This window comes from Cellulosimicrobium sp. EB106-03-01-XG111 (assembly GCF_058792115.1).
Map to the genome: position 1 here is coordinate 107997 of NZ_JBYTEQ010000007.1, position 96493 is coordinate 204489.

The window sequence follows — 96493 nt, forward strand, 5'->3', positions numbered from 1 at the left end:
GCGAGATCTACACCCAGTTGGCATCGTCGGCAGCGTCAGATGTGGAGAAGAGACAGACCCTTCCCCGCGCAGCGGTGCGCGGGCGGCCGCCCGTCGACGACGACGCGTGCGGCACCGGACGAACGTCATCCCCCGAGGAGGAGCACGTGAGCGAGACCCCTGAACCCCCCGTCGGAGCCGCAGACCTCGGTTTCTTCGGCGACCGGCCGAGCCGGCTCCAGTGGCGCACCCGCACGATCGACCCGGTCGCCGCGCAGCGTCGCGCCGGGCAGCAGTCCCCGCACCCCACCTGGTACGTGGGCGACCGCATCCTCATCCCCGAGTCGCCGTTCGACCGTGAGGGGAACCGCTCGCTGCGGTGGCTCGAGCGCGCGGCCGAGCGTCTCGGGCTCCGCGTGGAGGTGCAGCAGGAGAGCATCGACGACGCCGAGCTGGTGCGCGAGGCCGACCTCGACCCCGAGACGACGACCGACCTGCTCCGCACGTTCGGCTACTCCGTGCGCCTGCGCTACCGCGACGACGAGCAGGGGCAGCTTCCCGACGCCTGGCACCTCGTCGAGGAGCTGCGCGGACGGCTGTGCCCGGACGACCGGCACAGCCCGCGGCTCGCGCTCGACCACATGGTCGCACCGACCCCGTTCATCGGCGGCCAGCCGTACACGCAGCCGTTCCCGTACACGCAGCCGCACCCGTACACCCAGCCGCATCCCTACACGCAGCCGCACCCGTACACCCAGCCGCACCCCTACACGCAGCCGCACCCGTTCGCGGGCACCGCGGAGTACTCCCTGCCGGGCTCGGGCGGTCGCACGCCCGTGAGCTGGATCGGCCCCGTGCCGCGCCGCGCGCTGCCGGCGGGGGAGACGCCGTGGGTCGCGGGCGACGGTGTCCGTCGTCCTGTGGTCGCCGTGCTCGACACCGGCGTCGGCGAGCACCCGTGGTTCGACGACGACCTGGAGACGCGCGGGACGATCGTCGTGCGCGACCCCGAGCTGCTCGGTCAGCCGCTGTCGACCCTGCCGCCGACGGAGTACCCGTACGAGGACCCGGAGATCGGCGGCGTCTCCGTCTCGCCCCTGACGGGTCCGCTCGACCCGGTCGCGGGCCACGGGACCTTCATCGCGGGCCTCGTGCACCAGCTGTGCCCGGACGCCGTCATCCTCGCCCCGCGCCTCTACGGCGGGTCGGGCATCGTGCCGGAGCGCGACCTGCTGCGGACCCTGCGTCGCGTGCTCCTGTGGCACGTGCTCGGCCTGGCCGGGCGCGACGGCTACGCGCCGATCGACGTCCTCGTGCTCTCGCTCGGCTACTACCACGAGCGCCCGGAGGACGCGGACTTCGACGCCCCGTTCGGGGCGCTGATCCGTGCCCTGCGCCGGTACGGCGTCATCGTCGTCGTGTCGTCGGGCAACGACGGCCAGACCCGCCCGACCTACCCCGCGGCGTTCGCCCCCCGGATCGACCGGAAGGTGAGCCCTCCCGTCCCGCTCGCGGGGGTGACGCTGCTCCTCGACGAGCCGCCGGTCCTCACGGTCGGCGCGAAGAACCCCGACGGGACGGTGTCGCTCTTCAGCAACGACGGCCCCTGGATCACGTGCACCCGCCCGGGCGCGTCCCTCGTGTCCACGATCCCGCGCACGATCGACGGCGCCGTCGCGCCCTCGCGCCACGTCCCGGAGCTCTGGGGACCGGGGTTCCGCGCCACGATCGACCCCGAGGGTTTCCAGGGCGGTTTCGCGACGTGGAGCGGGACGTCGTTCGCGGCGCCCGTCCTCGCGGGCGAGCTCGCGGCGTCCCTGCTCGAGCGGATCGGCGACGACCCGACGGACCCCGGCGTCCTGGAGCCCGGCCAGGGCGCGCCGGACCGCTGCGCCTGGCTGTGGCCGTCCATTACCCTGGCGACGGGTCTGGTCCCGACCCCGGGTGACGACGCATGAGGTGATGAGCGGTGGTGCGCAGCAGCCGGGAGGTGCTCGGGGCCCGGCTGGCTGCTGCGCAGGCCGTGAACGCCCGCGGCCAGCACCGCCGCGCGAGCCGCGCGTTCGCGCAGATCGTCCACGACGTCGATGTCGCCGGCGAGGGCGCGAGCCGGGACGACGCCTACCTCGCGGCCCGCGCGCTGCTCGGGCTCGCGCTCGCGGAGTTCGAGCTGACGGGCGACGTCGACGGCGCCTACGAACGGCTCGCCGAGGTCGAGGCGCGCGGCACCGCGCTGGCCATGCGCGACCTCGCCCTCGTCGTGCGGTCCCAGCGTGGGCTCCTGCGGCTGCGGACCGGCGACGTCTCGGCCGCGCTGGACGAGATGGAGACGGCGGCCGAGGTCATCGACGACGCGCGGCCCCTCGACGCCGCCGTCCTGCTGCTCAACCTCGGGTCGCTGCGCCTCGAGCTGGGTGACGCCGAGAGGGCGAGCCGCGACCTCGACGACGCCGTCCGCCGGGCCACCGCGCTCGGGGACGAGCTCCTCGTCTCCAAGGCACGGCACAACCTCGGGTACGCCGAGTACCTGCGTGGCGACCTCCCGGTCGCCCTGCGCGCCATGGACGAGGCCGCGGCGCAGGCGCCGGACCGGCACGCGGCCGTCGGGCTCATCGACCGCGCGCAGGTGCTGCTCGACGCCGGGCTGCTGACCGAGGCCGACGAGGCGCTGAGCGAGGCGCGCGAGCACCTCTCCCGCTACCGCATGCTGCGCGACCTCGCGGAGGTCGAGCTGGTCCGGTCGCGCGTCGTGCTCGGCCTGCGGCGGTACGCCGAGGCGCGGCGGCTCGCCCGCTCGGCGTCGCGCCGGTTCGACCGCCTCGGCAACACGCCGTGGATGCTGCGCGCTCGCGTCGCGGAGCTCCAGGCGGCTCTCACCGAGCACCGCGCGACGCCGGTCGGGCCGGCGCGCGCCCGTCGCCACGCGACGTGGGCGCTCGACCTCGCGCACGACGGCGAGACGCTGGGCGGCGTCGCCGGTCTGGGGGTCACGGTCCCCGCGCGGCTGCTCGCCGTCGAGTGGCTCGTGTCCGCGGGCGACGTGCGCGGGGCGCAGGAGGTCCTCCGGGCGGTGCCCCCGCGCCTCGGCCGCGCACCGTTGCCCGTCCGCCTCCAGCACGAGGCGGTCCTCGCGCAGCTCGCGTTCGTGGCGGGGGACCGACGTGCCGGCGTCCGCGCCGTGCGGCGCGGCCAGGCGGCGCTCGCGGACCACCGCGCGCGGCTCGGGTCCGTGGACGCCGTGACGGCGTCCGCGGTGCACGGGGTGCGCCTCGGCAACGTCGACGTCGAGGCGGCGCTGCGCACCCGGCGCCCCGGGACGATCTTCGACGCCGTCGAGCGCGGCCGCGCGGCGTTCGCCGGGACGGGCCGCGTGCGCCCGCCCGCCGACCCGGTCCTCGCGGACCTCCTCGCCGCGGCGCGGCGCGAGGTCGAGGCCGCCCGCGCGCTGGGGGCGCCCTCGGACGCGGCCAGCCTCGCGCGCCGGCAGGACCACCTCCAGGCGGCGCGGCGCCTCCAGGACGACGCGCGGCGACGCTCCTGGCAGCACGGCGGTGGGGCCGCGGCTCCGGTCCCCGCGTCGGAGCGGCGGCTGCGCGCCGCCCTGGCCGCCGCCGGCTCCGACGCCGTCGTGGCCGACCTCATGCTCGACGGCGACGACGTGCTCGCCGTCCGCCTCGGCGCCGAGGGCTCCCGGCTCGTGCGCCTCGCGTCGCGTGCGGCGGTCGCCGAGCAGGTGCGCCGTGCGCGCGCCGACTTCGCGGTCCTGTCGAACGTGCTCATCCCGGTCCCCATGCGCGAGGCCGCGGTCGGCTCGCTGTCCCGGACGCTGGCCGCGCTCGACGACGCGCTCGTCGTCCCGCTCGAGGCGGACGGCGACCTCCACGTCGCGGCGCGCGACCTGCTGCTCGCGCTGCCGTGGGCCTCGCTGCCTTCGCGGCGCGGGCTGCGCACGTGGGCGAACTCCTGGGTGGACCTGCGCGTCGGCGAGCCGGTGCGCCGGGCGGACGAGGCGCTCGTCGTCGCCGGACCGGGCCTGCGCTTCTCCGGCGCCGAGGCGAAGCTCGTCGCGTCCGTCTGGGAAGGCGCGGAGGCGCTGGCGGGGGAGGAGGCGACGTGCGAGGCCGTGGTCGACGGGCTGCGCACCGCGGGAGTCGTGCACCTGGCCGCGCACGGGACGCACGAGACCGACAACCCGCTGTTCTCGTCGCTGCGTCTCGCCGACGGCCCGCTGTTCGCGCACGAGCTCGACGGGACCGACCTGCACGGCGTGGTCGTCGTGCTGTCCGCGTGCGAGGTGGGGCTGTCGACGCCGCGGATCGGCGGCGAGTCGCTCGGCCTGACGAGCGTCCTGCTGCGGCTCGGTGCCCGCGCGGTGATCGCGAGCGTGGCCCCGCTGCGCGACGACGTCGCGGCGCGCGTCATGCCGTCGCTCCACGCCGAGCTGCGCGACGGCGCGATGCCGGGGACGGCGCTCGCCCGGGCGGTGGCCGACGAGCCCGAACCGGTGCCGCTGGTCTGCTTCGGCCCGCTGGTGCTCTGACGGCACGGGCCGCGGTTTGGACCACGCGCCGTCGTCCCGTACGATGAGCGTGTACCCAAGACCGCCGGTCGTCCGACGCTGCCCGCAGACTCCGTCTGCAGGACGTGACGGACCGAAGTCCCGCCCACGTGGTGGAGACCAGCGCAGGTAGCGAATCGACGACGTCCGCCCGGCCCCGCCGCGCGTGCGACTGCGAGCCCCGCGCCTGCGCGGGGCTCTTTCTCGTTCCGGGACGGACGCCGGTGGTACCACCACCGGAAGGATTGCCATGGCGAGGCCGGACAAGGCAGCCGCAGTCGCCGAGATCTCGGAGAAGTTCCGCGACTCGAACGCTGCCGTGCTGACCGAGTACCGCGGGCTCACCGTCGCGCAGCTCAAGCAGCTGCGTCGGTCGCTCAGCGGCAACGCAACCTACGCCGTGGTGAAGAACACGCTGACCGCCATCGCGGCCAAGGAGGCCGGTGTCGAGGGACTCGACGCCGACCTGCAGGGTCCTTCGGCCATCGCCTTCGTCACCGGGGATCCGGTCGAGGCGGCCAAGGGTCTGCGTGACTTCGCCAAGGCGAACCCCGCGCTGGTCATCAAGGGCGGTGTCCTCGACGGGCGCCCCCTGACCGCCGCGGAGGTCACGAAGCTCGCGGACCTCGAGTCCCGCGAGGTCCTGCTGGCCAAGGCGGCCGGCGCGATGAAGGCCAAGCTCTTCCAGGCTGCCTACGTCTTCACCGCGAACACCGCCCAGGCCGCCCGCGTCATCGATGCCCTGCGTCAGAAGCAGGAATCGGAGGGCGCTGCCGCCTGATCCCGTGACCGGGCCCGCCCGGTCTCGCGATCGACGCAGCGCAAGCACAACACCCCGCTTCTGGCAGGCCCGCACCGGGCCGCTGCCGAGCACCGACCGAAAGGAACGCCATCATGGCGAAGCTCAGCACCGACGAGCTCATCGAGCAGTTCAAGGGCCTCACCCTCATCGAGCTCAACGAGTTCGTGAAGGCTTTCGAGGAGACCTTCGAGGTCACCGCCGCCGCCCCCGCCGCCGTCGCGGTCGCCGCCCCCGCGGGTGGCGCCGGTGGCGACGCCCCGGCCGAGGAGGAGAAGGACGAGTTCGACGTCATCCTCGAGGCTGCCGGCGACAAGAAGATCCAGGTCATCAAGGAGGTGCGCGCGCTCACGTCCCTCGGCCTGAAGGAGGCCAAGGACCTCGTGGACGGTGCCCCGAAGCCGGTCCTGGAGGGCGCGAACAAGGAGACGGCCGAGAAGGCCAAGGCTGCCCTCGAGGGCGCCGGCGCCACGGTCACCCTCAAGTGATCGCACCGGTCCCGTCCTGACGGGACCGGTCGCACGCCGCACGAGGCCCGCACCCCGATCGGGGTGCGGGCCTCGTCGTCGTCCGGGACGGTCGGGTCCCGGGCCGGCGGCCTCCCGGGCGGCCCGGAGGCTCCCGGGTACCCCGTGGCGCCGACGGGGTCGGCGCACCGGCTTCACGGAACGGCCACGAGTGTGCCACCATGTGCGGGTCGACGACGCAGGACAGCGAGGTCGACAGCAGCAGGTTCGAGGCCCGCACGGCGGGCTGGAGGGCGGGCGACGAGGCCCGTGCGAGTACCGGCGAGGCGCGCAGCGCCCAGGCCGGGCGGGGGAGTGTGCCCCGGGGTTGTGTGGCGACGCCTTCTTGGGGTATGCTCACGCTTTGCGCTGTCCTGTGCCCCCGATCTCATATACCCCCGACCCCCTCGCCGACGTACGTGCGCGTCCGCGAGGTGTCGTGGCGGCGGTGATCGTGTCCAGCCCGGCCGGTGCAGCGTTCTTTCGATCTGCAGGGAAGGACCCCTCTTGGCTGCCTCGCGCACCCCTTCTGCTCCGTCCGCCGACGCCATCGCGAACCGCACCGCATCGCGTCGCCTCTCCTTCGCCAAGATCTTCGAGCCGCTCGAGGTCCCCGACCTGCTGGGCCTCCAGACCGAGAGCTTCGACTGGCTGCTCGGCAACGAGGCGTGGCAGGCGCGCGTCGCCGCCGCGGCCGAGGCCGGGCGCCAGGACGTGCCCTCGACGTCGGGTCTCGAGGAGATCTTCGAGGAGATCTCCCCGATCGAGGACTTCGGGTCCTCGATGTCGCTGTCGTTCTCCAACCACCGCTTCGAGCCGCCGAAGTACACGGCCGACGAGTGCAAGGAGAAGGACTTCACGTACGCCGCGCCGCTGTTCGTCACCGCGGAGTTCGTCAACTACAACACCGGTGAGATCAAGAGCCAGACGGTCTTCATGGGCGACTTCCCGCTCATGACCGAGCGCGGCACGTTCATCATCAACGGCACCGAGCGCGTCGTCGTCTCGCAGCTCGTCCGCTCGCCCGGCGTCTACTTCGAGCGCGCTGCCGACAAGACGAGCGACAAGGACATCTTCTCCGCGAAGATCATCCCGTCGCGCGGTGCCTGGCTCGAGTTCGAGATCGACAAGCGCGACGCCGTCGGCGTGCGCGTCGACCGCAAGCGCAAGCAGTCCGTGACCGTGCTGCTCAAGGCGCTCGGCCTCACGGAGTCCGAGATCCGCGAGCAGTTCGCGGACTTCCCGTCCGTGCTCGACACGCTCGAGAAGGACCACGTCCACACGCAGGACGAGGCGCTCGTCGACCTCTACCGCAAGATCCGCCCGGGCGAGCCGCCGACGGTCGAGGCCGGCCGCGCGCTCCTCGAGAACTTCTACTTCAACCCGAAGCGCTACGACCTCGCCAAGGTCGGCCGCTACAAGGCGAACAAGAAGCTCGGCATCGACGCGCCGCTCAGCGACTCCACGCTGTCGGTCTCGGACGTCGTCGCGACGATCAAGTACCTCGCGGCGCTGCACGCGGACCACGCGAGCATCCCGGGCACGCGCAACGGCGAGGCCGTCGAGGTGCGCGTCGAGACGGACGACATCGACCACTTCGGCAACCGCCGCATCCGCGCCGTCGGCGAGCTCATCCAGAACCAGGTCCGCACGGGCCTGTCCCGGATGGAGCGCGTCGTGCGCGAGCGCATGACGACGCAGGACGTCGAGGCGATCACGCCGCAGACGCTCATCAACATCCGCCCGGTCGTGGCGTCCATCCGCGAGTTCTTCGGCACGTCGCAGCTCTCGCAGTTCATGGACCAGAACAACCCGCTCGCGGGCCTGACGCACAAGCGTCGTCTCTCGGCCCTCGGCCCGGGTGGTCTCTCGCGCGACCGCGCCGGCATGGAGGTCCGTGACGTCCACCCGTCGCACTACGGCCGCATGTGCCCGATCGAGACCCCTGAGGGTCCGAACATCGGTCTGATCGGCTCGCTCGCGTCGTACGGGCGCATCAACCCGTTCGGCTTCATCGAGACGCCGTACCGCAAGGTGACGGCGGGCAAGGTGACCGACGAGGTCGTCTACCTCACGGCCGACGACGAGGACCGCCACGTCATCGCGCAGGCGAACCAGACGCTCAACGCCGACGGCTCCTTCGCGGACGAGCGCGTGCTCGTGCGCACCAAGGGCGGCGAGGTCGAGATCGTCCCCGGCGCGCAGGTCGACTACATGGACGTCTCGCCGCGCCAGATGGTCTCGGTCGCGACGGCGCTCATCCCGTTCCTCGAGCACGACGACGCGAACCGCGCCCTCATGGGTGCGAACATGCAGCGCCAGGCCGTGCCGCTGGTCCGCTCCGAGGCCCCGCTCGTCGGGACCGGCATGGAGTGGCGCGCGGCCGTCGACGCGGGCGACGTCGTCGTCGCGACGAAGCCCGGTGTCGTCACCGAGGTCTCGGCCGACCTCGTGCTCGTCGCGAACGACGACGGCACGACCGGCAGCTACCGCATCGCGAAGTTCCGCCGCTCGAACCAGGGCACGAGCTACAACCAGCGCGTGCTCGTCGACGAGGGCCAGCGCGTCGAGCCCGGCTCCGTCCTCGCGGACGGTCCGGCGACCGACGAGGGCGAGCTCGCGCTCGGCCGCAACCTCCTCGTGGCGTTCATGTCGTGGGAGGGCCACAACTACGAGGACGCGATCATCCTCAGCCAGCGTCTCGTGCAGGACGACGTGCTCTCCTCGATCCACATCGAGGAGCACGAGGTCGACGCGCGCGACACCAAGCTCGGCCCCGAGGAGATCACGCGGGACATCCCGAACGTCTCCGAGGACGTCCTCGCGGACCTCGACGAGCGCGGCATCATCCGCATCGGTGCCGAGGTCGGCGCGGGCGACGTCCTGGTCGGCAAGGTCACGCCGAAGGGCGAGACCGAGCTGACCCCGGAGGAGCGCCTCCTGCGCGCGATCTTCGGCGAGAAGGCGCGCGAGGTGCGCGACACGTCGCTCAAGGTGCCCCACGGCGAGTCCGGGACGGTCATCGGCGTGCGCGAGTTCAACCGCGAGGACGGCGACGAGCTGCCCGCGGGCGTGAACCAGCTCGTGCGCGTCTACATCGCGCAGCGCCGCAAGATCACGGACGGCGACAAGCTCGCCGGCCGTCACGGCAACAAGGGCGTCATCTCCAAGATCCTGCCCGTCGAGGACATGCCGTTCCTCGAGGACGGGACGCCGGTCGACGTCGTCCTCAACCCGCTGGGCGTCCCCGGTCGTATGAACGTGGGCCAGGTCCTCGAGACGCACCTCGGGTGGGTCGCGAAGCAGGGCTGGGACATCTCGCTCGCCGACGGCAAGGACCTCTCCTGGCGGGAGAACGTCCCGGAGATCGCCGCGACGTCCGAGCCGGGCCGTCCCGTCGCCACCCCGGTGTTCGACGGCGTCCACGAGGACGCGCTCACGGGCCTGCTCTCGACGACGATCCCGAACCGCGACGGCGACCGCATGGTCGGCGCCGACGGCAAGGCGCGCCTCTTCGACGGCCGCTCCGGCGAGCCGTTCCCCGAGGCCGTGTCGGTGGGCTACATGTACATCCTCAAGCTCCACCACCTGGTCGACGACAAGATCCACGCGCGCTCGACCGGCCCGTACTCGATGATCACCCAGCAGCCGCTCGGTGGTAAGGCGCAGTTCGGCGGCCAGCGCTTCGGCGAGATGGAGGTGTGGGCCCTCGAGGCGTACGGCGCGGCCTACACGCTGCAGGAGCTCCTCACGATCAAGTCGGACGACGTGCCCGGTCGCGTCAAGGTCTACGAGGCGATCGTCAAGGGCGAGAACATCCCCGACTCGGGCATCCCGGAGTCCTTCAAGGTCCTCCTCAAGGAGATGCAGTCGCTGTGCCTGAACGTCGAGGTGCTCTCGAGCGACGGCGTGTCCATCGAGATGCGGGAGTCGGACGACGACGTGTACCGCGCAGCCGAAGAGCTCGGCATCGACCTGTCGCGCCGCCCCAACGCGGCGTCCAGCGTCGACGAGATCTGATCTCGGGCAGGTGGGAGCGGGTCACCCCGCTCCCACCGACGACCCCCACACCAACCGTCTTTTTGGCGTCGGGGCCGGCCACGGCCGGTCCCGGCAGGCGAAGGAAGTAGGACAACTTGCTCGACGTCAACGTCTTCGACGAGCTGCGTATCGGCCTGGCCACGGCCGACGACATCCGTGCGTGGTCGCACGGTGAGGTGAAGAAGCCCGAGACCATCAACTACCGCACCCTCAAGCCCGAGAAGGACGGACTCTTCTGCGAGAAGATCTTCGGTCCGACCCGGGACTGGGAGTGCTACTGCGGCAAGTACAAGCGCGTGCGCTTCAAGGGCATCATCTGCGAGCGCTGCGGCGTCGAGGTGACGCGCTCGAAGGTGCGTCGTGAGCGCATGGGCCACATCGAGCTCGCCGCGCCGGTCACGCACATCTGGTTCTTCAAGGGCGTGCCCTCGCGCCTCGGCTACCTGCTCGACCTCGCCCCGAAGGACCTCGAGAAGGTCATCTACTTCGCGGCGTACATGATCACCTCGGTCGACGAGGAGGGCCGCCAGGAGGACCTCCCGAACCTCCAGAACGAGATCGACCTGGAGAAGAAGGAGATCGCGGACGCCCGCGACAACGACATCAACTCTCGCGCCCAGAAGCTCGAGGCCGACCTGGCCGAGCTCGAGGCCGAGGGTGCCAAGGCCGACGCGCGCCGCAAGGTCCGCGACTCGGCCGAGCGCGAGATGGCGCAGATCCGCAAGCGCGCCGACGCCCAGCTCGACCGTCTCGAGCAGGTGTGGGACCGCTTCAAGAACCTCAAGGTCGCCGACCTCGAGGGCGACGAGATGCTGTACCGCGCCCTCCAGGACCGCTACGGCACCTACTTCGAGGGCTCGATGGGCGCCGCGGCGATCCAGAAGCGTCTCCAGGACTTCGACCTGGAGGCGGAGGCCGAGTCCCTGCGCGAGACCATCCGCTCGGGCAAGGGCCAGCGCAAGACGCGTGCCCTCAAGCGCCTCAAGGTCGTCAACGCGTTCCTCACCACGACGAACTCGCCCACGGGCATGGTGCTCGACGCCGTCCCGGTCATCCCGCCGGACCTGCGCCCGATGGTGCAGCTCGACGGTGGCCGCTTCGCGACGAGCGACCTCAACGACCTGTACCGCCGCGTGATCAACCGGAACAACCGCCTCAAGCGTCTGCTCGACCTGGGTGCGCCGGAGATCATCGTCAACAACGAGAAGCGGATGCTCCAGGAGGCCGTCGACTCGCTGTTCGACAACGGCCGCCGTGGTCGTCCGGTCACGGGCCCGGGCAACCGCCCGCTCAAGTCCATCTCGGACATGCTCAAGGGCAAGCAGGGTCGTTTCCGTCAGAACCTGCTCGGCAAGCGTGTCGACTACTCGGGCCGTTCGGTCATCGTCGTCGGCCCGCAGCTCAAGCTGCACCAGTGCGGCCTGCCGAAGCAGATGGCGCTCGAGCTGTTCAAGCCGTTCGTCATGAAGCGCCTCGTCGACCTCAACCACGCGCAGAACATCAAGAGCGCGAAGCGCATGGTCGAGCGTGCCCGTCCGGTCGTGTGGGACGTGCTCGAAGAGGTCATCACCGAGCACCCCGTGCTGCTCAACCGTGCACCGACGCTGCACCGCCTGGGCATCCAGGCGTTCGAGCCGCAGCTCGTCGAGGGCAAGGCGATCCACCTGCACCCGCTCGTCTGCGCCGCGTTCAACGCGGACTTCGACGGTGACCAGATGGCCGTCCACCTGCCCCTGAGCGCCGAGGCGCAGGCCGAGGCCCGCATCCTCATGCTCTCGAGCAACAACATCCTCAAGCCGTCGGACGGCCGTCCGGTGACCATGCCCTCGCAGGACATGATCATCGGTCTGTACCACCTGACGAGCGACCGCGAGGGCGCCGAGGGCGAGGGTCGTGCGTTCGGCTCGGTGGCCGAGGCGATCATGGCGTTCGACCAGGGCACCCTGGACCTCAACGCCCAGGTGAAGATCCGCACGACGGACCTCGTCCCGCCGGTCTCCGGCTTCGAGGCTCCCGAGGGCTGGGAGGAGGGTCAGCCGATCCTCTTCGACACCACGCTCGGTCGCGCGCTGTTCAACGAGACGCTCCCCGTCGACTACCCGTACGTGAACTCGGTCGTCGACAAGAAGCGCCTCTCGGCGATCGTCAACGAGCTCGCGGAGCGCTACCCGAAGGTCGAGGTCGCGGCGTCGCTCGACGCGCTGAAGGCCGCCGGCTTCCGCTGGGCGACCCGCTCGGGCGTCACGATCGCGATCTCCGACGTGGCGACGCCCAAGGAGAAGGCCGTCATCCTCGAGCAGCACGAGGAGCGCGCGCTCAAGGTCCAGCAGCAGTACGACCGTGGTCTCATCACGGACGACGAGCGCCGTCAGGAGCTCATCGAGATCTGGACCCAGGCGACGGACAAGGTCGCGTCGGTCATGCGCGAGAACCTCGAGGCGAACGACCGCAACACCGTGTACCGCATGGTCGGTTCGGGTGCGCGTGGTAACTGGATGCAGGTCCGTCAGATCGCCGGTATGCGCGGTCTCGTGGCGAACCCGAAGGGCGAGATCATCCCGCGCCCGATCAAGTCCAACTACCGCGAGGGCCTGTCCGTCCTCGAGTACTTCATCGCGACGCACGGCGCCCGCAAGGGTCTGGCGGACACCGCGCTGCGGACCGCCGACTCGGGCTACCTCACGCGTCGTCTCGTGGACGTCTCGCAGGACGTCATCGTCCGCGAGGAGGACTGCGGCACCGAGCGCGGCCTGACGCTGCCGATCGCCGAGGAGCTCGCGGGCAAGCTCGTGCGCCACCCGAAGGTGGAGACGAGCGTCTACTCGCGCACCCTCGCGGCCGACCTGGTCGACCCCGACGGCAACGTCGTCGGCAAGGCCGGCGACGACGCGGGCGACGTCCTCATCGACGCCGCGGTCACCGCGGGCGTCCGTGAGGCCAAGGTCCGCTCGGTCCTCACGTGCGAGTCGCGCGTCGGCACGTGCGCCAAGTGCTACGGGCGTTCGCTCGCCACGGGCAAGCTCGTCGACATCGGCGAGGCGGTCGGCATCATCGCCGCCCAGTCGATCGGTGAGCCGGGCACGCAGCTGACGATGCGTACCTTCCACACCGGTGGTGTCGCCTCCGCGGACGACATCACGCAGGGTCTGCCGCGTGTCACGGAGCTCTTCGAGGCCCGCACCCCCAAGGGTGAGGCGCCCATCGCGGAGTTCTCGGGCCGCATCGCGATCGACGACTCGGAGCGCTCGCGCCGTCTGGTGCTCACGCCGGACGACGGCTCGGAGGAGATCGCCTACCCGGTGACCAAGCGTGCCCGCCTGCTCGTGCAGGACGGCGACCACGTGAACGTCGGCACGCAGCTCGTCCAGGGTGCGGTGGACCCGAAGAAGGTCCTGCGCATCCTCGGCCCGCGCGCCACGCAGAAGCACCTGGTGGACGAGGTCCAGGAGGTCTACCGCTCGCAGGGCGTGGACATCCACGACAAGCACATCGAGGTCATCGTGCGGCAGATGCTGCGTCGCGTGACCGTGCTCGACTCGGGCGACTCGCACCTCCTGCCGGGCGAGCTCGCCGAGCGCGGCCGCTTCGAGGACGCGAACCGTCGCGCGGTGGCGGAGGGTGGCCAGCCGGCCTCCGGCCGTCCCGAGCTGATGGGCATCACGAAGGCGTCGCTCGCGACGGACTCGTGGCTCTCGGCCGCGTCGTTCCAGGAGACGACGCGCGTGCTCACCGAGGCGTCGATGAGCGGTCGTCGTGACCCGCTCCTCGGCCTCAAGGAGAACGTCATCATCGGTAAGCTCATCCCGGCCGGTACCGGTCTTCCCCGGTACACCAAGGTCCAGGTCGAGCCGACCGAGCAGGCCAAGACGGAGCTCTACCCGAGCTTCGGCTACGACGAGATCGACTTCCCGGCGCTCGGCATGGGCTCCGGCGAGGCGATCCCGCTCGAGGACCTGGACTTCGGCGACTACCGCTGACGTCCCACGACGGGTGCCCGTCGGCCGCCCGCACCTCGTGTGCGGCGGCCGGCGGGCACCCGTCGTCGTCCCTCCTGCGGGACGACGACGCGGCCCGGGGGAGCGTCCGCGGTCGCGACCTGCTCCTTTGACTCCTTGCCGGGTGGCAGGTAGCCTGGTAAACCGTGCCCGCGCCGTCGGGCCCTCCGTGATGTCCCTGGCGGGACGGTGCGGGCGAGAGATCGTCGCACACCGCCGCGTGGCGGTCTCCGGACGGGCCGATGTGAGTGCCCGGGCACTCCGGATCCCGGTCCTGGTGGCGCCGTCGCGCCCACGGTCGGGAGACGGACCATCGAGCCGGTGGTAGGTGGCTGCTGCAGCGTCTCTCGCGCTGCGGGTGCCTCGTGCGATCGGCTCCAGCAGCCAGCACGACCACCATCGGGGATAGCCCCGGTAGCTCGAGAAGACACGGAGACGTAGTGCCTACGATCCAGCAGCTCGTCCGCAAGGGGCGGACCTCGAAGGTGGGGAAGTCCAAGACTCCCGCCCTCAAGGGCTCCCCGCAGCGGCGCGGTGTGTGCACGCGCGTGTACACCACCACCCCGAAGAAGCCGAACTCCGCGCTGCGCAAGGTCGCTCGCGTGAAGCTCTCCTCCCAGGTCGAGGTCACGGCCTACATCCCCGGCGTCGGCCACAACCTCCAGGAGCACTCCATCGTGCTCGTGCGCGGCGGTCGTGTGAAGGACCTCCCGGGTGTGCGCTACAAGATCGTGCGCGGCGCGCTCGACACGCAGGGCGTGAAGAACCGCAAGCAGGCCCGCAGCCGCTACGGCGCCAAGAAGGAGAAGAGCTGATGCCTCGCAAGGGCCCGGCCCCGAAGCGGCCGCTCATCGTCGACCCGGTCTACGGGTCTCCCGTCGTCACGCAGCTCATCAACAAGGTGCTGCTCGACGGCAAGAAGTCCACCGCCGAGTCCATCGTCTACGGCGCCCTCGAGGGCGTCCGGGCGAAGACGGACGGCGACCCGGTCGTGGTGCTCAAGCGCGCGCTCGAGAACGTCCGCCCGGCGCTCGAGGTCCGCTCGCGCCGCGTCGGTGGTGCGACCTACCAGGTCCCGGTCGAGGTGCGCCCCGCGCGCGCGACGACCCTCGCGCTGCGCTGGCTCACGGACTACTCGCGCGCCCGTCGCGAGAAGACCATGACGGAGCGCCTCATGAACGAGATCCTCGACGCGAGCAACGGCCTCGGCGCCGCGGTCAAGCGCCGTGAGGACATGCACAAGATGGCGGAGTCCAACAAGGCCTTCGCCCACTACCGCTGGTAGTCCGCACGACGGGCCCCGGGGACCGGAGCGTCCCCGGGGCCGTCGGCGGGTCGAGGCCGGTCACCCCGGTCCGAGCAGCGCCCCCGACTCAACCCATCTAACGAGGGAAGCAGACCGTGGCACTTGACGTGCTGACCGACCTGAGCAAGGTCCGCAACATCGGCATCATGGCCCACATCGATGCCGGGAAGACCACGACCACCGAGCGCATCCTGTTCTACACGGGTGTGAACTACAAGCTCGGCGAGACGCACGACGGCGCGTCCACGACCGACTGGATGGAGCAGGAGAAGGAGCGCGGCATCACGATCACGTCCGCCGCCGTCTCGTGCTACTGGAACAAGAACCAGATCAACATCATCGACACGCCCGGCCACGTCGACTTCACGGTCGAGGTCGAGCGCTCCCTGCGCGTCCTCGACGGCGCCGTCGCCGTCTTCGACGGCAAGGAGGGTGTCGAGCCGCAGTCGGAGACGGTGTGGCGCCAGGCGGACAAGTACAACGTCCCCCGCATCTGCTTCGTCAACAAGATGGACAAGCTCGGCGCGGACTTCTACTTCACCGTCGACACGATCATCAACCGCCTCAAGGCGAAGCCGCTGGTCATCCAGCTCCCGATCGGTGCCGAGAGCGAGTTCACCGGCGTCGTCGACCTGCTCGAGATGAAGGCGCTCGTCTGGCACGGGGAGACCCAGCTCGGCGAGGCGTACGACACCGAGGAGATCCCCGCGGACCTGGTCGAGAAGGCCCAGCAGTACCGCAGCGAGCTCGTCGAGGCCGTCGCCGAGGCCGACGAGGAGCTGCTCGAGAAGTACCTCGGTGGCGAGGAGCTGACGATCGCCGAGCTCAAGGCCGGCATCCGCAAGCTCGTCATCGCGGGCGAGGCGTTCCCGGTCCTGTGCGGCTCCGCGTTCAAGAACAAGGGCGTCCAGCCCATGCTCGACGCGGTCATCGACTACCTGCCGTCGCCCCTCGACGTGCCGGCGATCGACGGTCACGACCCGAAGGACGAGGAGAAGGTCATCCAGCGTCACCCCGACGCCTCGGAGCCGTTCTCCGCGCTCGCCTTCAAGGTCGCGGCGCACCCGTTCTTCGGCAAGCTCACCTACGTCCGCGTGTACTCCGGTCGTGTCGAGCCCGGCCAGCAGGTCGCGAACTCGACCAAGGGCAAGAAGGAGCGCGTCGGCAAGATCTTCCAGATGCACTCCAACAAGGAGAACCCGGTCGACGAGGCGAGCGCCGGTCACATCTACGCGGTCATCGGCCTCAAGGACACCACGACCGGTGACACGCTGAGCGACATGGCGAACCCGGTGATCCTCGAGTCGATGAGCTTCCCCGAGCCCGTCATCGACGTAGCGATCGAGCCGAAGACGAAGGCCGACCAGGAGAAGCTCTCCACGGCGATCCAGAAGCTCGCGGAGGAGGACCCGACCTTCCGCGTGAAGCTGGACGACGAGACCGGCCAGACCGTCATCGGCGGCATGGGCGAGCTCCACCTCGACATCCTCGTCGACCGCATGCGTCGCGAGTTCAAGGTCGAGGCGAACGTCGGCAAGCCGCAGGTCGCGTACCGCGAGACGATCCGCCGCAAGGCCGAGAAGATCGAGTACACGCACAAGAAGCAGACCGGTGGGTCCGGGCAGTTCGCGAAGGTCCAGGTGACCTTCGAGCCGCTCGACACGTCCGAGGGCGAGCTCTACGAGTTCTCCAACGCGGTCACCGGTGGTCGCATCCCGCGCGAGTACATCCCGAGCGTGGACGCCGGCATCCAGTCCGCGATGGAGCTCGGCGTGCTCGCCGGCTTCCCGCTGGTCGGGGTGAAGGCGATCCTGCTCGACGGCGCCTACCACGAGGTCGACTCCTCGGAGATGGCGTTCAAGATCGCCGGCTCGATGGTCCTCAAGGAGGGCGTCAAGCGGGCGGACCCGGTTCTGCTGGAGCCGGTGATGGCGGTCGAGGTGCGTACGCCCGAGGAGTACATGGGCGACGTCATCGGCGACCTGAACTCACGTCGTGGAATGATCCAGTCCATGGAGGACGCGACGGGTGTGAAGGTCGTCCGGGCCCACGTACCGTTGTCAGAGATGTTCGGGTACATCGGTGACCTCCGGTCCAAGACCCAGGGTCGTGCGGTGTACTCGATGCAGTTCGACAACTACGCCGAGGTTCCTCGGAACGTTGCCGAAGAGATCATCAAGAAGACCCGGGGCGAGTGAGTCCCCACAGGTCGAAGACCCGCACAACCATCAACCTGTAGGAAAACCGCAACGCCCCGCGGATGTAGGATCTCTCGGTCGACATTCGCAACGTTCGGCACATCTACCCAAGTCCCAGGAGGACCCCAGTGGCTAAGGCCAAGTTCGAGCGGACCAAGCCGCACGTCAACGTCGGCACCATCGGTCACGTCGACCACGGTAAGACGACGCTGACGGCGGCGATCTCGAAGACGCTCGCGGACACGTACCCGGACCTGCCGGCGAACACGCAGCGCAACTTCGACGAGATCGACGCGGCTCCCGAGGAGAAGCAGCGCGGTATCACGATCAACATCGCGCACATCGAGTACGAGACGCCGAAGCGCCACTACGCGCACGTCGACGCCCCGGGTCACGCCGACTACATCAAGAACATGATCACCGGTGCCGCCCAGATGGACGGCGCGATCCTGGTGGTCGCCGCGACCGACGGTCCGATGGCCCAGACGCGCGAGCACGTCCTGCTCGCCCGCCAGGTCGGCGTGCCGTACCTGCTCGTCGCGCTCAACAAGTCCGACATGGTCGACGACGAGGAGATCCTCGAGCTCGTCGAGATGGAGGTGCGCGAGCTCCTCTCCTCGCAGGAGTTCGACGGTGACAACGCGCCGGTCGTGCGCGTCTCCGGTCTCAAGGCGCTCGAGGGCGACCCCGAGTGGACCGCGAAGATCCTCGAGCTCATGGAGGCCGTGGACGAGAACGTGCCCGAGCCCGTCCGCGAGCTCGACAAGCCGTTCCTCATGCCCGTCGAGGACGTCTTCACGATCACCGGTCGTGGCACCGTCGTCACCGGCAAGGTGGAGCGTGGCACGCTCGACCTCAACTCGGACGTCGAGATCGTCGGCATCCGCGCGCCCCAGAAGACCACGGTCACGGGCATCGAGACGTTCCACAAGCAGATGGACCAGGCTCAGGCCGGCGACAACACCGGTCTGCTCCTGCGCGGCATCAAGCGCGAGGACGTCGAGCGCGGCCAGGTCGTCGTGAAGCCGGGCTCGATCACCCCGCACACGCAGTTCGAGGCGCAGGTCTACATCCTGGGCAAGGACGAGGGCGGCCGTCACAACCCGTTCTACTCGAACTACCGTCCGCAGTTCTACTTCCGCACGACGGACGTCACCGGCGTCATCACGCTGCCCGAGGGCACCGAGATGGTCATGCCCGGCGACAACACCGAGATGACGGTCGAGCTGATCCAGCCGATCGCCATGGAGGAGGGCCTCGGCTTCGCCATCCGTGAGGGTGGCCGCACCGTCGGCTCGGGCCGCGTCACCAAGATCCTCAAGTGATCTGACGCTGCCTCCGCAGCACCTCGTCGAAGGCCCGGTCCCGTCCGCGGGGCCGGGCCTTCGGCCTGCGGTCACCGTCACAGCGGCGTCGCGCCGTCCCGACTTGGACGACGGCGGCTTCGTGTGGCAGACTGTTCAGGTTGCCTGTTACGGGTGCGCTCTTTCACGTGTCGAACAGTGTGTTGAACCGGTCCTCTCGCCGAGGGCCAGGACCCCGGGACATCTCCCGGGTCTGCGGGTTGAGCTCTCTGTGTCGCCATGGATCGAGTACCCCGCGGAACACACGTTCCGACAGGCTCGCACAAACGTTGTGGTCCGGTTCGCGGAGCCGTGCGTCAGCACGGAGCCCGGCGGGAGTCCACATATCCAACGGCCCTGCGCCTCTCGGCGTGTGCGCCCAGGTGCGTCGCGACTACGCGACACGCCCGAGCGCGGGGGTCGGACAGCTAGCGGTTCGAGAGAGAGAGTCAGACGACGCCATGGCGGGACAGAAGATCCGCATCCGGCTCAAGTCCTACGACCACGAGGTCATCGACAGCTCGGCGCGCAAGATCGTCGACACGGTGACGCGCGCTGGTGCAACGGTCGTGGGTCCGGTGCCGCTGCCGACGGAGAAGAACGTCTTCTGCGTCATCCGGTCGCCTCACAAGTACAAGGACAGCCGCGAGCACTTCGAGATGCGCACGCACAAGCGGCTGATCGACATCATCGATCCCACGCCGAAGGCGGTCGACTCGCTCATGCGTCTCGACCTGCCGGCTGACGTGAACATCGAGATCAAGCTCTGAGGCTGGAGGACATCATGACTACCCCCCAGCAGAACGCGCGCCCGGTCACCGCGGTGCTCGGCACGAAGCTCGGGATGACGCAGCTCTGGGACGAGGCCGGGCGCCTCGTGCCCGTGACCGTCGTCGCGGTCGGCACGAACGTCGTGACGCAGGTGCGCACGTCGGACGCCGACGGCTACGCCGCCGTGCAGCTCGCCTACGGCCAGATCGACCCGCGCAAGGTCACGAAGCCGCTCAAGGGCCACTTCGAGAAGGCCGGCGTCACGCCGCGTCGTCACGTCGCCGAGGTCCGCACCACCGACGCCACCGAGTACTCGCTCGGCCAGGAGATCACCGCGGAGGCCTTCGAGGCCGGCGCCGTGGTCGACGTCGTGGGCACGACCAAGGGCAAGGGCACCGCCGGTGTCATGAAGCGTCACGGCTTCTCCGGCGTGGGTGCCTCCCACGGCTCGCACCGTAACCACCGCAAGCCCGGCTCGATCGGTGGGGCCTCGACCCCGTCGCGCGTCTTCAAGGGCCTGCGCATGGCCGGTCGGATGGGCAACGTCCGTCAGACCACCCAGAACCTGACCGTCCACGCGGTCGACGCCGAGAAGGGTCTGCTGCTCGTCAAGGGCGCGGTTCCCGGCCCCAAGGGCGGCGTCGTCCTCGTGCGCAGCGCCGCGAAGGGAGCGTGAACCCCATGTCCGCTCTGACCGTTGACGTGCTGGACCCCAAGGGCAAGAAGGCCGGCACCGCCGAGCTCCCCGCCGAGGTGTTCGACGTCGAGCTCAACGTCCCGCTGATCCACCAGGTCGTCGTCGCCCAGCGTGCCGCTGCACGCCAGGGCACCCACGACACCAAGTCCCGCGGCGAGGTCCGCGGTGGTGGTCGCAAGCCGTACAAGCAGAAGGGCACCGGCCGCGCCCGCCAGGGTTCGACCCGTGCGCCGCAGTTCGCCGGGGGTGGCGTCGTCCACGGCCCGACGCCGCGCTCGTACGACCAGCGGACGCCCAAGAAGATGAAGGCCGCCGCGCTCCGCGGTGCCCTCTCGGACCGCGCCCGCAACGGCCGTGTCCACGTGGTGACCGGCTTCGGCGTCGACGGCCTGCCGTCGACCAAGACCGCCGTCACGACGCTCGCCAAGCTCTCCGGGCGCAAGCACGTCCTCGTCGTCACCGAGCGTGGTGACGAGCTGACGATCAAGTCGCTGCGGAACGTCGAGCAGGTCCACCTCCTGGTGGCCGACCAGCTCAACACCTACGACGTGCTCGTCTCCGACGACGTCGTCTTCACGCAGGGCGCGCTCGACGCGTTCCTGACGGGCCCGGCCACGGGTCGCTCCGCGAAGGCCGTCGCCACCTCCACCGAGGCGGACGAGACTGCTGCCGAGGAGGCCGCGAAGTGACCACCGTGACCAAGGACCCCCGTGACGTGATCCTCGCGCCGGTCGTCTCCGAGAAGAGCTACGGCCTGCTCGACGAGGGCAAGTACACGTTCGTCGTCGACCCGCGGGCCAACAAGACCGAGATCAAGATCGCCGTCGAGCAGATCTTCTCGGTCAAGGTCGCCTCGGTGAACACGATCAACCGCAAGGGCAAGACGCGTCGCACGCGTTTCGGCCTGGGCAAGCGCAAGGACACCAAGCGTGCGATCGTCACCCTCCGCGAGGGCACGATCGACATCTTCGGCTGAGCCGACGAGAGCAGATTGAGGACAGATCCCCATGGGAATCCGTAAGTACAAGCCGACGACGCCCGGCCGCCGCGGCTCGAGCGTCGCCGACTTCGCCGAGATCACGCGCTCGCAGCCGGAGAAGTCTCTGGTCCGCCCGCTCTCGAAGAGCGGCGGCCGCAACAGCTCCGGTCGTATCACCACCCGTCACAAGGGTGGTGGCCACAAGCGTGCGTACCGCGTGATCGACTTCCGTCGTCACGACAAGGACGGCGTGCCGGCGAAGGTCGCGCACATCGAGTACGACCCCAACCGCACCGCGCGCATCGCGCTCCTGCACTACGCGGACGGCGAGAAGCGTTACATCGTCGCGCCGGCGAAGCTCAAGCAGGGCGACGTCGTCGAGGCGGGCGCGGGCGCGGACATCAAGCCCGGCAACAACCTGCCGCTGCGCAACATCCCGACCGGTACGGTCATCCACGCCATCGAGCTCAAGCCCGGTGGCGGCGCGAAGATCGCCCGTTCGGCCGGTGCGTCGGTGCAGCTCGTCGCCAAGGACGGGCCGTACGCGCAGCTGCGCATGCCCTCCGGCGAGATCCGCAACGTCGACCTGCGCTGCCGCGCGACGGTCGGCGAGGTCGGCAACGCCGAGCAGTCGAACATCAACTGGGGCAAGGCCGGCCGCATGCGCTGGAAGGGCAAGCGCCCGACCGTCCGCGGTGTCGCCATGAACCCGATCGACCACCCGCACGGTGGTGGTGAGGGCAAGACCTCCGGTGGTCGCCACCCGGTGAGCCCGTGGGGCCAGCCGGAGGGTCGTACCCGCCGTCCCAACAAGCCGAGCGACAAGCTGATCGTGCGTCGTCGCCGTACCGGCAAGAAGCGCTGATAGGAGCCTGGAGACATGCCTCGTAGCCTGAAGAAGGGCCCCTTCGTCGACGACCACCTGCAGAAGAAGGTGGACGCTCAGAACGAGAAGGGGACCAAGAACGTCATCAAGACCTGGTCCCGTCGGTCGGTCATCACGCCCGACTTCCTCGGTCACACGTTCGCCGTGCACGACGGTCGCAAGCACACGCCGGTGTTCGTCACCGAGTCGATGGTCGGCCACAAGCTCGGCGAGTTCGCTCCCACGCGGACCTTCCGCGGCCACGTGAAGGACGACAAGAAGGGTCGTCGCCGCTGACCCCCGGGTCAGTCTGGTGACGACCTGGACGGTCAAGAGACAAGAAGGCAGGACAGCAATGGAAGCCAAGGCGCAGGCGCGGTTCGTCCGTGTCACGCCCCAGAAGGCCCGGCGCGTCGTGGACCTCATCCGTGGCAAGCAGGCCTCCGAGGCCGTCGCGGTGCTGAAGTTCGCACCGCAGGCGGCGAGCGAGCCCGTCCGCAAGGTCGTGGAGAGCGCCATCGCCAACGCCCGGGTGAAGGCGGACCGCGCGAGCGAAGCGTTCGAGGAGCAGGAGCTCGTCGTGCGTGAGGCGTTCGTCGACGAGGGCCCGACCCTCAAGCGTTTCCGCCCCCGGGCCCAGGGCCGTGCGAACCGCATCCTCAAGCGCACCAGCCACATCACCGTGGTCGTCGCTCCGCGTGAGAACACGAAGGGAAGTGCCCGATAGTGGGACAGAAGGTTCACCCGCACGGGTACCGCCTCGGCATCACCACCGACCACCGGTCGCGCTGGTTCGCCGACAGCACCAAGCCCGGACAGCGGTACCGCGACTACGTCCGCGAGGACGTCCAGATCCGCAAGCTCATGAGCACGGGTCTCGAGCGCGCCGGCATCTCCAAGGTCGAGATCGAGCGCACCCGTGACCGTGTCCGCGTGGACATCCACACGGCGCGCCCGGGCATCGTCATCGGCCGCCGCGGCGCCGAGGCCGACCGCATCCGCGGCGAGCTCGAGAAGCTCACCGGCAAGCAGGTGCAGCTCAACATCCTCGAGGTGAAGAACGCCGAGACGGACGCGCAGCTCGTCGCCCAGGGCATCGCCGAGCAGCTCGCGAGCCGCGTCTCGTTCCGTCGTGCCATGCGCAAGGGCATCCAGTCCGCGCAGCGCGCCGGCGCGAAGGGCATCCGCGTGCAGGTCTCCGGCCGCCTCGGTGGCGCGGAGATGAGCCGGTCGGAGTTCTACCGCGAGGGTCGTGTGCCGCTGCACACGCTGCGCGCGTACATCGACTACGGCTTCTTCGAGGCCCGCACCACGTTCGGCCGCATCGGCGTGAAGGTGTGGATCTACAAGGGCGACGTCACCGAGAAGGAGTTCGCCGCGCAGCAGGCCACGGCCGCTCCGCGCCAGGGCCGTGGCGGCCCGCGCGGTGAGCGCGGCGGCGACCGTCGTGGTGGCGGCCGTCGTCCCGAGCGTTCGGCCGAGCGGACCCCCGCGTCCGAGTCGCCGGCGGCGCCCGAGCAGGCTGCTCCCGCCGCGGAGGCGAAGGCCCCTGAGACCGGAACGGAGGCCTGAGTCATGCTGATCCCGCGCAGGCTCAAGCACCGCAAGCAGCACCACCCGTCGCGCTCCGGCGCGGCGAAGGGTGGCACCCAGATCTCGTTCGGCGAGTACGGCATCCAGGCTCTCGAGCCGGCGTACGTGACGAACCGCCAGATCGAGGCTGCTCGTATCGCGATGACCCGCCACATCAAGCGTGGCGGCAAGGTCTGGATCAACATCTACCCGGACCGTCCCCTGACCAAGAAGCCTGCCGAGACCCGCATGGGTTCCGGTAAGGGTTCGCCCGAGTGGTGGGTCGCCAATGTCAAGCCCGGCCGGATCGTCTTCGAGCTGGCGGGTGTCCCGGAGGACCTGGCTCGCGAGGCGATGCGCCGCGCGATCCACAAGCTCCCGATGAAGTGCCGTTTCGTGGTGCGCGAGGGTGGTGGCAACTGATGGCAATCGGAACGAAGGGGCTCGCCCCCGTCGACCTCGACGCCATGGACGACGAGACGCTCGTCGCCGAGCTCAAGAAGGTCAAGGAGGAGCTCTTCAACCTCCGCTTCCAGTCGGCCACCGGCCAGCTGGAGAGCCACGGGCGCCTCAAGGCCGTCCGCCGCGACATCGCGCGGATCTACACGATCCTGCGTGAGCGCGAGCTCGGCATCCGTACCGCGCCGAGCGCCGAGTGAGTGAGGCTGGAATGAGCGAGAACGCAACGAACGCGCCCGAGGCAGCCGAGGAGCGCGCGAACCGCAAGACGCGCCGCGGCTACGTCGTGAGCGACAAGATGGACAAGACCGTGGTGGTCGAGGTCGAGGACCGGGTCAAGCACCCGCTCTACGGCAAGGTCATCCGCCGCACGAGCAAGGTCAAGGCGCACGACGAGCAGAACTCTGCCGGCGTGGGCGACCTGGTGCTCATCATGGAGACCCGCCCGCTGTCCGCGACCAAGCGGTGGCGCCTCGCGGAGATCCTCGAGAAGGCCAAGTGATTCACCGGTCGTGACGGGCGGGCCCCGGCTCGCTCGTCACGACCGCTCTCGTGCCGCACCGCGGTGCGGCAACCAGTGAGGACAGGACGGGCGGGTCCTCCGCCCCGGTCCTGGCCGGTTCACCCGCGAGGGACCCGGCACTGACAGCTATCCGTTCGGCAAGGCTCGCCCACGGCGAGAACCGGCTCGACGACAGGAGTTCATTACATGATCCAGCAGGAGTCGCGACTTCGTGTCGCCGACAACACGGGTGCCAAGGAGATTCTCTGCATCCGTGTTCTCGGTGGCTCGGGCCGTCGCTACGCCGGAATCGGCGACGTCATCGTCGCAACCGTCAAGGACGCGATCCCGGGCGGCAACGTGAAGAAGGGTGACGTGGTCAAGGCCGTCGTCGTCCGCACCGCCAAGGAGCGCCGTCGTCCGGACGGTTCCTACATCAAGTTCGACGAGAACGCCGCCGTGATCCTCAAGAACGACGGCGAGCCGCGCGGGACGCGCATCTTCGGCCCGGTCGGGCGCGAGCTGCGCGACAAGCGGTTCATGAAGATCATCTCGCTGGCTCCGGAGGTGCTCTGACCATGGCCAAGATCAAGAAGGGCGACCTCGTCGTCGTCATCGCGGGCAAGGACAAGGGCAAGCAGGGGCGCGTCCTCGAGGTGCTCACCGACCGTGACCGCGTCATCGTCGAGGGTGTCCAGCGTGTCACCAAGCACACCAAGGTCGGCCAGTCGCAGCGCGGCACGCGGACCGGTGGGATCGAGACCGTCGAGGCCCCGATCCACATCAGCAACGTGATGGTCGTCGACCCGGAGACCAAGAAGGGCACCCGCGTCGGGTACCGCACCGAAGAGGTCGAGCGTGACGGCCGCAAGCGCACCGTGCGCGTGCGTGTCGCCAAGCGCTCCGGGAAGGACATCTGATGAGCACCGAGATCACCGAGATCGTTGCCCCTGACGTGCCCCGCCTGAAGCAGCGCTACCGCGAGGAGATCGTCGCCGGTCTGCGCGAGGAGTTCGGGCACGAGAACGTCAACCAGGTCGCCCGCGTCACGAAGATCGTCGTGAACATGGGTGTCGGTGACGCCGCCAAGGACTCGAAGCTCATCGAGGGCGCCATCCGCGACCTGTCCGCGATCACCGGCCAGAAGCCGCAGGTGACCAAGGCCCGCAAGTCCATCGCGCAGTTCAAGCTGCGCGAGGGCATGCCGATCGGCGCGCACGTCACGCTGCGCGGCGACCGCATGTGGGAGTTCCTGGACCGCCTGCTGTCGATCGCCCTGCCGCGCATCCGCGACTTCCGCGGCCTGTCGCCCAAGCAGTTCGACGGGCACGGCAACTACACGTTCGGTCTCACGGAGCAGTCGATGTTCCACGAGATCGACCAGGACAAGATCGACCGTGTCCGCGGTATGGACATCACGATCGTGACCACGGCGACGACCGATGACGAGGGCCGCTCCCTGCTGCGCCGTCTCGGCTTCCCCTTCAAGGAGAACTGACATGGCGAAGAAGGCCCTGATCAACAAGGCGGCCGCCAAGCCGAAGTTCGCGGTCCGCGCCTACACCCGGTGCCAGAAGTGCGGTCGTCCGCACTCGGTGTACCGCAAGTTCGGCCTGTGCCGCATCTGCGTGCGCGAGATGGCCCACCGTGGTGAGCTTCCGGGCGTCACCAAGAGCAGCTGGTAACAACTACGTCGTAGGTCCTGGCGGAGCGCGTCGCTCGACGCGCCCCGCCCGGATACCACGTCGAGGAAGGGCTAGAGCCCGATGACGATGACCGACCCGATCGCAGACATGCTGACGCGTCTGCGGAACGCGAACTCGGCTTACCACGAGACGGTGACCATGCCGTACTCGAAGCTGAAGTCGCACATTGCCGAGATCCTCCAGGCCGAGGGCTACATCTCCGGCTGGAGCGTCGAGGACGCGACGGTGGGCAAGAACCTCACCATCCAGCTCAAGTTCGGCCCGAACCGTGAGCGCAGCCTCGCCGGCGTGCGCCGCGTGTCGAAGCCCGGCCTGCGCAAGTACGTCAAGTCCACCGAGCTGCCGAAGGTTCTCGGCGGCCTGGGCGTGGCGATCCTGTCCACGTCCTCCGGTCTGCTCACCGACAAGCAGGCCGCCACGAAGGGCGTGGGCGGCGAAGTCCTCGCCTACGTCTGGTAACCCGGAAAGGAGATACGCCATGTCTCGAATCGGCAAGATCCCCGTTCCGGTTCCCGCCGGAGTGGACGTCACCATCAGCGGCGCGCTCGTGACCGTGAAGGGCCCCAAGGGCTCGCTCGAGCACCACGTGCCCGCCCCCATCCAGGTCGCTCAGGAGGACGGCACCCTCGTGGTGTCGCGCCCGAACGACGAGCGCGAGTCCCGCGCGCTGCACGGCCTGACCCGCACCCTCCTGGCGAACCTCGTCCAGGGCGTGACGCAGGGCTACGAGAAGAAGCTCGAGATCGTCGGCACCGGTTACCGCGTGACGGCCAAGGGCTCGGACCTCGAGTTCGCCCTCGGCTTCAGCCACCCGGTCGTCGTGACGCCGCCCGCGGGCATCACGTTCGCGGTCGAGAGCCCGACGAAGTTCTCGGTCTCCGGCATCGACAAGCAGCAGGTCGGCGAGATCGCAGCGAACATCCGCAAGATCCGCAAGCCCGAGCCGTACAAGGGCAAGGGTGTGCGTTACGCCGGCGAGGTCGTCCGCCGCAAGGCTGGAAAGGCTGGTAAGTAACGATGGCTCTGAAGGTTCTCGGCAAGGGCAAGGCCGTCGCGCGTCAGCGCCGGCACCTGCGCCTGCGCAAGAAGATCAAGGGGACCGCCGGTCGTCCGCGCCTCGTGGTGACGCGTTCCACGCGTCACATCACGGCTCAGGTCGTGGACGACACGATCGGTCAGACGCTCGCGTCGGCCTCGTCGCTCGAGGCGGACCTGCGTGCGCTCGACGGCGACAAGAGCGCCAAGGCCCGCAAGGTCGGCGAGCTCGTCGCCGAGCGTGCGAAGGCCAAGGGCGTCGACTCCGTCGTCTTCGACCGTGGTGGCAACAAGTACCACGGTCGGGTCGCTGCGGTCGCCGACGGCGCTCGCGAGGGCGGTCTGTCCCTGTGACGACGCCGACCATCCCCACACGGAAGCAAAGGATTCTCTGATGGCTGCAGGGCAGCGCAGCAACACCGGCGCCCCCACGGGTGCCGCCAACGAGTCGAGCGACCAGAACGCGCGCGGGGGGCGCCGCGACGACCGTCGCGGTGACCGTCGCGACGGTCGCCGTGGCGACGCAGCCGAGAAGAACGCCTTCGTCGAGCGCGTCGTCACCATCAACCGCGTCTCCAAGGTCGTCAAGGGCGGCCGCCGCTTCAGCTTCACCGCGCTGGTCGTGGTGGGCGACGGCGACGGCACCGTCGGTGTCGGCTACGGCAAGGCGAAGGAGGTGCCCGCGGCGATCGCCAAGGGTGTCGAGGAGGCCAAGAAGAACTTCTTCAAGGTCCCGCGCATCCAGGGCACCATCCCGCACCCCATCCAGGGTGAGGCCGCCGCCGGTGTCGTGTTCCTCCGTCCGGCCGCTCCGGGTACCGGTGTGATCGCCGGTGGTCCGGTGCGCGCCGTGCTGGAGTGCGCGGGCATCCACGACGTGCTGAGCAAGTCGCTCGGCTCGTCCAACGCGATCAACATCGTGCACGCGACCGTCGAGGCCCTGCGCAACCTGGAGCAGCCTGAGGCTGTCGCCGCGCGCCGTGGTCTCCCGCTCGAGGACGTGGCCCCGGCCGCGCTCCTGCGTGCCCGTGCTGCGGGGGTGAACGCCTGATGGCCAGGCTCAAGGTGACCCAGACCAAGTCCGCCATCGGCGGCAAGCAGAACCAGCGCGACACGCTGCGCACTCTGGGCCTCAAGCGGATCGGCGACACCGCCGTGAAGGAGGACCGCCCGGAGATCCGCGGCATGGTCGCGACGGTGGCGCACCTCGTCACCGTTGAGGAGGTCGAGTGACCATGGCTGAGAAGGCCACCAAGGAGACCGCCGAGGCTCCGAAGAAGAAGACCGCTGCGAAGGCGTCGGCTCCGGCGAAGGCCGAGCAGACCCCCGCGCAGACCGAGGGTGCCGGCGGCACGCTCAAGGTCCACCACCTGCGTCCGGCTCCCGGCGCCAAGAAGGCCAAGACCCGCGTGGGTCGTGGTGAGGCGTCGAAGGGTAAGACGGCGGGCCGCGGTACCAAGGGTACGAAGGCTCGTTACCAGGTTCCCGAGCGCTTCGAGGGTGGGCAGATGCCTCTGCACATGCGCCTCCCGAAGCTGCGCGGCTTCAAGAACCCGTTCCGCACCGAGTACCAGGTCGTGAACCTGGACAAGCTCGCGGCGCTGTACCCCGAGGGTGGCCAGGTCACCGTCGAGGACCTCGTCGCGAAGGGCGCGGTCCGCAAGGGCCAGCTCGTCAAGGTGCTCGGCACGGGTGAGATCACCGTCAAGCTCGAGGTCGCGGTCGACGCCCTCTCGGGCGCGGCCCGCGAGAAGATCCTCGCGGCCGGCGGTTCGGTCTCGGAGGACTGACACCCCTGGACAGGGCCGGTGGCGCGTACGCGCCGTCGGCCCTGTCCGCGTCTGGGGGCGCCTCCCTGCACGACCCGTGGTCCGTCCGGCAGCGCACCACGGTCTAGACTCTCCGACGGCTGTCTCCCCGCACCCCGGGGGTGACCGCCGTCACTCCCAGGTCCACGGCCGGCCCGTCCGGTGATCGGGACCGACTTGCCGTTCGACGCGGCGCTACGGCTAGGGTGCCTCTTGGCGCCCGTGCCGTGCGTCACACCTCGCCGGGCCTCCCGGCGACACGACATCCCGCCTCGGCGGGCCAGGAGGATAGGTGCTCAGCGCATTCGCCCGGGCTTTCCGGACGCCCGACCTGCGGCGCAAGCTGCTGTTCACGATCGCGATCATGGCGATCTTCCGGGTGGGGTCGTTCATCCCCACGCCCGGCGTGGACTACCCCAACGTGCAGCAGTGCATCGCGGAGACCGCCGACGGCAACGACCTGCTCAGCCTGGTCAACCTCTTCAGCGGCGGCGCGCTGCTCCAGCTGTCGATCTTCGCGCTCGGCATCATGCCGTACATCACCGCGAGCATCATCGTCCAGCTGCTGCGCGTCGTGATCCCTCGCTTCGAGGCGCTCCACAAGGAGGGCCAGTCGGGCCAGTCGAAGCTGACGCAGTACACGCGCTACCTGACGATCGCGCTCGCCATCCTCCAGTCGACGACCGTCATCACGACGGCGCGCAACGGCCTGCTGTTCCAGGGCTGCTCCGTCGACGTCATCCCGGACGCCAGCTTCGTCACGATGGCCCTCATGGTCATCACCATGACCGCGGGCACCGGCCTCATCATGTGGCTCGGCGAGCTCATCACGGAGCGCGGCGTCGGCAACGGCATGTCGCTGCTCATCTTCACGTCGATCGCCGCGAGCTTCCCGACCGCCCTGTGGTCGATCGCCGGCGGCGCGAACGGCGCGACGAACTTCATCATCATGATCGCGGTCATCGTGCTCGTCATCGGGCTGGTCGTGTTCGTCGAGCAGTCGCAGCGCCGGGTGCCTGTCCAGTACGCCAAGCGCATGGTCGGGCGCCGCATGTACGGCGGCTCGAGCACCTACATCCCGATCAAGATCAACATGGCGGGCGTCATCCCGGTGATCTTCGCGGCCTCGCTGCTCGCGGTCCCGGGCCTCATCGCGCAGTTCGGCGACCAGAGCGCCGACTGGGTGATCTGGATCAGCACGAACCTGGCCGACCCGTCCGCGCCGTTGCACATCCTGCTGTACGTGCTGATGATCCTGTTCTTCTGCTTCTTCTACACGTCGATCACGTTCAACCCGGACGAGGTCGCGGACAACATGAAGAAGTACGGCGGCTTCATCCCGGGCATCCGCGCCGGTCGGCCGACCGCCGAGTACCTCGACTACGTCATCACCCGCATCACCTCCGCGGGTGCCATCTACCTCGCGCTCGTCGCACTGCTGCCGACGCTGGTCCTCATCGGGCTCGGCGTGAGCACGAACATCCCGTTCGGTGGCTCCTCGATCATCATCGTCGTCGGCGTCGGCCTGGAGACGGTCAAGCAGATCAACTCCCAGCTGCAGCAGCGCCACTACGAAGGGTTCCTCCGTTGAGCAACGCCACCGACGGCCAGTCCGCACCGCGCCCCGCGCGCCTCGTCATCATGGGCCCGCAGGGAGCGGGCAAGGGGACGCAGGCCGCCCGGCTCGCCGAGCGGCTGTCCATCCCGGCGATCTCGACCGGCGACATCTTCCGGGCGAACATCAAGGGCGGCACGGAGCTCGGGCGCCTCGCGCAGGAGTACACCGCGAAGGGCGACCTCGTCCCCGACTCGGTGACGAACGCGATGGTCCGCGACCGTCTCGCGCAGGACGACGCCGCGCGGGGGTTCATCCTCGACGGCTACCCGCGCAACGCGGCCCAGGTCGTCGAGCTCGACGCGATCCTCACCGACCTGGGCGTCGCGCTCGACGGCGTCGTGGAGCTCACGGCGGACCGTGACGAGCTGCTCGCCCGCCTCGCGAAGCGCGCGGAGATCGAGGGTCGCGAGGACGACACGGAGGAGGCCATCGCACGCCGCCTCGACATCTACGCCGAGCAGACGGCGCCGCTCACCTCCGCCTACGCCGACCGCGGTCTGCTGGTCCGCGTCGACGGCATCGGCGACATCGACGAGGTCACCGGCCGCATCGTGTCGGCGCTGACCGCGCTCGTCGGCTGAGCGCGCGTCCGTCCGTCCGTCGGTACTGAGGAGCAGCAGGGTGTTCGGTCGCGAGCGCATCGAGTACAAGACGCACGACCAGGTCCGGTCGATGCGCAGCGCCGGCCTCGTGGTGGCGCGTGCGCTCGGGACGGTGCGCGACGCCGTCCGCCCGGGCATGACGACGGCGGACCTCGACGCGCTCGCCGCGGCGGTCATCGCCGACGCGGGGGCGACGCCGTCGTTCCTCGGGTACGAGGGGTACCCGGCGTCGCTGTGCGTGTCGGTGAACGACGAGGTCGTCCACGGCATCCCGGGCCCGCGCGAGCTGCGCCCGGGGGACGTCGTCTCCGTCGACTGCGGGGCCGTCGTCGACGGCTGGCACGGCGACTCGGCGGTCTCGTTCGTCCTCGGCGAGGGCGACCCGCACGACGAGGCGCTCGTCGAGGCGACGCGTCGCGCCATGTGGGCGGGCATCGCCGCCCTCGCGACGAGCGAGCGGCTGTGCGACGTCGGGGCCGCCATCGAGGACTCGGTGCGCGCCTCGGGGGAGTCGGACGGCGTGACCTACGGCATCGTCGAGGACTACGTCGGACACGGGATCGGGTCTGCGATGCACCAGCCCCCGGACGTCCCGAACTACCGCACGCGCGACAAGGGCCCGCGGCTGCGCCCGGGCATGTGCCTCGCGATCGAGCCCATGCTCACGCGGGGCGAGCGGTTCACCGAGGTGTGCGAGGACGACTGGACGGTCGTGACCGACGACGGCACCCGCGCGGCGCACTGGGAGCACAGCGTCGCGATCCTCGACGAGGGCATCTGGGTCCTCACCGCGCCCGACGGCGGCGCCGCGGAGCTCGCGGAGCTCGGCGTCCGCGTCGCACCGCTCGCGGCCTGACCGCGCACCGGCCCGCCGCGGTCCGGCTCGCTCCCGTCCGGCAGCGCCCGACGGCACCCGTCGCACGACGGGGGAGTGACGCGTCGCACCGCGTTCGTCCCCGCCACGGTTTCCCGTCTCTTGTCGGATGCCGTAGGATGGTCCGTCGGGTGTAGTCCGTGCACGTCGTTCATCCGGCCCCCGTCCCTCGGGACCCGGGCGACCGACCCCCGCACGCGGCTCCACGCACCTCCCACGATCGGACGACCCTCGGGTCGGGCGTGCGCGGGAGTCCTAGCAGTTCAGACGAGAGTTAGCGGAGGACATGGCAAAGAAGGACGGTGTCATCGAGATCGAGGGCAGCGTGGTCGAGGCCCTGCCGAACGCGATGTTCCGCGTGGAGCTGGCCAACGGGCACAAGGTTCTCGCGCACATCTCGGGCAAGATGCGCCAGCACTACATCCGGATCCTCCCCGAGGACCGGGTCGTGGTCGAGCTGAGCCCGTACGACCTGTCCCGCGGCCGCATCGTCTACCGCTACAAGTAGTCGTCACGCGTCCACCCACTCACCCGCCTCGCACCCGGGACCACCGGGGCCGCTCGTCGGTCGCGCCCGGAGCGGGGCACCACTGAGGGAACGAAGATGAAGGTCAAGCCCAGCGTCAAGAAGATCTGCGACAAGTGCAAGGTGATCCGCCGGCACGGTCGCGTCATGGTGATCTGCGAGAACCTGCGGCACAAGCAGCGCCAGGGCTGAGCCCTCACCTGCGCCACGGGTGACGGTCCTCCGGGACCGCGATCACCAGGCCGCCCGTCACGACGACGGCCGGCCACCAGCGCACCACCACGAACCTGCTCGGCACCCCGGACGCGAGTCCGGGAGGAGAACGCCACAGGCAGGGGAACCCCCGGCTCGGAGGCCGGGGCCCACGGAGCTCCCCGTGGGAGGGCGGTGCGACAGACCTCCGACGAAGCACGAGGAGCCGAAAGGCACATGGCACGTCTCATCGGCGTCGACCTCCCCCGCGACAAGCGGCTCGAGGTCGCGCTCACCTACATCTACGGCGTCGGCCGTACCCGCGCCCAGCAGACGCTGGCCGCTACCGGCATCAGCCCGGACGCCCGCGTCAAGGACCTCGGCGACGCCGAGCTCGTCGCGCTCCGCGACTACCTCGAGGGCAACTACAAGCTCGAGGGTGACCTCCGTCGTGAGGTGGCCGCCGACATCCGCCGCAAGGTCGAGATCGGCACCTACCAGGGCCTGCGTCACCGCCGCGGCCTGCCCGTGCGCGGTCAGCGCACGAAGACCAACGCGCGCACGCGCAAGGGACCGAAGCGCACCGTGGCCGGCAAGAAGAAGGCCCGCTGAGCCAGTCCGCAGGGCGGGCCCTGCTCGCGCACTGACCCGGACCTCACGGTCCGTGCCGTGCCGGGTGGAGATCCCCGCGGTCAGACCACCTCAGACCAGGAGAGAAGAAGGACATGCCTCCCAAGACTCGCGCCGCCGCTGGGCGCAAGCCTCGTCGCAAGGACAAGAAGAACGTCCCCGCCGGCCAGGCGCACATCAAGAGCACGTTCAACAACACGATCGTGTCGATCACGGACCCGTCGGGCGCCGTGATCGCGTGGGCCTCCGGCGGCGACGTCGGCTTCAAGGGCTCCCGCAAGTCGACCCCCTTCGCCGCCGGCCTCGCGGCCGAGGCCGCTGCCCGCAAGGCGCAGGAGCACGGCATGAAGAAGGTCGACGTCTTCGTCAAGGGCCCGGGCTCGGGTCGTGAGACGGCGATCCGCTCGCTGCAGTCGGCCGGCCTCGAGGTCGGCTCGATCCAGGACGTGACGCCGCAGGCGCACAACGGGTGCCGGCCGCCCAAGCGTCGTCGCGTCTGACCCTCGTCGTCGGCGTGCCGTCGACGGGCCGCCCGGTCACCGATCGGCCGAGCCCGTCGACGGCGCCCGTCACGGGGCAGCCGCCTCCTGACGGGGTCGACGCACCCTTCCCGGCCGGGTGGACAGAGTCCCGGCCGGGGCCGCGTGCCGCAGGCACGCACCTCGCCTTGAACCGTGCAGCGTCATATGGCGGACGCTCACCGAAAGGAAACCACCAGTGCTGATCGCACAGCGCCCCACCTTGACCGAAGAGGTCATCTCGGAGAACCGTTCGCGCTTCTCCATCGAGCCGCTGGAGCCCGGCTTCGGCTACACGCTCGGCAACTCGCTGCGTCGCACGCTGCTGTCGTCCATCCCGGGCGCGGCGGTCACCTCCATCCGCATCGACGGTGTGCTCCACGAGTTCACCACCGTGCCGGGTGTGAAGGAGGACGTGACCGAGGTCATCCTCAACATCAAGAACCTCGTCGTCTCCTCGGAGAACGACGAGCCCGTCGTGATGTACCTGCGCAAGCAGGGTGCTGGTGCGGTCACCGCGGCGGACATCGTCCCGCCCGCGGGTGTGGAGGTCCACAACCCCGAGCTGCACATCGCCACGCTCAACGACAAGGGCAAGCTCGAGATCGAGCTGACCGTCGAGCGCGGCCGTGGCTACGTCTCGGCCTCGCAGAACAAGTCGTTCGACGCCGAGATCGGCCGGATCCCGGTCGACTCGATCTACTCGCCGGTCCTCAAGGTGACCTACAAGGTCGAGGCGACGCGTGTCGAGCAGCGCACGGACTTCGACAAGCTGGTCGTGGACGTCGAGACGAAGCCGGCGATCTCGCCGCGCGACGCGCTCGCGTCGGCCGGCAAGACGCTGGTGGAGCTCTTCGGCCTCGCCCGCGAGCTCAACGTCGAGGCCGAGGGCATCGAGATCGGTCCGTCGCCGACGGACGCGGCCCTGGCCGCGGACCTGGCGCTGCCGATCGAGGAGCTCAACCTCACGATCCGCTCGTACAACTGCCTCAAGCGCGAGGGCATCCACCAGGTGGGCGAGCTCGTCGCACGCAGCGAGGCGGACCTGCTGGACATCCGCAACTTCGGTGCGAAGTCCATCAACGAGGTGAAGGAGAAGCTCGCCGAGCTCGGCCTGTCCCTCAAGGACTCGCCGCTCGACTTCGACCCGTCGGCCGCCGCTTACTACGAGGGCGACGACGACGAGGCGACGTTCTCGGACACCGAGCAGCAGTACTGAGCCTGCGGCTCTAGACACCTCAGCGCGTCCGGGTCCGCACCTGCGGCGCGATCACTTCCCAAGGAGCACATCCCATGCCTACCCCCGCCAAGGGCCCCCGGCTCGGCAGCGGACCGGCTCACGAGCGCCTGATGCTCGCGAACCTGTCCACCCAGCTCTTCGAGCACGGCCGCATCACGACCACCGAGACCAAGGCGAAGCGCCTGCGCCCGGTGGCCGAGCGCCTCATCACGTTCGCCAAGCGCGGCGACCTGCACGCGCGCCGTCGCGTCCTGCGCGTCGTCCGCGACAAGTCCGTGGTGCACACGCTGTTCACCGAGATCGCCCCGCAGATGGCGGAGCGTGAGGGTGGCTACACGCGCATCACGAAGGTCGGCACGCGCAAGGGCGACAACGCGCCCCTCGCGGTGATCGAGCTCGTGACCGAGCCCGTCAGCCCGAAGCAGGCCGTCGTCCGCGAGGCGGAGAAGGCTGCCGAGAAGGCGAGCAAGAAGAAGGCCGACAAGCCGTCCAAGAAGGCCGACAAGGTCGAGGACGCGCCCGTCGAGGACGCCGCCGTCGAGGACGTCCAGGACGCGCCCGTCGAGGACGCCACGGAGGAGAAGAAGGAGGCCTGAGCCTCCTCTCCCCGCCGAGCCCTCCAGGGGTTCGTCGCGCAGGGCCCGGGACCGCACGGTCCCGGGCCCTGCCGTGTCGTGAGCCTCGCGCGTCGTGAGCCCTGCCGCGGCCGGGAGACGGGCGCCGTCGGGCCGGGGCCGGGGCCGCCCGGCGGACTGTCGAGATCGACCCGGAGTGCGGAGACCGACCCTCCGGGGTCGACCTCGTGACCTCGGGTCGATCTCGCGAGGTCCTGGGCCTACGGTCGAGACGTGACCTCCACCGACGCGTCGCCCCGGACCGGGGCGTGGCCGCCCGTCGTCCTCGTGCACGGCTCGCGCACGTCACGCTCGATGTGGCGCGACCAGCTCGCGGCGCTGCGCCGCGCCGGGGTGCGGGCCCTCGCGGTGGACCTGCCGGGCCACGGGGCGCGGCGCGGCGAGGCGTTCACGCTCGACGGCGCGGTCGAGGCGGTCGCGGCCGGGATCGACGAGGTCGGCGGACGCGCGCTCGTCGTCGGGCTGTCCCTCGGGGGCTACGTCGCGATCGAGACGCGCGCGCGCCACCCGGAGCGCGTCGTGGGTCTGGTCGCCGCCGCGTGCTCGACGCCGCCGTCGACGCGTCTGCGCGGCGGCTGGCTCGTCCTCGCGCGCGGCATCGAGCGGCTCCCGGACGGGGGCGCCGGGCTGAACCAGGCGCTCGTCGACCGGGCGATGACGCCCCAGGCCGGCGCCGACCTCGCGGCGGGCGGGTTCGCCCTGGACGTCATGAGCGCGATCCTGCGCGAGGTGGGGGCGGTCGACCCGGTCCGGGCTCTCGCGGCGGCGGACTCGCCGGTCTGGCTCGTCAACGGCCGCTGGGACCACTTCCGGCTCGGGGAGCGCGGGTTCCTCGCCGCGGCGCGCGCGGGTGGGGCCACGGCCCGGCTCGTCGTCGTCCCGGGTGCGAGGCACCTGGTGAGCCTGGACGCGCCCGTGGCGTTCAACCGCGTCCTGCTCGGCGCCCACCGCACGCTGGCCGCGGGCGCGTCGCCCGGGGACGGGGGAGCGGACGCCACGCCGGGCTCCTCCGGGTCCGCGGCGGGACTCCGCACCGCGGGAGCCGCGCCGGGTCCCCGCCCCGCCGAAGGGGCGCCTCAGCGCCGCACGGCCCGTCGCTGAGAGGGTGGCTGAGGGGTCAGGCGGGCGGGAGGTCCCATGCGCGAGCGCCCCCGACGAGCGCCGCCGAGTTCGGCACCACGACGACGTCGTCGCCGAGCCGGTCGAGGACGCTCGGCGTGATCCGCCGCGAGTTGCCCCCGCCCAGGTAGAGGCGGTCCCACCAGAACACGGGCCGCAGGCCCTCGACGACCGCGAGGACCCGCCGCGACCAGAGCCCGTCGCCGAGGCGGCGACGCTCGGGCTCGCCGACGTACTCGTCGTACGTGGTGCCGCGCCGCACGGGCGCCCGCGACCACTCGAGGTGCGGGGCGAGCCGACCCCCGTGGAACAGCGCGGAGCCGAGCCCCGTCCCCAGCGTCAGCACGAGCTCGAGCCCGGACGCCGCGACGACGCCCGCGCCGTGCACCTCGGCGTCGTTGAGCACGAGCGCCGGGACGCCGAGCCGGTGCTCGACGGCGGCGCGGACGTCGAAGCTCGTCCACGCCTCGACGAGCGCGGGGTCCACGCGCGACCGCGGCCCGCTGCGCGTCACGTAGTGGGGCGTGTGCACGACGACGCCGCGCCGGATCATCCCGGGCATGCCCACCGTGACCCGGTCCGCGGGAGGCAGCGTGGCCGCGATGCCGGCGACCGTCTCGACGAGAAGGTCGGGCGGGAGGGGGTAGGGCGTGGGGACGCGCACGGCCGCGGCGTGCGCGGTGCCCGACGCGTCGAGCACGTTCGCCTTGATCCCGCCCCCGCCGCAGTCGACGGCGAGCGTGCGGACGTCGTGCGGGTCGCCGGTCATGGGCGGCAGCGTAGGCACGGCGGCGCGCGCGGCGCACGGGCGGGCGACTACGGTGATCTCCCGTGACCGCCGTCCCGCCCCCCGCACTCCCGGACCCCGACGCCCCGCGACCCGACGTGCCGGACGACGTCGTGCGCGTGCGCCTGGACCTCGCCTACCAGGGGACGGCGTTCGCCGGCTGGGCGCGGCAGCCGACGCTGCGCACGGTGCAGGGGACGATCGAGGAGGGGCTCGCGACGATCCTGCGGGGCGCGGCGCCACGGCTCACGGTCGCGGGCCGCACGGACGCGGGCGTGCACGCGCGGGGCCAGGTCGCGCACGTCGACCTCGCGCGGGCGCAGTGGGAGGCGCTGCCCGGCCGGTCCGACCGCGCGCCGGGGGACGCGCTCGTCGCGCGGCTGGGCGGCGTGCTGCCGGGGGACGTCGTCGTGCACCGCGCGACGCGGGCACCGGCCGGGTTCGACGCCCGCTTCTCCGCGCTGCACCGCGCGTACACCTACCGCGTGGCGGACGACCCGGCGCAGCGCGACCCGCTGCGCCGGGAGTGGGTGCTGTGGAACCGCCGACCGCTCGACGTCGCGGCGATGGACGCGGCCGTGCGGCCCCTGCTCGGGGTGCGGGACTTCGCCGCGTTCTGCAAGCCGCGACCCGGCGCGACGACGATCCGCGAGCTGCAGCACCTGTCGTGGTCGCGCCCGACGGACGGGCCCGACGCGGGACTCGTCGTCGCGCACGTCCGCGCGGACGCGTTCTGCCACAACATGGTGCGCGCGCTCGTCGGCGCGTCGCTCGCCGTGGGGGAGGGGCGGCGCGGCGTGGGCTGGCCCGCCGAGCTCCTCGCGAGCCGGCGCCGGGACGCGGGGGCGGGCGTGGTGCCCGCGCACGGGCTCGTGCTCGAGGAGGTCACCTACCCGCCCGACGCCGAGCTCGCGGCGCGTGCCGACCGCATCCGCGCCGTGCGGAACGAGGAGGACGTCTGGGAGGACGCGCCGCCCCGCGAGCCGGCCTGAGCCGGCCGCGGGCGGGCGCTCGTCCTCGGTGCTCCTCGACCTCAGGGCTCCCCGACCTCAGGGCTCCTCGACGACGTGGACGGCGGCCTCCTCGGCGCCGGCGGCGCCCCCGGAGATCCCCTCGTCGTCGGCGTACGTGTCGTTCTGGCGCCCGTCGAGGGCGTCGGGGTCCGCGACGAGGCGGCCCGCGCGGGTCTCGTCGGGGCGCTCGGACGGGTCGCGCTCCCACTCCTCCGGCTCCTCCTCGGCCAGGCGCTGGTCGAGGGTCTCGCCGTGCACCTCTTCCCACGGCGTCTCGCCGAAGTGGTTCGAGCGGGGGCGCTCGGGCGGGGAGTAGCCCTCGTCGAGCACGTCGTCCACGCCGCGGTCGAGGAGCGTCTCCTCGGGCTGGAGCTGGTCGGTGTCGCCCTCGGCGCCCGTCTCCGGGTCGGGGCTCGTGGCGGTGGTGTCTTCGCTCATGCATTCCACCCTGGCACCTCGCGGGGACGGACGCAGCCCCGGACGCTCGTGCCTGCGAGGACGTCGCGCCGGGACTACGGTGGGGCCGCACCGCACCGCACCGCACCGCACCGCTCGCGCGATCGCCGCACCACCGCGCCGCAGCGATCCGCTGAACACGTACCCGGAGGACGACGCCATGGCCGGCATCGACGACATCCTGTCCACCGTCCCGCTCGACCAGCTCGCCGGTCGGCTCGGCGTCGACGAGGCGACGGCGCAGCGCGCGGTCGGCGCGGCGCTGCCCGCGCTGCTGGGCGGGCTGCGCGCGAACGCGCAGGACCCGGCGGGCGCGGCGTCGCTCGGCGAGGCCGTCGCGCAGCACGACCCCGCGCTCGTCGAGGGCGGGGTCGACCTCGACGACGTCGACACGGACGACGGCCGCAAGATCGTCGGGCACGTGTTCGGGCAGAACGAGCAGGCGGTCGTCGCGCAGCTCGCCGACTCGACGGGCACCGGCAAGGACCTGCTCGCCAAGGTGCTGCCCGCGCTCGCGCCGATCGCGCTGGCCTTCCTCGCGAAGCAGCTCGGCGGTGCCGGAGCGCCGGGCGGCGCCCCGACCGGCACCGGCACCGGCTCCGCGGCGGGGAAGAGCGCGGGCGAGCGGTCGGGAGCTCCGCAGACCGGCGGGGGCGGACTGGGTGACGTCCTCGGCGGGCTGCTGAGCGGCGGCTCGGGCTCCGGGGGCGGTCTCGGCGACCTCCTGGGCGGTCTGGGCGGTCTCCTCGGGGGCGGCCGGCGCTGAGCCCCTCGGGCGGGCGTCCACAAAGCGCGTGACCGCGCGGCCGACGTCGGGGACCATGACGGGGTGGGACACCTCGACCTCAGCGACGTCACGTATCACCTGCCCGACGGGCGCACCCTGCTCGACGGCGTCGACCTGCGGGTCGCGGACGGCGCGCGCGTCGCGCTCGTAGGGCCCAACGGCGTCGGGAAGTCGACGCTGCTGCGCATCGTCACCGGCGAGGTCGCGCCGCACGGGGGCGCCGTCGTGCGCAGCGGCGGGCTCGGGGTCATGCGCCAGGACGTGGGCCGCATCGACGACGACCGCACGGTGCGCGACCTGCTCGTCGGGCTCGCGCCGACCGCCGTCCGCGAGGCGGCGCTCGAGCTCGCGGCCGCCGAGCACGGCATCATGACGGTCGACGACGAGCCCGCCCAGCTCCGCTACGCGCAGGCCCTCGTGGACTGGGCGGACGTGGGCGGCTACGACGCCGAGGCCGGCTGGGACGAGGTGACCGACGAGGTGCTGTCGGTCCCGTTCGAGAAGGCGCAGTGGCGCGACGTGCGCTCGCTGTCGGGGGGCGAGCAGAAGCGGCTCGCGCTCACGGCGCTGCTGCGCGGGCCGGAGGAGGTCCTGCTGCTCGACGAGCCGGACAACCACCTCGACGTGCCGACGAAGCGCTGGCTCGAGGAGCGGCTCGTCGCGTCGTCCAAGACGGTCCTCTTCGTGTCCCACGACCGGGAGCTGCTGTCGCGCACCGCGACGCAGGTCGCGACGCTCGAGCCGACGCCGGGCGGCGGCACGGTGTGGGTGCACGGCGGCGGCTTCGCGACGTACGCCCAGGCCCGCGCCGACCGACGCGACCGGCTCGCCGAGCTCGCGCGGCGCTGGGACGAGGAGCACGCCAAGCTCCAGGAGCTCGTCCGGACGCTCAAGACGAAGGCCGCGTTCAACGACGGGCTCGCGAGCCGGTACCAGGCCGCGCGCACGCGCCTGCGCAAGTTCGAGGAGGCGGGGCGTCCCGAGGTGGTCGCTCGCGACCAGAACGTGACCGTGCGGCTCACGGGCGGGCGGACGGCCAAGCGCGCGGTGACGTGCGAGCGGCTCGAGCTCACGGGGCTCATGAAGCCGTTCGACGTCGAGGTGTTCTTCGGCGAGCGCGTCGCGGTGCTCGGCTCGAACGGGTCCGGCAAGTCGCACTTCCTGCGCCTCCTCGCCGCGGGCGGGAGCGACCCCGAGCCGGGCACCGTGCCGGACGACGTGGCCGGCGGCCCGGCGGCACCCGCCCCCGTGGCGCACACGGGCCGGGCCGTGCTCGGGTCGCGGGTGCGGCCCGGATGGTTCGCGCAGAACCACGACCACCCGGAGCTGCGCGGGCGCACGCTGCTGGAGATCCTCCACCGCGGCGAGGGGCACCGAGCGGGGATGGGGCGCGAGGGCGCGAGCCGGGCGCTCGACCGGTACGAGCTCGTGGGCCAGGCGGAGCAGCGCTTCGAGACGCTCTCGGGCGGCCAGCAGGCGCGCTTCCAGATCCTGCTCCTCGAGCTCGACGGCGCGACGCTGCTCCTGCTCGACGAGCCGACCGACAACCTCGACCTGCATTCGGCGGAGGCGCTCGAGGCAGGGCTCGCGGCCTTCCAGGGCACCGTGCTCGCGGTGACGCACGACCGGTGGTTCGCGCGCGGCTTCGACCGTTTCCTCGTGTTCCGCGAGGACGGCGAGGTCGTCGAGGCGCCGGAGCCGGTCTGGGACGTCGAGCGCGTCCGTCGGGCGCGCTAGCCGTCCCTATCCTGGTGGGCATGGCCGTCCACAAGATCGTGCTCTTCTACGCCTTCACGCCGCTGCCCGACCCGCGGGCCGTGCAGCTCTGGCAGCAGGCGCTGGGGGAGCGGTGGCACCTCACGGGGCGCGTGATCGTGTCGGAGCACGGGATCAACGCGACCCTCGGCGGGACGGTCGAGGACCTCAAGCAGTACGTGAAGACCACGCGCCGGTACCCGGGCTTCGAGGGCGTCGACGTGAAGTGGTCGGACGGCACGGGTCGCGACTTCCCGCGCCTGTCCGTCAAGGTGCGCCCCGAGCTCGTCGCGTTCGGCGTGCCGGACGAGGTCCGGGTCGACGAGCACGGCGTCGTCGGCGGCGGGGAGCGGTTGAGCCCGCAGGCGCTGCACGACCTCGTCGAGGAGCGCGGCGACGACGTCGTGATGCTCGACGGCCGCAACGCGTTCGAGGCGGCGATCGGCCGCTTCCGCGGGGCCGTCGTGCCCGACGTCGCGACCACGCGGGACTTCGTCGCCGAGATCGACTCCGGCCGCTACGACGACCTCAAGGGCCGGCCCGTCGTCACGTACTGCACGGGGGGCGTGCGGTGCGAGGTGCTGTCGGCCCTCCTGCGCGCCCGCGGGTTCGAGGAGGTCTACCAGCTCGACGGCGGCGTGGTGCGCTACGGCGAGGTGTTCGGCTCGCAGGGGCTGTGGGAGGGGTCGCTCTACGTGTTCGACGAGCGCATGCACGTCGAGCTCGGCCCGGGGTCGACGCCGCTCGGCGCGTGCACGGCGTGCGGGGCTGCGACGGCGAAGTACGAGAACTGCGCCGACCCGAGCTGCCGGACCCTGCGCCTGTACTGCCCCGGCTGCGTCCACGTGGCCCGCTCGACGCGCTGCGAGACGTGCGTCCGGGAGCGTCCGGCCGCTTTGACCGGCGGCCTGCCTCGCGGGTAGTCTGGTGAGTCGTTGTGCTCATCTCACGACACCCGTGTCGCTAGCGCGCCCACTCGCTGCCGGCCAAGGAGCGGGTGTCGACCGAGCCCGCCGCGCAACGACCTGCCCTCTCGGCCGCACGCTTCAGCGGTCGAAGAAGACATCCTGAGACAGAAACGAAGGCTACGACCGTGCGTACGTACACCCCGAAGCCCGGCGACGTCCAGCGCGACTGGTACGTCATCGACGCGACCGACGTCGTCCTGGGCCGCCTGGCCACCCACGTGGCCACCCTGCTGCGCGGCAAGCACAAGCCGACCTTCGCTCCGCACGTCGACGGCGGTGACTTCGTCATCGTCATCAACGCCGGCAAGGTCGCCCTGAGCGGCAACAAGCGCGAGCAGAAGATGGCCTACAACCACTCCGGTTACCCGGGTGGTCTGCGTGCCGTCGCCTACGGCGACCTGCTCGACAAGCACCCCGAGCGTGCCGTCGAGAAGGCCGTGCGCGGCATGCTCCCCAAGACGACCCTCGGTCGCGCCCAGTTCGGCAAGCTGAAGGTCTACGCGGGTGCCGAGCACCCGCACGCCGCGCAGCAGCCGAAGCCGTTCGAGATCACCCAGGTCGCGCAGTAATCGCCGCTCAGGCGTAGCGCACAGAGAGACGCGAGGACACCACCCGTGGCCGAGACCACCGTCGACACCGACACCCTGGGCGACGAGACGCCCAGCACCTACACCTCCGAGTCCGCCGCCCCCACGGGCCGCGGCCAGAGCATCACCGCCCCCGGCCAGGCCCTGGGCCGCCGCAAGGAGGCCGTGGCGCGCGTGCGCCTCGTCCCCGGCACCGGCCAGTGGAAGGTCAACGGGCGCACGCTCGAGGACTACTTCCCGAACAAGGTCCACCAGCAGCTCGTCAACTCCCCGCTGAAGCTGGTCGACGTCGAGGGTCGCTTCGACGTCGTCGCCCGCATCACGGGTGGCGGCTCCTCGGGCCAGGCCGGCGCGCTGCGCCTGGCGATCGCGCGCGCGCTCAACGCGATCGACGCCGAGCACAACCGCCCCGCGCTGAAGAAGGCCGGCTTCCTCACTCGCGACGCCCGCGTCGTCGAGCGCAAGAAGGCCGGTCTCAAGAAGGCCCGCAAGGCACCGCAGTACTCCAAGCGCTGATCCTGCGCTGTGCGCTCGTCGGCCCCGGTGGACCTCGTCCGCCGGGGCCGACGGCGTTTGTGAGGAGCGGTGACCAAGACCCGCCGACGGCGGGCAGCGGCTGACGGTCGTACGGTCGGCGTACGGCCGGTACGAGGGGAAGGACTTCCATGGGACGGCTTTTCGGCACCGACGGGGTGCGCGGTCTCGCGAACGGGAACGTGACGGCGGAGCTCGCGCTGGACCTCGGCGTCGCCGCGGCTCGTGTGCTCGCGAGCGGCCAGGAGGAGGGGCACCGCCCGCGCGCGGTCGTCGGGCGCGACACGCGCGTGTCCGGGGAGTTCCTCGGGGCGGCGCTCATCGCGGGGCTCGCGAGCGCGGGCGTCGACGTCAAGGACGTCGGCGTGCTGCCGACGCCCGCGGTCGCCTACCTGACGAGCACCATGGACATCGACTTCGGGGTGGTCATCTCGGCCTCGCACAACCCGATGCAGGACAACGGGATCAAGTTCCTCGCGCGCGGCGGCGTGAAGCTCGACGACGCGGTCGAGGACCGCATCGAGAGCCTGCTGGGCCAGGAGTGGGAGCGCCCGACGCACGGCGTCGTCGGCCGCATCTCCCCGGACTCGGGCCGCGCGGGCGGCGCGTACGTCGAGCACCTCATGTCGAGCATCGGCGCCGACGAGGACCACAAGCCCCTGGCCGGCCTGCGGATCGCGGTCGACTGCGCCAACGGCGCGGCGAGCGACGTCGGTCCCGCGGCGCTGCGTGCGGCCGGCGCGGACGTCGTCGTCATCAACGCGAGCCCCGACGGCCGCAACATCAACGCGGCGTGTGGCTCGAACCACCCGGAGCAGCTCCAGGCCGTCGTCGTCGCGTCCGAGGCCGACTTCGGCGTCGCGTTCGACGGCGACGCGGACCGCTGCATCGCGGTCGACCACGGTGGCACCGTGGTCGACGGCGACCAGATCATGGGCGTCCTCGCCCTCGCGCTCAAGGACGAGGGCGCGCTCCCGCACGACACGCTCGTCGTGACGGTGATGAGCAACCTCGGGCTCCTGCTCGCGATGCGCGCGGCGGGGATCAGCACCGTCCAGACCGCGGTCGGCGACCGGTACGTGCTCGAGGAGATGCGCGCCCACGGCTACGGCCTGGGTGGCGAGCAGTCCGGGCACATCGTCATGTCGCGCTACGCGACGACGGGCGACGGCGTGCTCACGGCGCTCCAGCTCGCGGCGCGGGTGCGCGCGACGGGCCAGAAGCTCGCGGACCTCGCGGGCGTCGTGCAGCGGCTCCCGCAGACCCTCCTCAACGTCCCGGGCGTGGACAAGGCGCGGGCGTCGACCGACGAGGCGCTGCTGGCCGCGGTCGCCGGTGCCGAGCGGTCGCTCGGCGAGACGGGCCGCGTGCTCCTGCGGCCGTCGGGCACCGAGCCCCTCGTGCGGGTCATGGTCGAGGCGGCGACGCAGCAGCAGGCCGACGCGGTCGCCGGGCAGCTCGCGGGCGTCGTGCGCGAGCGGCTCGCCCTGTGAGCGCGTCGGGACGGTCGACGGGACGCGAGGCGGGCACGACCGTGCGGCAGGGGGTCGACGAGGCGCTGCGCGAGCACGTCCTCGCGCTCCTCGCCGCCTACCCCGACGGCGTCCTGCCGATCGTGCAGGCCGGGCACCCCGTCCTGCGCACGCCGGCCGTGCCGTACGCGGGCCAGCTGGGCGACGTGCTGCCGCGCTTCCTCGACGCGATGCGCGCGACGATGCGCGCGGCGCCGGGCGTGGGGCTCGCCGCGCCGCAGGTCGGCCTCGGCCTCGCGGTGGCCGTGGTCGAGGACCCGGGTGCGCCGGACGTCGACGACGACCGGGAGCGGAGCCCCCTGGAGTACCGGGTGCTCGTGAACCCGCGCTACGAGGTCGTCGGCGAGGAGACCCGCACGTTCTTCGAGGGCTGCCTCTCGGTGCACGGCTGGCAGGCCGAGCGGACCCGCGCCCACGCCGTCCGGCTCACGGGCCAGGACGAGGCCGGCGAGCCGTTCGACGACGTGCTCACCGGGTGGCCCGCGCGCATCGTCCAGCACGAGACGGACCACCTGCGGGGTGAGCTCTACCTCGACGCCGCCGACCTGCGCACGCTGTCCTCGACCCTCGGGGTCGCGCGGCTCCCGGGCGCCGGGAGCTAGCGCTCCGGGCGTCCGCGGCCCTGGTCCTCACGACGGAGGGGCCGCCGCGGGAAGTCGTCCGTCGGGATGACGACCCGCGGCGGTCGGCACGGCAGACTCGTCAGCGGCGCGGCGCCGTCGCGCCGGGGTCCTCAGGGGTGAACCGGGGGTCTCCCTGATGGTCGTCGTCCTCGCGCTCCGTAGGCTTGTCCTGGTGCAGGACGACCGACCTGTCGCCACCGCCCGCCTGGCCTCCCCGCCAGCAGACGAACGAGGACGCCGTTGCCCGACGCCGTGTCGATCTTCCTGGAGAATCTCGAGCACTGGATTCTCGCCCTCGCGGCGTCCGCGTGGATCTATCCCGCGCTGTTCGGCTTCGCGACGATCGACGGGTTCTTCCCGCCGGTCCCGAGCGAGTCGGTCGTCATCACGCTCGCGGTCTCCGCGCACGCGACCGGCGAGCCGAACCTCGTCCTCGTGCTCCTCGTCGCGGCCCTGGGCGCCTGGACCGGGGACCAGATCGCGTTCGCGATCGGCCGCGCCGTCGGCACGGAGCGCCTCCGCATCCTGCGCACGCCCCGCGGGCGTCGCGCCGTGGCGTGGGCCGAGCGCGCCCTCGCGCACCGCGGCGCGTCGTTCATCCTCGCGGCGCGCTACATCCCCGTGGGCCGCGTCGCGGTGAACATGACGGCCGGCGCCGTCGGGTACCCGCGGCGCCGCTTCATGGCGTTCTCCGCCGTCGCGGCGGTGACGTGGGCCGTCTACTCGGTGCTCATCGGGCTCGTCGCCGCCCGGTGGCTGGGCCACGAGCCGCTGCTCGCGATGGTCGTGGGCATCGTGCTGGGCGTCGGGAGCGGGTTCGTCATCGACCGCGTGCTCATGATGCGGGCGCGCCAGCGCGGCGAGCTGCCGCCGACGCCGCAGGTGCCCGCCGGGGAGGACGCGACCGGCCCGGCCGGGACCGCGCCGACGACCGGCGGGACGCCGACCACGACCACGCCCGGCGGGGGCGCGACGGCCGACGGGCGCACGGCGACCGGGCCGGTGACCGGCGGGCCCGTGCCCGGTCCGCGCACGGCGGACGCCTCGGGGACGGTGCCGCCCGGGTCGTCGGGGGCGACGTCGTCGGGCACGCCGGGCTCGCCGCCCCGCGCGACCTGAGCCCGCCACCGCCCGCGTGCCGGGCGGGCCGTGTCAGAGCTTGCGCAGGCGGACGCGCTGGACCGAGTGGTCCGAGCCCTTCGTGAGGACGAGGGTCGCGCGGCCGCGCGTGGGCAGGATGTTCTGCTCGAGGTTCGGCGCGTTGATGGCGTCCCAGATGGACTTCGCCCGCTCCACCGCCTGCTCGTCCGTGAGGTCGGCGTAGCGGCGGAAGTACGACTCGGGGCGCGCGAACGCCGTGCGGCGCAGCGCGAGGAACCGGTCCACGTACCACTGGCGGATGTTGCGCGTGCGGGCGTCGACGTAGATCGAGAAGTCGAAGAAGTCCGACACGGCGACGGTCGACTCGTCGTGCGCGCTGGGGCGGGCCGGCTGGAGCACGTTGAGGCCCTCGACGACGAGGACGTCGGGCTTGCGCACCACGGTCTCGGCCCCCGGCACGATGTCGTACGTGAGGTGGTCGTAGACGGGAGCCCGCACCTCGGCGTGGCCCGCCTTGACCTTGGACAGGAACCGGATGAGCGCGCGACGGTCGTAGGACTCGGGGAACCCCTTGCGGTCCATGAGCCCTCGGCGCGCGAGCTCCGCGTTGGGGTAGAGGAAGCCGTCGGTCGTGATGAGCTCGACGCGCGGGGTCTCCGGCCAGCGGGCCAGCATCTCGCGCAGCACGCGTGCCGTCGTCGACTTCCCGACGGCGACCGAGCCCGCCACGCCGATCACGTAGGGCGTGTTGCCGGTCTCCTCGCGCAGGAACGTCGACGTCGCCTCGTGCAGGCCGGACGTCGCGGTGACGTAGAGGTTGAGCAGGCGCGACAGCGGCCGGTACACGGCGTCGACCTCCGCGAGGTCGATCGGGTCTCCGAGGCCGCGCAGGCGGGCGACGTCGTCGTCGGTCAGCGGCAGCGGCGTCGACTCCGACAGGCGGCTCCACACGGCCCGGTCGAGATCGACGTACGGCGAGGACGACGGCGCGGCCAGGTGGGCCCGCAGGAGGTCGGACGGGTCGTCGGCGGGGGAGGACACCCGCCCGATTCTGCCGGATGCGCGCCCGTGCCGGTGCACGGGGCGTCCTTGCGCCCCGACTGCGCCCCGACCGCGCCCCGACCGCGCCCCGCGGGGCGTCCTCCGCGGGGCGCCTCAACGGGCGCCGTCGGGTCCGCGTGCTGCCCGACGACGGCGCGGTGCCGGCTCGACGACGGGGCCCGGGCCGGGGAGCGCGAGGTCGGGCAGGCGGGCCATGAGGGCGAGCGCGTCGGCCGGGGCGTGGGCGTCGACGTCGTTGTCGAGGTAGACCTCGACGTCGTGGCCCGCGGCGTGCCAGGTGCGGACGCGCTCGGCCCACGCGTCGAGGACGTGCGGCCGGTAGCCGCTGCGGTAGAGCTCCTGGTCGCCGTGCAGGCGCACGTACACGAGCGGGCTCGTGACCGCCTCGACGAGCGGCCACCGGCCCGCGCCGTCCGAGACGGCGAACGCCACCCCGTGCCGGCGCAGGAGGTCGAGCGCCTCCGGGGTGGCGAACGACGCGTGCCGCGGCTCGAGCGCGTGCACGAGCGGGCGGTCCGCGTCCGTCTCCGTCCAGGCGGGCGCGCGCAGGCGGTCGTCGTGCTCCTGCGCGAGCCGCGCCGCCGCGCCGGTGGTGCGCGGCAGGAGCGTGAGGAACGCGTCGAGCAGGTCGTGGTCGAAGGCGGTGCGCGCCGGGAGCTGCCACAGGACGGGCCCGAGCCTGCTCCCGAGCGCGAGGACGCCGCTCGCGAAGAAGTTGGCGAGCGGCGTCCGCACGTCGCGCAGCCGTTTCATGTGCGTGACGAAGCGCGGGCCCTTGACCGCGAACGTGAAGCCCTCGGGTGTCTGGTCGCGCCACGCGACGAACGACGACGGCCGCTGCATCGAGTAGAACGACCCGTTGAGCTCGACGGCGGGGAAGAGCGAGGCGACGTGCTCGAGCTCGCGGCGCTGGGGGAGTCCCGCGGGGTAGAACGGTCCGCGCCAGTCGGCGTACCGCCACCCCGAGAGACCGATCCGGACGGTGGGCACGAGCACCAGCCTCGCGGCGACGCGCGTCGCACGCCCGGCGAACGCGGCGCGGACCAGCACGGGACGAGAACCCGGCAGGCGACGAGGACGCGCGCGCCGCGCACCTCCGATTAGGCAGCGGACCTCACGAAGAACCGCGGGATCGCGCGGCCCCGAAGGGGCGCAGGTCCGTGGCTAGACTCGATCACCATGTGCGGAATCGTGGGCTACGTGGGCCCTGGAACCATGGTCGGAGAGGCCTCGGGGCGACCCCTCGACGTCGCTCTCGAAGGACTCGGACGGCTCGAGTACCGCGGCTACGACTCGGCCGGGGTCGCGCTCGTCGCGCCCGGTGTCGACGCGGTCGCGTTCGCGAAGAAGTCGGGCAAGCTCGCGAACCTCGTGCAGGAGATCGAGACGCACCCCCTGCCCGCGGCCACCGCGTCGATCGGCCACACGCGGTGGGCGACGCACGGCGGCCCGACGGACACCAACGCGCACCCCCACCTCGCGGACGACGGCCGCCTCGCCGTGATCCACAACGGCATCGTCGAGAACTTCGCGACCCTCAAGGCCGAGCTGCTCGCCGAGGGCGTGACGTTCCGGTCCGAGACGGACACGGAGGTCGCGGCGCAGCTCCTCGCGCAGGCGTACCGCGACACGAAGGACCTCACGCTCGCGATGGGCCGGGTCGCGCGACGGCTCGAGGGCACCTTCACGCTCCTCGCCGTGCACGCGGACGCCCCCGACACGGTGGTGGGCGCACGGCACGACTCGCCGCTCGTCGTCGGGCTGGGCGAGGGCGAGAACTTCCTCGGCTCCGACGTCGCGGCGTTCATCTCCCACACCAAGGAGGCGCTCGAGCTCGGGCAGGACCAGATCGTCACGATCACCCCGACGTCGGTCGAGGTGACCGACTTCGACGGCAACCCCGCCGAGGCGAAGCGCTACACGGTCGACTGGGACGCGGCCGCCGCGGAGAAGGGCGGCTTCTCGTCCTTCATGGACAAGGAGATCCACGACCAGCCGCACGCTGTCGCCGACACGCTGCTCGGCCGCACGGACCCGTCGGGCAAGCTCGTGCTCGACGACCTGCGCATCGACGAGGCCGTGCTGCGCTCGGTCGACAAGATCATCGTCGTCGCGTGCGGCACGGCGGCGTACTCGGGCCACGTCGCGAAGTACGCGATCGAGCACTGGTGCCGCATCCCGGTCGAGGTCGAGCTCGCGCACGAGTTCCGCTACCGCGACCCGATCGTCGACGAGAAGACGCTCGTCGTGGCCGTGACCCAGTCCGGCGAGACGATGGACACGCTCATGGCCGTGCGCCACGCGCGCGAGCAGGGCGCGAAGGTCGTCTCGATCGTCAACACGCACGGGTCGACGATCCCGCGCGAGTCCGACGCCGTGCTCTACACGCACGCCGGCCCGGAGATCGCGGTCGCCTCGACGAAGGCGTTCCTGTCGCAGATCACCGCCGCGTACCTCCTGGGCCTCTACCTCGCGCAGCTGCGCGGGAACAAGTTCCCCGACGAGATCTCGGCCATCCTCGAGGACCTGCGCGAGATGCCGCGCAAGATCCAGACGGTCATCGAGCGCGGCGAGTACGTGCGCGCGACCGCCCGGTCGATGAAGGACGCCTCGTCGGTGCTGTTCCTCGGGCGCCACGTCGGGTTCCCCGTCGCGCTCGAGGGCGCGCTCAAGCTCAAGGAGCTCGCGTACATCCACGCGGAGGGCTTCGCGGCGGGCGAGCTCAAGCACGGGCCGATCGCGCTGATCGACGAGGGGCAGCCGGTGTTCGTCGTCGTGCCGTCGCCGAAGGGCCGCGAGGGCCTGCACTCCAAGGTCATCTCGAACATCCAGGAGATCCGGGCGCGCGGCGCGCGCACGCTCGTCATCGCCGAGGACGGGGACGACGCCGTGCGCCCCTACGCGGACGAGATCTTCTGGATCCCCGAGTCCCCGACGCTGCTCTCGCCGCTGCTGGCCGTCGTGCCGCTGCAGATCTTCGCGATGGCGCTCGCGACGGCGAAGGGTCTGGACGTCGACCAGCCGCGCAACCTCGCGAAGTCGGTCACGGTCGAGTAGCCCCCGACCCCGCCCCCGGCCCCGCCCACGCGTCGACCAGGACCACCTGCTCGTGGAGGCGGGGAGGCCTGGTCGCCACCGTAGGGTGGGCGCATGATCAAGGGCGTGGGGATCGACGTCGTGGACGTCGCGCGGTTCATGGAGACCCTGGAGCGCACGCCCCGGCTCCGCGAGAAGCTGTTCACCGAGGCCGAGCGGGACCTGCCGCCCGCGTCGCTCGCCGCGCGGTTCGCCGCGAAGGAGGCCATCGCCAAGGCGCTGGGCGCCCCGGCGGGCATGCGCTGGCACGACGCGACCGTGCACCGCGTCGTCGGCGGCCCGCCGGAGGTCGAGATCACGGGCACGGTCGCGGCACGCGCCGACGCGCTCGGCATCACGGCCTGGCACCTGAGCATCTCGCACGACGCCGGCATCGCCTCGGCCATGGTCGTCGCAGAGGGCTGACCCCCATCCTGCCGAACATGCGGTTACTGCCCGCCAGCGCGGCTGGACGGGCTCGAACCGCATGGTGGACGGCGACCATGGCCACGTCGGAGCCGTCCACAGGACGCGACGTCGGGGAAGCGTCCACAGGTCGCTCCCTTGGCCCGACGGCGACGGTGCCTCGTGCGGTGGGGTGGCACCCGTGCGTCGTGCCCAGATCCCGCAGACCCTTCTCGACGTCGCCGCCGGTCAGGGCGGCCTCGTCTCCACCGTCCAGTGCCGAGGCCACGGCCTGAGCGACAAGGACGTCGCCGGCCTGACGCGGCGGGCGACCCTCGTGCGCGTGACCCGGGGCGTCTACGACGTCGGTGCCGCCCCGCTCACCGACCGGTCGTGGGACGAGCGCCGAGCCCGGGCTGCCTGGACCGGCCTGCTCGCCTTCGGCGAGGACGCGGTGGCGGTCGGGTCCTGTGCGCTCGTCCTCCACGGCGTCCGCGGGCTGCCGCCGACCGTCCGGCCCGAGGCAGCCGTCCTGCGGGGGCGCAACCGGCTCGACCGCGACGGGATCGCGCTGCGGCAGTTCGACGCGGGCATGACGACCACCGAGATCCGGGGCAGGCGGGTCGCGACGCTCGACTGGGCGCTCGCGCAGGCTGTCCCCGAGCTCCCGCGCGCGAACGGCCTCGCCGTGCTCGACTCCGTCCTCGACCAGGGCCTCACGGACGCGGACGGGCTGCGCCATGCGCACGAGCACGCGCGCGGGAGACGCGGTGTCGCGAGCCGGCACACGCTGTGGGAGATGGCCGACGGGCGGGCCGAGTCACCGCTCGAGTCCTTCGCCCGACTTGACTGCGTCGACGAGGGCGTCGCGCCGCACACGCTGCAGCTCCCCGTCCACGACCACGGCGGGAGGGTCGTCGCACGGGGCGACCTGGCCTGGCGCTACCGCGACGGTCGGTGGCTCGTCGCCGAGCTGGACGGTCAGGACGTCCACAGCACTCCGCGGGCGGTGTTCTCCGACCGAGCCCGGCAGAACATGCTCGTCGCGACGGGGCGGATCGACGTGCTGCGCTTCACCGGTCGAGACGTCGGGACGATCGGGCGCGCCGTCCGAGCGGCCTTGCACGGGAACGGCTGACAGACATCCGCCGAGCATGTGGCTGTGGCCCGTCAGATCGCGCTGACGGGCCACGACCACATGCTCGGCGGGGTGTCGGGAGAAGATCAGGACTGGAGGGCCGGGATGACCTGGCGCTGGAAGAGCTCGAGCTGGTCGCGGTCGGTCGCGGCGAAGGGGAAGTAGCCGATCGCGTAGCCGAGGCCCTGGGCGCGCAGCGCCGTGAGGGTCTCGACGATCTGCTCCGGCGTCCCGACGAGGGGGCCGTTCCGCCACGACGCGATGCTGTCGTCCGCCTTCTCGGGGAAGTACCGGCGCGCGTGCTCCTCGACCCGGGCGAGGCGGTCCGCGACGTCCTGCTCGGTCTCGCCGATGACGACGTTGTAGTTGGCCGACCGCGTGATCTCGCCGAAGTCGCGGCCCAGGTCGCGGCAGTGCTGCTCGAGCACCGCGGACTTGTGGGCGAAGCCCTCCGGCGAGCCGTCGAAGTTCGTGTACTGGGCGTGCTGCGCCGCGATGCGCAGCGTCTTCTTCTCGCCCCCGCCGGCGACCCACAGGGGGATGCTCGGCACGGCGCCCTCGCCGTCGACCGCGACCCGCTGGAGGGGCTGCGGGTAGCACAGGGCGCCGTCCACCTGGTAGCGCTGGCCCTCGAACGTGCCCGACGACCCGGTCCGCCACATGCGGGCCATGATCTGCACGCCCTCGTCGAGCGCGCGCAGGCGCTCGCCCGCGCTGGGGAACCCGTACCCGTACGCGCGCCACTCGTGCTCGTACCAGCCCGCGCCGATGCCCATCTCGAGGCGGCCGCCCGAGACGTGGTCGACCGTCGCGGCGACCTTCGCGAGGTAGGTCGGCTCGCGGTAGGCCATGCACGTGCACATCTGGCCGAGTCGCACGCGCTGCGACGCCGCGGCGAACGCCGCCATGAGCGTCCACGCCTCGTGGGTCGCCTCGGTGCTCGGGGTCGGGGTCGTGTGGAAGTGGTCGTAGACCCACACGCCGTCCCACGCGAACTCGCCGCCGGGCAGGGGCTCGCCCGCCGCCGCGTTGTCGGCGTAGTGGAGCAGGGAGAGCATCGTCTTCCAGTGGTCCTCGGGTGCGACGTCGACGAGGTCGTAGCGCCAGCCCTGCGGGATGAAGAGTCCGAATCGCATGCTCGTCACCCTATGCGGGCCCGCGCCGCCCGCAGCGCGCCCGCGGGGACCGTCTCAGCCCTCGGCCGTCACGACGACCCAGGCATGCCGGGCGCGCGGGCGCCGCGCGCAGGCGGCCGCGGCGACCGGTGGGCAGGATGAGGTCATGATCGAAGCCTGGTCCGTCGCCGACGTCCGCGCCGCCGAGGAGCCCCTGCTCGCCGCGGGCGTCCCGCTCATGGAGCGGGCGTCGTTCGCGCTCGCCACGGTCGTCGCGCGCGACCTCGCCCGACGGCGGTCGGTCACCCTGCCCGACGGCGGCCGCCGCGACGGGCGCGTGACCGGCGCCCGGGCGGTCCTGCTCGTCGGGTCGGGCAACAACGGCGGGGACACGCTGCACGCGGGCGCGTACCTCGCGCGCCGCGGCGTCGAGGTGCTGGCCGTGCTCACGGGCGAGCACGCGCACGCCGGCGGTCTCGCGGCGATCCGGGACGCGGGCGGGCGCGTGGAGGTGCTCGTCGGCAGCCCCGACGGCGCGGCGCACGGCGACCGCCACCACGGCCACCTCGACCCGCACGTCGCCGACCGGGTCGCCGCCCAGGCGGCGCGCGCCGACGTCGTGCTCGACGGCCTCGTCGGGATCGGCGCCCGGGGCGCGCTGCGCGGGGTCGCGGCGGACCTCGTGGCGCGCCTCACCGCGGTGCTCGACGGCGGCCCCGCGCACGGTCCCGAGGGCCTCGGTCGCCCGTGGGTCGTCGCGGTGGACGCGCCGAGCGGCATCGGGGTCGACGACGGCACCGTCCCGGGTCCGGTGCTGCGGGCCGACCGCACGGTGACGTTCGGCGCCGCCAAGCCGGGGCTGCTCCTGCCGCCCGCGACGCACCTCGCGGGGCACGGCGCGGTCGTCGACATCGGCCTGCGCCTCGGCGCACCCGCCGACGACGCGCCCACCCCGGACGCAGCCGGACCCGACGCGCCCGCGCCGGACGCAACCGGACCCGGCGCGCCCGCCCCGGACCGGGGGACCGCGAGGCCGGTCGTGCGCCGGCTCGAGCCGGCGGACGTCGCCGCGCTCTGGTCCGTGCCCGGCGCGACCGACCACAAGTACACGCGCGGCGTCGTCGGCGTCGTGGCGGGCACGCCGACCTTCCCGGGCGCGGCGGTGCTCGTCACGACCGCCGCGGTCCGCACCGGTCCGGGCATGGTGCGCTACCGCGGGCCCGACGACGCCACGCGCGCCGTGCTCGCGGCCCGCCCCGAGGTGGTGCCCGCCGCGGGCCGCGTCCAGTCCTGGGTGCTGGGCCCGGGCGTCCCGGCGGTCCCCGGCCCGGACGACGACCCGGTCGACGACGGCGGCCAGCACGAGCGCGTGCGGACCGCGCTCGCCGCCGCCACGACGACCGCCGCGAGGACGACCGCCGCCACGACGACCGCTGCGACGACCCCCGACGCGACGCCGGAGCGCGTGCCCGCGGTCGTCGACGCGGGGGCCCTGTCCCTGCTGCCCGACCGGTGCCCGCCGTCGGTCGTGCTCACCCCGCACGCCGGGGAGCTCGCGACGCTCCTCCGGGCGCACGGCGACGACGTGACACGGGCCGACGTCGAGGCCGAGCCCTTGCGCTGGGCGCGCCGCGCGCACGAGGCCACCGGCGCGACGGTGCTGCTCAAGGGGTCGGCGACGGTCGTCGTCGGGCCGGAGGGCGCGTGGTCCCAGGCGGACGCGCCCGCGTGGCTCGCGACCGCCGGGGCGGGCGACGTCCTCACAGGCATCCTCGGCACGCTGCTCGCGGCGCACGCGGAGCGCGTCGTGCGGGAGGCGGGCCTCGCCGCGCGGCTGGCCGCGGCGGCCGCCGTCGTGCACGGTCGCGCCGCGGAGCGCGCGAACCCCGGCGGTCCCGTCGCGGCGCTCGACGTCGCGGACGCGGTCCCGGGCGTCGTCGCGGAGCTGCTCGCCGCGCGCTGAATCGTGCCCACGGCGCGCCTCACCGCGCGTCGACCACGCCGGTTGCGTCCGCGCGCCGACCACGCCGGTCGCGCCCGCGCCCGACCGCACCGTCTGCGCACCCCACCCCACCCCGCCGCACCCCACCGCGCGCGACCCGCACCGACGGGAGCACCGCCGGTACCGTGGTGGGCGTGGTCCCCCTCCCCGTGCGCGACGGCCTCAACCCGACGCGCCTCGTGCTGCCGCACGACGCCGAGAGCGTCGCGCGGTACCCGCGCACGCTCGACTACGTGCGCGACCGCTTCCCCGACGACGCCGCGCGTCTCGCGGAGAAGGTCGCCGCCGGCGAGGTCGTCGACGGGCGCGGGCGCCCGGTCGACGCGCGCACCCCGTACGAGCCGCGCGGGTTCGTGTTCCTCTACCGCGACCCGCCCGTCGAGCCGGACGTGCCGTTCGACGTCCGGGTGCTGCACCGCGACCGGGACCTGCTGGTGGTCGACAAGCCGCACTTCCTCGCGACCATCCCGCGCGGGTCGTACGTCGCGCGGTCGGTGCTGGTGCGGCTCCGCCGCGACCTCGACCTGCCCGAGCTCAGCCCCGCGCACCGCCTCGACCGCGTGACCGCGGGCGTCCTGCTGCTCACGCTGCGCCCGCAGGTGCGCGGCGCGTACCAGGAGCTCTTCGCGCGGCGCGAGGTGCGCAAGACCTACGAGGCGGTCGCGCCGTGGGACCCGTCGCTCGACCTCCCCGCAACGGTGCGCAGCCGCATCGTCAAGCGCCGCGGCGTCATGCGGGCGGAGGAGGTCGACGGCGAGCCGAACGCGGAGAGCCGCGTCGACGTGCTCGAGACCGACCCGGCGCGCGGGCTCGCGCGCTACCGGCTCGAGCCGCACAGCGGCAGGACGCACCAGCTCCGCCTGCACATGGCGCGGCTCGGCGTGCCGATCGTGCACGACAACTTCTACCCCGAGCCGTACGACGTCTCGCCCGAGGACTACTCGCGCCCGCTCCAGCTCGTCTCGCGGTCGCTCGCGTTCACGGACCCGTTCACGGGTCGCGAGCGCCGCTTCGCGACGGACCGCGCGCTCTCCGCGTGGTGACGCGCGGGTGAGAGAATCGACGACCGTGAGCGACACCCAGCGCACGACCTCCCCCGGCACACCCCCCGGCACACCCGCCGGCGCCCCTGGCACCGTCCCGACCGGCGCGCGGGCGGGCTACTCCGCGGACCCCGCCCCGGCACCCCGCGCGGGCGGCCCCGACGGCCCGGACCCCCACGTCCACCCGGCCCGCGCCGTGGTCGACCTGGCGGCGGTGCGCGACAACGTGCGTGCGCTCGCGGACCTGGCGCCGTCGTCCGAGGTGATGGCCGTGGTCAAGGCGGACGCGTACGGGCACGGGCTGGTCGCGACCGCGCTCGGGGCGCTCGCGGGCGGTGCGACGTGGCTCGGGACGGCGCAGCCCGGCGAGGCGCTCGCGCTGCGGGCGGCGGGCGTCGGCCCGGACCGGGCGCGCGTGCTCACGTGGCTCTACCCGCCGGGCGCGCCGCTGCGCGAGCTCGTCGAGGCGGACGTCGACGTGTCGCTCGCCGCGCGCTGGGCCGTGGACGAGGTCGTCGCGGCGGCGCGGGCCGCGGGCCGGACGGCGCGCGTGCACCTCGCGGTCGACACGGGCCTGGGCCGCAACGGGATCATGCCGGCCGACCTGCCGGACGTGCTCGACGCCGTGGCGCGCGCCGAGGCGGAGGGTGCCGTGCGCGTCGTCGGCATGTGGTCGCACCTGGCGTTCGCGGACGAGCCCGGCCACCCGACCGTCGTCGCGCAGGCCGACGTCTTCGACGAGGCCGTGCGCGAGGCCGCGCGGGCGGGCGTCGTGCCGGAGCTGCGCCACCTCGCGAACTCCGCCGCGACGCTCACCGCCCCCCGCACCCACTACGACCTCGTGCGCCCGGGGCTGGCCGCGTACGGGATGACGCCCGTGCCGCAGCTCGGGCCTCCGTCGCGGTTCGGGCTGCGCCCCGCGATGACGCTCGAGGCACGCCTCGCGACGGTCAAGCGCGTGCCCGGCGGCCACGGCGTCTCCTACTCGCACCACTACACGACGCCGCAGGACACGACGCTCGGGGTCGTGCCGCTCGGTTACGGCGACGGGATCCCGCGCCACGCGTCGGGCGGCGGGCCCGCGGGCGCGCCGGGCGGGCCGGTGCTCGTCGGCGCCCGACCGGGGGAGCCCGGCGGGCGGGTCGTGCGCGTCGCGGGCCGCGTCTGCATGGACCAGCTCGTGCTCGACCTCGGCCCGGGCGCGACCGAGCGCGCGGGCGACGTCGTCACGCTGTTCGGTGCGGGCGACGGCGTGGCACCGGCCGGGATCCCCACGGCCGAGGACTGGGCGCAGGCCGCGGGCACCATCAGCTACGAGATCACGACGCGCCTCGGTGCGCGCGTGCCGCGCGAGCACGTGGGGACGCACGTGCTCGACGACGGCGCGCGGGCGCTCCTCGCGCGCGACCCGCACGACAGCACGGAAAGGACGGTCCGCGCGTGAGCGACGACCCGAACCTCTCGACCCCGGCCCCCGCCGCCGGGGAGCCCGCGGTCGACGACGCACCGGGCGGCGTCGTCGTGCTGCCCGACGCCGAGGCGACCCGCGCGTTCGGCCGCGCCCTCGCCGCGGTGCTGCGCGCCGGCGACCTGGTGATCCTCACGGGCGACCTCGGGGCGGGGAAGACGACGCTCACGCAGGGGATCGGGGCCGGGCTCGGCGTGCGCGGCCAGGTCGCGTCCCCGACGTTCATCGTCGCGCGCGAGCACCCGTCCGTCGTCGGGGGCCCGGCGCTCGTGCACGTGGACGCGTACCGCCTCGGGTCGCTCGACGAGGTCGACGCGCTCGACCTCGACTCGAGCCTGGACGAGTCCGTGACGGTCGTCGAGTGGGGCAGCGGCCTCGTCGAGGCGCTCGCGGGCGACCGCCTGGAGATCGTGCTCGAGCGCCCGCGCGGCGGGGTGGGCACGTCGCAGGAGCAGGAGGACGACGCGCCCGAGGCGGGGGAGCGGCGCGTGACGGTGCGCGGTGTCGGGGCGCGCTGGGCCGGCCTCGACGTCGCCGCGCTGACCCGGTAGCGCCCGACGACGGGGACGGCCCCGCTCTCGGCCGTAGGCTGGAGCCGTGGCTGTTCTCGCGCTCGACACCTCCGCCTCCGTCACCGTCGCCGTCGTCTCCGACGACGGCGCTCGTCTCGCCCGCCGCGACGCGCCCGAGCGCCGCCGGCACGCCGAGGCGCTCGCCCCGCTCGTCGAGGAGGCGCTCGCCGAGGCGGGCGTCGACCGCCGCGACCTCACGGCGGTCGCCGTCGGGACGGGCCCGGCGCCGTTCACCGGCCTGCGGGTCGGGCTCGTTACCGCCCGCGCCCTGGGCTTCGCGCTCGGCGTCCCCGTGCTGGGCGTCCCGAGCCTGGACGCCGTCGCCGCGCAGGCCGTGAGCGACCTCGGCCTCGTGCCCGACGACGAGCTCCTCGTCGCGACCGACGCACGTCGCCGCGAGGTGTACTGGGCGCGGTACCGCGTCGTCGCGCACGAGGGGCCGCACGCGGTGCCCGTGCTCGAGACCGTCGCGGGACCCGACGTCGGCCCCGCCGCCGACGTCGCGACGCACGCCGCGGGCGCCGTCGTGGTCGGGGAGGGCGCCGAGCTCTACCCCGACGCGCTCTACGTCGCACAGGACGCGCCGCAGGTCCCCGACGCCGCCGTGCTCGCGCGGCTCGCGATCGCCCGCCGGGCCGCCGGGGTCGAGCAGCCGACCGAGCCGCTGTACCTGCGCCGTCCCGACGTCCAGGAGGCCGCGGCGCGCAAGCGCGTGAGCGACGCGTCGCCGGAGCGGTCGCGATGAGCACGCGGTCGTACGAGATCCGGCTGCGGCCCCTCAAGGCCGCCGACCTCGACCGCGTCGTCGAGCTCGAGCGCGAGCTGTTCGGGCGCGGCGCGTGGACCTACGGGATGCTCGCCGACGAGCTCGCCGGGTTCGGGCGCTGGTACGTCGCCGCCGAGCCCGTCCGGCTCTACGCCGCGGGCCCGCAGCCGCTCGTCGGGTACGCGGGCCTGTGGTTCGACGGCGACGTCACCCAGGTCATGACCATCGGCGTCGACCCGGCGTTCCAGCACCAGGGCGTGGGCTCGGTGCTCCTGGAGGCGCTGGTCGAGCGGTCGCGCGAGCTCGGGGCGAGCGCGGTGCTGCTCGAGGTGCGCGTCGACAACGACGCGGCGCTCGGGCTCTACGCGAAGCACGGGTTCGAGCAGCTCGGCATCCGCAAGCGGTACTACCAGCCCGAGGACGTGGACGCGTACACGATGCGGCTCGAGCTGGGCCCCCCGCCGCCGCGCGACGAGCCGGACTACGGGACGGCGTCCGCCGACGTGGTCGCGTGACGGGCGACCCCGCGCGGCGCGACCGCGTGCTCGTCGACGCGCGCGGCCTCGCCGCGGCGCTCGTGGGGGACCGCCCGCCCGTCGTGCTCGACGTGCGGTGGGCGCTGGGCGTCACGGACGGGCGCGAGCAGCACCGCGCCGCGCACGTGCCGGGCGCGGTGTACGTGGACCTGGAGACGGAGCTCGCGGGGCCGCCGTCGCCCGCCGCGGGCCGCCACCCGCTGCCGGAGCCGGGCGCCCTCCAGGCGGCGGCCCGGCGCTGGGGCGTCCGCGCCGACCGCGGCGTCGTCGTGTACGACGCCGTCGGCGGCACGTCGGCCGCACGCGCGTGGTGGCTGCTGCGGTGGGCCGGCCACGACGACGTCCGCCTCCTCGACGGCGGCCTGCCCGCGTGGCGCGCGGCGGGGTACCCGACCGAGCAGGGCGACGTGCGGCCCGAGCCGGGGGACGTCGTCGTCTCCCCGGGCGGGATGCCGGTGCTCGACGCCGACGACGCGGCCCGGCTCGCGGCGTCGGGCGTGCTGCTCGACGCGCGCGCGGGCGAGCGCTACCGCGGGGAGGTCGAGCCCGTCGACCCGCGGGCCGGCCACGTCCCCGGCGCGGTGAGCGCCCCGACGACGGGCAACCTCGCCGCCGACGGGACGTTCCTCGCCCCGGACGCGCTCGGCGCGCGGTTCGTCGCGCTCGGCGTCGACCCGTCGCACCCCGTCGGGGTGTACTGCGGCTCGGGCGTCACCGCCGCGCACGAGGTCGCCGCGCTCGCGACGCTCGGCGTGGACGCGGCGCTCTACGCGGGGTCGTGGTCGCAGTGGTCGAACGACCCGGACCGCCCCGTCGCGACCTGACGCACGCCGGGCGCCCCCCCGGACCGGGGCGACGCGCAGCCCCCGGGACGCGACGAGGCGGCACCCCGGTGGGGTGCCGCCTCGGCTCGGGCGGTGCGGGACGGGACTCAGAGGACCTCGGCGACCTGGTGGAAGTCGAGGCGCGCCTGGCGCGGGAAGTGCGCGCCCTCGTCGGCCGGGTAGCCCACGTTGATCGCGACGAGCGTGCGCCAGCCGGACTCGCCGAAGAACTCGGCGTCGATCCCGGCGGCGTCGAAGCCCGTCATGGGGCCCACGGACAGGTCGGCGGCGCGCAGCCCGACGATGAGGTAGCCGATCTGGATGAGGGCGTTGGTGCGGGCCATGCCCTCGCGCAGGTCCGTCTGGGGGTCGAGCTGCTCGGCGATGCCCTCGCGGAACGGCGCGAGCGTGCCGAGGTGCTGGTGGAACGACGGGTCGGCGGCGGCGACGATCGTCACCGGCGCGGCGAGCGTCTTGTCGCGGTTGAAGTCCGCCATGTGCGCGCCGAGGCGCTGCTTCGCCTCGGGCGTGCGGACGACGAGCAGCCGCAGCGGCAGGGTGTTCATCGCGGTGGGCGCCCAGCGGACGAGGTCCCAGGCGGCCTGGATCTGCTCGTCGGTGACGGGCTCGTCCGAGAACGCGTGCGTCGTGTGCGCCGCGCGGAACAGGCGGTCCGCGGCCTGCGCGTCGATCGCGAGCCGGTCGGCCTGCTCGGTCGGCGCGGCGGAGGACTCGATGAGGGTGTCGGTGCTCATGACCCGTACGAACAGTTGAACCCTTGATCATCTTCCGAACAGACGGTGTGACGTGCGCGACACGCACGGCCCTCCTCCGCGCGCGACTACCCTGGAGACCATGGTCCCCACCGCTCCCGCGAGCTCCGGCGAGCCCCTGGTGCTCGGCATCGAGACGTCCTGCGACGAGACGGGCGTCGCGCTCGTCCGTGGCCGCGAGCTGCTCGTCGACACGGTCGCGAGCTCCATGGACGAGCACGCGCGCTACGGCGGGATCATCCCCGAGGTCGCGTCGCGCGCCCACCTCGAGGCGATGATCCCCACGCTCGAGCGCACGCTCGGCACGGCCGACGTCGACCTCTCCGAGGTGGACGCGATCGCCGTGACCGCCGGGCCGGGGCTCGTCGGCCCGCTGACCATCGGCGCCTCGGCGGCGAAGGCCCTCGCGCTCGCGCTCGGCAAGCCGCTCTACGGCGTGAACCACGTGATCGGCCACGCGGCCGTCGACGAGCTCGTGCACGGCGCGTTCCCCGAGCGCGTCATGGCGCTCGTCGTGTCCGGCGGGCACAGCTCGCTCCTGCTCGTGGACGACGTCGCGACGTCGGTCACGGAGCTCGGCTCGACGCTCGACGACGCCGCGGGGGAGGCGTTCGACAAGGTCGGGCGCCTGCTCGGCCTGCCGTACCCCGGCGGCCCGCACATCGACCGCCTCGCGCGCGAGGGCGACCCCACCGCGATCCGGTTCCCGCGCGGCCTCACCGCGCGCAAGGACCAGGAGAAGCACGCGTACGACTTCTCCTTCTCGGGCCTCAAGACGGCCGTCGCGCGCTGGGTCGAGGCGCGCCAGGACGCGGGGGAGGAGATCCCCGTGCACGACGTCGCCGCCTCCTTCGCGGAGTCCGTCGCCGACGTGCTCACCGCGAAGACCATCGCCGCGTGCGAGCGGCACGGCGTGTCGACGCTCGTCGTCGGCGGCGGGTTCAGCGCGAACTCGCAGCTGCGCGACATGGCCGCGAAGCGCTGCGCGGAGGCGGGCATCGAGCTGCGCATCCCGCCGATCCGCTACTGCACCGACAACGGGGCGATGATCGCGGCCCTCGGCTCGGCCGTCGTGCGGGCGGGGGTCGCGCCGTCGAGCCTGGACATCGGCGTCGACTCGTCGATGCCGCTCACCGTCACGCACGTGTGACGGCCCGGCCGGGTCACAGGGGCCGGCCGGCCCGCATCTCGGCGACGAGCGAGCGCACGACGGCGTCCAGCTCGCCCCCGTGGCGCCGCGCCACCGCGCGCTGCCGCTGGTAGGACGCGCCGCGCCGCACGATCGTGCGCACGCCGTCGAGCTCGTCGAGGCACCCCAGGCGCGCCGCGACCGGCTCGAGCTCGACGAGCAGCCGCCCGACTGCGTCGGTCACGAGCTCCTCGTTGCCCTCGCGGTCGAGGATGATGATGGCGTCCATCCCGTAGCGCGCCGAGCGCCACTTGTTCTCCTGCGCGTACCAGGGCGGGATGCTCGGCAGCTCGCGGCCCTCGTCGAGCATCGTCGAGAAGTGCTCGACGAGGCAGTGCGTGAGCGCGGCGAGCGCCAGGAGCTCGGAGATGTTCGTGACGCCGTCGCAGATGCGCGTCTCGAGCGTGCCGAACTGCGGCGCGGGCCGCAGGTCCCACCGGACCTCGTCGAACGCGTCGATGACGCCGGTGTGCAGCATGTCGGCGACGTACCCCTCGAGCTCCTCCCACGTCCCGAACTGGAACGGCAGGCCCGCGGTCGGCAGCTGCTGGAACATCAGCGCGCGGTTCGACGCGTAGCCGGTGTCCTTGCCGCCCCAGAACGGCGAGCTCGCCGAGAGCGACTGGAGGTGGGCGAACGTCGTGAGCATCGCGCGCTGGATCGGCAGCACCTTGGCGCGGTCCTCGATGCCGACGTGCACGTGCACGCCGTAGATGAGCATCTGCCGCCCCCACCACTGGGTGCGGTCGATGAGGGTGGTGTAGCGCTGCTTGTCGGTGACCTTCTGCTGCGCCCAGCGCGCGAACGGGTGCGTGCCCGCGCTCATGAGCTCGACGCGCAGCGGGTCCGTCACGGCGCGCAGCTCCTCGACCGAGCGCTGCAGGTCGCGGCCCGCCTCGCCCACCGTGCGGCACACGCCGCTGACGACCTCGACCGTGTTGAGCAGGAGCTCCTGCTTGATCGACGGGTGCGGGCCGCCGTCGGCCGGGCGCACGGCGTCGAGCACGGTCTGCGCGACCTGCCGCAGGTCGCCGGAGTCGGCGTCGACGAGCGCGAGCTCCCACTCGAGCCCGACGGTCGAGCGCTCCGAGCGGGCGAAGGGGATCGCCGTGCGGCGCGGCAGGGCGCTCACCGGGGCCCGTCCTGCTCGCCGTCGGTCGGGGTGCCGGCCTGCGTCCCCGCCGGGGGAGCGGACAGCGGCTCGACGACGAGCACCTGCTGCGAGCCGCCGACGCGCGTGAGGACGATCGTCGCGGTCGCGTCGCCCGTGAGGGCGAGCTGACGCCGGAGCTGCTCGGGCGTGACGGCCGTGCCCCGCTTCTTGATCGTCAGGCGCCCCACGCCGCGCTCGCGCAGGTAGGAGCGCAGCCGCTTGAGGACGAACGGCATGGTGTCGAGCACGCGGTAGCCGCGCGCGAGGCCGTCCGCGAGCCCGGTCGCGTCGAGCGGCGCCGGGGAGTCGGTCGTCACGTACGCGATGGTCCGGTCGAGCAGGCGGCCGCCCAGCCCGCGGGCCGCGTGGGCGACGAGCCCGGCCCGGATCACGGCGCCGTCCGGCTCGTAGAGGTACTGCCCGACGGCGCCCACCTCGGGCACCACGTCCGCGTCGCCCGGGCGGTGGGCGATCCGACGGGTCGTGGTCCGCTCGGTCCCGTCGGGCCCGGTCCACGACGACAGCACGAGCGCGGAGCGTCCCGGGCCCTCGGGCGCGAGCGGGCCGAACCAGAGCCCGGCCTCCACGACGTCGCCGTCCACCGACACCCATTCGGTCTCGGCGTCCTCGGGCAGTCCGGCGTGCGGGATGCCCGGACCGACCTTGATGCCGACCGCGGGCACGCGCTCGCGCAGCGTCCACACCGCGTCGAGCGGCGGCGCGTAGGCCTTCGGGTCGAACACGCGCGTGCCCGCGCGCGTGCGGCGCGCCGGGTCGGCGTACACGCCCTCGATCCGCTCGCCCTCCAGGTCGAGCGCGAGCCCGTCGCCGTGGCGCACCTCGGCCTCGGGGAAGTGGCGCAGGTTGACGGTCGCGATCGCCGCGGTGAGCTCGTCGACGTCGGTCGCGAGCACCTCGAGCTCCGCGGCGGCGAACGCGAGCGCGTCGACCCCGATCCCGCTCGTGAGGTCTGCGACGCGCCGGATCCCCGCCTCCTGGTACCGCCGGGCGTGCAGCCCCGCGACGACGAGCCGGCTCGCCTGCTCCAGCCCTGCCTGCGTGAAGAGCATGCCGTCGGCGAACGCGCCGAGCTTGCCGTGCGCCGCAGCGCGCAGCCGGGACTGGGTGAGGGCCGCGGCGGCCAGGTCCGGGTCGACGCCCTTCGCGCGCAGCCCGGCCGCGAGCACGAGCGCCTGCTGCTCGTCGTACGGCGGGAGCGCGCCGAGCAGGGCCCAGCCCTCGGGGCTGAGCAGCTTGGTCAGCGTGGCGGCGTCCATGGCGTCGATCCTTCCACGGGGGCCGGGGACCACGCGCAGCCGGGGCCAGGTCGTCCGCAGGACGGACGTTGGCACTCGCCTTGACCGAGTGCTAACCGGGACCTAGATTTGAGACGTGCCGCCACCGCTCGCGGAGGCGGCACCACGTGCGACCAGGCTGTCCGGCACCCGCGACGACGGCCAGCCGGTGCGCTCGACCCATCCGTTGCAGTTCTCACCGCGAAAGGGGAGGTCCGACGTGTCGGTCCCCATCAAGCCGCTCGAGGACCGGATCGTCGTGAAGGCCCTCGAGGCCGAGACCACGACCGCATCCGGCCTGGTCATCCCGGACACCGCCAAGGAGAAGCCCCAGGAGGGCGAGGTCCTGGCCGTCGGTCCGGGCCGTGTCGACGACAACGGCAACCGCGTCCCGCTCGACGTGTCCGTCGGCGACAAGGTCATCTACAGCAAGTACGGCGGCACCGAGGTCAAGTACGGCGGCGAGGACTACCTCGTCCTGTCCGCGCGCGACATCCTCGCCGTGGTGGTCGGCTGACGCCGACCCGGTTCAGCAGCAGGGCCCCGCGACCGACGGTCGCGGGGCCCTGCTGCGTTCCGTGGCCGGTCGCCCCACCGGTGGTCCCACGGGTCGTGCGCACGGGCGCCCGGTACGACGTCGGACCGGGGCCGTGCAGGTCTGCTGGTGGCGCGGGGGCACCGAGGGTGGTGCCAGGCGAGGGTACGTCAGCCGGTGCGGCGGGCGCCGCCCGCGAGGATGGCGGCGCGCTCGTCCTCGCTCAGGCCGCCCCACACCCCGTACGGCTCGCGCACGCGGAGCGACTGCTCGCGGCACTGCATCATCACGGGGCACGAGTGGCAGATCGCCTTCGCGGCCTCCGCCCGCCGTCGTCGCGTCGAGCCGCGCTCACCCTCGGGGTGGAAGAACAACGTGTCGTCCGCGTCGCGGCACGAACCCTGGTACTGCCATTCCCACAGCTCCATGACGGGCCCGGGGAGCCTCGAGATCTCTGCCATGCCGAACAACCTACAAGCGTTGCAAGGGTTGTTCAAGTCCCCTGTGAGGAAAAAGTGAACGAGCAGGTTGAACCGCTCGTGGAGCGGTGCGAGTCTGCCCAACCGCGTCGGCCGATCCGGCCGCGCTGACGCGATCGGCTGCGCGCGGCGCGTTTGCGCGTGCAGCGAACAAATATGGCGCGGGTGTGGCGCGAAGGGTGCACGACTGTGACCTCTACGAGGTGGCGAGACGGGTGCCCGCTCGGCAGAATCGATCCATGACCTCAGTCCGGTCCGCCCCCGACCCCGAGGGAGCCCGACCGAGCATGACCTCGTCTCCCGGCCTCGCCGTCGCCGCCGTCGCGCGCCGGCTCGGCGTCGCGCCCGCGACCCTGCGCACCTGGGACCGTCGCTACGGCCTCGGCCCCTCGCAGCACCGGGCCGGCTCCCACCGGCGCTACACGGACGACGACGTCGCTCGCCTCGTCGTGATGCGCCGACTCACGCTCGACGGCGTCGCGCCCGCCGACGCGGCCCGCGCCGCCCTCGCCGCCGACGAGGAGGAGCTCGCGGCGAACCGCGGCGCGATCTCCTTCGACGACCGCGGCGGCGACGGCGCGGCGGACCTGGACGCCGACGAGCCCGAGACGGACGACGACGCGCCCGAGCCGCCGCCGTCGCGCCCGTTCCTGCGCGCCGTCCCCGGGGGCGAGCCCGCACGCGTCGCGGGGCCCCGTCCGGTCGGCGTCCGCGAGGGGCCACGGCCCACGCGCGTCTCCGACGTCGTCGACGCGGCCATCGCCTACGACCAGCGCGCGTGCGACCGGCTGCTGCGCATCCCGACGGGCGGCGACCCGGCCGCGTGGTGGTCCGACCTCGTCGAGCCCGCGCTCGAGCGCCTGGCCGAGCGCACCGTGCTCGCCGGCCCGGGCGAGGTGCCCGAGGTCGTGCTCGCGAACGCGACGCTCGTCGCGCTGCGCGAGTACACGCAGGCGAGCGAGGACGCGATCGTGGCCGCCGGCGGTCCGCCCCGGAACCACCCGAGCCGGATGCGGCGCATCGTGCTCGTGTTCGCCGCGCCCGACGAGCCGCTCCCGCTGGCCGCGCACGCGCTCGCCGCGTCGCTCGCGTCGCACGGCGCGATGGCGCGCATCGTCACCGGGCCCGCGAACGTGCACCGCACGCTCGAGATCGTGACGATGGTGCGGCCGTCCGCCGTCGCGATGGTCACCACCCAGGCGCGACCCGACCTGGGCATCGTGCACGCCGCGCACGACGCGAACCCGAGCCTGCCGTTCTTCGTGGGGCTCCCGAGCGACCAGGCCGCGGAGGAGCTGCCGCTCGCCGCGACCGTCCACCGGGTGCGCAGCTTCACGGGCCTCCTCCACGAGCTGCTCGCCGTCGTGCGCTGAGCCGCCCCCGGGCCCGCCGGTCGGGCGGGGTGCGCGCTCGTGCACCCCGCCGTCCGCCCCTCGCGCAGGCCCGGCCGGCGAGGACCGGGCGGGAATACGGGGAGGGCCCGCGGCGTAGAATCCTGGTGTGACCGCCTCGCCCGTCCCCGCCGCCGTCCCCGACCGTGACCCCTTCGGATTCCTGGGTCTCACCTACGACGACGTCCTGCTGCAGCCCGGCTACTCGGACCTGGCGCCGTCGGACATCGACACCACGACGCGCCTGACGCGCGAGATCTCGATCCGCGTGCCGCTCGTCTCGGCGGCCATGGACACCGTCACCGAGTCGCGCATGGCCATCGCGATGGCGCGCCAGGGCGGCATCGGCGTGCTGCACCGCAACCTCTCGATCGAGGACCAGGCGCTCCAGGTGGACCTGGTGAAGCGCACGCAGACGGGCATCATCGACAACCCGGTGACCATCGGGCCGGACGCGACGCTCGAGGAGCTCGACAAGACCGCCGGCGAGTACCGGATCTCCGGCTTCCCGGTCCTGGACGCCGAGCGCCGCCTCATCGGCATGGTGACCAACCGCGACCTGCGCTTCACGCCCGTCGCCGAGTGGGCGACGACGAAGGTCGACGAGGTCATGACGCCGCAGCCGCTCATCACGGGCCCGGCGGGCATCTCCCGCGAGGAGGCGACCGCCCTCCTGCGCAAGCACAAGCTCGAGCGCCTGCCGCTCGTCGACGCGGACGGCCGCCTCACCGGGCTCATCACGGTCAAGGACTTCGTCAAGTCCGAGCAGTTCCCGAACGCGTCGAAGGACGGCCAGGGCCGCCTGCTCGTCGGCGCCGCGATCGGCTACTTCGGCGACGCGTGGCAGCGCGCCACGACGCTCATCGACGCGGGCGTCGACGTGCTCGTCGCGGACACGGCGCACGGCAACGTCCGGATGCTCATCGAGATGGTCGCGCGCCTCAAGTCCGACCCGGCGACGCGCGACGTCCAGGTGATCGGCGGCAACGTCGCGACGCGCGAGGGCGCGCAGGCGTTCGTCGACGCGGGCGCCGACGCGGTCAAGGTCGGCGTCGGGCCGGGCTCCATCTGCACCACGCGCATCGTCACGGGCGTCGGCGTCCCGCAGGTGACCGCCGTCTACGAGGCGTCGCTCGCCGCGCGCCCGGCCGGCGTGCCGGTCATCGCCGACGGCGGCATGCGCCACTCGGGCGAGATCGGGAAGGCGATCGTCGCCGGCGCGGAGACGGTGATGCTCGGCTCGATGCTCGCGGGCACCGAGGAGTCCCCGGGCGAGACGATCCTCGTCAAGGGCAAGCAGTACAAGGCGTACCGCGGCATGGGCTCCATGGGCGCCATGTCCTCGCGCGGCAAGAAGTCCTACTCGAAGGACCGCTACTTCCAGGCCGAGGTCACGAGCGACGACATGATCGTCCCCGAGGGCGTCGAGGGCCAGGTGCCGTACAAGGGCTCGCTCGGCACCGTCGCGCACCAGCTCGTCGGCGGCCTGCACCAGACGATGTTCTACGTCGGCGCCCGCACCGTGCCCGAGCTCCAGGAGAAGGGGCGCTTCATCCGCATCACGTCGGCGTCGCTCAAGGAGAGCCACCCGCACGACGTGCAGATGACGGTCGAGGCCCCCAACTACACGGGCTTCTGACCACCGGCACGCGGCACCACGACCGACGGCCCGGCACCACCCTCACGGGTGGCGCCGGGCCGTCGGCGTTGCGTCAGCGCCTCGTGCGGTCGGCCGTCACGACGCCATGACGCGCGCGTGCAGCGCCTGGACCGCGTAGCGCGCGGCCCAGAACGCGCCGTGCTGCCAGGCCGAGATCTCGGACATCCAGTCGCCCGCGAAGTAGACGTTCCCGGCGCCCTGCTGCAGGAGCTTGAAGCGCGACGACTGCGTGTTCGGGTACGCCCACGCGCCCTCGATGTAGGGCACCTTGTGCCACGCGATGGAGAACGAGCTCTCGAGCTCCGTCCGGTACTTCTCGCCGTGGATCTTCACGCCCTGCTCGACGGCGCGCATCTCCCGCTGCCGCGGCGTCATGTCCGCGTAGGCGCGCGCGTTCGCGCCGGTGTTGTAGTAGCCCACGACGAGCCCCCGGCGCTCCCCGTAGCCGTAGGACGGGTACCAGACGTGGGCGAGGTCCATGTCCGTCTCGGTGATGCCGCCGTAGATGCGGTGGTCGTCCTCCCAGAACCGGGACCGGTACTGCAGCCCGATCTTGCCCGCGGGCGAACCGACGGCGAATTCGCCGAGCGCGGCGTCGACGTCGGGCCCCCAGTTCGTGTCCCAGCGGCGCATGAGCCCCGCGGGCGCCGAGACGACGGCGAAGTCGGCGTCGATCTGCCGCGCCTTGCCGTTGTGGGCGGTGTAGGTGACCGAGACGCCGCGCGGCGTGTTCTGCACCGCGGTGACGGGCGAGCTGAGCTGGACGTTCTGCTTGCCGATCGCCCTGACGAAGTAGTCGTAGGTCGTGTCCATGCCGCCCTTCGGCTGGAACATGAGCATCGACTGCTCCCAGTTGATCTCGAACGGGAAGTACTGCCCGACCTTCGAGGCGAGCACCTCCGACACCGAGCCCGGACCGGGGAGCGGGGTCCCGTGCTCGTTCCAGGCGGACGGGTACACGGCGTACCCGCGGTTGCTCCCGCCCCGGTAGCTGCCGTCGGCCTGGAGCGAGCCCCACGACCGGAGGAACGCGCGCAGGTTCTCCTTGTCCGCAGCGGTGAGCTTCTGGTCGAGCGCGCCCTGGTCGGTCGCATGGCTGAGCAGCTCGGACGTGTAGCCGAACACGTCGGCCTTCGCGGTGCGGTACCGGACGGGGTTGCCGGGGGTCGCGCCGGAGCGCTCGTTGTAGAGGTAGGCGTCCGCGTTGGCGTTGGTGAACACCTCGTAGGGGACGCCGAGCTCGCGCAGGTAGTCCATGGTGACCATCCACTGGGCGATGCGCCCCGCACCCGCGTTCATGTAGACGCCGTCGGCGAACCGTGCCTTCTGGGTGACGCCGTTGACGTCCGTCTCCGCGTCGCCGCCGCGTATGGTCAGCGTCCGGCCGCCGACGCGGTGCCGCGCCTCGAGGACGGTGACCCGGTAGCCGGCCTTCTGCAGCTCGTACGCCGTGGCCAGGCCCGCCGGCCCGGCGCCGACGACGACGACCTTCTTCGCGGACCGGCCGGTGAGGCTGAAGTCGCTGCCCCGCGGCGGTGTCCACGACTCGTTCCGCGGCTGCGCGGCGGCCGTGGGCGCGAGCCCGACCGCGCCCATCGTCGCGAACATGACGCCGGCGCTGGAGCCGACCCCGACGGCCTGGAGGAAGTTGCGGCGCGAGACGCCGGTCGTCTTCTCGTCAGTGACCATGTGGCTGGAGCCCTCTCGTCCACGGCCTGACGGGCGGGGGGCCCGGCCCACGATGCCGGGTGCCGCCGTCAGCACCGGGGCCGACGCTAGGGACGTGTCGTCGCGAGCACGGGTCCGGCGCGTTTCGCGCCGGTCAACGGATCGGGGTCCGGCGTAAACGTCTCGTGACGCCGCCCGTTCGCCGGTCCGCGGGACGGCGCGGCGGTGCGCCCGCGGTGCGCCGGCGCCGGCGACGACCCGACACGTCACCGTCACGGCACGGAAACGGGGGCTGGCTAGCGTCGCGGCCCCCGGTGGTCCTCGCGACCGGCCGGAGCCCGGGCGCCAGGGTGGCGCCCGTCGTCCCCCTGGGAGGCCTGCATGAAGAACCGCACCAAGGTCGTCGTCGCCGTCGCCCTCACCGCCGCCGTCGCCGTCCCCGGCACCGCCGTCGCCGCCGGGAGGCTGTTCGAGCCGAAGCCGACCGAGGCCCACTCCTTCGTCACCGGCGACACGCCGTCGATCGCCGACGGGGTCGCGATCGGCAAGAACGTCGCCTGGTACAAGTCGTCCGGGCTCGGGCCTGCCGCGATGAACACGACGCCCGGCGCGACGGCCGAGCAGCGCTACGTGCCGACCGACGTCTTCCCCGGCGGCGTCCTGCCGGCGGGCGTGACGATCACCGAGGCGCAGGGCATCAACGTCCTCATGCGGATCGGGGAGAACCTCGAGCGGGCCGGGCTCTCCTACGACGACGTCGTCTCGATGCGGGTGTTCCTCCAGAACCCCGCCGGCCAGGAGAAGATGGACTTCGCCGGCTGGAACCGCGCCTACCGGCAGTTCTTCGCGAACACGAACCTCGCGACGGGCGCGACGCTCGAGGTCCAGCTCGGCTCGGCCCGGACGGCGCCCATGGTCGTCAACGCTGCCCGGCCGTCGCGTTTCGCGCTCGAGATCGAGAACCTCCCGGTCGACGGCTGGCTCGTCGAGGTGGAGGTCGACGCCGTCTACCCGAAGTGACGACGACCTCCCCGAAGTGACGACGACGGGCCGCCCTCCCGGAGGAGGGCGGCCCGTCGTGGTCGTGCGGGCGCCGCGGGCGCCGAGGGCTCTGCGTGCGCCGAGGCTGCCGACGCCGAGGCGGGCGAAGAGTCAGTCGCGGAACGTCTCGATGTTGGCGCCGAGCTCGCGCAGGCGCTCGGTGAGCCCCTCGTAGCCGCGCGCGATGATGTCGACGCCGCGCAGGACGGAGGTGCCCTTGGCCGCGAGCATCGCGAGCAGGATGACGACGGCGGGACGCAGCGCGGGCGGGCAGCTCACCTCGGCGCCCGACCAGCGCGTCGGGCCCGTCACCTGGAGCCGGTGGGCGTCCAGGAGCCGCACGTCCGCGCCGAGCCGCGTGAGGTCGGTGAGGTGGATGGCGCGGCCCTCGTAGACCCAGTCGTGGATGAGCGTCGTGCCCTGCGCGTTCGCGGCGATGACCGCGAAGAACGGCAGGTTGTCGATGTTGAGGCCGGGGAACGGCATGGGGTGGATCTTGTCGATCGGCGCGTGCAGCTCGCTGGGGTGCACCGTGACGTCGACGAGGCGCGAGCGGCCGTTGCGTGCCACGTACTCGGCGCTCTGCGTGTACCGCAGGCCCATCTCGGCGAGGGTCGCGAGCTCGATCTCCATGAACTCGATCGGGACGCGGGCCACGGTGATCTCCGAGCCCGTGACGATGCCCGCCGTGAGCAGGCTCATCGCCTCGACCGGGTCCTCCGAGACGGCGTACTCCACGTCCACGTCGATGTCGGTGCGGCCGTGCACGCGCAGGGTCGTCGTGCCGATGCCCTCGACGCGGACGCCGAGCAGCTCGAGGTAGAAGCACAGGTCCTGCACCATGTAGTTGGAGCTGGCGTTGCGGATCGTCGTCACGCCGTCGCGGCGGGCCGCGGCCATGAGCGCGTTCTCGGTGACGGTGTCGCCGCGCTCGGTGAGCACGACCGACAGGTCCGTGCCCGACGCCGGCGCGACCGTCGCGTGGTAGTTCCCGCCGGTCGCGGTGACGGCGAGGCCGAAGGGCCGCAGGGCGATCATGTGCGGCTCGACGGTGCGCGTCCCGAGGTCGCAGCCGCCCGCGTACGGGAGCTCGAACGTGTCCCGCAGCCCGAGCAGCGGCCCGAGGAACATGATGATCGAGCGCGTGCGGCGTGCGGCGTCGACGTCGATCGCGGCGAGGTCGAGCCGCTCCGGCACGACGATCTCGAGGTCGCGGCCGCCCGTCGTCCACGTGGCCCGCACACCGATGGAGCGCAGCACGTCGACGATCCGGTCGACCTCGACGATGCGGGCCACGCCGCGCAGGGTCGTGCGGCCGCGGTTGAGGAGCGAGGCGCAGAGCAGCGCGACCGCGCCGTTCTTCGAGGAGTTGACCTCGATGCGGCCGGAGAGGGTCTGGCCGCCCTGGACGCGCAGGTGCGCGTGCTTGGGGCCGCCGAGGCTGATGATCTCGGAGTCGAGCGCGAGCCCGATGCGGTTGAGCATCTCCAGGCTGAGGTTCTGCGAGCCCTGCTCGATGCGGTGCACGGCGCTCTGGCTCGTGCCGAGCCGCTCCGCGAGCTGGGTCTGGGTGAGACCACGGTTCTGGCGGGCGCCACGGATGAGCGCCCCGACCTGCGTGAGAGGTGCGTCGTCGATCGCTGTCATGAGAGCGACGATAACTCATGGATGAGATATCGACGCGGCGAGCGGGCTGCTTCAAGTGCTCGCCATGCCACCATCACACGACCTTCACCCGGATCATGAGATATGCACCGACCCGTCTCGCGGGGGTGGTGACCCGCGTCAGCCCGGCCAGCGGCCGTCCGCCCCGGCGCCGACGTAGGGCCGGTCACGCTCCGGGTCGAGGGCGTCGACCCACCGCCGGTGCGCGACGACCTGCAGGTCGTGCAGCGCGGCCGGTCCGAGGCCCGCCAGGTCGGGGTACGCCCGCGCGAGCGCGTCGAGCAGGTCGAGCGTCGCGAGCACGTCCCCGTCCGCGGTGTGCAGGGGCCCGACGTCGAGCACCTCGTAGCGCGCGCACAGGTCGACGAGCCGGCGCTTGCCCTCGCGGGACGGGTCCCACGCCCGGTCGAGCACGAGCGGGTCGAGCACCGGCCGGACCGGCCGCCCCAGGCGCGCGGAGAGCGTCGGCAGGCCGTGGCGCACGAGCTCGGTGTCGAGGATCGCGAGGTCGAACGCCGCGTTGTAGGCGACGAGGGGGACGCCGTCGCGCTGGGCGTCGACCACGAGCGTGGCGATCTCGTCGAGCGCGACGGCGGGCAGAGTCCCGTGCGCCGCGGCGTGCGCGGTCGTGATGCCGTGGATCCCCGTGGCCTCCGCCGGGATCTCGACGCCCGGGTCGAGGAGCCACGTGCGCACGTGCGTGGCGCCCGGCTCGCGGAGCACGAGCGCGGCGGTGACGACGCGGTCGACGTCGACGTCGAGGCCCGTGGTCTCGGTGTCGAGACCGAGCAGCGGTCCCACCGTCCAGGGCGTCGTCGTCATGGTCCACCTCTGCCGTCCGGTCGGGGCCCGGGGCGCCCGGCGCTCCCGTCGTCGCCGGACGTCCCGGCGACGAGCGTCACCCTGCCAGCGCCCACCCACACGGTGGTCGGTGCAGGTGACGGGCACGGCCCGCCGGTAGGCTGACCCGGTGAGCAACGAGATCGAGATCGGACGTGGCAAGCGCGGTCGGCGCGCGTTCTCCTTCGACGACGTCGCCGTCGTGCCCTCGCGGCGCACGCGCGACCCGGAGGAGGTGTCGGTCGGCTGGCAGATCGACGCCTACCACTTCGACCTGCCGATCCTCGCGGCGCCCATGGACTCGGTCATGAGCCCGGCCACCGCCGTCGCGCTCGGCAACCACGGCGGCCTCGGCGTCCTCGACCTCGAGGGCCTGTGGACGCGCTACGACGACCCGACCGCGCTCCTCGAGGAGATCGCCGGGCTCGAGCCGCTCGAGGCCACGCGCCGCATGCAGGAGATCTACGCCGAGCCCATCAAGGCCGACCTCATCACGCAGCGACTCAAGGAGATCCGCGCGGCGGGCGTCACCGTCGCCGCGGCGCTGTCGCCGCAGCGCACGCAGGAGCACTACCAGACGGTGGTCGACGCGGGCGTCGACCTGTTCGTCATCCGCGGCACGACGGTCTCCGCCGAGCACGTCTCCGGCGTCGCCGAGCCGCTCAACCTCAAGCGCTTCATCTACGAGCTCGACGTCCCGGTCGTCGTGGGCGGCGCGTCCACGTACACCGCGGCGCTGCACCTCATGCGCACGGGCGCCGCGGGCGTCCTCGTCGGCTTCGGCGGCGGCGCGGCCCACACCACGCGGGTCTCGCTCGGCATCCACGCGCCCATGGCGACCGCGGTCGCGGACGTCGCGGCGGCACGGCGCGACTACCTCGACGAGTCGGGCGGCCGCTACGTGCACGTCATCGCGGACGGCGGCGTCGGCCGCTCGGGCGACCTCGTCAAGGCGGTCGCGTGCGGCGCCGACGCGGTCATGCTCGGCGCGGCGCTCGCGCGGGCCGAGGAGGCGCCGGGCAAGGGCTGGCACTGGGGCTCGGAGGCCCACCACGCCCAGCTCCCGCGCGGCGAGCGCGTGCGCGTCGGCACGGCCGGCACGCTCGAGGAGATCCTCTTCGGGCCGGGCCGCCAGGCCGACGGCACGCTCAACCTCGTCGGCGCGCTCCGCCGGGCCATGGCGACGACCGGCTACTCGGACCTCAAGGAGTTCCAGCGCGTCGAGGTCGTCGTCTCCCCGTACCAGCCCCGCTGACCCGCGTCGTGGCCGGACGCATCGCCGACGGTCCGCGCCTGACGCACGCCGGCGACGGCGTGCCGGGCGGCGGAGCCGTGCCCGCCGAGGGTGCGGGCCGCCCGGAGACGGACGTCGTGGACGGGGCCTCCACGGAGGTGGCCTCCACCGACGTGTCCTTCACGGAGGTCGAGGACGCCGACGTCGAGGCGGTCGTCGCGCTGTGGCGCACCTGCGGCCTCACCCGGCCGTGGAACGACCCCTACCGCGACCTCGCCGACGCCCGTCTGGGCGAGACCTCGACCGTCCTCGTGGGCCGCGCGACGCGCGACCTGCCCGCGGTGGCCACGGACGGCGCCCCGGGGGAGCCCGGGGTCGCGGCCGGGGAGCTCGTCGCGACGGCGATGGCCGGCGTGGACGGGCACCGGGGCTGGCTCTACTACGTGGCGGTCGACCCGCGCCTCCAGGGCCGCGGGGCGGGCCGTGCGACGGTCGTCGCGGCGGAGGCGTGGCTCGCCGCCCAGGGCGCGCGGGTCGTGCGCCTCATGGTGCGCGCCACGAACGACGCGGCGCGCGGCTTCTACGAGCGGCTGGGGTACGCGGACCAGGAGTGCGTCGTGCTCGGCCGCCCGCTCGGCGCCCCGGACGCCCGCGACGCCGGACGATGAACCCCGCCGCGTGGCGGCCGGACGACGACGACCTCGCCGCCCTCGAGACCGAGCACCGCGCCCGCGTCGCCGCGCTCGACGCGCTCGTCGCGGTCCCCGCCCTCGGCGCCAGGACGGACGACGAGCGTCTCCTCGCCGTGCGGCTCCCGGACGGCTCTCGCGCCGCGGGGCTCCTGGGCGTGGGGGACGTCGGACCCGGCTCCGCGGCGGCGGGGTTCCGCGCGCTGCGCGAGCACCGGCTGCGGGCGCGCGCAGCGGGACCGGACGTGGGCGGCGCGGTCCGCGCGCTCGTGGCGGCCTGGACGGCGCGCGTCCGGGGCGACCCAGGTAGCGCACCGGAGGGCGACGGGCTGCCCGAGCGGGGCCCCGCGCCCCGCGACCACGGCCTGGCGCTCCTGTGGCCGAGCCGCGACATCGAGGCCGTGGGCGCGCTCGCGGCGAGCGGCCTGCGCCCGACCGTCCACCTCGCCGCGCGCCGCGGCGCCTCCTCGGTCCGGCCCCGCGACGACCTCCCCGGGATCGTGCTGGCCGACGCCGGCCCGGACGACGTGGCCGCCGTCGTCGAGCACCAGCGCGCCGAGCTCGCGTACGACGAGCTCATGGGCGCGGCCCGCGTCCGGCCCCTCGCCGCCGAGCAGCTCGCCGCCCAGGTCGCGGCCGCCGTCGAGAACCCGCGCACCACGGTGCTCGTGGCACGCCGCCGGGTGCCGGGCGACCGGGCGGGCGAGGTCGTGGGCGTCGTCGCGGTCGAGCCGTCGGAGCGCTCCGGGGCCGTGGCCGGGACGGTCACGGCAGGGCCGGTCGCCTACCTCGTCCTGCTGCACGTGACGGGCAGCGCGCGCGGCACCGGCGTCGGCGGGGCGCTCGTCGACGCGGCGCTCGCGCGCGTGCACGAGCAGGCCGGGCTGGGCGCCGTCGTCGTGCTGCACCACGGCGTGCTCAACCCGCTGTCCGCGCCCTTCTGGGCGCGGCAGGGCTTCCGGCCCGTGCTCACCACGTGGGAGCAGCCCGTCGACGCGCTGTCGGCGCCACGACGTAGCCTGTCCCCATGACGAGCTCATCCGGCACACCCGGCTCCGGGCGCGGCGACGGCGCCGCGCTGGACGGTCTGATCGACCCCGAGAACCCGGCCGCGACCTACGTCCTCGAGCCGGAGGTCGTGGCCCCCCTCGCGCAGCGCGTCGTCACGAGCAACGAGGCGGGCATGCACCGCTCCGTCCTGCCCTCCACGGGAGCGCCGCTCGCCGCGGTCCCCGTGTCGTCCGTCGAGGACGTCGCCCGTGCCGTGGCGCGCGCCCGGGCGGCGCAGCCGGCCTGGGCCGCCCGCTCCGTGCGCGAGCGCGCGGCCGTGCTGCGGCGGTTCGGCGAGCTCGTGCTCGCGCGCCAGTCGGACGGCCTCGACCTCATCCAGATGGAGTCCGGCAAGTCGCGGCGCAGCGCGTTCGAGGAGATCGCGGACGTCGCGATCCTCACGCGTCACTACGCCCAGCGCGGCCCGCGCTACCTCGCCGACCGGCGGGCGCCGGGGATGCTGCCCGTGCTCACCGGCACGCGCGTGCACCGTCGCCCCGTGGGCGTCGTCGGCGTCATCGCGCCGTGGAACTACCCGCTGACGCTCGCGCTCGCCGAGGCCGTGCCCGCGCTCGTGGCGGGGAACGCCGTCGTGCTCAAGCCGGACCCGCAGACGACGCTCACCGCGCTGTGGGGCGCGGAGCTGCTCGAGGAGGCGGGACTGCCCGCGGACCTGTTCCTCGTCGTCGCGGGCGGGGGAGAGGTCGGCGCCGCGGTGACCGACCACGTGGACCACATCGCGTTCACCGGCTCGACCGCCACCGGCCGCAAGGTCGCCGCGCGCGCGGGGGAGCGCCTCATCGGCGCGACGCTCGAGCTCGGCGGCAAGAACCCGCTGTACGTCGCGGCCGACGCCGACGTGCGCGCCGCCGCGCGCGGTGCCGTGCGCGCGTGCTTCTCCAACTCCGGCCAGCTCTGCGTGTCGATCGAGCGGCTCGTGCTGCACGAGGACGTCGCGGACGCCTTCCTCGACGAGTTCGTGCCGCTCGTCCGCGAGATGCGCCTCGGCGCGGGGCTCGACTACTCCGCCGACATGGGGTCGCTCACGTCGCAGGCGCAGCTCGACCGCGTGGTCGCCCACGTCGAGGACGCCATCGCGCGCGGCGCGCGCGTCCTCGCGGGCGGTGTGCACCGGGCGGACATCGGCCCGTGGTTCTACGCGCCCACCGTCCTCGACGACGTGCCCGACGACGCGGCGTGCGCGCGCGAGGAGACGTTCGGCCCGGTCGTCTCCGTGCGCCGGGTCGCGAGCGACGACGAGGCCGTCGAGGTCATGAACGACACCGAGTACGGGCTCAACGCGAGCGTGTGGACGCGCGACGCGGCCCGCGGTCGTCGGATCGCGGCGCGCGTCGAGGCCGGGACCGTCAACGTCAACGACGGCTACTCCGCGACGTGGGGCTCCGTCGGTGCGCCGATGGGCGGGTTCAAGGCGTCCGGCCTCGGGCGCCGCCACGGGCGCGAGGGGATCGAGGCGCTCACCGAGGCGCAGACGATCTCCGTGCAGCGCGGCGCGAACCAGGGCCTCACGCTCGACACGCTGTACCAGCTCGGCGGGGAGCTGCCGAGCAAGGTCCTCACGTCGGCGCTCGACGTCATGCGCCGCCTGCGGCTGCCCTGACGGAGCCTGGCTCAGCGGCGCACGGCGTCGAGCACGGCCTTCGTCGCCGCGGGGATCTCGCGGGCGCGGTAGAGCGCGGCCCTCCACGGCTCGACGCTCGCCGCGCTGACGCCGACCCCCACGGCGTCGAGACCGGCGACGCGGCACGAGAACAGCGTGCGCGGCAGGTGGTACCCCTGCGTGACGACCACCGCCGTGCCGACGCCGAACTCCGACGCCGCGCGCGTGCACGTCGCGTGGGTGTCGAAGCCCCCGCGGTCGAGCAGGATCGCGTCGTCGGGCACGCCGCGGCCGAGCAGCCACGCGCGCATCGAGCCGGGCTCGTCGTAGTCGTCGTGCGCGTCGCCGCTCACGAGCACGACGGGCGCGACGCCCCGGCCGTAGAGCTCCGCCGCCGCGTCGAGCCGACGGCGCAGGTACGTGGACGGGGTCCCGTCCGGCCGCAGGCCCGCCCCCGGCACGACGATCGCGTCGCTCTCCGGCACGTGCGCCGCGTCGGCGACGTGCGCGCGCCCGACCGCCTGCACGACGACGAACGGCGCCAGCACGAGCACCACGAGCCCCGCGCCCGTCCCGAGGGTGAGGCGCCGCCGTCGGGACCGGCGCGGACGACCCATCGAGGTCCAGCCGGACGACGACGCTGCCGACGGAGCGGAGGAGGACGGTGCCAGCGGAGCTACGGCCTGGTGCGCCCAGGCTCCGGGAACGCCTGTCGGCACGGCTCCTGGGCCGGCCGCTCGGCATGAGGGTGCGGCGGCCGAAGGCGACGCCGGATCGTCGGTCACGTCCCGACCCTAACGTCGCCGCCGCGTCGACCAGGCGCTCCTGGCTGGCCGAGCAGGCGATCCTGGTCCGTCCGCCGTCCGGGACGAACCAGGACCGCCTGTTCGGCGGGTGGAGGTGGAGGCGGAGGGGACGGAGAGAGGGTCAGGCGGGGGAGGAGAGGGTCGTGAGCTCGGCGGTGAGGTTGGCTCGGGCGCGGTCCTCCCAGAGAGTCGCGCCCTGCGGGGTGCGGAACAGCGCACCGCCGGCGAGCAGTCCGCGCAGGACGGCGGCCCGCCCGGCCCGGAAGGCGTCGTCGGGCACGTGGGCGTACTCGGCGCGCACCTGGCGGGCGTAGCGGGCGTACCGGTCCGGCGCGGACCCGAGGACGGCGAGGTCGGCGTCCGAGACGAGCGCCCCGGGCCCGTCGCCCGGGGCCGGGGCGTGGTCGGTCGTCACGAGCACGAGCCGCACGACCTCGTCGACCTCGCGAGCACCGAGGTGGCTCGCCAGCCGGGCGTCCGCGAGCTCGGCCGACCGCTCCTCGTCGCTGCCCGCCTCGCCGTCGTGCACGGCGTCGTGGAACCACAGCGCGAGCTGCGTCACCCCGGGCGTCGCGCCCGTGGCCGACGCCGCACCCGACGCGCCCGTGCCCGCCGCGCCGATCGACCACGCGGCGGCGCCCGCGCGGGCGGGCGAGCGCGCGGCGTCGGGCACGCCGGGCGGGCGCCCCTCCAGGAGCGCGAGCGAGTCGAGCGCGTGCACGAGGTGCTCGGGCCCGTGGTAGACGCGGTGCGGCTCGTGCCAGCGCTCGACGAGCTCGACCCCGACGTCGCGTGCGCCCGGGAGGAGCGCGTCCCAGCGCGCGAGGAGCGCGTCGGCCTTCGCCGCGCGCCGCGCCCGGCCGGGCACGCGCAGGCCGGAGGCGCCGAGGCGCCGGGCGAGCTCACGACCCCCGACCGGCACCGCGCCCGCGGCGACCGCGACGTCGTACCGCTCGGCGGCGACGTCGTAGTGGTCGAGGTCGAACGCCCGCGGGCTCACGCCGATCGACGCCGCGAACGCGTGCAGCTCCGCGAGCGACGCGTCGGACACGAGATGGCTGAACAGCGTCCCGTGCGCGGGCCACGCGGGCGGGTCGATGAGAACGGTCACCGCCCGAGCATGCCACCGACCGGCGAGCCGACGCGCGGGCGTCGGCTCACCGGTCGGGGAACGGGCCGAGCCCGGCGGGGCTCACCCGGCAAGGTCCGGGCGGCGAGGCTCAGCCGGCGCGCGACGCCGCCTCGACGACCTCGACCGACTGGCGGGCGATGGCGAGCTCCTCCATCGTCGGGACCACCATGACGAGCGTGCTCGTCCAGTCCGGCGAGATGACGCGCGGCTCGCCGGAGTCAACGGCGTTGCGGTCCGGGTCGACGGCGAGGCCGAGCGGCTCGAGGCCCTCGACGACGGCGGCGCGCACCTCGGCGTCGTGCTCGCCGACGCCCGCGGTGAAGGCGACGACGTCCACGCGGCCGAGGACGGCGGCGTACGCGCCGACGTACTTGCGCAGCCGGTGGATGTACACGTCGAACGCGAGGCGGGCACCCTCGTGACCGGCCTCCATGAGCCGGTGCAGCTCGCGGAAGTCGTTCACGCCGGACAGGCCCTTGACGCCCGAGCGCTTGTTGAACAGGTCGTCGATCTCGTCGATGCTCATGCCCGCGTTGCGCGCGAGGTGGAACACGACCGCCGGGTCGATGTCGCCGGTCCGCGTGCCCATGACGAGGCCCTCGAGCGGGGTGAGGCCCATCGAGGTCTCGACCGGCACGCCGCCCTTCACGGCCGACGCCGAGGCGCCGTTGCCGAGGTGCAGGACGATCGTGTTGAGACCCTCGATCCGGCGCCCGAGGACGCGCGCGACCTTCCCGGAGACGTACTGGTGGCTCGTGCCGTGGGCGCCGTAGCGGCGGATCGCGTACTTCTCGGCGACCTCGGCGTCCAGGGCGTACGTCGCCACGTGCGCCGGCAGCCGCTGGAAGAACGCCGTGTCGAACACCGCCACGTGCGGCACGTCGCCGAGCAGCGACCGCGCGACCTCGATGCCCTTGACGTTCGCCGGGTTGTGCAGCGGCGCGAGCGGGGACAGCGAGCGGATCCGCTCGAGCACGCCGTCGTCGACGAGGACCGGGTCCGCGAACAGCGAGCCGCCCTGCACGACGCGGTGCCCCACCGCGTACACGTCGGCGTCCGAGAGCGTCGGGCCGACCTCGTCGAACATCCCCAGCGCGATGCGCAGCGCGTGCCCGTGGTCCGCGACGGGCTCCTCGCGCGTCGTCGTGTTCCCGGCGAACCGGTGCTTGATGATCCCGGACTCCTCGCCGATGCGCTCGATCGTGCCCGCGGCGATCGCCTCGCCGCCGACGGGGTTGACGAGCTGGTACTTGAGCGAGGACGACCCCGAGTTCATGACGAGCACGGACCCGTGCGCGCCGTACGCGCTGTAGGGGTTGGGGCGCTCGCCCTCGGGCAGGATCGTCATGACGTGGCTCCCTGGGAGTCAGAGGTGGGGTCGACGGCGTCGGCCGGGGCCTGCGCCTGGATCGCGGTGATCGCGACGGTGTTGACGATGTCCTGCACGAGCGCGCCGCGCGAGAGGTCGTTCACCGGCTTGTTGAGGCCCTGGAGGACCGGGCCGACCGCGACGGCGCCCGCCGAGCGCTGCACGGCCTTGTAGGTGTTGTTGCCCGTGTTGAGGTCCGGGAAGATGAACACGGTCGCGCGCCCCGCGACGTCCGAGCCCGGCATCTTCGACGCCGCGACGGACGCGTCCACGGCCGCGTCGTACTGGATCGGGCCCTCGACGAACAGGTCGGGGCGCCGTTCGCGCACGAGCGCCGTGCCCCGGCGCACCTTGTCCACGTCGGCCCCCGAGCCGGACTCGCCGGTCGAGTACGACAGCATCGCGACCCGCTGGTCGACGCCGAACTGCTGCGCCGTCGCCGCCGAGGAGATCGCGATGTCCGCGAGCTGCTCGGCCGTCGGGTCGGGGATGACCGCGCAGTCGCCGTAGACGAGCACGCGGTCCTGCAGGCACATGAGGAACACGGACGAGACGACGGACACGCCCGGCTGGGTCTTGATGATCTCGAACGACGGCTTGATGGTGTGCGCCGTCGTGTGCTTCGCGCCCGACACCATGCCGTCCGCGAGGCCGAGGTGGACCATCATCGTGCCGAAGTACGAGACGTCCTGGACGCGCTCGCGCGCCTCCTCGAGCGTCATGCCCTTGTGCGCGCGCAGCCGCTGGTACTCCGCGGCGAACCGCTCCACGAGCTCCGGGTCGTGCGGGCTGACGACGTGCGCGGCGTCGATGTCGAGGCCGAGCTCCGCCGCGCGGGCACGGACCTTCTGCTCCTCGCCGAGGATCGTCAGCTCCGCGACCTGGCGGCCGAGCAGCGTGGACGCCGCGCGCAGGATGCGGTCGTCGTCGCCCTCGGGCAGCACGACGTGCTTGCGGTCAGCGCGGGCGCGGGACAGCAGCTCGTACTCGAACATGAGCGGCGTGACGACCTCGGGGCGGGGCACGTCGAGCCCCGCGAGGAGCGCCGCGCCGTCGACGCTCTGCTCGAACAGGGCGAGCGCCGTGTCGACCTTGCGCTGCGACTCCTTGGTCACACGGCCCCGGGCGCTCGCGGCGGCGCTCGCCGAGCGGAACGTCCCGAGGTCGGTGCGGATGACCGGCAGGCTCGGGTCGAGGTCCGCGACGAGGCGCGCCGTCGACTCGGGCGGGAAGAACCCGCCGTTGAGGATGACGCCCGCGAGCGACGGGAAGCCCGACGCCGAGTGGGCGGCGAGCAGCCCGATGAGGATGTCCACCCGGTCGCCGGGCGTGATGACGACGGCGCCGTCGGTGAGCCGGTCGAGCAGGTGCTCGAACGACATCGCGCCGACGAGCAGGTCGGTCGCCTCGCGCGCGAGGAGCTCCTCCTCGCCGAACGCGAGCGTCCCGCCCACCGCCTCCATGAGGATCCGCACGGTCGGGGCGTCGAGGAACGGGTCCTCGGGCACCGCCCAGCCCGGCAGCCGCGCGCCCGGGGCGGGCTCCGCCGTCGGGCCCAACGCCGTCCCGCCCGCGAGCGGCTCGCCGTCCGGGCCGAGCGACCCGAGGAGCGCGCGCACCGCGTCGAGGTCGTCGGGCTGCACGCGGTTCGCGACGACGCCGATGGGCTGCGCGTGCTGCGAGCGCAGCTCGGCGACGCTCACCTCGATGAGGTTCCCCACGGCGTCGGGCGTGCGGCCCTTGCCGGAGACCACGAGGAGGACCGGCGCGCCGAGGTTCGCCGCGACGCGCGCGTTGAACGACAGCTCGGTCGGCCCGGCGACGTCGGTGTAGTCGGTGCCCACGACGACCACGAAGTCGCACTGGCTCGCGACCTCGTGGTAGCGGGCCACGATCCGCGAGAGCGCGGCCTCCTGGTCGGCATGGACGTCCTCGTACGTGACGCCGATCGCCTGCTCGGCGGTCGTGTCGACGCCGTCGTGCGCGAGCAGGAGCTCGAGCACGTAGTCCTGCACGTCCGGGCCGGCGGCCCGGGTGACCGGCCGGAAGACCCCGACCCGCTGGACCTTGCGGACCAGCAGGTCGAGGACCCCCAGCGCGATCGTGGACTTGCCCGTCTCGCCCTCGGGCGAGGTGATGTAGATGCTGCGAGCGGTGTCGCTCACTCGTTGTCTCCTCCGGTGTCCTGCACGGCGGCGCTCGCGCCGTTGTACTGCGGGCCACCCTCCTCGGTCGCCGTCTCGCCGACGTCCGGCCACACCCAGTCGCGCACCTCGGGGATGTCCTCCCCGTGCTCGCGGGTGTACTGGCGGGCCGCCAGCCGCGCGTCGACCATCTCCTGGCGCAGACCCGCGTAGGTCGAGCGCAGGGACGGCACACGGTCGATGACGTCGATCACCAGGTGGTAGCGGTCGATGTCGTTGAGCATGGCCATGTCGAACGGGGTGGTGGTGGTGCCCTCCTCCTTGTACCCGCGCACGTGGATGTTCGGGTGGTTCGTGCGGCGGTACGTGAGGCGGTGGATCAGCCACGGGTAGCCGTGGTAGTTGAAGATGACGGGCCTGTCCGTCGTGAAGAGCGTGTCGAAGTCCTTGTCCGACAGGCCGTGCGGGTGCTCCTTCTCGTCCTGCAGCCGCATGAGGTCGACGACGTTCACGACCCGGACCTTGAGGTCGGGGATGCGCCGACGCAGGATGTCCGCCGCGGCGAGCACCTCGAGCGTGGGCACGTCGCCCGCCGAGCCGAGCACGACGTCCGGGTCCTCGCCCTCGACCTCCGTGCCGGCCCACTCCCAGATGCCGAGGCCGCGCGTGCAGTGCGCGACCGCCTGGTCCATCGACAGGAACTGCGGCGCCGGCTGCTTGCCCGCGACGACGACGTTCACGTACTGGCGCGAGCGCAGGCAGTGGTCGTAGGTCGAGAGCAGCGTGTTCGCGTCCGGCGGCAGGTAGACGCGGACGATCTCGGCCTTCTTGTTCACGACGTGGTCGATGAAGCCCGGGTCCTGGTGGCTGAAGCCGTTGTGGTCCTGGCGCCACACGTGGCTCGACAGCAGGTAGTTGAGGCTCGCGACCGGCCGCCGCCACGGGATGTGGTTCGTGACCTTGAGCCACTTCGCGTGCTGGTTGAACATCGAGTCGACGATGTGGATGAAGGCCTCGTAGCTCGTGAACAGGCCGTGCCGCCCGGTGAGCAGGTAGCCCTCCAGCCAGCCCTGGCACTGGTGCTCCGAGAGCATCTCCATGACGCGGCCGGCGCGCGCGAGGTGCTCGTCGACGTCGGGCCCGAAGAAGTCGGCGTTCCACTGCTTGTCCGTGACCTCGTACACGGCCTGGAGGCGGTTCGACGCCGTCTCGTCGGGGCCGAAGATCCGGAAGTTGTCCGGGTTCTTCCGCACGACGTCGGTGAGCCACTGCCCGAGGACGCGCGTCGACTCGGCGATGGAGCTGCCCGGCGCCTTCACGTCCACGGCGTAGTCGCGGAAGTCCGGCAGCCGCAGGTCCTTGAGCAGGAGCCCGCCGTTCGCGTGCGGGTTGTCGCTCATCCGGAGCGTGCCCTCGGGGGCGAGCGCCGCGACGTCGTCGACCAGGCGGCCGTCCTCGTCGAAGAGCTCGTCGGCCCGGTACGACTCGAGCCAGCCGCGCAGCACCTCGAGGTGCTCCGGGGTGTCCCGGGCGCTCGCGAGCGGCACCTGGTGCGCGCGCCACGAGTCCTCGGTCTTCTTGCCGTCGATGACGGGCGGGCACGTCCAGCCCTTCGGCGTGCGGAACACGATCATCGGCCACGCGGGCCGCTCGTCGTTCCCCGCCGCGGCGTCGGCCTTGATCTGCGCGATGTGGTTGAGCACCTCGTCGAGGAGGTGCGCGAAGCGGCGGTGCACCTCGAAGTGGTCCTCGCCGTCGAACCCGCCCGTGAAGAAGTAGGGCGTGTGGCCGTAGCCGATCATGAGGTCGCGCAGCTCGTCGTCGCTGATGCGCGCGAGCACCGTCGGGTTGGCGATCTTGTAGCCGTTCAGGTGCAGGATCGGCAGCACGACGCCGTCGTTGCGCGCGTTGACGAACTTGTTCGAGTGCCAGCTCGTCGCGAGCGGGCCCGTCTCCGCCTCGCCGTCGCCGACGACCGCGGCGACGAGGAGGTCGGGGTTGTCGAACGCGGCGCCGTACGCGTGGGAGAGCGCGTAGCCCAGCTCACCGCCCTCGTGGATCGACCCCGGCGTCTCCGGCGCGACGTGGCTCGGGATGCCACCCGGGAAGGAGAACTGGCGGAACAGCCGGCGCAGGCCCTCGGTGTCCTGGGTGACGTCCGAGTAGGTCTCGGAGTACGTCCCCTCGAGGTACGCGTTCGCGACGAGGCCCGGGCCGCCGTGGCCGGGACCGGCGACGTAGATCGTCGACTGGCGGCGCTGCGCGATCGCGCGGTTGAGGTGCGCGTAGAGGAAGTTGAGGCCCGGCGTGGTGCCCCAGTGACCCAGCAGGCGCGGCTTGACGTCGTCGCGGTCCAGCGGCGTGCGCAGCAGCGGGTTGTCCAGGAGGTAGATCTGGCCGACGGAGAGGTAGTTCGCCGCGCGCCACCAGGCGTCGACGCGACGCAGGGTGTCGTCGTCGAGCGGTGCGATCTCGGCGGGTTGCCAGGCGGTGGACTCGGTGACGGTGGTCGTGCTCATCTCACGCTCCTGCGGGGGAAGGGTCCGTGAACGACTACGGCTTCATACAACCCCATCGACCGGGGGCCTGCACTATCCGCCCTGGCGCCCGGCGGTGTGACCTGCGCCCACGACGGCACAAAAGGTCCAAGGTCCCGCGGACGGGAACCACGGTCGAGGACGTTGTCCCCGGCGGCGGAGGTCCGTGGGCGGCGTGTGACGTTCGCCCGGGAGGCGGGACGGATGCGGGGACTCGCCCGCGCCCCGGATACCGTGGGGTCGTGCCCGAGCCCACCGCGCCCCGCTCGTTCTGGGCGGTCGCCCGCCAGCCCCGGGTCGTCGGGCTGCTCGTGCTCCTCCTCGTCGCCGCGGCGGTGTGCGCGCGGCTCGGCGTCTGGCAGCTCGACCGCGCCCAGCAGCGCGCCGAGCTCGCGGCGCAGCACGAGGCCGCCGAGCTCGAGGCCGCCGGACCCGAGGGCGTCGGCGTGCTGCTCCCGCCGCAGTCCACGTTCCCCGGCGAGCTCGTGGGCCGCCAGGCCTGGGTCGAGGGCGAGTACGACGCGGCTGGGCAGCTCCTCGTCGAGGGGCGCGCGCTCGACGGCCGCGTCGGCTACCTCGTGCTCACCCCGCTCCGCGTGACCGACGACGGCACCCAGGGCGCGTCGTGGGCCGACCTCTCGGGCGCCCCGGTCCTGCCCGTCGTGCGGGGCTGGGTCGAGTCGCCCGAGGAGAGCGCCGCGCTCGGCCCTCCGGACGGCGTCGTGCGCCTCACCGGCTACCTCCAGGCGTCCGAGGCGGCCGGGCAGGGCGGCTCCGCCCCCGGTCGGACCGACGCGATCTCGACGGGCGAGCTCGTCAACCAGTGGGGCGGGCCGATGTACTCGGGCTACCTCGTCCTGCTGTCCTCGGACCCGGCGCAGCCGTCGGCGGCCGACGGCGGCCCCGCCCAGCTGCCGCGCCCCACCATCGAGGGCGGCACGGGGCTCAACCTGCAGAACCTGTTCTACGCGCTCCAGTGGTGGGTGTTCGGCGGGTTCGCCGTGCTGCTGTGGGTCCGGCTCGTGCGCGACGAGGCGGCGGGCGGCAAGCGCCGCACCCGGGGGGAGGACGCCGGGATCGCCGGCCTCCCCGGCCCGGCCGACGCCGACGCGACCGGACCTCGACCGGCCCCGTGAGGCGCGGCCGGGACCGCGTGTCTCGGCACTGGGCCGGGGGCGGACAGGTACCCCGTCTCATCACGTGACACAGCGCTTGCCGGGCATATGTACGGGCCGCAGTCTTATCCCGCCCGGACAGAGCGTCGGGGCGGCCCGCCGGTCGACGTCGCCCGGCGGTCGGAGAGACACGGGGGTACTCCATGAAGAAGCGTCTTGCACCGTTCGCGGTGGCAGCGGTCACGATCGGTCTGGTCCTCGCGCCGGCGGCGAGCGCGAGCGCGGCGAGCAGGACCACGCCGTACAACTGCGGCACGCGCGACGCGAAGATCACGGCGAGCGCGCCGACGAACGTGTCGCTCCGGGTCAACGGGACCACCAACAGCGCGCGCAACAGCGCCGGCGCGGCGGTCACGATGTACGACTACGACGGCCAGGGCACCGCCTACGCGACGTCGACCGACGCGTCGGTGGCGATCCACGTCTCGTGCTTCTGACGCGCTCGTCCCGTCGGGTCGCCTGACTCCGTCGGGTCGCCCGATGCGTCACCCGGTGCCCGGTCGTCGTCCGCGACGGCCGGGCACCGGCGCGTCCGGCCCCGCGACGGGCCCCGGGAACAGGCGCAGCGTGCGGTCAGGCGTCGAGGTCGAGGTCCTTGAACCACGACTCGGTGACGTAGTCCGTCTCCCAGCCGAGCGAGCGGTAGAGCTGGTCGGCCTTCGTGGGGGAGTCGGCGTCGACCTCGAGCGCCACGCGGTCACGACCGCCCCGGGCGGCGTCCGCGATCACCGTCGCGAGGAGCGACTTCGCCACGCCGCGGCCGCGGGCGGCCCGCGTCACCCCGATGTACTCGACGTAGGTGCCCCGCGCGCCGCTCTCGCCCGCGGCGATCGACGAGCACACCACGGTGCCCGCGGGCACGCGGCGGCCGTCGTCGGTCTCCACGTACGCGAGCCACCAGTGGTCCCAGCTGTGGCCCGGGTCCTCGCGGAGCCGCTGCACGAACTCCGAGAAGCTCTCGCGGTAGGAGTTGAAGTGGTCCTGGAAGGACGTCTCCAGCATCTGGTGCACGACCTGGAGGTCGGTCGCGACGGGCATCCCGTTCTCGTGCCGCTCGACCGGCCGGACCGTGACCCCGGGGCGCGGTGCGAGCGCGGCCTCGTCCGGGACGACGGGGCGGGTCATGTGCAGCCAGCTGCGCCGTCGCGCGTACCCGGCGCGCGTCAGCCACTGCGCCTGCCGCGTGTCGTCGGCGAACGGGCTCTCGTCGAGGCGCGTCGCCGTCACCCCGCGCAGGCGCGCCATCGCGACCGCCGTGCGCTCCGCCCAGCGGTAGAACGCGTCGGCGATCGAGTCGACCTCGGGCACGTCGCGGTCGAAGTAGCCCCAGACGGTTGCCCGCCCGGCGGCGCGGTCGTGCACGGTCACCCAGGCGCGGGGGACGTCGTCGGGCCCGACGGCGACGAGCTGGCGCCGCGTCCAGGAGGCCAGCCCCGCGACCTCGGACTCGATCCCGGCGGGGTCGACGTGCGTCGACCCCGTCCCCTGGAGCTCGTCCAGGCGTCGCAGCCGGACGAGGGCGTCGATGTCGGCGTAGCCGGGGACCCGTGCCCGCCAGGGGCTCGGGAGGGTCGGGAGGTCGTGCGGGGTGGCGCTCGTGGTGTCAGGCATCAGCACCATCTTGGCACCGTCCGGCGCTACTCCTGCTGCCAGGAGTACCAGAGCCGCGCGTAGTCGCCGCCCGCGGCCACGAGCTCGTCGTGCGAGCCGATCTCGCTGATCCGGCCGCCGTCGACCACGGCGACGCGGTCGGCGTCGTGCGCGGTGTGCAGGCGGTGCGCGATCGCGACGACCGTGCGGCCGGCGAGCACGGCGTCGAGCGAGCGCTCGAGGTGGCGGGCCGCGCGCGGGTCGAGCAGGGACGTCGCCTCGTCGAGCACGAGCGTGTGCGGGTCGAGCAGCACGAGGCGCGCGAGCGCGAGCTGCTGCGCCTGCGCCGGGGTGAGGACGTGCCCGCCCGACCCCACGGTCGTCGTGAGGCCCTCGGGCAGCGACTCGGCCCACCCGCGCGCGTCGACGGCGTCGAGCGCGTCGAGCAGCTCCGCCTCGCTCGCGTCGACCTTCGCGAGGCGCAGGTTGTCCGCGAGCGTGCCGACGAACACGTGGTGCTCCTGGGTGACGAGCGCGACCTCGCGCCGCAGGTCCTCGAGCGGCAGGTCGACGAGCCGCACGCCGCCGGAGCGGACGGACCCCGCCGTCGGAGGGTGGATGCCCGCGAGCATGCGGCCGAGCGTCGACTTGCCCGCGCCCGACGGCCCGACGACGGCGAGCCGCTCGCCCGGCTCGAGGTCGAGCGAGACGCCGTGCAGCACGGGGTGGCCCTCGCGGTAGGCGTACTCGACGTCGCGCGCGACGAGGCGGTCGCCGTCGGGCACGTCGCCCGTCGGGGTGCGGTCGCCGGGCACCTGAGCGACGCCGACGATGCGCGCGTACGACGCCGCGGCCACCTGGATCTCGTCGAGCCAGAAGATGAGGTTCCACACCGGCCCGGCGAGCTGGAACGCGTACGTGGTCACCGTGGCCACGGCGCCGAGCGTCGTCTGGCCCTGCGAGAGCAGCCACGCGCCCCAGACGAGCGCCGCGACGGGCGCGATCGCGATGGCCAGGTCGATGCCCGGGAACAGCACGGTGCGCAGCCCCAGGGTGTACCGCTCCGCCTCGAACGCCTCGGTGAGGTCGGCGCGCACGCGCGCCTGGCGGCGCTCGGTGAGCGAGAGCGCGTCGACCGTGCGCGCGCCCTCGACGCTCTCGGTGATGGTGCCGTTGAGCGTCGCGTAGGCGGCGGCCTCGCGCTGGTACCCGGCCGACGCGCGCTTGAGGTACCACCGCGAGACGACGACGAGCAGCGGCACGCCCACGAACAGCGCGAGCGCGACGAGGGGCGCGACCACGACGGCCGCGACGGCCGTGAGCACGAGCGTGACGACGGCGACGAGCAGCTGGGGCACGCCGAAGCGCACGGCGTGCTGGATGCGGTCGACGTCGTTCGTCGTGCGCGCGACGAGGTCGCCCGTGCCCGCGCGCTCCACCGTGGACAGCGGCAGCGACGTCACCGTCTCGACGAGGTCCTCGCGCAGCTCGGCGAACACGGTCTCGCCGAAGACCATGGACAGGCGCTGCGCGTAGCGGCGCAGGACGGCCTGCGCGAGGACCGCGCCCGCGCCCACGGCGACGACGGTCGTCACGTACGAGGAGGTGGTGCCCTCGGTGACGGCGTCGACGAGCCGGCCGAGGAGCCACGGCCCCACGAGGCCCGCGACCGCGGCGAGCGTGTGGAGGACGGCGATGAGCACGAACGTGCCGCGGTGCCGGGCGAACAGGCGTCCGGCGGCGGCGCGGACGGCGGGGCCGTCGGCGACGGGGAGCCTCATGCCTGGCCTCCTTCGGGTGCGGTGCGGGCGAGGGCGGGGGTGTCGTCGAGCGAGCGTCCGACGACGCGCAGGTACCGGGCCGCGTCGTCGTCCGGCGCGGTCGCGGGGGAGTGGGCGCGGTCGACGAGGTCGCGGTGCGTGCCGCGCGCCGTGACCCGGCCGTCCTCGAGGAGCAGCACCTCGTCGACGTGCTCGAGCACGAGCGGCGACGCCGTGACGACGAGGGTCGTGCGCCCGCGACGGGCCTGCGCGAGGCTCGCGGCGATCCGCGCCTCGGTGTGCGCGTCGACGGCGCTCGTCGGCTCGACGAGGACGAGGATCTCCGGGTCCGTGAGGAGCGCCCGGGCGAGCGCGACGCGCTGGCGCTGGCCGCCCGAGAGCGACCGCCCCTTCTCGGGCAGCTCGCCCGCGAGGCCGTCGGGCACGGAGTCGAGCACGTCGTGCGCGTCGGCCGTGCTCACCGCGGCGAGCACCTCGGCCTCCGTCGCGGTGCCGCGCGCGTCGAGCTCGTCGCGCAGCGCACCCGAGAAGAGCTGCGGCGTCGCCTCGGCGACGACGACGCGGCGCCGCAGCGCGTGCTTGTCGAGCGCGGCGAGCGGCGTCCCGCCGAGCCGCACGGGCGTGGCCGCCTCCGCGGCGTCGTCGAACCGGCCCAGCCGGGTCGCGACGGCCGCCGACGCGTCCGGGTCCGCCGAGACGAGCGCGACGACGCGTCCCGGCTCGAGCACCAGGCCGCTCGTCTCGTCGACCAGGGGGCTGCCCTCGGGCGGCATGGGCGCGGTGGCCGGGGTCGCGCCCGCGGCCGGCTCGACCGCGAGGACGCGCACGATCTTGCGCGCGGCGACGTGGGCGCGCGTCGCGATGTTGAGCATCTGCGTCGCGACCTGGAGCGGCCAGCCGAGGAACGCCGCGTACCCGTAGAACGCGACGAGCTGCCCGGGCGTGATCTCGCCGCGCAGGGCCGCCGTCGCGCCGAGGTAGACGACGAGCACGACGAGCAGGCCGGGGAGCAGCACCTGGAGCGCGTCGAGCGTGGCCTGCGTGTGCGCGACCTTCACGCCGGCCTCGCGGACCTTCTGCGACTGCCGCGCGTAGCGGCCCACGAACACGCCCTCGCCGCCGATGCCGCGCAGGATCCGCAGGCCCGAGACCGTGTCCGCGCCGAGCGTCGTCAGGCGACCCTGCGCCTCGCGCTGCGCGGCCTGGCGCTGCTGCAGCGGCTTGACGAGCAGCGCGAGCACCGCGGCCACGACCGGCAGGCCCAGCACGACGACGAGCCCGAGCTGGAGCGACGTCGAGAGCATGATGACCGCCACGACCACGTACGCGCCGAGCGCGCCGAGGAACTGGCCCATCATCGAGAAGAGCTGGCCCACGCGCATCGCGTCGCTCGCGACGGTGGACACGACCTCGCCCGTCGGGAGCTCCTCGGTGATCGCGTCGCCCGAGCGGGCCGTGACGTCGCCCACGAGCTGCGACGTCGTGAGCGCCGAGCGCAGCCAGTTCGCGATGTCGAACCGGTGCTGCGTCACGCCCGTGACGACGATGCCGAGGCCCAGCGCGAGCAGGAGGCCCGCCCAGCGCCACAGCTCCGCGCCGAAGCCGGCGGTGAGCCCCTCGTCGAGCGCGCGGCCGAGCATGTACGGCTGGAACGCCTGGCACGCGAAGTTCACGAGGCCGAGCAGCACGGACACCGTGAGCACCGTCCACTGGCGCCGGGCGATCCAGAGGAGGTAGCGGGACGGGCCGCGCAGGTCCGGGGTCCCCGGGTCGGGGAGAGGGAGGGGTCGCACGGTGTTCTACCCTAGGTTCGGCGTCCGACACGCGGCGACGGTTTAACGCGGCGACTGCGTCACGCCACCGCACGCGGCGGAGACCGCCGCGGCCGTCTCGCCCGGAACGAGGACCTCTCCCATGACCACGCAGGACCCGGCCACCCCGACCGACGCGCCCGTCGTCGCCCCCGCCGACGCGGCGGCCCCCAGCACGGAGGCGGCGCGCACCGCGATCCGCAAGGCGCGCGGCGCGCTCGCGCGCTACCGGGTCCTCGCGATCATCACCGGCGTGATGCTGCTCATCCTGTGCGTCGAGATGATCGTCAAGTACGGCGTGGGCCAGTTCGTCGACGTCGACGGGATCATGCGGTACGTGTCCTGGATCCCCTTCGCGCACGGCTGGATCTACGTCGTGTACCTCGTCACGGTGCTCGACCTGTGGACCAAGATGCGCTGGGGCTGGGGTCGCCTCGCGACGATGGTGTTCGCCGGCGTCGTCCCGGTCATGTCGTTCATCCTCGAGAAGAAGGTGCACGCCGAGGCCGACGCGAAGCTCGTCGCGCTGGAGGAGCAGTACGCGGCATGACGACGCCGCTCGCGCCCCTCGTCGCGCCCGGTCCCGAGCTCTCGACGCCGGAGCTCGAGCGGTACGCGCGCCACCTCGCGCTGCCGGGCGTCGGCACCGAGGGCCAGCGCCGGCTCGCGGCCGCGCGCGTGCTCGTCGTCGGCGCGGGCGGCCTCGGCAGCCCCGCGCTGCTCTACCTCGCCGCCGCGGGCGTCGGCACGATCGGCATCGTCGACGACGACGCGGTCGACACGTCCAACCTCCAGCGCCAGGTCATCCACGGCGGGTCCGACGTAGGGCGCCGCAAGGTCGACTCCGCGCGCGAGAGCATCGCGGACGTCAACCCGCACGTGCACGTGGTCGAGCACGCGCTGCGGCTCGACGCGGTCAACGCGCTCGACGTGCTGCGCGGCTACGACGTCGTGCTCGACGGCGCCGACAACTTCCCGACCCGCTACCTCGTCTCCGACGCGGCCGAGGTCCTCGGCCTCCCTGTGGTCTGGGGCTCGATCTACCGCTTCCAGGGGCAGGTCAGCGTCTTCTGGGCCGCGCCCCGGTTCGCCGTGCCCGACGACGCCGCGCACCCGGCCGCGGCGGGTCCCGACCCCGCGGGGCTGGGAGAGCAGGCTCCGCGCGGGGTCACGTACCGCGACGTGTTCCCCGTCCCGCCGCCCCCGGGCGCGGCGCCCGACTGCGCGACCGGCGGCGTGCTCGGCGCGATGTGCGGGACCGTCGGCTCCGTGATGGCGACCGAGGCGATCAAGCTCGTCACCGGCGCCGGCACGACGTTGCTGGGCCGCCTCGCCGTCTACGACGCGCTCGACCTCTCCTGGCGCCAGCTCACCGTGCGCGCCGACCCGACGCGCGAGCCCGTCGTCGCGCTCCTGCCGGGGGACGACGCCTACGCCGCGTTCTGCGGCCTCCGGCCTCCGGCGTCGGCCGTGGTGGCCTCCGGTGCCGAGGTGGCGCCGACCGATGCGTCGGAGGCGGCGCCGCGCGACGTGTCCGCGCGCGACGCGGCCGCCCTCCTGCACGGCGACGACGCGCCGTACGTGCTCGACGTCCGCGAGGACTGGGAGGCGCAGGTCCGCCCGCTCCCGGGGTCGACGCTCGTCCCGAGCGGCGTGTTCCTCGGCGGCACGCAGGACCCCGGCGCCGCCGCGGTGCTCGCGGACCTGCCGGCCGACCGCCCGGTGCTCGTGGTGTGCGCGGTCGGCGGCCGGTCGGCTCGCGTCGCCGACCTCGCCCGCGCCGCGGGCCTCGACGCGCGCTCCGTGGTCGGCGGCGTCCCGGCCCTCCTCGCCGCCCTGGAGCCCCCGGCCCTCTAGCCTGCGCCCCCCTGCACGTCGACCAGGTGGTCGTGGCGCGTCCTGGTCGGCGGACGAGCCGGGACGGCCTGCTCGGGCCGCCGGGACGGCCTGGTCGACGGAGTCAGAGGGCCAGGTCGAGGCGGCCCTGGGGGGACGAGCTCGCGAGGGCGCCCTCGCGGCGGGGGATGCGCCCGGCGCCCGCGGCGAGCCGGCCCGACTCGACGGCGAGGCGCATCGCGCGGGCCATGCGGACCGGGTCGGCGGCGCGCGTGACGGCCGTCGCGAGGAGCACGCCGTCGCAGCCGAGCTCCATGGCGAGCGCGGCGTCGGACGCCGTGCCGATCCCCGCGTCGAGGATCACGGGCACCCGGGCCGCGGCGGCGATCGCCTCGATGTTGCGCGGGTTGAGGATGCCGAGCCCGGTGCCGATGGGCGCCCCCAGGGGCATGACGGCCGCGCAGCCGACGTCCTCCAGCCGGCGCGCGAGGATCGGGTCGTCGTTCGTGTACGGCAGCACGACGAACCCGTCGCGGACGAGCTGGTCGGCCGCCTCGACGAGGCCGACCGGGTCGGGCAGGAGGGTCACGTCGTCGGCGATCACCTCGAGCTTGACCCACTCGGTGCCGCACGCCTCGCGCGCGAGGTGCGCGGTGAGCACGGCCTCGCGCACGGAGAAGCACCCGGCGGTGTTGGGCAGCGCGCGGATGCCGAGGCGGGCGAGCAGCGCCCAGATCCCCGCGTCGGGGCTCGGGGGGGGGGGGGGGGGGGGGGGGGGGGGGGGGGGGGGGGGGGGGGGGGGGGGTT

93 protein-coding genes and 1 pseudogene (1 of these 94 running past the window's edge) are annotated in these 96493 nt (G+C 73.1%); 73 read left to right on the forward strand and 21 right to left on the reverse strand.

The genetic code is table 11. The features are described from left to right. Positions 1–146 precede the first annotated feature (146 nt). The 41 genes from AC3WT4_RS08705 to AC3WT4_RS08905 all read left to right on the forward strand — a co-directional run bounded on the left by AC3WT4_RS08705 (position 147) and on the right by AC3WT4_RS08905 (position 37055). Complete coding sequence (locus tag AC3WT4_RS08705; RefSeq protein WP_492315254.1) at positions 147–1937, forward strand: S8/S53 family peptidase; 1791 nt, start codon at positions 147–149, stop codon at positions 1935–1937. A gap of 11 nt (positions 1938–1948) precedes the next feature. Further along, positions 1949–4519: a CHAT domain-containing protein gene (locus AC3WT4_RS08710; RefSeq protein WP_492315255.1), complete on the forward strand. Its 2571-nt coding sequence runs from the start codon at positions 1949–1951 to the stop codon at positions 4517–4519. Between the two features lie 268 nt (positions 4520–4787). Beyond that, positions 4788–5318 carry a 50S ribosomal protein L10 gene (gene rplJ / locus AC3WT4_RS08715; protein ID WP_024840304.1) on the forward strand — a complete coding sequence of 177 codons (531 nt, stop codon included), beginning with the start codon at positions 4788–4790 and terminating at the stop codon, positions 5316–5318. A gap of 113 nt (positions 5319–5431) precedes the next feature. After that, the gene (gene rplL / locus AC3WT4_RS08720) at positions 5432–5824 is read left to right on the forward strand and encodes a 50S ribosomal protein L7/L12 (protein ID WP_024840305.1); all 393 of its coding nucleotides are present in this window, start codon (positions 5432–5434) and stop codon (positions 5822–5824) included. Between the two features lie 525 nt (positions 5825–6349). Further along, positions 6350–9862, forward strand: coding sequence for a DNA-directed RNA polymerase subunit beta (gene rpoB / locus AC3WT4_RS08725; protein ID WP_021479867.1), 3513 nt, complete (start codon positions 6350–6352; stop codon positions 9860–9862). A 116-nt stretch (positions 9863–9978) separates the two neighbouring features. Beyond that, on the forward strand, positions 9979–13860 hold the full coding sequence (locus tag AC3WT4_RS08730; RefSeq protein WP_074808890.1) for a DNA-directed RNA polymerase subunit beta': 3882 nt from the start codon (positions 9979–9981) through the stop codon (positions 13858–13860). Between the two features lie 458 nt (positions 13861–14318). Beyond that, positions 14319–14693 carry a 30S ribosomal protein S12 gene (gene rpsL / locus AC3WT4_RS08735; RefSeq protein WP_021479869.1) on the forward strand — a complete coding sequence of 125 codons (375 nt, stop codon included), beginning with the start codon at positions 14319–14321 and terminating at the stop codon, positions 14691–14693. Beyond that, positions 14693–15163, forward strand: coding sequence for a 30S ribosomal protein S7 (gene rpsG / locus AC3WT4_RS08740; protein ID WP_021479870.1), 471 nt, complete (start codon positions 14693–14695; stop codon positions 15161–15163). The genes rpsL and rpsG overlap by 1 nt, the downstream gene beginning before the upstream one ends. Before the next feature lie 116 nt (positions 15164–15279). Further along, positions 15280–17382 (forward strand): elongation factor G, encoded by a 2103-nt coding sequence (gene fusA / locus AC3WT4_RS08745; RefSeq protein WP_074808892.1) that lies wholly within the window; start codon positions 15280–15282, stop codon positions 17380–17382. A gap of 128 nt (positions 17383–17510) precedes the next feature. Continuing rightward, entirely contained in the window at positions 17511–18707 is a 1197-nt protein-coding gene (tuf, locus tag AC3WT4_RS08750) for an elongation factor Tu (protein ID WP_053369624.1), read from the forward strand. Positions 18708–19186: 479 nt separating this feature from the next. Further along, the gene (gene rpsJ / locus AC3WT4_RS08755) at positions 19187–19495 is read left to right on the forward strand and encodes a 30S ribosomal protein S10 (RefSeq protein WP_012867945.1); all 309 of its coding nucleotides are present in this window, start codon (positions 19187–19189) and stop codon (positions 19493–19495) included. Positions 19496–19509: 14 nt separating this feature from the next. Next, a complete protein-coding gene (gene rplC, locus AC3WT4_RS08760) occupies positions 19510–20172 on the forward strand; it encodes a 50S ribosomal protein L3 (RefSeq protein WP_021479874.1) in 663 nt (220 codons plus the stop codon). 5 nt (positions 20173–20177) lie between these two features. Further along, the gene (gene rplD, locus AC3WT4_RS08765; protein ID WP_021479875.1) at positions 20178–20882 is read left to right on the forward strand and encodes a 50S ribosomal protein L4; all 705 of its coding nucleotides are present in this window, start codon (positions 20178–20180) and stop codon (positions 20880–20882) included. Next, entirely contained in the window at positions 20879–21169 is a 291-nt protein-coding gene (gene rplW / locus AC3WT4_RS08770; protein ID WP_021479876.1) for a 50S ribosomal protein L23, read from the forward strand. Before rplD ends, rplW begins: the two co-directional genes overlap by 4 nt. 31 nt (positions 21170–21200) lie before the next feature. Further along, positions 21201–22037 carry a 50S ribosomal protein L2 gene (gene rplB, locus AC3WT4_RS08775; RefSeq protein WP_021479877.1) on the forward strand — a complete coding sequence of 279 codons (837 nt, stop codon included), beginning with the start codon at positions 21201–21203 and terminating at the stop codon, positions 22035–22037. Between the two features lie 15 nt (positions 22038–22052). Beyond that, on the forward strand, positions 22053–22334 hold the full coding sequence (gene rpsS / locus AC3WT4_RS08780) for a 30S ribosomal protein S19 (RefSeq protein ID WP_021479878.1): 282 nt from the start codon (positions 22053–22055) through the stop codon (positions 22332–22334). Positions 22335–22392: 58 nt separating this feature from the next. Continuing rightward, on the forward strand, positions 22393–22764 hold the full coding sequence (gene rplV / locus AC3WT4_RS08785; protein ID WP_021479879.1) for a 50S ribosomal protein L22: 372 nt from the start codon (positions 22393–22395) through the stop codon (positions 22762–22764). After that, positions 22764–23609 (forward strand): 30S ribosomal protein S3, encoded by an 846-nt coding sequence (gene rpsC / locus AC3WT4_RS08790; RefSeq protein ID WP_034654910.1) that lies wholly within the window; start codon positions 22764–22766, stop codon positions 23607–23609. The genes rplV and rpsC overlap by 1 nt, the downstream gene beginning before the upstream one ends. A gap of 3 nt (positions 23610–23612) precedes the next feature. Continuing rightward, positions 23613–24032, forward strand: coding sequence for a 50S ribosomal protein L16 (rplP, locus tag AC3WT4_RS08795; protein WP_021480428.1), 420 nt, complete (start codon positions 23613–23615; stop codon positions 24030–24032). Then, complete coding sequence (gene rpmC, locus AC3WT4_RS08800; RefSeq protein WP_021480429.1) at positions 24032–24268, forward strand: 50S ribosomal protein L29; 237 nt, start codon at positions 24032–24034, stop codon at positions 24266–24268. The genes rplP and rpmC overlap by 1 nt, the downstream gene beginning before the upstream one ends. Positions 24269–24279: 11 nt before the next feature. Next, on the forward strand, positions 24280–24570 hold the full coding sequence (rpsQ, locus tag AC3WT4_RS08805; RefSeq protein WP_047233816.1) for a 30S ribosomal protein S17: 291 nt from the start codon (positions 24280–24282) through the stop codon (positions 24568–24570). A gap of 207 nt (positions 24571–24777) precedes the next feature. Further along, the gene (gene rplN / locus AC3WT4_RS08810) at positions 24778–25146 is read left to right on the forward strand and encodes a 50S ribosomal protein L14 (protein WP_021480431.1); all 369 of its coding nucleotides are present in this window, start codon (positions 24778–24780) and stop codon (positions 25144–25146) included. A 2-nt stretch (positions 25147–25148) separates the two neighbouring features. Further along, the gene (gene rplX / locus AC3WT4_RS08815) at positions 25149–25490 is read left to right on the forward strand and encodes a 50S ribosomal protein L24 (protein WP_021480432.1); all 342 of its coding nucleotides are present in this window, start codon (positions 25149–25151) and stop codon (positions 25488–25490) included. Next, positions 25490–26068 carry a 50S ribosomal protein L5 gene (gene rplE / locus AC3WT4_RS08820; RefSeq protein ID WP_108050510.1) on the forward strand — a complete coding sequence of 193 codons (579 nt, stop codon included), beginning with the start codon at positions 25490–25492 and terminating at the stop codon, positions 26066–26068. Before rplX ends, rplE begins: the two co-directional genes overlap by 1 nt. A gap of 1 nt (position 26069) precedes the next feature. Further along, a complete protein-coding gene (locus AC3WT4_RS08825; protein WP_021480434.1) occupies positions 26070–26255 on the forward strand; it encodes a type Z 30S ribosomal protein S14 in 186 nt (61 codons plus the stop codon). 81 nt (positions 26256–26336) lie between these two features. Continuing rightward, a complete protein-coding gene (rpsH, locus tag AC3WT4_RS08830) occupies positions 26337–26735 on the forward strand; it encodes a 30S ribosomal protein S8 (protein ID WP_021480435.1) in 399 nt (132 codons plus the stop codon). 19 nt (positions 26736–26754) lie between these two features. Beyond that, the gene (gene rplF, locus AC3WT4_RS08835; RefSeq protein WP_021480436.1) at positions 26755–27291 is read left to right on the forward strand and encodes a 50S ribosomal protein L6; all 537 of its coding nucleotides are present in this window, start codon (positions 26755–26757) and stop codon (positions 27289–27291) included. Positions 27292–27293: 2 nt separating this feature from the next. Then, on the forward strand, positions 27294–27665 hold the full coding sequence (gene rplR / locus AC3WT4_RS08840) for a 50S ribosomal protein L18 (RefSeq protein ID WP_021480437.1): 372 nt from the start codon (positions 27294–27296) through the stop codon (positions 27663–27665). 40 nt (positions 27666–27705) lie between these two features. After that, a complete protein-coding gene (gene rpsE, locus AC3WT4_RS08845; RefSeq protein ID WP_021480438.1) occupies positions 27706–28362 on the forward strand; it encodes a 30S ribosomal protein S5 in 657 nt (218 codons plus the stop codon). Then, a complete protein-coding gene (gene rpmD / locus AC3WT4_RS08850) occupies positions 28362–28544 on the forward strand; it encodes a 50S ribosomal protein L30 (protein WP_021480439.1) in 183 nt (60 codons plus the stop codon). Before rpsE ends, rpmD begins: the two co-directional genes overlap by 1 nt. Before the next feature lie 2 nt (positions 28545–28546). Next, positions 28547–29101: a 50S ribosomal protein L15 gene (gene rplO, locus AC3WT4_RS08855; RefSeq protein WP_074808895.1), complete on the forward strand. Its 555-nt coding sequence runs from the start codon at positions 28547–28549 to the stop codon at positions 29099–29101. A gap of 310 nt (positions 29102–29411) precedes the next feature. Next, positions 29412–30710, forward strand: coding sequence for a preprotein translocase subunit SecY (gene secY / locus AC3WT4_RS08860; protein WP_074808897.1), 1299 nt, complete (start codon positions 29412–29414; stop codon positions 30708–30710). Positions 30711–30760: 50 nt separating this feature from the next. After that, the gene (locus AC3WT4_RS08865; protein WP_492315308.1) at positions 30761–31318 is read left to right on the forward strand and encodes an adenylate kinase; all 558 of its coding nucleotides are present in this window, start codon (positions 30761–30763) and stop codon (positions 31316–31318) included. Positions 31319–31358: 40 nt separating this feature from the next. Beyond that, the gene (gene map / locus AC3WT4_RS08870; protein ID WP_074808899.1) at positions 31359–32195 is read left to right on the forward strand and encodes a type I methionyl aminopeptidase; all 837 of its coding nucleotides are present in this window, start codon (positions 31359–31361) and stop codon (positions 32193–32195) included. A 304-nt stretch (positions 32196–32499) separates the two neighbouring features. Next, positions 32500–32721: a translation initiation factor IF-1 gene (infA, locus tag AC3WT4_RS08875; RefSeq protein WP_012867920.1), complete on the forward strand. Its 222-nt coding sequence runs from the start codon at positions 32500–32502 to the stop codon at positions 32719–32721. A 96-nt stretch (positions 32722–32817) separates the two neighbouring features. Continuing rightward, positions 32818–32931, forward strand: a complete 114-nt coding sequence (gene rpmJ / locus AC3WT4_RS08880) for a 50S ribosomal protein L36 (protein ID WP_009740505.1) — start codon at positions 32818–32820, stop codon at positions 32929–32931. A 237-nt stretch (positions 32932–33168) separates the two neighbouring features. Then, on the forward strand, positions 33169–33543 hold the full coding sequence (gene rpsM / locus AC3WT4_RS08885) for a 30S ribosomal protein S13 (RefSeq protein ID WP_021479758.1): 375 nt from the start codon (positions 33169–33171) through the stop codon (positions 33541–33543). Between the two features lie 113 nt (positions 33544–33656). After that, positions 33657–34061 carry a 30S ribosomal protein S11 gene (rpsK, locus tag AC3WT4_RS08890; RefSeq protein WP_021479759.1) on the forward strand — a complete coding sequence of 135 codons (405 nt, stop codon included), beginning with the start codon at positions 33657–33659 and terminating at the stop codon, positions 34059–34061. Between the two features lie 217 nt (positions 34062–34278). After that, on the forward strand, positions 34279–35298 hold the full coding sequence (locus tag AC3WT4_RS08895; protein WP_074808900.1) for a DNA-directed RNA polymerase subunit alpha: 1020 nt from the start codon (positions 34279–34281) through the stop codon (positions 35296–35298). Positions 35299–35372: 74 nt separating this feature from the next. Beyond that, positions 35373–35915, forward strand: coding sequence for a 50S ribosomal protein L17 (gene rplQ / locus AC3WT4_RS08900; protein ID WP_108050513.1), 543 nt, complete (start codon positions 35373–35375; stop codon positions 35913–35915). 252 nt (positions 35916–36167) lie between these two features. Then, positions 36168–37055 (forward strand): alpha/beta fold hydrolase, encoded by an 888-nt coding sequence (locus tag AC3WT4_RS08905; protein WP_492315256.1) that lies wholly within the window; start codon positions 36168–36170, stop codon positions 37053–37055. A 16-nt stretch (positions 37056–37071) separates the two neighbouring features. Here AC3WT4_RS08905 and AC3WT4_RS08910 read toward each other — a convergent pair whose 3' ends face one another. Continuing rightward, entirely contained in the window at positions 37072–37842 is a 771-nt protein-coding gene (locus tag AC3WT4_RS08910; protein WP_108050515.1) for an ROK family protein, read from the reverse strand. Positions 37843–37958: 116 nt separating this feature from the next. Between AC3WT4_RS08910 and truA the strand changes: the two genes are divergently transcribed. Beyond that, positions 37959–38852 (forward strand): tRNA pseudouridine(38-40) synthase TruA, encoded by an 894-nt coding sequence (gene truA, locus AC3WT4_RS08915; protein WP_108050529.1) that lies wholly within the window; start codon positions 37959–37961, stop codon positions 38850–38852. A 57-nt stretch (positions 38853–38909) separates the two neighbouring features. Here the strand turns inward: truA and AC3WT4_RS08920 are convergent, their stop codons facing one another. After that, entirely contained in the window at positions 38910–39311 is a 402-nt protein-coding gene (locus AC3WT4_RS08920) for a DUF5709 domain-containing protein (RefSeq protein WP_034654904.1), read from the reverse strand. A 178-nt stretch (positions 39312–39489) separates the two neighbouring features. On the opposite strand from AC3WT4_RS08920, the gene AC3WT4_RS08925 reads away from it, so the two are divergent. The 8 genes from AC3WT4_RS08925 to AC3WT4_RS08960 all read left to right on the forward strand — a co-directional run bounded on the left by AC3WT4_RS08925 (position 39490) and on the right by AC3WT4_RS08960 (position 47234). Further along, on the forward strand, positions 39490–40095 hold the full coding sequence (locus tag AC3WT4_RS08925; RefSeq protein WP_492315257.1) for a DUF937 domain-containing protein: 606 nt from the start codon (positions 39490–39492) through the stop codon (positions 40093–40095). Positions 40096–40158: 63 nt separating this feature from the next. Continuing rightward, complete coding sequence (locus tag AC3WT4_RS08930) at positions 40159–41853, forward strand: ABC-F family ATP-binding cassette domain-containing protein (RefSeq protein ID WP_492315258.1); 1695 nt, start codon at positions 40159–40161, stop codon at positions 41851–41853. Positions 41854–41873: 20 nt separating this feature from the next. Then, entirely contained in the window at positions 41874–42794 is a 921-nt protein-coding gene (trhO, locus tag AC3WT4_RS08935) for an oxygen-dependent tRNA uridine(34) hydroxylase TrhO (protein WP_083385247.1), read from the forward strand. A 170-nt stretch (positions 42795–42964) separates the two neighbouring features. After that, positions 42965–43408 carry a 50S ribosomal protein L13 gene (gene rplM / locus AC3WT4_RS08940; RefSeq protein WP_021479847.1) on the forward strand — a complete coding sequence of 148 codons (444 nt, stop codon included), beginning with the start codon at positions 42965–42967 and terminating at the stop codon, positions 43406–43408. 45 nt (positions 43409–43453) lie between these two features. Continuing rightward, positions 43454–43942, forward strand: coding sequence for a 30S ribosomal protein S9 (rpsI, locus tag AC3WT4_RS08945; RefSeq protein ID WP_074808912.1), 489 nt, complete (start codon positions 43454–43456; stop codon positions 43940–43942). 149 nt (positions 43943–44091) lie between these two features. After that, positions 44092–45453, forward strand: coding sequence for a phosphoglucosamine mutase (gene glmM, locus AC3WT4_RS08950; RefSeq protein ID WP_492315259.1), 1362 nt, complete (start codon positions 44092–44094; stop codon positions 45451–45453). After that, positions 45450–46094, forward strand: coding sequence for a peptide deformylase (locus AC3WT4_RS08955; RefSeq protein WP_083385248.1), 645 nt, complete (start codon positions 45450–45452; stop codon positions 46092–46094). Before glmM ends, AC3WT4_RS08955 begins: the two co-directional genes overlap by 4 nt. Positions 46095–46355: 261 nt before the next feature. Beyond that, positions 46356–47234: a DedA family protein gene (locus AC3WT4_RS08960; protein ID WP_492315260.1), complete on the forward strand. Its 879-nt coding sequence runs from the start codon at positions 46356–46358 to the stop codon at positions 47232–47234. A 33-nt stretch (positions 47235–47267) separates the two neighbouring features. Here the strand turns inward: AC3WT4_RS08960 and coaA are convergent, their stop codons facing one another. Continuing rightward, entirely contained in the window at positions 47268–48257 is a 990-nt protein-coding gene (gene coaA, locus AC3WT4_RS08965) for a type I pantothenate kinase (RefSeq protein WP_074808914.1), read from the reverse strand. Positions 48258–48371: 114 nt separating this feature from the next. Further along, positions 48372–49268: a DUF72 domain-containing protein gene (locus AC3WT4_RS08970; RefSeq protein WP_108051691.1), complete on the reverse strand. Its 897-nt coding sequence runs from the start codon at positions 49266–49268 to the stop codon at positions 48372–48374. A 189-nt stretch (positions 49269–49457) separates the two neighbouring features. Between AC3WT4_RS08970 and glmS the strand changes: the two genes are divergently transcribed. From glmS to AC3WT4_RS08985, 3 genes are all read left to right on the forward strand, one after another. Beyond that, complete coding sequence (glmS, locus tag AC3WT4_RS08975; protein ID WP_074808919.1) at positions 49458–51335, forward strand: glutamine--fructose-6-phosphate transaminase (isomerizing); 1878 nt, start codon at positions 49458–49460, stop codon at positions 51333–51335. A gap of 93 nt (positions 51336–51428) precedes the next feature. Further along, positions 51429–51779 (forward strand): holo-ACP synthase, encoded by a 351-nt coding sequence (locus AC3WT4_RS08980; RefSeq protein WP_021482029.1) that lies wholly within the window; start codon positions 51429–51431, stop codon positions 51777–51779. Positions 51780–51960: 181 nt separating this feature from the next. Next, positions 51961–52896, forward strand: coding sequence for a type IV toxin-antitoxin system AbiEi family antitoxin domain-containing protein (locus tag AC3WT4_RS08985; protein ID WP_492315261.1), 936 nt, complete (start codon positions 51961–51963; stop codon positions 52894–52896). Between the two features lie 86 nt (positions 52897–52982). On the opposite strand, the gene AC3WT4_RS08990 is transcribed toward AC3WT4_RS08985, so the two are convergent. Then, positions 52983–54032: a TIGR03560 family F420-dependent LLM class oxidoreductase gene (locus AC3WT4_RS08990; RefSeq protein ID WP_492315262.1), complete on the reverse strand. Its 1050-nt coding sequence runs from the start codon at positions 54030–54032 to the stop codon at positions 52983–52985. A 145-nt stretch (positions 54033–54177) separates the two neighbouring features. On the opposite strand from AC3WT4_RS08990, the gene AC3WT4_RS08995 reads away from it, so the two are divergent. From AC3WT4_RS08995 to AC3WT4_RS09025, 7 genes are all read left to right on the forward strand, one after another. Then, the gene (locus AC3WT4_RS08995; protein ID WP_492315263.1) at positions 54178–55974 is read left to right on the forward strand and encodes an NAD(P)H-hydrate dehydratase; all 1797 of its coding nucleotides are present in this window, start codon (positions 54178–54180) and stop codon (positions 55972–55974) included. A 173-nt stretch (positions 55975–56147) separates the two neighbouring features. Next, positions 56148–57056: a pseudouridine synthase gene (locus tag AC3WT4_RS09000; protein ID WP_492315264.1), complete on the forward strand. Its 909-nt coding sequence runs from the start codon at positions 56148–56150 to the stop codon at positions 57054–57056. A gap of 196 nt (positions 57057–57252) precedes the next feature. After that, positions 57253–58500 carry an alanine racemase gene (alr, locus tag AC3WT4_RS09005; protein WP_492315309.1) on the forward strand — a complete coding sequence of 416 codons (1248 nt, stop codon included), beginning with the start codon at positions 57253–57255 and terminating at the stop codon, positions 58498–58500. Between the two features lie 77 nt (positions 58501–58577). Further along, the gene (tsaE, locus tag AC3WT4_RS09010; RefSeq protein WP_400110506.1) at positions 58578–59075 is read left to right on the forward strand and encodes a tRNA (adenosine(37)-N6)-threonylcarbamoyltransferase complex ATPase subunit type 1 TsaE; all 498 of its coding nucleotides are present in this window, start codon (positions 58578–58580) and stop codon (positions 59073–59075) included. Positions 59076–59121: 46 nt separating this feature from the next. Then, the gene (gene tsaB / locus AC3WT4_RS09015) at positions 59122–59841 is read left to right on the forward strand and encodes a tRNA (adenosine(37)-N6)-threonylcarbamoyltransferase complex dimerization subunit type 1 TsaB (protein WP_492315265.1); all 720 of its coding nucleotides are present in this window, start codon (positions 59122–59124) and stop codon (positions 59839–59841) included. After that, the gene (rimI, locus tag AC3WT4_RS09020) at positions 59838–60377 is read left to right on the forward strand and encodes a ribosomal protein S18-alanine N-acetyltransferase (RefSeq protein ID WP_074808927.1); all 540 of its coding nucleotides are present in this window, start codon (positions 59838–59840) and stop codon (positions 60375–60377) included. Before tsaB ends, rimI begins: the two co-directional genes overlap by 4 nt. Then, positions 60374–61222 (forward strand): sulfurtransferase, encoded by an 849-nt coding sequence (locus AC3WT4_RS09025; RefSeq protein WP_492315266.1) that lies wholly within the window; start codon positions 60374–60376, stop codon positions 61220–61222. Before rimI ends, AC3WT4_RS09025 begins: the two co-directional genes overlap by 4 nt. A 107-nt stretch (positions 61223–61329) precedes the next feature. Here AC3WT4_RS09025 and AC3WT4_RS09030 read toward each other — a convergent pair whose 3' ends face one another. Beyond that, positions 61330–61977 (reverse strand): malonic semialdehyde reductase, encoded by a 648-nt coding sequence (locus AC3WT4_RS09030; protein ID WP_492315267.1) that lies wholly within the window; start codon positions 61975–61977, stop codon positions 61330–61332. A 100-nt stretch (positions 61978–62077) separates the two neighbouring features. Here AC3WT4_RS09030 and tsaD point away from each other — a divergent pair, with 100 nt between their 5' ends. Beyond that, a complete protein-coding gene (tsaD, locus tag AC3WT4_RS09035; protein ID WP_074808931.1) occupies positions 62078–63145 on the forward strand; it encodes a tRNA (adenosine(37)-N6)-threonylcarbamoyltransferase complex transferase subunit TsaD in 1068 nt (355 codons plus the stop codon). A gap of 13 nt (positions 63146–63158) precedes the next feature. On the opposite strand, the gene AC3WT4_RS09040 is transcribed toward tsaD, so the two are convergent. Further along, positions 63159–64316: a glutamate--cysteine ligase gene (locus AC3WT4_RS09040; RefSeq protein WP_021482303.1), complete on the reverse strand. Its 1158-nt coding sequence runs from the start codon at positions 64314–64316 to the stop codon at positions 63159–63161. Next, positions 64313–65614 carry a THUMP-like domain-containing protein gene (locus AC3WT4_RS09045; protein ID WP_492315268.1) on the reverse strand — a complete coding sequence of 434 codons (1302 nt, stop codon included), beginning with the start codon at positions 65612–65614 and terminating at the stop codon, positions 64313–64315. Before AC3WT4_RS09045 ends, AC3WT4_RS09040 begins: the two co-directional genes overlap by 4 nt. Positions 65615–65852: 238 nt before the next feature. Between AC3WT4_RS09045 and groES the strand changes: the two genes are divergently transcribed. After that, on the forward strand, positions 65853–66149 hold the full coding sequence (gene groES / locus AC3WT4_RS09050) for a co-chaperone GroES (RefSeq protein WP_108048801.1): 297 nt from the start codon (positions 65853–65855) through the stop codon (positions 66147–66149). Between the two features lie 188 nt (positions 66150–66337). Here the strand turns inward: groES and AC3WT4_RS09055 are convergent, their stop codons facing one another. Continuing rightward, positions 66338–66628, reverse strand: coding sequence for a WhiB family transcriptional regulator (locus AC3WT4_RS09055; RefSeq protein WP_031316449.1), 291 nt, complete (start codon positions 66626–66628; stop codon positions 66338–66340). Between the two features lie 257 nt (positions 66629–66885). On the opposite strand from AC3WT4_RS09055, the gene AC3WT4_RS09060 reads away from it, so the two are divergent. Both AC3WT4_RS09060 and guaB read left to right on the forward strand, forming a co-directional pair. Further along, complete coding sequence (locus tag AC3WT4_RS09060) at positions 66886–68019, forward strand: MerR family transcriptional regulator (protein WP_108048802.1); 1134 nt, start codon at positions 66886–66888, stop codon at positions 68017–68019. A gap of 127 nt (positions 68020–68146) precedes the next feature. Then, positions 68147–69676: an IMP dehydrogenase gene (guaB, locus tag AC3WT4_RS09065; protein WP_021479849.1), complete on the forward strand. Its 1530-nt coding sequence runs from the start codon at positions 68147–68149 to the stop codon at positions 69674–69676. Between the two features lie 96 nt (positions 69677–69772). Here guaB and AC3WT4_RS09070 read toward each other — a convergent pair whose 3' ends face one another. Beyond that, on the reverse strand, positions 69773–71386 hold the full coding sequence (locus tag AC3WT4_RS09070; protein WP_492315269.1) for a flavin monoamine oxidase family protein: 1614 nt from the start codon (positions 71384–71386) through the stop codon (positions 69773–69775). Positions 71387–71746: 360 nt separating this feature from the next. On the opposite strand from AC3WT4_RS09070, the gene AC3WT4_RS09075 reads away from it, so the two are divergent. Next, positions 71747–72385: a Rid family hydrolase gene (locus AC3WT4_RS09075; protein ID WP_074808939.1), complete on the forward strand. Its 639-nt coding sequence runs from the start codon at positions 71747–71749 to the stop codon at positions 72383–72385. Positions 72386–72517: 132 nt separating this feature from the next. On the opposite strand, the gene AC3WT4_RS09080 is transcribed toward AC3WT4_RS09075, so the two are convergent. Beyond that, on the reverse strand, positions 72518–74053 hold the full coding sequence (locus AC3WT4_RS09080; protein ID WP_186810343.1) for a helix-turn-helix domain-containing protein: 1536 nt from the start codon (positions 74051–74053) through the stop codon (positions 72518–72520). A 138-nt stretch (positions 74054–74191) separates the two neighbouring features. Then, entirely contained in the window at positions 74192–74893 is a 702-nt protein-coding gene (locus AC3WT4_RS09085; RefSeq protein ID WP_492315270.1) for an exonuclease domain-containing protein, read from the reverse strand. A 148-nt stretch (positions 74894–75041) separates the two neighbouring features. Here AC3WT4_RS09085 and AC3WT4_RS09090 point away from each other — a divergent pair, with 148 nt between their 5' ends. The 4 genes from AC3WT4_RS09090 to AC3WT4_RS09105 are packed head-to-tail and all read left to right on the forward strand — an operon-like array spanning position 75042 to position 79505. Further along, entirely contained in the window at positions 75042–76166 is a 1125-nt protein-coding gene (locus AC3WT4_RS09090; protein WP_034653983.1) for a GuaB3 family IMP dehydrogenase-related protein, read from the forward strand. 8 nt (positions 76167–76174) lie between these two features. Further along, a complete protein-coding gene (locus AC3WT4_RS09095) occupies positions 76175–76813 on the forward strand; it encodes a GNAT family acetyltransferase (protein ID WP_492315271.1) in 639 nt (212 codons plus the stop codon). Continuing rightward, the gene (locus AC3WT4_RS09100) at positions 76810–77865 is read left to right on the forward strand and encodes a GNAT family N-acetyltransferase (RefSeq protein ID WP_492315272.1); all 1056 of its coding nucleotides are present in this window, start codon (positions 76810–76812) and stop codon (positions 77863–77865) included. Before AC3WT4_RS09095 ends, AC3WT4_RS09100 begins: the two co-directional genes overlap by 4 nt. Beyond that, the gene (locus tag AC3WT4_RS09105; protein ID WP_255180689.1) at positions 77862–79505 is read left to right on the forward strand and encodes a succinic semialdehyde dehydrogenase; all 1644 of its coding nucleotides are present in this window, start codon (positions 77862–77864) and stop codon (positions 79503–79505) included. The genes AC3WT4_RS09100 and AC3WT4_RS09105 overlap by 4 nt, the downstream gene beginning before the upstream one ends. Before the next feature lie 11 nt (positions 79506–79516). Here the strand turns inward: AC3WT4_RS09105 and AC3WT4_RS09110 are convergent, their stop codons facing one another. The 5 genes from AC3WT4_RS09110 to AC3WT4_RS09130 form a co-directional block, all read right to left on the reverse strand. Beyond that, complete coding sequence (locus AC3WT4_RS09110; RefSeq protein WP_492315273.1) at positions 79517–80122, reverse strand: SanA/YdcF family protein; 606 nt, start codon at positions 80120–80122, stop codon at positions 79517–79519. 310 nt (positions 80123–80432) lie between these two features. Further along, entirely contained in the window at positions 80433–81422 is a 990-nt protein-coding gene (locus tag AC3WT4_RS09115; protein WP_492315274.1) for a DUF4031 domain-containing protein, read from the reverse strand. 109 nt (positions 81423–81531) lie between these two features. After that, positions 81532–82791, reverse strand: coding sequence for an acetate/propionate family kinase (locus AC3WT4_RS09120; RefSeq protein ID WP_074808948.1), 1260 nt, complete (start codon positions 82789–82791; stop codon positions 81532–81534). After that, entirely contained in the window at positions 82788–84977 is a 2190-nt protein-coding gene (gene pta, locus AC3WT4_RS09125) for a phosphate acetyltransferase (RefSeq protein WP_492315275.1), read from the reverse strand. The genes AC3WT4_RS09120 and pta overlap by 4 nt, the downstream gene beginning before the upstream one ends. Further along, positions 84974–87475, reverse strand: coding sequence for a phosphoketolase family protein (locus tag AC3WT4_RS09130; protein WP_074808951.1), 2502 nt, complete (start codon positions 87473–87475; stop codon positions 84974–84976). Before AC3WT4_RS09130 ends, pta begins: the two co-directional genes overlap by 4 nt. Positions 87476–87735: 260 nt before the next feature. Here AC3WT4_RS09130 and AC3WT4_RS09135 point away from each other — a divergent pair, with 260 nt between their 5' ends. Beyond that, positions 87736–88629, forward strand: coding sequence for an SURF1 family protein (locus AC3WT4_RS09135; RefSeq protein ID WP_492315276.1), 894 nt, complete (start codon positions 87736–87738; stop codon positions 88627–88629). A 182-nt stretch (positions 88630–88811) separates the two neighbouring features. Continuing rightward, on the forward strand, positions 88812–89105 hold the full coding sequence (locus AC3WT4_RS09140) for a hypothetical protein (RefSeq protein WP_034654148.1): 294 nt from the start codon (positions 88812–88814) through the stop codon (positions 89103–89105). 136 nt (positions 89106–89241) lie between these two features. Here AC3WT4_RS09140 and AC3WT4_RS09145 read toward each other — a convergent pair whose 3' ends face one another. Genes AC3WT4_RS09145 through AC3WT4_RS09155 form a run of 3 tightly spaced genes read right to left on the reverse strand, consistent with a single transcriptional unit; the run spans position 89242 to position 93832 of the window. Further along, positions 89242–90279 carry a GNAT family N-acetyltransferase gene (locus AC3WT4_RS09145; RefSeq protein WP_492315277.1) on the reverse strand — a complete coding sequence of 346 codons (1038 nt, stop codon included), beginning with the start codon at positions 90277–90279 and terminating at the stop codon, positions 89242–89244. 26 nt (positions 90280–90305) lie between these two features. After that, positions 90306–92039 (reverse strand): ABC transporter ATP-binding protein, encoded by a 1734-nt coding sequence (locus tag AC3WT4_RS09150; RefSeq protein WP_492315278.1) that lies wholly within the window; start codon positions 92037–92039, stop codon positions 90306–90308. Then, entirely contained in the window at positions 92036–93832 is a 1797-nt protein-coding gene (locus tag AC3WT4_RS09155; protein WP_061268638.1) for an ABC transporter ATP-binding protein, read from the reverse strand. Before AC3WT4_RS09155 ends, AC3WT4_RS09150 begins: the two co-directional genes overlap by 4 nt. A gap of 121 nt (positions 93833–93953) precedes the next feature. On the opposite strand from AC3WT4_RS09155, the gene AC3WT4_RS09160 reads away from it, so the two are divergent. Next, positions 93954–94400, forward strand: coding sequence for a DUF3817 domain-containing protein (locus tag AC3WT4_RS09160; protein WP_074808963.1), 447 nt, complete (start codon positions 93954–93956; stop codon positions 94398–94400). Next, on the forward strand, positions 94397–95707 hold the full coding sequence (locus AC3WT4_RS09165) for a ThiF family adenylyltransferase (RefSeq protein WP_492315279.1): 1311 nt from the start codon (positions 94397–94399) through the stop codon (positions 95705–95707). Before AC3WT4_RS09160 ends, AC3WT4_RS09165 begins: the two co-directional genes overlap by 4 nt. Positions 95708–95810: 103 nt before the next feature. Here the strand turns inward: AC3WT4_RS09165 and AC3WT4_RS09170 are convergent. Beyond that, positions 95811–96493 (reverse strand): annotated as a pseudogene (locus AC3WT4_RS09170) (thiazole synthase) (it continues 129 nt past the right edge of the window).

What these genes read in the sequence shown, in the direction of transcription:
- AC3WT4_RS09100 (WP_492315272.1), top strand. Translation starts at nt 76,810, where the DNA reads ATGAACCCCGCCGCGTGGCGGCCGGACGACGACGACCTCGCCGCCCTC.
- AC3WT4_RS08990 (WP_492315262.1), bottom strand. Translation starts at nt 54,032, where the DNA reads ATGCGATTCGGACTCTTCATCCCGCAGGGCTGGCGCTACGACCTCGTC.
- AC3WT4_RS09110 (WP_492315273.1), bottom strand. Translation starts at nt 80,122, where the DNA reads ATGGGTCGTCCGCGCCGGTCCCGACGGCGGCGCCTCACCCTCGGGACG.
- AC3WT4_RS09105 (WP_255180689.1), top strand. Translation starts at nt 77,862, where the DNA reads ATGACGAGCTCATCCGGCACACCCGGCTCCGGGCGCGGCGACGGCGCC.
- rimI (WP_074808927.1), top strand. Translation starts at nt 59,838, where the DNA reads ATGAGCACGCGGTCGTACGAGATCCGGCTGCGGCCCCTCAAGGCCGCC.
- AC3WT4_RS09160 (WP_074808963.1), top strand. Translation starts at nt 93,954, where the DNA reads ATGACCACGCAGGACCCGGCCACCCCGACCGACGCGCCCGTCGTCGCC.
- glmM (WP_492315259.1), top strand. Translation starts at nt 44,092, where the DNA reads ATGGGACGGCTTTTCGGCACCGACGGGGTGCGCGGTCTCGCGAACGGG.
- rpmD (WP_021480439.1), top strand. Translation starts at nt 28,362, where the DNA reads ATGGCCAGGCTCAAGGTGACCCAGACCAAGTCCGCCATCGGCGGCAAG.
- rpsE (WP_021480438.1), top strand. Translation starts at nt 27,706, where the DNA reads ATGGCTGCAGGGCAGCGCAGCAACACCGGCGCCCCCACGGGTGCCGCC.
- trhO (WP_083385247.1), top strand. Translation starts at nt 41,874, where the DNA reads ATGGCCGTCCACAAGATCGTGCTCTTCTACGCCTTCACGCCGCTGCCC.
- AC3WT4_RS09130 (WP_074808951.1), bottom strand. Translation starts at nt 87,475, where the DNA reads ATGAGCACGACCACCGTCACCGAGTCCACCGCCTGGCAACCCGCCGAG.
- rplN (WP_021480431.1), top strand. Translation starts at nt 24,778, where the DNA reads ATGATCCAGCAGGAGTCGCGACTTCGTGTCGCCGACAACACGGGTGCC.
- rpmC (WP_021480429.1), top strand. Translation starts at nt 24,032, where the DNA reads ATGGCAATCGGAACGAAGGGGCTCGCCCCCGTCGACCTCGACGCCATG.
- rplO (WP_074808895.1), top strand. Translation starts at nt 28,547, where the DNA reads ATGGCTGAGAAGGCCACCAAGGAGACCGCCGAGGCTCCGAAGAAGAAG.
- AC3WT4_RS09060 (WP_108048802.1), top strand. Translation starts at nt 66,886, where the DNA reads ATGACCTCAGTCCGGTCCGCCCCCGACCCCGAGGGAGCCCGACCGAGC.
- infA (WP_012867920.1), top strand. Translation starts at nt 32,500, where the DNA reads ATGGCAAAGAAGGACGGTGTCATCGAGATCGAGGGCAGCGTGGTCGAG.
- AC3WT4_RS09085 (WP_492315270.1), bottom strand. Translation starts at nt 74,893, where the DNA reads ATGACGACGACGCCCTGGACGGTGGGACCGCTGCTCGGTCTCGACACC.
- AC3WT4_RS09150 (WP_492315278.1), bottom strand. Translation starts at nt 92,039, where the DNA reads ATGAGGCTCCCCGTCGCCGACGGCCCCGCCGTCCGCGCCGCCGCCGGA.
- AC3WT4_RS09045 (WP_492315268.1), bottom strand. Translation starts at nt 65,614, where the DNA reads ATGGACGCCGCCACGCTGACCAAGCTGCTCAGCCCCGAGGGCTGGGCC.
- AC3WT4_RS08865 (WP_492315308.1), top strand. Translation starts at nt 30,761, where the DNA reads ATGGGCCCGCAGGGAGCGGGCAAGGGGACGCAGGCCGCCCGGCTCGCC.
- AC3WT4_RS09030 (WP_492315267.1), bottom strand. Translation starts at nt 61,977, where the DNA reads ATGAGCACCGACACCCTCATCGAGTCCTCCGCCGCGCCGACCGAGCAG.
- rpmJ (WP_009740505.1), top strand. Translation starts at nt 32,818, where the DNA reads ATGAAGGTCAAGCCCAGCGTCAAGAAGATCTGCGACAAGTGCAAGGTG.
- AC3WT4_RS09165 (WP_492315279.1), top strand. Translation starts at nt 94,397, where the DNA reads ATGACGACGCCGCTCGCGCCCCTCGTCGCGCCCGGTCCCGAGCTCTCG.
- AC3WT4_RS09070 (WP_492315269.1), bottom strand. Translation starts at nt 71,386, where the DNA reads ATGGTCACTGACGAGAAGACGACCGGCGTCTCGCGCCGCAACTTCCTC.
- AC3WT4_RS08980 (WP_021482029.1), top strand. Translation starts at nt 51,429, where the DNA reads ATGATCAAGGGCGTGGGGATCGACGTCGTGGACGTCGCGCGGTTCATG.
- AC3WT4_RS09140 (WP_034654148.1), top strand. Translation starts at nt 88,812, where the DNA reads ATGAAGAAGCGTCTTGCACCGTTCGCGGTGGCAGCGGTCACGATCGGT.
- rplR (WP_021480437.1), top strand. Translation starts at nt 27,294, where the DNA reads ATGGCTCTGAAGGTTCTCGGCAAGGGCAAGGCCGTCGCGCGTCAGCGC.
- rpsQ (WP_047233816.1), top strand. Translation starts at nt 24,280, where the DNA reads ATGAGCGAGAACGCAACGAACGCGCCCGAGGCAGCCGAGGAGCGCGCG.
- rpsK (WP_021479759.1), top strand. Translation starts at nt 33,657, where the DNA reads ATGCCTCCCAAGACTCGCGCCGCCGCTGGGCGCAAGCCTCGTCGCAAG.
- rplE (WP_108050510.1), top strand. Translation starts at nt 25,490, where the DNA reads ATGAGCACCGAGATCACCGAGATCGTTGCCCCTGACGTGCCCCGCCTG.
- rplP (WP_021480428.1), top strand. Translation starts at nt 23,613, where the DNA reads ATGCTGATCCCGCGCAGGCTCAAGCACCGCAAGCAGCACCACCCGTCG.
- rplC (WP_021479874.1), top strand. Translation starts at nt 19,510, where the DNA reads ATGACTACCCCCCAGCAGAACGCGCGCCCGGTCACCGCGGTGCTCGGC.
- rplV (WP_021479879.1), top strand. Translation starts at nt 22,393, where the DNA reads ATGGAAGCCAAGGCGCAGGCGCGGTTCGTCCGTGTCACGCCCCAGAAG.
- tsaD (WP_074808931.1), top strand. Translation starts at nt 62,078, where the DNA reads ATGGTCCCCACCGCTCCCGCGAGCTCCGGCGAGCCCCTGGTGCTCGGC.
- AC3WT4_RS09145 (WP_492315277.1), bottom strand. Translation starts at nt 90,279, where the DNA reads ATGCCTGACACCACGAGCGCCACCCCGCACGACCTCCCGACCCTCCCG.
- AC3WT4_RS08920 (WP_034654904.1), bottom strand. Translation starts at nt 39,311, where the DNA reads ATGAGCGAAGACACCACCGCCACGAGCCCCGACCCGGAGACGGGCGCC.
- AC3WT4_RS09080 (WP_186810343.1), bottom strand. Translation starts at nt 74,053, where the DNA reads ATGACAGCGATCGACGACGCACCTCTCACGCAGGTCGGGGCGCTCATC.
- rplX (WP_021480432.1), top strand. Translation starts at nt 25,149, where the DNA reads ATGGCCAAGATCAAGAAGGGCGACCTCGTCGTCGTCATCGCGGGCAAG.
- rpsG (WP_021479870.1), top strand. Translation starts at nt 14,693, where the DNA reads ATGCCTCGCAAGGGCCCGGCCCCGAAGCGGCCGCTCATCGTCGACCCG.
- glmS (WP_074808919.1), top strand. Translation starts at nt 49,458, where the DNA reads ATGTGCGGAATCGTGGGCTACGTGGGCCCTGGAACCATGGTCGGAGAG.
- AC3WT4_RS09055 (WP_031316449.1), bottom strand. Translation starts at nt 66,628, where the DNA reads ATGGCAGAGATCTCGAGGCTCCCCGGGCCCGTCATGGAGCTGTGGGAA.
- rplL (WP_024840305.1), top strand. Translation starts at nt 5,432, where the DNA reads ATGGCGAAGCTCAGCACCGACGAGCTCATCGAGCAGTTCAAGGGCCTC.
- AC3WT4_RS08825 (WP_021480434.1), top strand. Translation starts at nt 26,070, where the DNA reads ATGGCGAAGAAGGCCCTGATCAACAAGGCGGCCGCCAAGCCGAAGTTC.
- AC3WT4_RS08925 (WP_492315257.1), top strand. Translation starts at nt 39,490, where the DNA reads ATGGCCGGCATCGACGACATCCTGTCCACCGTCCCGCTCGACCAGCTC.
- rplQ (WP_108050513.1), top strand. Translation starts at nt 35,373, where the DNA reads ATGCCTACCCCCGCCAAGGGCCCCCGGCTCGGCAGCGGACCGGCTCAC.
- AC3WT4_RS08995 (WP_492315263.1), top strand. Translation starts at nt 54,178, where the DNA reads ATGATCGAAGCCTGGTCCGTCGCCGACGTCCGCGCCGCCGAGGAGCCC.
- rplF (WP_021480436.1), top strand. Translation starts at nt 26,755, where the DNA reads ATGTCTCGAATCGGCAAGATCCCCGTTCCGGTTCCCGCCGGAGTGGAC.
- rpsJ (WP_012867945.1), top strand. Translation starts at nt 19,187, where the DNA reads ATGGCGGGACAGAAGATCCGCATCCGGCTCAAGTCCTACGACCACGAG.
- rplB (WP_021479877.1), top strand. Translation starts at nt 21,201, where the DNA reads ATGGGAATCCGTAAGTACAAGCCGACGACGCCCGGCCGCCGCGGCTCG.
- rpsS (WP_021479878.1), top strand. Translation starts at nt 22,053, where the DNA reads ATGCCTCGTAGCCTGAAGAAGGGCCCCTTCGTCGACGACCACCTGCAG.
- rpsH (WP_021480435.1), top strand. Translation starts at nt 26,337, where the DNA reads ATGACGATGACCGACCCGATCGCAGACATGCTGACGCGTCTGCGGAAC.
- AC3WT4_RS08910 (WP_108050515.1), bottom strand. Translation starts at nt 37,842, where the DNA reads ATGACCGGCGACCCGCACGACGTCCGCACGCTCGCCGTCGACTGCGGC.
- rpsM (WP_021479758.1), top strand. Translation starts at nt 33,169, where the DNA reads ATGGCACGTCTCATCGGCGTCGACCTCCCCCGCGACAAGCGGCTCGAG.
- AC3WT4_RS09075 (WP_074808939.1), top strand. Translation starts at nt 71,747, where the DNA reads ATGAAGAACCGCACCAAGGTCGTCGTCGCCGTCGCCCTCACCGCCGCC.
- rplJ (WP_024840304.1), top strand. Translation starts at nt 4,788, where the DNA reads ATGGCGAGGCCGGACAAGGCAGCCGCAGTCGCCGAGATCTCGGAGAAG.
- rplD (WP_021479875.1), top strand. Translation starts at nt 20,178, where the DNA reads ATGTCCGCTCTGACCGTTGACGTGCTGGACCCCAAGGGCAAGAAGGCC.
- AC3WT4_RS09120 (WP_074808948.1), bottom strand. Translation starts at nt 82,791, where the DNA reads ATGACGATCCTGCCCGAGGGCGAGCGCCCCAACCCCTACAGCGCGTAC.